Origin of the sequence: Nocardioides lianchengensis (assembly GCF_900101465.1) — a bacterium.
GTDB lineage: Bacteria > Actinomycetota > Actinomycetes > Propionibacteriales > Nocardioidaceae > Nocardioides > Nocardioides lianchengensis.
In genome coordinates this window covers 559,876-672,601 of the sequence record NZ_FMZM01000001.1, presented here as the reverse complement: position 1 = coordinate 672,601, position 112,726 = coordinate 559,876, and the positions used below count along the sequence as shown (strand labels likewise).

Sequence of the window (112,726 nt, the reverse complement as noted above, 5' to 3'; positions counted from 1 at the left end):
CTCGGGGTCGGCGGCCGCGACCTCTCCTCCGAGGTCCGTGGCCTGGCCACCCGGGAGGCGATGCGCCGCCTCGACCGGGACCCGGCGGTGGAGCTGATCGTGCTCGTCTCCAAGCCCCCGGCCGACGACGTCGCCGCCGACATCGAGGAGTACGCCGCCACTCTCGCCACCCCGGTCGAGTACGCGCTGCTCGGTCCCGGCCGCCCCGACCTGACCGCGGCCGCCGAGGCGGTGCTGCGGCGGCTCGGCCACGCCGTACCCGCCTGGCCGGTGACCGGCGCGGCCGGTCCGGCCGACGGCGTGATCCGGGGCCTGTTCGTCGGCGGCACCCTCGCCTCCGAGGCCCGGCTGATCGCCGGCACCGACGCCGGCCACACGTTCGTCGACTTCGGCGACGACGAGTACACCGCCGGCCGCGCGCACCCGATGATCGACCCGTCGCTGCGCCTGGAGCACCTCGCGCGGGCGGCCGCCGACCCGGCCACGGGCGTCCTCCTGCTCGACGTCGTGCTCGGCCACGGCGCCGAGCCCGACCCCGCGACACTCCTCGCCCCGGCGCTCACCGGCCTCGGGAAGCCGGTCGTGATCGCGGTCGTCGGCACCACGGGCGACCCGCAGGGCCTGGACCGCCAGGTCCGGGCACTCGCCGACACCGGGGCCGAGGTCCACCTGTCCAACGCCGGCGCCACCCGGCGCGCGCTCGAGCTCGTCGGAGGACCCCTGTGACCACGATCGTCAACGTCGGGGCCGACCTGTTCGCCGACGCCGTGGCGGGGCAGGCCGTCGACGTCGAGCGGGTCGACTGGCGGCCGCCGATGCCCGGCACCGAGGCCGACCTGGCCACCGTCGCCGCCGATCCCCGCCGCCAGGACGCCAATCGTCGGGCGCTCGAGGCGGTGCTCGGCGTGACCGCCCGGCTGGTCGACGTCGCCCCGGCGAGCGAGGTGCTCGGCCTGCAGCGCGGCGAGTTCCTGCACGCCGGTCCGCCGATCGACTGGGCCCGCGCGTCCGGTCCGCTGCGCGGGGGGCTGATGGCCGGCGCCGCGCTCGAGGGGCTGGTCGAGGACCCCGAGGACGCCGTCGCGCTCTTCGAGGCGGGCAGCTCGGTCAGCCTCGAGCCGTGCCACCACCGGGCCACCGTCGGGCCGATGGCCGGCGTGGTGACGCCGAGCATGTGGATGTTCGTGCTGGAGGACCCGGCCACCGGCCGTCGTACGCACTGCTCGCTCAACGAGGGCCTCGGCAAGGTGCTCCGGTACGGCGCCTACTCCCCCGAGGTCCTGACCCGGCTGCGCTGGATGGGCGACGTGCTCGGTCCGCTGCTGCAGGCCGCCGTCCGGGCGAGCGAGCCGGTCGACGTGACCGGCATCCTCACCCAGATGCTGCAGATGGGCGACGAGGCCCACAACCGCAACCGCGCCGGCACCCTGATGCTGCTGCGCGACCTCGCGCCGGCCATGGTCCGCAGCGGGCTGGAGGTCGCCGACGTGGCCGAGGGGATGCGCTTCGTCGGCGCCAACGACCACTTCTTCCTCAACCTGGCCATGCCCGCCTGCAAGCTGGCCCTCGACGCCGCCCGCGGGATCGAGGGCTCGACGATGGTCGTCGCCATGGCCCGCAACGGCACCGACTTCGGCATCCAGGTCGCCGGCACCGGCGACGAGTGGTTCACCGGCCCGGCCCAGGTGGCCGACGGCCTCTACCTCGGCGACTACGGGCCCGACGACGCCAACCCCGACATCGGCGACTCGGCCATCACCGAGACCGCCGGCATCGGCGGCTTCGCCATGGCGACCGCCCCCGCGATCGTGCGGCTGGTCGGCGGCACCGTGCCCGACGCGCTGGCGACCACCCGTCGGATGCACGAGATCACCCTCGGCGAGAACCCGCGCTGGTCGGTCCCGGTCCTCGACTTCCAGGGCACCCCGACCGGCATCGACGTGACCCGGGTCTGCCGCACCGGGATCCTGCCGCAGATCAACACCGGCATGGCCGGGCGGGTCGCCGGCACCGGCCAGGTCGGCGCCGGGCTCGTCACGCCGCCGGCCGAGATCTTCCCGCAGGCGCTGGCCCGGTTGGCCGAGCTGGCTCGGGCTACGTCTTCGTCCTGAACGCCGCGACGATCCCGAAGACCGCACCGGCCGCGGCGCCGATCCCGACGCCGAAGCCCAGGCTGGTCGGGATGTCGTCGATCATGAAGCCGTAGACGATCCCGCCGACGAGGCCGACCAGCACGCAGGTCCCGATCGCGGTGAACACGTTCGTGAAGAGGGTGATCATGCGCCCCGAGTACCCGCACCCACCCCCGTCGAGTACGTCGCCGCCGACCGCGGCCCCTACCGAGTGACGGCCCGGCGCATGGCCGACATCGCGGGGCGCTCGACGATACGACCGTTGCCCCGCTGCCGGGTCGGCGCGTCGTCGCCGATTCCGCCCTCCGGCGTCGTCGTGAAGTACCACTCGTTGCTGGTCGCGCCCCACATGTTGAAGCCGAGGCAGCTCGTGGAGCGCAGGCAGGCACCGATCAACGTGGCGTAGACCGCGGCCTGGGTCCGGGCATCGCCGTTCTGCGCCACCGAGGCCTCCGAGACGCGCACCTGGACACCGAGGTCGGCGAACTCCTGGAAGATCCCCGGGAGGCTCCCGCCGAGGATCGCCTCCATCACCTCGTCGTCGTCCACGGTGTCCTCGTCGAAGTGAGCCTGCAGGCCGACGTAGTCGACGGTGCCCCGCGGCAGTCGCCTCAGCAGATCGATCACCGCCTGGCGCCGGACGCGATCCGTCTCGATGGACCAGTCGTTCAGGCCGAACTCGCCGTCGCGATGGGCGGCCCGGGCGGCCTTGAACGCCTCCGCGATGTAGCTCTCACCGATCGCCCGGTACCAGATGGTGTCCTGGTTGAGGCGACCCCAGTGATCGGGATCGAAGGGCTCGTTCACCACGTCCCAGCGCTTGATCAGTCCATGACCGTGTCGACCGTCGTAGCGGCGCACGACCGTGGTGATGTGCTCGCGCATGATCGCGAGGGCCTCGTCCCTGCTGGCTCCTCTCAGGGTCCGGTGGAGCCACCGGGGGTAGGCCTCACCGAAGATCAGGGCGTGCCCCTGCACCTCGAGGTCATGCCGCTCGGCGAACGCGACGAGCGCGTCGAGCTCACCGAACTGGAACCTGCCCCGACGGGGTTGGAGCGCCTGGAACTTGGCCAGCGTCTCGGTCTGGATCTCGTTGAAGTTGCGCAGGACGTACCTCGTGTACGCGGGGTTGGCGAGCAGCTGCGCCAGGTCCACCGCCGTCCCGATCTGCTTGTCGCCGCGGCCACGGGCGGCGGCCAGCGAAGCCAGGCCGGTGCGGCTCGGCGTCACCCGGGCGAACGGGTCTCTCGCCCGGTCGGTGATCCGCAGCCTGGTGCCCCCGAGCGGATAGACGTCCAACGCGCTGACGACGAACCTCTTCGTCGCGCTCAGGCCGAACCAGACCTGGTCCTCGAACACCTCGCGTCGCACCGGGAACCTCTGGCCGTCGACCGCGACCGTCAGTCGGTGGTCGAGCTGCCGCACCGTGATCTGCGCATGGCTCCTCCTCGGGCCTTCGAGCCTCATCCTCAGGCGACGGGGCCGGCGATCCTCGCCGTTCCAGATCCTCAGCGTGGCCACCGACCTCGTGAGGGACACGTCGATGCCGGCCTGGTGCTCGACGCGCTCGTCGAAGCGCCGGTTCGGCCCGCTCAGGAACGAGACGGTCGCGGCGCCGCGGATGCGCTGGAGTCGAGCAGTGATGCCGACATCGTTCCTCCGGGCCAGGACGACGTGCGGACCGGCCAACGCCACGGGCGGGTTCGGCTGATAGGTCGGCTGGCGCGTCTTCTGGTCCTCAGGAGACGTGCGGAGGGTCGCGAGGCCGGTGCGAGCGACGTGGAGCTTGCCGTTCCGGGCCGAGACGCCCGGCACGTAGCGCCAGTCGCTCGCTCGGAGCACACTCTGCGTGCGTTTCTCGGCGGCCGGGTGGGACACCGCCGCCGGGGTGACCTCCGGTGTCTCCACCGCCTGCGTGGCCCGGTCGATCCTGACGCCGGACCAGCCCGCCAGGATCACCGCGCACACCCCGGCGGCCAGGGCCCTGCTCAGCACGGACGACGACCGAGGCTCGACGGCCGGGTCGTCGCCGCCCTCCCGGGTGCGGGGCTCAGGGCGGTGCGCGCTGTCGATGGCGTCGGAGTCACGTGACGAAGAACGGTCAGAGCTCGATCGACCTGAGCGGAGCATCACGACATCCTGACGACGGGCGTGGGACTGGGCGGAGCTCGATGATGCAACAACACCCGGCTGCCCGCGTCCCCGGGATGAGCATGCGTACTCAGGGCGACTGAAGTACGACGCCGCTCCCCCGCGCCCGCGCGCTGCGGCTGGATGGACGCATGCGCTTCTACGACCCCACGCGGTGCCCCGACTGCGGGGCGGAGCTCCCGGCTCCTCCGGCCCACGCGGATGCCTGCCCCGCCTGCGACCTCCGCCTGACCGGCCAGACCGCGGTCCAGCTGCAGAGCGCGCTGCGGTACGCCGACCAGCTGCTCGCCCAGCTCCGTCGGCCCGCGCCGGTGGCGGCGGCGCCGTACCCCGCTCCGGCGGTGGCGGCCCCGGTCTCCCGCGGCCCGCGCGTCAGCTCGGTGCCGGCGGTGCTGCTCGGCCTGGGCGCGCTGTGCCTGCTGGTCGCGGCGATGGTCTTCTTGGCGGTGGCCTGGTCCTGGCTCGGCGTCGGCGGTCGTACGGCGGTCCTGGTCGGCCTGACCGCGGGCAGCGGCGCGGCCGGGCTGCTGCTCGGCGGGCGCGGCCTGCGGGTCGCCGCCGAGGCGCTGAGCGTGGTCGCGCTCGGCCTGGTCCTGCTCGACGTCGCGGGCGCGGGCCGGGCCGGCTGGCTCGGCACCCACGCGGGCGGCGTCCCGCCCGAGGCGTACGGCGTCGCGCTGGCCGTGGCCGGTCTGCTCCTGCTGGCCCACCCGCTGCGCCTCGTCGCCCCGCAGCTGGCCGTCGGGGCCGGGCTCGGCACCGTCGTGGCGGCCCAGGCGGCCGACGGCGACCAGGTCCGGCTGATCCTGCTGGCCGGCGTGCTCTCGTACGCCGCCCTGGCCTGGCTCGGCCGGCTGCTCGTGGCTCGCGCCCTGCCGTGGGTCGCGCTGGCCGGCGGCGCGCTGTGCTGGACCGCGCTGCTCGTCACCGGGTTGCTGGTCGCCGCCGACCACCCCTCCCTGCGCAGCCTGTGGCTCGGCGGCGGCGCGGTGACGCTGCTGGCCGCCGCCGCCCTGCTGGCCCTGCCGGTGGCGTTCCTGCCGACCCTCCGCCCCCTCCTGCTCGGCTGCCTCGCGCTCGCCGCGACGGTGCTGACCGGCGTGCTCCTGCTGCCCGCCGTCGACGAGTCCGCGACGGTGCAGCTGCTCGCCGCCGCGGCGGCGTCGCTCGGCTGGTCCGCCGCGGCCGTGGTGCTCCCCCGCCGGTGGCGCGAGCCGGTGCTGCCGTCTGTCGTGCTGCTGGCCCTGCCGCTGGCCAGCGCGGTGCTGACCCTGGCAGGTGAGGCCGCGGTCCGCGCGACGACGCTGGGCGCCCCGTTCACGCAGGACGCCCAGGTCCGGCTCGCGCCGTCCGTGGGCGACCCGCACCCCGTCGTCCTGCTGGCCGCCGCCGTCGCGCTGCTCGCGGCCGGTCTCGCCGGCCTGCCGGCCGCCGAACGGCCGCGACTGCTGCGCTGGGCCGCCGCGCCGCTGGCGCTGCTCGCGCTCGCGACCGTCGCCCTGACCGCCGTCCCGCTGGCGCTGGTCGTCCTGGTCCTCGCCGTCCTCGGCCTGATCGCCCTGCTGGTGCGCGGGCCCGGACCCGCCGCCGTCGGCCTCGGACTGCTCGTGGCCGCCGTGCTCGTCGCGCTGCCCAGCGCGGCCCTCACCACCGGGGCCGCGGTCTCGCTGGCCGCGGCCGCGGGCCTGCTCGCGCTCCGGGCCGACGCCACGAGCCGGGTCCTCGGCGGGGCCGGCCTCCCGCCCGCGGTCGCCACCGTCATCTGGGCCGGCGGCGAGGTCGCGGGACTCGACCCGACGTACCGCTCCCTGCTGGTGCTGGTCGTGGTCGCCGCGCTCGCCGTCCCGCGTCCGCGGCCGGAGGTGGAGGTCGCCGCCCTGCTCGCCGCGCTCGCGGCGGCGGCGGGCGGGATCCACACCAGCACCGAGCTCGCGGTCCACCTGACCCTCGCGGGCGGCCTGGTCACCACCAGTGCGCTGCTGCACCGCGACCGCCGGCTGCTGGCCTGGCCGGGCGGTCTGCTGCTCGCCGCCGCCACCTGGGTTCGGCTCGCCGAGATCGGGGTGGTCGCCCCCGAGGCCTACACGCTCCCGAGCGCGCTCGCCCTGGTCGCGGTCGGCCTGCACCGGCTGCTGCGTCACCCGGACTCCGACACCAGCACCGCGCTGCTGCCCGGTCTGGGCCTGGCGACCGTCCCGACGCTCGCCTGGGTGCTGGCCGACCCGATCGGCCCGCGGGCGGTGCTGCTCGGGGCCGGCTGCCTGGCCCTGGTGCTGCTCGGCGCCCGGCTGCGCTGGAGCGCGCCGCTGATGGTCGGCGCGGTCGTCGGCTCCGTGGTCGTCCTGCGGGAGGCGGCGCCGTACCTCGCCGAGACCCCGCAGTGGGTCCTCATCGGCACCGCCGGCGCGCTGCTCACCGTGGTCGGCGTGACCTGGGAGCGGCGGGTCGTCGAGCTCCGCCGGGCCGGGACGTACGTCGGCCGCCTGCGCTGAGAACGGTCAGGCCTCCGGCGGCAGCCAGAAGGCGGCCTTGATGTCGACGCTGCCGGAGGGCCGCAGCGGGGTGCCCTCCTCCAGGTAGGTCTGCCGGGCCTCGTCGGAGTGGCTGGGCGGCAGCGAGCCGTCGGCGCGGACCACCCGCCACCACGGGACCCCACCGCCGTGGGTGGCCATCACGTTGCCGACGCGGCGCGGACCGAAGCGGCCGATCGCGTCCGCGATGGCGCCGTACGTCGTGACCCGCCCGCGCGGGACCTGCTCCACGATCGCCAGCACCGCCTCGACGTACTCCTCCGGATGACGCACGCCCCCGACCGTAACGGCCGGGGGCGTGCGCGGAGGGAGCGGTCCGTCAGAGGATCGGCGAGAAGGGCTCGGTGCCGTTGACCAGCTGGAGCCCGGAGATGCCGGAGTGCTGCTGGGCGAAGGCCAGCTCCTTGGCGAGGTCGCCGATGTTGTTCGACAGCGGCAGCGGGGCCAGACCCAGGGTCGACAGGGTGCCGATCGCCTTGCCGTCGGCGCTCACGAACGCCGAGCCCGAGTCACCGGGGATGCCCGGGGTCACGGTGTAGAGCGGGTGCGACCAGCCGCCGTCGGCCGCCGCGTCGCCCAGGCTGATGCCGGTCTTCGGGGACAGCACGGTCAGCCCGCCGCGCAGGCTGGAGTTGCCGTAGGAGTAGACGCGGTCGCCGGCGGCGGTGCCGTCGGTGTCGATGCCGGTCGGGCCGCCCCAGAACGGGATCGACGGGTTCACCTTGGCGACGTCCGCGGCGTCGACCTTGACCAGCGCGAAGTCGTTGTAGGCGCAGGTGTTGGGGTCGGTGGTGCCGAGCTGCTTCTCGGTGAGCCAGGAGGAGTAGGCCAGGGTGCCGGCACCGAGCTGGGTGCCCTCGCTGACCAGGCTGCCGCCCTCGTTGAAGGTGACCCGGGTGCCGAGCGGCAGCGACGCGGCCTGGCAGCCGTCGGTGTCGGTGGCCTCACCGAGGCCGGCGCAGTGCGCGGCGTACCCGACGTAGACCGCGCCCGCGCCGTCGGTGAACACGAAGTTGCCGGTGCACTGGGCACCCTCGGTGTACATCTGCACGCCGGGCGTGATCGTGGCCGAGTCGGCCGGGGCCCAGGCCGCAGCGGCGTCGGCGGTGGCGGGTGTGGCGGTGGCCAGCGCCGTCCCGAGAACGGCGCTGGCCGCCACGGCGACGGCACCGGAGATCCGGCGGGTGGTGAGCTTCAGCAAGGGGTCCTCCTCAGGCAGCCGGCGACGTCGCCGGTCGGATCGGATACACCCCTGTAACGCCGACTACCCGTCCGGGTTACGGACGGGTAGTCATTCCGGGCCAGGCCCGGGTGGTCATTCCAGGTGGGTCAGTACGACGGCTGCGAGGGGTCGATCTGGTTGACCCAGGCCACCACGCCACCGCCGACGTGCACGGCGTCGGCGTAGCCGGCACCCTTCACGATCGCCAGCGTCTCCGCGGAGCGGACGCCCGACTTGCAGTGCATGACGACCTGCTTGTCGCTCGGCAGCTTCTCCAGCGCGGAGCCGTTGAGGAAGTCGCCCTTCGGGATCAGCACCGACCCGGGGATCCGGTTGATCTCGAACTCGTTGGGCTCGCGCACGTCGACGAGGACGAAGTCGCGGGTGCCCTCCTCACGCTCCTTGAGCATGTGCTCCAGCGTCGTGACCGAGATCGTCGAGCCCGCGGCGGCGTCGGCCGCCTCGTCGGAGATCGCGCCGCAGAAGGCGTCGTAGTCGATCAGGCCGGTGACGGTGGGGTTCTCGCCGCACAGCGCGCAGTTGGGGTCCTTGCGGACCTTCAGCTTGCGCCACTCCAGCTCGAGGGCGTCGTAGATGACCAGCTTGCCGATGGCCGGGTCGCCGATGCCGGTGAGGACCTTGATGGCCTCGTTGACCTGGATCGAGCCGATCGCGGCGCACAGGACGCCGAGCACGCCACCCTCGGCGCAGCTCGGGACCATGCCCGGCGGCGGCGGCTCGGGGTAGAGGCAGCGGTAGCAGGGCGCGTCGTCCGCCATCGTCGGGGCGAAGACCGAGGCCTGGCCGTCGAAGCGGTAGATCGAGCCCCAGACGTAGGGGATCCCGAGGAAGTACGCCGCGTCGTTGACCATGTAGCGGGTCGCGAAGTTGTCGGTGCCGTCGACGATCAGGTCGTAGCCCTTGAAGATCTCCATGACGTTGTCGTTGTCGAGGCGGACCTCGTGCACGATCACGTCGACGTAGGGGTTCGTCTCGGCGATCGACTCCTTGGCCGACTGCGCCTTGGACTTCCCGATGTCGGACTGCCCGTGGATGATCTGGCGCTGCAGGTTGGACTCGTCGACCTCGTCGAACTCGGCGATGCCGAGCGTGTGCACGCCGGCAGCGGCCAGGTAGAGCAGCGCGGGGCTGCCGAGGCCGCCGGCGCCGATCACGAGGACCTTGGCGTTCTTCAGGCGCTTCTGCCCGCTCATCCCGACGTCGGGGATGATCAGGTGGCGGCTGTAGCGACGCACCTCGTCGATGGTCAGCTCGTCCGCGGGCTCCACCAGGGGCGGGAAGGACACGACTCTCTCCTCGTTGCTAGGTCGTCAACGCTCGGGCAACACCGCGCGTCCCGTCCATGTTCCCCGCGACGCCACGCCCCGTCGTACCGCGTCCCGTCATCCGGACCGCGGCTACGGACGGGTAGGGTTCTGGACGGTTGACCGCTTGGAGGAGCAACAGTGAGCGCAGGGCAGTACGACGTCGAGGGGGCCCGCCCCCGGGGTGGCCGCATGCCGCGGCGCGAGCGGCGCGCCCAGCTGCTCGAGTCGGCGCTCGGCGTCTTCGTCGCGCAGGGCTACCACGCCGCCGCGATGGACGACATCGCCGAGCGGGCCGGGGTGTCCAAGCCGGTGCTCTACCAGCACTTCCCCGGCAAGCTCGACCTCTACCTCGCGCTGCTCGACGTCTCCTGCGACGCGATCATCGACAACTGCCGCCGCGCGCTGGAGTCCACCCAGGACAACAAGCAGCGGGTGGCCGCGACGATCGACGTCTTCTACGAGTACGTCGCCCAGGACACCGGCGCGTTCCGGCTGGTCTTCGAGTCCGACCTGACCAACGAGCCCGCCGTGCGTTCCCACGTCGACCGGGTCACCGCCGAGTGCGCGACCCTGATCGCCGAGGTCATCCACGACGACACCGGCCTGCCCGACGAGGCCTCGCGCCTGCTGGCCGTCTCGCTCGTGGGAATGGCCCAGGTCTCGGCCCGGTTCTGGCTCACCGAGGCCGGCGGCATCGCCCAGAACGACGCCGCGGCCCTGGTCGCCGGGCTGGCCTGGCGCGGGATCCGCGGCTACCCCAAGACCGACGAGCACTGACGCAAGCCCAACATCAACTACCTGAAGGAGCACCACGTGGAGGTCAAGATCGGCGTGCAGCACTCGCCGCGCGAGCTGGTGGTCGACACCGACGAGACGGCCGAGAACGTCGAGAAGCTGCTCGCGGACGCCGTGGCGGCCGGAGGCGTCCTCGCCCTGACCGACACCAAGGGCCGCAAGATCATCGTCCCCGCCGCGGGCATCTCGTACGTCGAGGTCGGCGGCGGCGTCGCCGGCCAGGTCGGCTTCCGCAGCTAGCCCGTCCCGACCCGACCGCCCGGAACGACCCCGACCGATGATCGTCAGCGACCTGCTGTGGGCCCTGGTGGGCGGCGCGGTCGTCGGCATCCTCGGCAAGTGGCTGGCTCCGCGCGGTCGGGACGAGGTGCCCCTGTGGGTCACCGTGCTGTGCGGGGTCGGCGGGGTGCTGATCGGCAACGCCGTCTACACCAGCATCTGGTCGCCCACGACCCCCGGGTTCGACTGGTGGCGCCACGTCTGGCAGGTCGGCGTCGCCGCCGGCCTGGTCACCCTCGCCGCCGCAGCCGCCGCCCGCCAGCGCCCCTGACCCGTCACTGGATGTCCGCTTCTCGCGGCGTGTCGGTTTGGGATCGACGGGTCAGCTGGCGAGGCCGAGTTCGGCCATCCGCTCGGTGTGCCGGTCGGTGAGCCGGGTGAACATCCGGCCGATCGCGGCCAGGTCGAGGCCCGGGCGGTCGACGCCACCGGCCAGCAGGGCCGAGAGCGCGTCGCGGTCGGCCGCGACCCGCTGCGCCTGGATCAGCGCCTCCCCCATCAGCCGGCGCCCCCACAGGGCCAGCCGGCCGCCGAGGCGGTGGTCGGCGGCGATGGCGGCCCGCACCTTCTCGACGGCGAAGGCCGCGTGACCGGTGTCCTCCATCGAGGCCACGACCAGGTCGCGGGTGCCGGTGTCGAGGTACGCCGCGATCTCGCGGTAGAAGTCGTCGGCGAGGCCGTCCCCGACGTACGCCTTGACGAGTCCTTCGTACCAGTCCGAGGGCGCGGTGTGCTCGTGGAAGAGGTCGATGGCCTCGCTGAACGGCTGCATCGCCGCGAACGGGTCGGCCCCGAGCTCGGTGAGCCGCTGGTGGATCGAGGCCACCTTCGAGAACTCCTTGCTGGCCATCGTCGCGATGGCCACCTTGTCCTCGAGGGTGGGCGCGAGCTTGGCGTCCTCGGCGAGTCGCTCGAACGCCGAGATCTCGCCGTAGGCGATCACGCCGAGCAGGTCGACGACCGCCTCGCGGTAGACCGGGTCCTGGAACGCCAGAGGGGTCTCGTCCGCTGTCGATGGGGCCACGGGCGCACCCTACCGATAGAATGGGCGCCGAGAGGGCGCGCCCGCCCCGATGGCGAGCCGCCCGGTATGTGCGCGGCAGACCGCTCCTGAGTCCGCCGCTTCCGACAATCATTCGGTTGATCCCGGCTGACTCACGAAAGCGACAAGATCCTGACCACGTTCCGAGAGCTCGGGGTGCTTCCCGAGATTTGCGACGCGCTCGAGCGCGCCGGCATCACCACCCCCTTCGCCATCCAGGAGATGACCCTCTCCGTCGCGCTGATGGGCACCGACCTGATCGGGCAGGCCCGCACCGGCACCGGCAAGACCCTCGCGTTCGGCATCCCGGTGCTGCAGCGCAGCGTCTCGCCGACCGACCCGGCGTACGCCGACCTGCCCCAGGGCAAGCCGCAGGCCCTCATCGTCGCGCCGACCCGTGAGCTCGCGCTCCAGGTCTCCAGCGACATGTCGGTGGCCAGCAAGGACACCGGTCTCCGGGTCCTGACCGTCTACGGCGGCGTCGGCTACGACACGCAGCTGGAGGCCCTCGAGTCCGGCGTCGACATCGTCGTCGGCACGCCCGGTCGGCTGATCGACCTGGCCAACCGCCGGGCCCTCGACCTGTCCCACGTTCACGCGCTGGTCCTCGACGAGGCCGACGAGATGCTCGACCTGGGCTTCCTGCCCGACGTCGAGCGGCTGCTGCGGATGACGCCCGAGACCCGCCAGACCATGCTCTTCTCGGCCACCATGCCGTCGGCGATCGTGTCCCTGGCCCGCATGCACATGCGGCACCCGATGAACATCCGCGCCGAGTCGTCGTACGAGAACGCGACGGTGCCGGCGACCGCGCAGTTCATCTACCAGGCCCATGACCTCGACAAGCCCGAGATCATCGGCCGGATCCTGCAGGCCGAGGACGTCGAGAAGATCATCGTCTTCACCCGCACCAAGCGGCAGGCCCAGCGGGTCGCCGACGACCTGACCGAGCGCGGCTTCAAGGCCAGCCCGCTGCACGGCGACATGGCGCAGGTGGCGCGCGAGAAGGCGCTGACCAAGTTCCGCGAGGACAAGATCCAGGTCCTGGTCGCCACCGACGTCGCCGCCCGCGGCATCGACGTCCGGGGCGTCTCCCACGTCATCAACTACACCTGCCCCGAGGACGACAAGACCTACGTCCACCGGATCGGCCGCACCGGCCGCGCGGGGGCCTCCGGCATCGCGATCACCTTCGTCGACTGGGCCGACCTGCACCGCTGGAAGATGATCAACAAGGCCCTCGACCTGCCGTTCGACGAGCCGGTCGAGACCTACTCCACCTCCGAGCACCTCTTCCACGACCAGGGCATCGCCCCCGGCACCAAGGGCCGCGTCGTCGACCCGGCCCCCGTCGAGCGCAAGCCGCGTGAGGACCGGGACCGCCGCGACGGCGACCGCCCCGCGCGCGCCCGCAGCAACCGCAGCCGCACCCGCACCCGCAGCGGCGAGACCGTCGCCGAGGGCTCGGCCCCCGCGGCCGAGGGTGCCCCGGCCGAGGGCGGCGAGCGTCCCGCCGGCGCCAGCCGCAACCGTCGTCGCCGTCGGCGCGGCGGCTCGGGTGGGCAGGGCGGCTCCGGCGAGGGCCAGGCGAGCGCCGCCCCGGCCGACGCCTGAGCGTCCCCGACCGATCGACCCGGAGCCCCCGGCGTACCTGGTACGCCGGGGGCTCCGGCGCGTTCGGGCCTACGCGGTGACGACGACGGTGGTGCCGAGCGGGGCGAAGTCCCACAGGGCGATCGCGTCGGAGCGCTTCTGGCGGATGCAGCCGTGCGACTGCGGGGTGCCGAGCTGGGCCAGGGTCTGGACCCGCTTGCCCTCGTCCACCGGGATGTCGTGGAACCCGATGGCCGCGCCGGTGTCGCCGCGGGTGAAGCGCACGAAGTACTTCATCGTCCCGGAGTCGTCGATGCCGACGGCGTCCTCGGAGCGCGAGTAGACGTCGTACGTGCCGGGGTCGAGGTTGTCGGTGAGGCTCCCCGACGCCAGATAGGTACGGCGGACCTGCTCGTCGTCCTCGATCAGCCACACCCGCTGGCGGCTCTCGCTGAACACGATCCGGCGTCCGCTGCCCGAGTCGGCCGGGAGCGTGGTGTCGGCGGCGGGATCGACCTCGGGCTCGGCCTGCGTCTCGACCTCCGCCTGCGTGTCCGCCTGCGTCTCGGTCGAGGGCGCCGGGGTGCCGCTCGGGGTCGGCTCCGCGGCGGCCGGCGCCGGGTCGTCCCGGGCGATGGCCGCCGACGGGCTCCCGGCGCCGGAGAGCGCCGCCGGCAGCGCGCCGGTGCCGCCGAGCACGGCGACCAGGGTCACGGCCAGCGAGGCGCCGAGCACCGAGATCCGGCCGTAGCGGGGGCGGACCGAGGTCGCCTTGTGACGGCTCACTTCTTCTTCGCCCGCTTGGCCGGCCGGGCCGGCTTCCGCTGCGACCGGGTGACCAGATTGGCGGCCACCTCGCGGTAGGCGGCCGCGCCCTTGCTGGAGCGGCTGGTGGCCAGGATCGACCGACCCGCGGCCGGCGCCTCGGCGAACTTGATGGTCTTCGGGATCGGCGGCTCGACGACCTCGAGGTCGTACGTCTCGGAGATGGTCTCCAGGACCGTGCGCGCGTGGGTGGTGCGGCCGTCGTACAGGGTGGGGAGGACGCCCCAGACCTCGAGCTTCTTGTTCGTGAAGCGCCGTACGTCGTGGACGGTGTCGAGCAGCTGGCCGACCCCGCGGTGGGAGAGCGTCTCGCACTGCAGCGGCACCAGGACGCCGGTGGCCGCGGTCAGGGCCGCGACGGTGAGGACGCCGAGCGACGGCGGGCAGTCGAGGAGGATCCAGTCGTAGTCGACGTCGAGGTCCTCGATCGCGGTCTTGATGACGTGCTCGCGGCCGGTCCGGGTCAGCAGGTCGGCCTCGGCGCGGGCCAGCTCGATGGTGGCCGGGAGGAGGTCGACGCCGTCCTCGGTCTCGAGGATCACCTCGCCCGGCTCGACGCCCTTCGTGAGGACGTGGTGGACCGACAGCTCGAGGTCCTCGGGATCGACGCCGAGGGAGAAGGTGAGGCAGGCCTGGGGATCGAGGTCGACGAGCAGCACCGAGTGGCCCAGCTCGGCGAGCGCAGCGCCGATCGAGGCCACCGAGGTGGTCTTGGCGACGCCGCCCTTCTGGTTGGCGACCGCGAGTGTCGTCGTCATCGGGTCCATCATGCCCGACGGGGAGGCGCACGACCGGGAGGCCCTGCCAGACTTCACCGCATGTCCTCCCGCACCGGCACCGCCCTCGTCACCGGACCCACCGCAGGCATCGGCCGGTCCTTCGCCGACCAGCTGGCCCGTCGCGGGCACGACCTGGTCCTGGTCGCCCGCGACGTCGCCCGTCTGGAGGAGGTGGCCGGCGAGCTGCGGGCGTCGTACGGCGTGGAGGTGGAGGTGCTCCCCGCCGACCTGACCGACCGCGCCGCGCTCGCGACCGTCGAGGCCCGCCTGCGCGATCCCGCCCGGCCGGTCGAGCTGCTGGTCAACAACGCCGGCTTCGGCCTCAAGCACCGGTTCCTCGACAACGACGCCGACGCCGAGACCGCGATGCTCGACGTGCTGGTGACCGCCGTGCTCCGGCTCAGCCACGCCGCCCTCGGGCCGATGGCCGAGCGCGGCCGCGGGGGCGTCATCAACGTCTCCAGCGTGGCCGCCTTCCTGCCCCGCGGCACCTACGCGGCGGCCAAGGCGTGGGTCAACAGCTTCAGCGAGTGGGCGGCGAACGAGTACCGGCCGCACGGAGTCACCGTCATGTCGCTCTGCCCGGGCTTCACGAAGACCGAGTTCCACGAGCGGATGGACGTCAGCCGGGGCTCGGCGCCCGACTTCCTCTGGCTCGACGCCGACGACCTGGTCGTGCGGGCCCTCGCCGACTACGACAAGGGCCGGGTCTACTCGATCCCCGGCGCGCAGTACAAGGTGATCACCACCGCCGCCCGGCTGGTGCCGAACTCGCTGCTGCAGCGGTTCCAGGCGCTGGGGCGTCGCTGATCCTGCTTGCGGGACCAGGATCGGTCTCGACACGCCGTCGCGACCTCGACCACCATCAGCGGGTCCGCTGGCGCGTCCCCGCTTCATGGGATCGCGAACACCGGATGGGTTTCGACACGCGGTCCGGCCCTCGCAGGCTCGGGCCGGCGCTCGCTCAACCCTTCGCTCTCGCGGCAGCGTCCTCGTTCCTCGGTCGCTGCCGCCGCTCAGCCCTCGCCGGCGATGAAGGCGCGTACGGCGTCCGCCACCAGCTGAACCGCGATGGCCGAGAGCAGCAGACCGGCGATCCGGGTGACGAGCAGGACGCCGCTCTCGCGGATCAGCCGCAGGATGGGCAGCGAGAACCGCATCGCCGCCCACAGGCAGGCGTGCACGCCGATGACCCCGAGCCCGACCGCGAGGAAGGTGGCGGAGTCGTCGACCTGCTCGACGAACAGCATCGTCGCGACGATCGCGCCGGGGCCGGCCAGCAGCGGGGTGCCGAGGGGCACCAGGGCCACGTTGCCGCCGGTCGAGGCGACCATCGAGTCCTCCTTGCCGGTCAGCAGCTCGAGGGCGACCAGCAGGAGCAGCAGCCCGCCGGCGGCCTGGAGGGCGGGCAGCGAGATATGCAGGTAGGACAGGATCTGCTGGCCGAAGAAGGCGAAGCAGGTGATCACGAAGAACGACACCGCGACCGCCTGCCAGGCCGCCCGGCGCGCCGTCGCGGCGGACCGGCCGCTGGTCAGGGACAGGAAGATCGGCACGGTGCCGACCGGGTCCATGATCACGAAGAGGGTCACGAAGACCTCGACGAGCAGGACGGTGTCGAGGACGCCCATCAGCGGACCACCGGCGGGGTCTCCCGGCCCGAGGCGGACGCAGCGGCGGCGGCCAGGTCGAGGAGCCGGGCGTACTCCTCGGGGGCGGTGGTGTTCACGCCGAGCTCGTGGTCGAGCTTGCCGGCGCCGTGGTGGTCGCTGGAGCCGGTGACGACCAGCCCGAGGTTGTCCGCGATCGCCCGCAGCTCCGCGCGGGCGGCGGGGTCGTGGTCCTGGTGGTCGACCTCGAGGCCGGACAGTCCGGCGTCCTGGAAGCCGGCCAGGTCGGCCTCGGAGAGCCGGTGCAGGCTCCGGCCCCACGGGTGCGCGACCACGCTCACCCCACCGGCCGCCGCGACCAGCCGGATCGTGTCGAGCAGCGGAGCGGCGTACCGGTCGACGTTGGCGGGCCGGCCGGCGCCGAGGAAGCGGTCGAACGCCTCGGTGCGGTCGCCGACCACACCGAGCGTCACCAGCGCGTCGGCGACGTGCGGCCGACCGGTCGCGGCGGTGCCGGGCCCGGCCCGTCGTACGTCGTCCTCGGTGATCTCCACGCCCAGCGACCGGAGCCGCTCCAGCATCATCGGGACCCGGGCCCGCCGACCGTCGAGGACGGCGTCGAGCTCCGTCACGAGCGGGGTGTACGACGGGTCCGGCAGGTAGGCCAGCAGGTGCACGCCGCGGTGCCCGTGCTTGGTGCTGATCTCCATGCCGCGCACCAGCTCGACGCCGGACCCGGACGCCGCCTCGGCCGCCTCCGCCCAGCCCTCGGCCGTGTCGTGGTCGGTGATCGCCAGCACCTCGAGCCCGGCCGCGGCGGCCGCCTGCACGAGCTCGCGAGGGGTCTGGGTGCCATCGCTCGCCCGGGAGTGGGTGTGGAGGTCGATGCGCACCGGCCCAGATTAGTGAGCGATCCGGGCGCGTGCCGATTCCGAACGGGGGTGAACCCGCTCACCAGGCCCTCACCAGGGCGGCCGCGGGCCCCCGAACGGGAGCTCCACCAGCGGCGGACCCACCGTCGACACGTCGCGCAGGATCCAGTCGTCACGCAGCAGCAGCATCGCCGACGCCGGCCGCAGCACGATCCACAGCCAGCGCCCGGCCGCCTCGCCGGCCACCACCGACCGGTCCCACTCCCCCGGTCCGCGGCTGGTCGACACCGGCCAGAGCCGGACCGCCTGGCTGCCGATCCGCACCTGCACCGCCGGCGGCCCCTCGGCGATGTCGGCGCCCGGGTCGTCGTGGTGGGTGCCCGCGATCCGTGCCCCGACGCCGGTGCCGGCCTCCTCGGCCACCACCACGACGTCGACGGGCCCGTCCAGCTCGCTGGTGCCGGACACGCAGGTCATCGTCGCCCGCGGCCGCTCCGGTCCGCCGACCGCGGCGAAGTCGGTGACGCTCCAGCCCGGGCTCAGCGGCCACGGCAGGTACGTCGGGAAGTGGTCGGCCCGGCGCAGGTGCTCGGCGAACCCGTCGTACGACGGCTCGTCGGGTCGCCACAGCGGGGCGACCGCCCCGTGCTCGGGGCACGCGACCAGACCGTCGGCCCCGAGCGCGGCGACCGGGGTGGGGCAGCGGGGGCAACCGGGGTCGGGCATGGCTACACCGTGGGACGCGACCCCGCCCAGGTCAAGAGTTCCAGCGCAGCACGACGGGGTTGTCGCGCTCCTCGCCGAGGACCGACACGGTGGCGGTGTCGAGCCGGAGCAGCCGTCCCTCGCTGACCGGCAGGCCGAGCCAGCGGGCCGCGAGCGCCCGGAGGGAGTGACCGTGGGCGAAGACCAGCGTGGCCCCGTCGACGGCCCGCGCCCGGGCCACGACGCGGTCCAGGCGCTCCGTGACGTGTGCGGCGGACTCGCCGCCCGGCACGGGGTCGGTCCAGACCGACCAGCCCGGCCGGGTCTTGCGGATCTCGACGGTGGTGACGCCCTCGTAGTCGCCGTACGCCCACTCGACCAGGTCCTCGTCGACCTCCGCGTCGGCGTACCCGGCCAGCTCCGCCGTACGACGGGCGCGCTGCCGCGGGCTCGTCAGCACCTGCACGAAGTCGACCCCGGCCAGCTTCGCGGGCAGCCCGCGCGCGACCTCCTCGCCCTCCGGCAGCAGCGGCAGGTCGGTGACGGAGGTGTGCCGCCCGTCCCGGCTCCACTCGGTCTGCCCGTGCCGCACCAGCCACAGCTCATCTGCCATGAGCCCGAGTCTCCCCGCCTGTGGACGAAATCGCCGAGTCGGCGCACATGTGCGCCGACTCGGCGGGGTTCTCCACAGGTGGGGTGCCGGCGGGCGTCAGACGATCGGGGTGTCCTCGGCGTCGTCGTCGGGCTCCTGGTCGTGGGTCCACTTGAGCTGGAACTCCACCTCCTCCTCGCCGTCGCCGCGCTCGTGCTCGATCGAGAACGTCGCGCGGGCCGGCACGCGGAAGCGCTCCCCCGCGATCTGGATGCGGAAGGACTCCCCCGTCTCCAGCGCGTCGGCCAGCCGCCGCAGCTTGGCGACGACCTCGTCGGTGGCGTAGATCTGCTCGATGTCACGGTCCGGCTTCGTCATGCCGCCAGCATGCCGGACCCCTGGGTGCACGGGCGCGGATGCGAGCATGGGGCGATGCGCACACGTGGGGTGGTCGTCGGAGTCATCGCCTGCCTGGCCCTGTCCGGCTGCGGCGAGTCCACCGGGAGCGCGTCGTACGGCGAGCCCTTCACGCTGCCGGTCGGCGCGACGGAGTGGGACGTCACCGCCCCGGCCTGGTACCACGACGGCACGTTGCACGTCGGCGAGCAGACGGTCGAGCTCGGAGCCGAGGTGGACCGGTTCGTCCTCGGCGCCACCGGCGCGTACTGGATGAGCGAGGGAACGCTGATGTTCACCAGCGTGGAGGGGGCGACCCAGGAGGTCGAGGACGTGCGCTGGGGCAACCTCGCCGTGTCGGCGGACCACTCGGTGTTCGCGACCGTCGACCAGTCGCGCGGACCGACCGACCGCTACGACACCCACGTCATCCAGGCGGCGGCGTTCGACACCCGCACCGGCGAGCAGCTCTACCGCACGCCCGACGAGGAGCCGGACGACCGCGCCGACCTGGCCGACCTCTACAGCGAGATCATGCCGCTCCTGCAGGGGGTCAGCGACGAGCTCCTCTTCTTCGACGGCGCGACCATCCGGCTCGCCGACGGCTCGCGCGAGCCGACGACCACCGACGCGGACGGCATCGAGGTCTTCGACGGGTACGCCGAGACCCTCTTCCCCCTCGGCTACCACGTCGGCATCGAGGGCCGGGGGGCGCACCGCGAGCTGTCCGGCTCGACCCTGTCCGGCGTCGGCCTGCTGTCGCCGGACCGGAGCACGATCTTCGACGTCTCGATGTGGCCCACCCCCGCGGTCGTCTACGACGAGGCGTCCGGCGACCGGCGCCGGATCGACGCCCCCTGGGACCACTTCACCCTGGCGGGCTGGAGCGACGACGACACGTTCTACGGCGTCGCCGAGCAGATCGACGAGAACCACCTCGTCAACGTGCTCCGCGCACGACAGGTCGTGACCTGCGAGCTGCGCACCCTCGCCTGCACCCCGGTCAGCCCGGTGATCCCGACCGACGACGAGGACTCCGGCGAGTACGCGACCTTCCTGGTGGAGGGCAGCGACCGCCAGCCCTGAGGCCGGACTGAGGCCGGACTGAGGTCGGACCTGAGGTCAGGCCTCCGCGAGCACGACCACCCGGTCGCCGGGCTCCACGACGAGCAGGTCGGACTTGGCCGGGTTCACGGCGACGCCGAAGTCGGCGTCGCCCTCGGCCAGGGCCGCGGACTTGAAGCCGATCGCGGTCTCGCCCCGTCGTACGGCGCCGGCGACGACCGTCGCCCAGGTGACCTCCTGGCCGGCCCGGACGTACCACTCGGCGGGCCGCAGGTAGATCTCGCTGCCCTCGGAGCCGAGCAGCTCGCCGAAGACGCCCTCCAGACGCTGGTCCTCGGAGAGCTGGGTGACGATCAGGCTGACGATCTCGCCGCTGACCACGACGTCGTCGATGTCGGCGACCTGGGCCAGCACCCGGTTGCGGTCGTCGAGCATCTCGCTGACGATCGGCGGCTGCTCCTCGAAGCGGGACACGATGTCGCGCACGTGCAGCAGGGTGACCAGGGTCCGCGCGTCGGCGGTCTGGACGTCGAGGTCGTCGGAGTAGCAGAGCACCAGGACCTGGTCGAGGCCCTCGACCAGGTGGCTCTCCAGCACGGCGCGGTCGGTCGTCGACGCCTGGACGACGCTCACCGCGAGGTTCTCCAGCGCCGGGATCACCGGGACGCCGTACGACGTGACGACCGTGAGGCTCGAGCCCGGCTCGGCGTAGTGGTCGAGCTCGCGCAGCACGATGGCCGCCCTCTCGTTCCAGCCGATCAGCACCGCGGTGGTCGCGTGCGCGTCGGTGCCGGTCTCCTCGCCGAGCGCGTCGAGGTCGGGGCGCGCGGTCGCGCGGGCGGTCGCGGACAGCGCGCTGTCGTCCTCGGCGACCACGATCAGGGTCTGCGGGCCGACCAGGGTGTCGGCGGGCGGGTTGAGCTTGGTGCCGTGCTCGCCGACCAGGCCGATGACCGAGGCGTTCTCGAAGAACTGCTGCGCCTCGCCGTACGTCGTGCCCCCGAGGCCGTGGTCCTCGAAGAAGTAGATCTCGTCGCCGTCGTAGTCGAAGAGCTCGGTGTAGACCGCCGCGGCCCCCGACTGCCGGGAGGTCTGCACGACCAGCTTGGCCACCGTCTCGCGGATGTCCAGCAGGGCGGTACGACGGGCGCCGACCAGCCGGGCCGCGGCGAGGTTGCCGGGGTCACGGATCTCGGCCACGATCCGCGGGCCGGAGTCGGGGTCGGGCACGCCGTGGTTGAGCGCGAGCAGGGTCTTGATGACCTCGGCGTCCGGGTCGTCGGAGTCGGGCGCGAGCAGGATGACCGAGCGGGCGCTGGCCGGCGAGCCGACCGCGAGCTCGTCGAGGTCCATGGGCGAGCCGTTGCGGCACACGAGACGGGTCCCGCGCAGGTCGGGCACCTTGGCGGCCAGCTGCTCCTCCATCTCCACCTTGTCGCGGTCGGCGAGGATCACCACCACCGGCTTCTTGCGGCTCTCGTTGGCCAGGGTCAGCTCGCGCACGATCGTGAAGATCGAGTCCGACCAGCCCAGGATCAGCGTGTGGTCGGTCTCCAGGACCAGCGAGCGCCCGCGGCGCAGGTCGGCGAGCTTCTCGTCGATGCCGGCCGCGATCACGCCGATCAGCGCGCTGACGATGAACAGGCCGCCGATGGTGAGCACCAGCATCGGCAGCAGGAACTTCCACGACAGGTAGCCGTCGCCGGCGATGGTGCCGGGATCGAGGGCGTGGAACAGGCTCTGGAACAGCTCGCGGAAGAACCCGTCGTCCACGCCGCCGTCGTCCGGGCGGAGTCCGAAGACGGTGGTCACGACGGTGAAGAACACGATCAGCGCGAGCGTCGCCACGCTCAGCCAGGCGACCAGCGCCGGTGTGCCCCGCGACATCGAGTTGTCGAACCAGTAGCGGAGCTTGTCTCCGAGGTCCGACTTCGGCGTCGCCGCACCCTTCTTCGGCGAGGTGCCGGCGCTCTTGCGCTCCTGGACCGCCTTCGCGGTACGTCGACGCAGCTGCTGCCCGGTCCGTGCCATCCCTGTGTGCTCCTTCAAGAGGTCCTGCCGTGTTCCTACGGCCGAATCGTCTCCCAACTGAGCCCGCCCCGGTGCCGAAACTGACTAGGTTGACGCCCATGCCGCTCTCCCGGTCCCGTGTGGCCGTCGCCGCCGCGTTCCTCGCCCAGGGCCTGGTGCTCCTCAGCCTGACCACCCGGCTGCCCGAGCTGCAGGACGAGTGGGGCCTCTCCGACGTCGCCCTGTCGCTGGTCCTGCTGATGATGATCCTGCTGGCCGGCGTCGGCTCGGTGGTCGCCGAGGCGCTCGCCAAGCGCCGCGACAGCGCGCTGCTGCTGCGGGCCGGGCTGCTGCTCGTGGGCGTCGCCGTCCCCGTCATCTGCCTCGCGCCCACCACGGCGGTGTTCGTCGCCGGCGTCGCGGCGTACGGCCTGGCCCTGGGGGTCGTCGACGCGAGCACCAACATGCAGGCGGTCGCGCTCGAGCACCGCTACGAGCGGCCCATCCTGCCGTCCTTCCACGGCGCGTGGACCCTCGGCGGCGTGCTCGGCGCGCTGCTGACCCTGGCCACCTCGGACCTGCCCCTGGAGGCCGGCGCCGCGCTCGGCGTCATCCCGCTGTCCGTCGCCTTCGCGGCCTTCCTGCCGCGCGACCACGGCCCGACCGAGCTCGCCGCCCAGGTCGCCGTCCCGTGGCGCCCGATCGTCCTGGTCGGCATCGCGATGGTGCTCTTCTACATGGTCGACACGGCCGTCCAGACCTGGGGACCTCTCTTCCTCGACCACACCTTCAGCACCCCCGAGCGCTACGTCTCACTCTCCGCGCTCGGCTACCTGCTCGCGAGCGGCGCCGTCCGGATCGCCGGGGACCCGCTCGTGCGGCGGTACGGCGCCGTCGCGGTGCTCCGGGTCGGCGCGCTGGTCGGGGCCGCCGCTCTGGCCGTCGTGGTCTTCTCCACGTCGTGGCCGATGGCGGTCGCGGGATTCTCGCTGCTCGGGGCCGGTGTCGCCGTGGTCGCGCCGCTGAGCTTCTCCGCCGCGGCGCGGATCGCGGGCGGCGAGGGCCTCGACCCCGCCGTGCGCCAGGCCCGGGTCGACGCCGTGATCGCCCGCTTCAACCAGTTCAACTACCTCGGCGCGCTGCTCGGCTCGGTGATGACCGGGCTGGTCGGGGCCGACTCGCTGCGGGTCGGCTTCGCCGTCCCGATGGTGCTGGTGCTCGGCATCATCCCGCTCGCCGCGGCTTTCACGCCGCGGGTCGCGGCATCCGTCCGCGGCTGAGCCGGCGCCGCTGATCGCGACCCCGGGCTAGCTCGGGTCGCGGGGGCTCCAGTTCTTGTCCGGCTGGGGCACCGGTCGCCCGGGCTGCTCGCCGCCGCGCGCGTCGAGGTAGGACTGCTTCGGCACCATCACCTTGCGGCGGAAGATGCACACGACCTTGCCGTCCTGGTTGTAGCCGATGGTCTCGACGTAGACCACGCCCCGGTCGTCCTTGGACTTCGACTCGGTCTTGTCGAGGACCGTCGTCTCGCCGTACAGGGTGTCGCCGTGGAAGGTCGGCGCCACATGCCGCAGCGACTCGACCTCCAGGTTGGCGATCGCCTTGCCGGAGATGTCGGCCACGCTCATCCCGAGCAGGATCGAGTAGACGTAGTTGCCGACCACGACGTTCTTGCCGAACTGGGTCGTCTCCTCCGCGTAGTTCGCGTCGAGGTGCAACGGGTGGTGGTTCATGGTGAGCAGGCAGAACAGGTGGTCGTCGTACTCGGTCACCGTCTTGCCGGGCCAGTGCTGGTAGGTCGCGCCGACCTCGAACTCCTCGTAGCTGCGTCCGAACTGCATGGCCCGACTATGCCCGGTACGACGGTCCGCGCGCACCTGGTGTTACTTGTGGGTAATGTCACCCGGTCCGACCGCACCACCCCTCAGCCGCCACCGCCGCCCGCCCCGGCCCCCGCGGTGGTTGAGCAGTTCGCGCAGCGACCGTGTCGAAACCCCCGCACCCGACCGCCGTCGTCGGGTGCGGGGGTTTCGACACGGTCAGGCGCCAGAGCGCCTTCCCTGCTCAACCACCGGCGGCCTCAGCTGCCGCCGCCGCCCGCCTTCCGGCGGTGCAGCTTGGGGGCCGAGTCGATGACCTCGGGCCCGTGCGCCTTCTCCTTCAGCGGGCCGTCCTCGTGCACGCCCTTCTCCCGGGTGTTCTTCCGGTCGAGGGCCTCCCGCATCTTCGCCTTGAGATCGTCGTTGGCTCCGTGGGCGTCCGTCATGGGTCCTCCGAGGGTCGAGTGCGATCGGTCACCCCAGCCAAGCACGCCGGTGGGCAGCCGTCGACGGGTTAAGGCACCCGGCGGCTCACTCGTCGCGCCACTCCGGGCTGTCGGTGCCGAGGACCTCGGCGGGCCGCGTCGATCCGCGACCGGACTCGCGGAGGGAGGCGCTCTCCCCGAAGGCGTGGCTGCGGGTGCGCCACATGACGCCCCAGTGGTTGTCGTACTGCCGGTGGAGGGCGCTGCTGAAGACCCGGAGGATCAGCTCGTCGCCGTACTGGCCACCGTCCTGGAAGTTGCTCGACCCGGTGACGACCACCTTGCGACCCCGCTCGCCGTCGTAGTGCCCGTCGATCGTGAGGATCTTCGTGTGGCTGTAGAGATCGATCTCGCCGTCGTCGTCGGTGTCGAAGCCGGTGCTGCGGGCCGGCATCCGCCCGCGCTTCGTGGGGTTGGCGAAGATGCCACGGACCCGCTCGCCGGCGTAGCCGACCAGGACCCTCACGTCGCAGCCGGCGGCGTACAGGTCGCGCAGCCGGTGGGCGATCATCACCCCGCGGTCGCCGTCCCAGGCGTGCATGTCGACCCGGATGATCGTGCGACCGGAGTCGGTGTGCGCCCCGCGGCAGCGGACCGGGGCGAGCAGCCGCGAGATCGGGTCGCGCCGCGGCGTCCACCTCGTCTTGCGGGTCGACTTGGGCGGGCGCGGGAACGGGAGCACGAAGAGGCGGTACGGCCCGGCGTCCCGCACGACGTACGACGTCCGCGCCGGGCGGTCGCGCCGCATCTCGTCGAAGACCGTGTCGAGGGTCCGGTAGAGACGTGGCCGGTTCGTGACGGTCAGCAGGTCGTTGTACTGGTTGAGGGCCCCGTTGAGTTTCATGTTCAGCGAGCCGAGCATCACGACGTCGCGGGCCGCACCGGTCTTCGAGAACAGCACGAACTTGCTGTGCTGGACGTCGCCCTGGCCCCGGCAGCTCGCCGCGCACTGGTAGAAGAAGCTCCGCTTGCCGCGCTTGCTGCCGAGCGCCTTCTTGAGCGTGCGCTGGGCGGCGGGCAGCTCGTGGCCGTTGACGATGACCTGGACGTGGACCTTGCGCTCACGACGCGCCTCGAGCAGCGCGTCGGTGACCTGCATGCGGTCGTAGGAGAACATCACCATCTTGATGGTCGAGCGCGGCCGGGCGTGCCGGATGGCCGCGATGATCTGCTGCTCGAGCCGGAACTGGCGCTCGCCGCCGACGCGGGCGACGTTGAACTTCACCCCGGCCGTGGGACGCCAGGCCTTCCGCTCCGCGGCCTGCGCGAGAGCCGACCCGGGCAGGGCGACGAGCGTCAGCGCGACCATCGCCACGAGCACGAGCGCGAGGCGGGCGACGGGCTTCGGGGAGGACGTCGTCACGCCCCGCAACCTACCCGGCGCGAGCCGCTGATTTTACTTTGCCGGGTCCTCGCCGCGGCGCCCCAGCACCGTGCCGACGGCGCGGCGCAGGGTGGAGCGCGTCGCCCCGCCCGGGGTCCCGCCGTCCCGACGGAGCCGGTCGGACAGGTCCCGGACGTCCTCCATCAGGGTCCCGACCAGCTCCGTGGCCACCGCGAGCATCTCGCCGTCGGTGACCGATGCCAGCGCCCGACCGGGCGGCAGGTCGTCGGGCACCAGCAGCTGCTCCACGTCGCCGACGACGTGGAAGCCGCGCTCGACGATCAGGTCGACCGCCCGCCGGCTGCGGGCACGGCAGTCCGCCAGCAGGTCGTCGTCGAGGCCGAACCGCTCCCCCTGCTGGGCGCCGAGGTTGCGCTCGGCGAGGAAGCCTCGGATCCACTCGCCCCGATCGAGGGCGGTGTGGAACGCGCCGAGGTGGGCGTTGACCCGGCGCAGCAGCTCGACCTGGACCGCGCCCAGGGACGGGTTCGCCGGGCGGTCGGGAAGCGGGTAGTCCCCGGTCAGTCCCAGGACGCCGGCGAAGTTGCGCCAGTGGCGATCCGGCGGCTCGCCGCGTCCGGGCACGGGCAGCACGTGGACCCGCTCGGGCGGGACCGCCCGGCTCCAGCGCTCCAGCACGCCAGCCAGGTCCCAGGTCCGCCAGCCGAACTCGGAGCGGTTCTGCGCCTCGGCCACCTCCCGGATCTGCTTCTGGCTGCCGTTCTTGACCATCTCCTGCCACCCGGCCGTCAGCATGCCGGCGGTGTGCCGGGCGGTCACGACGACGTGCACCTCGGCCGGTGCGAGCCGTCGTACGGCGCGGCGCACCTGACCGGCGCCCGCCCCGCAGAGGAACTCGTGGGTCACCAGGCCGGTGCCACTCTCGGTGTCCATCTCGGCGCAGAGCCGCTCCCAGCTGCCGGGGGCGCGCGGGTCCCGGCGCTCCAGGTGCTTGCGCTGCTGGACGTCCAGGGCCGCCCACAGGTGCTCGCGGTGCCCGCGCCCCGGCAGCACCACGCCCTCGCCGCGCAGCCGCTCCCGGTTCTCCCACAGGATGCCCTGCAGGTAGGTCGTCCCGGTCTTGGGCTGCCCGATGTGCAGGAAGACGCGTTCGACCATGCCCGCAGCCTCTCAGGGGAACCTATGAACGCAGGGCGTAGTCCTTCAGCAGGCTGCGGCCGATGATCATCTTCTGGATGTCGGACGTGCCCTCGCCGATGAGCATGAACGCCGCCTCGCGGTAGAGACGCTCGATCTCGTACTCCTTGGAGTACCCGTATCCGCCGTGGATGCGGAAGGAGTCCTGGACCACCTCGTTGCAGTACTCCGCGGCCAGCATCTTGGCCATGCCCGCCTCGACGTCGTTGCGCTCGCCCTTGTCCTTGAGGCGAGCGGCCTTGACCATCATCGCGTGGGCGGCCTCGACCTTGGTCGCCATCTCCGCGAGCCGGAACAGGATCGCCTGGTGGTCGGCGATCTGCTTGCCGAAGGTCTCGCGCTGCTGGGAGTAGGCGATGCCGAGCTCGAAGGCCCGGTTGGCGATGCCGCAGGCGCGGGCCGCCACGTTGACGCGACCCACCTCGACACCGTCCATCATCTGATAGAAGCCCTTCCCGGTCTCGCCACCGAGGACCTGCCCGGCACCCACGCGGTGGCCCTCGAAGACCGCCTCGGTGGTGTCGACGCCCTTGTAGCCCATCTTGTCGATCTTGCCCGGGATGGTCAGGCCCGGCGCGGTCTCGCCGAAGCCCGACTCCTTCTCCACCAGGAACGTCGTCATGTTCTTGTAGACGCTGTCGTTGCCCTCGTCGGTCTTCACCAGCACGGCGATCAGGTTGGACGTGCCGCCGTTGGTCAGCCACATCTTCTGGCCGTCGATGACGTAGTCGTCCCCGTCCTTGACGGCCTTGGTCTTGATGGCCGACACGTCCGAGCCCAGACCCGGCTCGGACATCGAGAAGGAGCCGCGGACCTCGCCGGTGGCCATCCGCGGCAGGTACTTCTGCTTCTGCTCCTCGGTGCCGTGGCGCATCAGCATGTAGGCGACGATGAAGTGGGTGTTGATGACGCCCGAGACGCTCATCCAGCCGCGGGCGATCTCCTCCACGCAGAGCGCGTAGGTCAGCAACGACTCGCCGAGGCCGTCGTACTCCTCGGGGATCATCAGCCCGAAGATCCCGAGCTCCTTGAGCCCGTCGACGATCTCCTGCGGGTACTCGTCCGCGTGCTCCAGCTCGGTGGCCACCGGGAGGATCTTCTCCTCGACGAACGTCCGGACCGCCTTGAGGATCTCGTTCTGGTCCTCGGTCAGTCCCTCGGTCTGGCACAAACGACCCATGGGGCGCTCCTCGATGTCTGGCTGGGCACGACCCGGGGAACAATACCCACGAGTCACTTAGCAGCACTGTGACGAATGTCCACCCGCACTGTGACGTACGTCGGCCTCCCGCCCGAGCGGTACGACGACCGCCCGGCGGCTACGATCATGGCTCGCCGTGCTGCACCCCGGAGGATGAGATCGCGTGACCAGATGGCCCCGTGCCCGCGGCGCGCGGCGCTCCGCGCGCGGCCGTCCGTCCCTCGTCGAGACCCTGGTGGCCGTCGGCGCCGTCCTCGTGATGTCCACCGCGCTGGTCGTGACGCTCTTCCCCTCGACGCTCGACGCGATCACCCCCTCGAGCGCCCCCGCCGGGAACGAGTCGCCCGCGGCGGAGGCGCCGTACACGCCGGCACTGTCGAGCCCGTCGCCGTCGGCGTCCGGGTCAGGCTCGCCGTCGCCCGCTCCGTCTCCCCCGCCGTCAGCGCCCCCGACCTCGGCCAGCCCGACCGCGCCGGCGATCACCGCTCCGGCGATGTCGTTCCCGTCCATCGAGCAGCTCGACCAGGCGATGGGCAAGCGCGGCCTGACCCGCGTCCCCGGCAAGGCCTGGGAGGGGGCGGCGTTCAACGTGGCCTCGTTCAACGTGCTCGGGGCCAGCCACACGCGCGGCAAGAACCGGCGCCCGGGCTACGGCTCGGCCGAGTCGCGACTGCCCGCTCAGCTGGAGATGCTGGCCGCGAAGGAGATCACCGTCGCCGGCCTCCAGGAGTTCCAGTACCCCCAGGTGCACCAGCTGCGCGACCTGACCGGCGATGCCTGGGGCATCTTCCCGGGCCTCGAGCTCGGCAACTGGCGCGCCGACAACTCGATCATCTGGCGCAACGACCAATGGCAGGTCGTGGAGACGCGCACGGTGGACGTCCCCTACTTCCACGGCAACATGATCCCGATGCCCTACGTGCTGCTGGAGCACCGGACGTCGGGACGCCGAGTCTGGTTCGGCAACTTCCACAACCCGGCCAACGTCGCCGGCGAGGCCCGCCAGCACCGCGCCCGCGCCCTCCAGATCGAGGCCGACCTGGCCCGTGAGCTCAGCGCCGACGGGACGCCGGTGATCATGACCGGCGACATGAACGACCGCCGCGAGTTCGCCTGCCCGTTCGCCGCCGCGAGCGGGATGGTCTCCCCCAACGGCGCCGCCCACGAGGGCGGCTCGTGCGTGGTGCCCGAGCGGATGGACGTCGACTGGATCTTCGGCACCCGCGACCTGACCTTCTCGTCGTTCGAGTCGGACCGGTCGAGCCAGGACCGCAAGCTGACCGACCACCCGCTCATCACGGCGACCGCCGCTCTGCCCGGCGTCGAGGAGCGGCCCGGCTGCGAGCCGCGGATCTCCCGCGACGGCGTGGTCTGGTACTGCCCGAAGGACTGAGCGAGGGGCTCAGCGGGCGAGCGGGTCGCCCACGTCGGCGCGGTACTTCTCGAGCACGGCACGCACGGTGGCCTCGTCCCGGTCGGCGACCGGGAGGAGCAGCTCGGTGACCACGTCGCACAGCTCGGCGAGGCGCACGTTCAGCTGCCGGCACTCCTGCACCTCCTGCTCGAGGACCCGGACCCGGGCCTCGAGCGCCTCCGTCGAGGCGTGGCGGCGGTTGAGGACGTTCTTCAGCGACTCCATGAGACCACCATCCTGCACAACGTCGGGTCGGTGCCGGCGACCGCCCCGGGGACGCCCGCCTGCTCCTCGGTGAGGTCGAGGCACTGCTCCACGCGACCACCCCGGGCGCGGACGGCCTCGGCGACCCGCTCGGCCGGCACCGGGTCCAGGCCGGCGTCGCGGGAGTACGGCGTCGCCACCGTCTGGAACTGCAGGTAGCACCGGCCCGAGTCGCGGGTGACCGTGCGGGCCAGCCGGAGCAGGTTCGTCAGCCCGGTCCGGTCGACGGCGTCGACGACGTGGTGGGCGAGGACGCTGCGCGGGCCCGGCTCGCGGGCCAGCCAGGCGCCGACCGCCAGCACCGAGCGCAGCTCGTTGAGGTTGGCCCACGCGAACTCCGTCGAGAGGCCCTTGCGCTCCGCGCGCCCACCGCCCTTGCGGAGGTCGGGACCGAAGAAGTCCAGGCCCACGACCCGACCGCCACCGCGGCTGAGCCAGTTCGTGTCCGTGCCCTCGCCGCAGCCGACGTCGACGAAGGTGGCAGCCTCGGGCTCCTGCTCGCGGACCCAGCGGACGAACCCGCTGGGGGTGATCCGCCCGGCGGAGTCCAGACCGGCGCGGCGCCGCGCCCAGCGCTCGTCGATCCCCACCCGCATGCCCCGGAACCAGCCGGAGAGCCGGCGCTGCGTGCTCCGCGGCGTCGTGAACTTGTACGCCGGGTCCGGCGTGCGCCAGGTCGGTCCGTACATCGCCTCGAGGAGGTGGTCCGGCTCGGCCGGGGCCGGGAGCTCACGGCCGGCCAGCACGACCGTGCTGCGGGGGTAGAGCCACTCCCGCCGGAACGGGTGCCCGACCTCCCCCATCAGGTAGAGGACGTCGTCGTGGACGAAGCCGCCGAAGACGTCGAGGCCACGGGGCGAGCCGTCGGCCTCGCGTGCCACCACCTTCAGGCCCAGCCCGCTGTAGCGGTGCACCGGGAAGCCCATCTCGCGCAGCCGGCGCTGGAGCGCGAAGGACTCGCGCACGACGTCCGCCGGGTGCTCGAAGCGACTGACGTAGCCGAGGTCGGCATCGGAGTCGTGGCCGATGAAGTCCTGGTCGCGCACCGCGCCGAGCAGCGTGCCGTAGGCCACGAACGGCTCGACACCGGCCGCCTCCAGCGCGCTGAGGACGACCTCGATGGTGTCCAGCAGCGGCACCATCTGCTCGGGGTCGCGGTCGCCGAAGAGCCGGGTCAGCCGGAGGCTCTTGTCGAGCGCCAACGGGTTGCCGTGGCCGTCCTGCACGCGCACCGGTCCCACCCCGCTGCCCAACCGCGCCGCGGTCGAGAGCCACACGGCGCCGTCGACCGGATCGGCCAGCGCGACGTCGACCGCTCCGTCGAGGAAGCTGTGCAACGCCGGCGGCCACGGGTAGCGGCGCCGCTCCCCCTCGGGCTGGGTGTCGCGCTCGAGCCAGAAGGAGAAGACCCGCTGGTCGTCGAAGAGCACGTTGACCGGGACGTCGGCGCCGACGGTCAGCAGCAGGCCTCGGTCGTCGACGGCGAGGTCCGTCACGGGCGCCGTCGTCCGGGGTGGCATGGCGTCATGCTAGTTGGCCGAGCGCGACACTAGAGTTCCGGGCGTGATCGTCTCCGTGACCACTCTCAAGGACCGTCTGGCCAACGTCCAGCGGTTCGTCCGGGGCAACCTGGCGGGCGGCGTCGACCACCTGGTGGTCTTCCTCGACGACGCACCGGGCCCCGAGGACGAGGTGCGCGCCTGGCTGGAGTCGCGGCCCGAGGTGACCGTGGTCCTCACCGACGAGTCGTGGTGGGGCGGCGAGCGACCCCCGCTGCTGAACAAGCGCCAGCGACTCAACGCCAACGTCGCCCGCATCGTCCTGCGGGAGCTCGACCGGGTCGAGTGGGTCTTCCACATCGACGCCGACGAGATCGTCCGGATCGACCGCGAGGTGCTGGCCGCGGTGCCGCGTCGCCGTCCCGCGGTCGGCCTGAAGCCGCTGGAGGTGGTCAGCCAGCTGCACCCCGAGGGCGAGCCGCGCCTGTTCAAGCGACTGCTCCGCCAGCCCGACCTGGTGCTGCTGCACACGCTCGGTGTGCTCGCGGAGCCGGCGAACTCCCACTACTTCCGCAGCCACTCGGCCGGCAAGGTCGGGGTCCGGCCAGGCGCCGACGCCTTCCTCGGCATCCACAAGGCCACCGACCGGGCGGACACCCGGCTGCCGCTCGTGCACCGGCCGGGGCTCCGGATGCTGCACCTCGAGTCCTACTCCGGCGAGGAGTTCGTCCGGAAGTGGACCGCCATGGTCGGCTCGGGCCCGCGGCTGCACTTCGGCGAGCCCCGGCTGCAGCTGGCCGTCGCGCTCAAGGCCGTGCTGACGAAGGACCTGCCGCCCGAGCAGCGGTCCCGGTTCGTGGAGGAGATCTATCTGCGCCACATGGCCGACCCCGTCGACCTGCTGCGCGACCTCGGCCTGCTCGAGGAGATCGACCCGCTGGAGGGCGACCACGCCCCCGACCTGCTGACCGAGTCCGAGCGCACCCGGCTCGCCACGCTCCTCGAGGCGCAGCGCGGCCAGGACCACTATCCGTTCCTGCCCGACACCGACGTCCGGCCCGAGCCCGGCACCCAGGGCGAGGAGGACCTCGACGGCGGCTCGTCGATCGGCCCCCCGCCGGACGAGGGGTCCTCGCTGCGCGGTCGCCTCGGCCGGCTGCGCCGCCGTTCCTGACCGGCTCCCGCCAGGCAGGGGGTCGTCACACCAACCCCACCAATCCCAGCAATCACCTACCATGATCCCGTCGTCACCTTCCCCGGGAGTCCCCTCATGCGTCAGTCGAGCCGTCCCACCGAGCCCTCGGGCCTCCGCACCCTCGGTCCGCGACGGCGACGCCGTACGACGCTCGTCGGCCTCCTGGCCGCGGCGCTGAGCCTCGGCACCCTCGCCGCCACCACCTCCGGCAGCTCGGCCGGCGCCCCTGCAGCGGCGCCGGTCGCGGCCTCGGCGGTCGCCCCGGCCGCGGCTCGTCAGAACGCCGCCACGACCTTCCGGGTCGCCACGTTCAACGCACTCGGTCACAGCCACACCCGGCCCGGCGGCGACCGACCCGGCTGGGAGCAGGGGCCGAAGCGGATGCGGATGGCCACCCAGGTCATCGAGTCCGAGGGGGTCGACCTGGTCGGCTTCCAGGAGTTCGAGCCGCCCCAGTACAAGGCCTTCACCGACCTGATGAGCAAGACCTGGTCGATCGCGCCCGGGCTCGACGCCCCGGGCACCGCCCAGTCCAAGGCGATCGCCTGGCGCACCGCCGACTGGACCCTGGTCAGCCAGACCACCTTCCAGTCGCCGTACTTCCACGGCGAGATGCAGGCCCGCCCGCTGATCCAGCTGCGCCACAACGTCACCGGCCAGCTGATCTGGGTCATGAACACCCACAACGCCGCCGACGTGCGCGGCAACGCGCAGGCGCACCGTGACAAGGCCGAGCGCATCCAGGCCCGGCTGGTCAACAGCCTCCGCCAGGCCAACCCGGACATCCCGGTCATCCTCCTCGGCGACATGAACGACCGTGAGCGGTTCTACTGCCCGATGACCTACCTCACCGAACTCGAGTCGGCGAGCGGCGGCACCCACGTCGACAAGCCCGGCGGCGCGTGCGCGCCGGCCAAGCCGGTGCTCATCGACTGGGTGATGGGCACCTCCGACATCTTCTGGTCCGGCTACCGGATCCAGGGCCAGGGCCTCGAGAAGTCCAGCGACCACGACCTGGTCTCGGCCGTGGCGAGCATCCCGCCGAGCGCCGCGGCCAAGGCCGGGGTGAAGCGGGTCGTCGTCATCGACGTCGAGGGCCTGCGCTCCAACGTCGTGACCAAGCGCAAGACCCCGACCCTGGCCCGGATCCGCTCGAAGGGCGCCTCCACCCTGCGCGCCCGCACGGCCGAGGAGCGGGTGACGTCGCTGCCCAACACCGTCAGCATCGCCACCGGCCGCGCCATCAGGAAGAAGTACCGGGGCCACGGGGTGGCCGCGACGCCGCGGAGCAGCGCGACCATCCGGAGCCTCGCCGGTCGCTACGTCCCGAGCATGTTCGACGTGGTCCACGACTACGGACTGAGCACGGCCTTCTACTCCGGCGACGCCAAGTCCGCGCTGATCCCGCGCTCCTACAACTCGCGCAACGGCGCCGTCGACCGCAACGGCAAGAACAACGGCCGCCGCAAGGTGGGCCGCTCCCTCGTCACCGACCGCGACGGCAAGGTCGTCCAGGCCGCACGCAAGCAGCTCGCGAAGTCGGCCCCGGCGCTGACCTTCGTCCAGCTCGACGACCCGGCGCGGGCCGCGGAGAAGTACGGCCCCCGGAGCAAGCAGTACCTCGCGGCGCTCCGGGTCACCGACGCGCGGGTGAACCGCCTGATGAAGACGATCGGGACCCAGGCCAGCACCAAGTCCTCGACCACGGTGATCATCACGGCGAGCGGCACCGGCCCCTCCACGATGCCGACCAACGTCGTCCCGCTGCTGGTCAAGGGGCCCGGCGTCATCAAGTCCGACCTGTACAAGCTCAACCCGCGCTACTCCGCCAGCGCGCCGCGTCGCTACACGGGCACCCAGCCCATCCGCACCGGCGCGATCGCGAACCTGGTGACCAGCCTGCTCCGGCTGCCCGTCGTCCCGGGCAGCCGGTTCAACACCAAGCAGGACCTCGACGTGTTCGACCCGGCCCTGACGTCCGGAAGCCCCGTGCCGGGGTCATGAGCACCACACCCGCGCGGGTCTACGTCGCCCGCCTGGTCGGCCTGCCCATCTTCGACCCCCAGGGCGACCAGGTCGGCAAGGTCCGCGACCTCGTCGTGGCGATCCGCTCGGAGGTCAGCCAGCCCCGGGTGCTGGGCTTGGTGGCCGAGGTCTTCGGTCGGCGACGGATCTTCGTCCCCATGACCCGGGTGACCAACATCGACGCCGGCCAGGTCTACACGACGGGCCTGCTCAACATGCGTCGCTTCGAGCAGCGCTCGACCGAGACCCTGGTGATCGGCCAGATGCTCGACCGCACCGTGACGATCTCCTCCAGCGGCGTCTCCGGCGTCGTGTACGACGTCGCGATGGAGCAGGCCCGCAACCGCGACTGGGTCCTCAGCCGGGTGGCCGTCCAGGAGCCGGCCAAGGGCCTGCGCCGCCGCGGGCAGACCCATGTCGTGGAGTGGCGCGACGTCGAGGGGCTGAGCCGCCGCGAGGAGTCCCAGGGCGCCACCCACCTGGTGCACGCGCTCAACGAGATGCGGCCCGCCGACGCGGCCAACATGATCCACGACCTCCCCCTCGAGCGTCGTACGGCGGTCGTGGCGGCACTCGACGACGAGCGGCTCGCCGACGTCCTCGAGGAGCTGCCCGAGGAGGACCAGGTCGAGATCCTCAGCCACCTCGACTCCGAGCGCGCGGCCGACGTTCTGGAGGAGATGTCGCCCGACGACGCCGCCGACCTGATCGCGGAGCTCTCCCCCGAGACCGCCGAGGCGCTCCTCGAGCTGATGGAGCCCGAGGAGGCCGAGGACGTCCGGCGCCTGATGTCGTACGTCGAGAACACCGCGGGCGCCATGATGACGCCCGAGCCGGTCATCCTGGGCCCGGACGCGACCATCGCCGACGCGCTCGCCCACGTCCGCAACCCCGAGCTGACGCCGGCCCTCGCCGCACTGGTCTACGTCTGCCGGCCACCCCTGGAGACTCCCACCGGGCGCTTCCTCGGGGTGGCCCACATCCAGCGACTGCTCCGCGAGCCGCCCTCGACCCTGGTCGCGGGCGCGCTCGACGACTCCATGGACCCGCTGCGCCCCGAGGCGACCATCGACCAGGTCGCGGCCCACCTCGCGACCTACAACCTGGTCGCCGCGCCCGTCGTCGACGACGCCGGCCATCTGGTCGGCGCGGTCAGCGTCGACGACCTGCTCGACCACATGCTGCCCGAGGGCTGGCGCGACCAGGCCATCCGCTCGACCGAGCGCCGCCAGGGCCGCCAGGCCCGCCCCGGACGACCGGGAGGCGGCCATGGCTGACCGGTCGCCGCGCACCCGGCTGGACGCGCCCCGCGAGCTGCGCCGCCGCCCCCTGGTCCGGCGCCCGGCGTACGACTCCGACACCTTCGGCGTGTTCGCCGAGCAGTTCGCCCGTTTCATGGGGACGGCGAAGTTCCTGCTCTACATGACCGGGTTCGTCGTGATCTGGGTGGTGTGGAACCTCGTCGCCCCCGAGGCGGCGCGCTGGGACGACTACCCGTTCATCTTCCTCACCCTGATGCTCAGCCTGCAGGCGTCGTACGCCGCTCCGCTGATCCTGCTGGCCCAGAACCGCCAGGAGGCCCGCGACCGGGTGATCGCCGAGCAGGACCGCCAGGCCGACGCCCGGGCGCACGCCGACATGGAGTTCCTGGCCCGCGAGGTCGCGTCGCTGCGGATGGCCGTCGGCGAGGTCGCGACCCGCGACTTCCTGCGCTCCGAGCTGCGCTCGCTGCTCAGCGAGCTCGACGAGCGTGCCGAGTCTCACGCCGCCGAAGACGAGCCGGGACGACCCAGCACCTAGACTCGGGGATCATGAGCACCGCCCTTCTCGAGCAGGTCAACGCCGCGCTCGCCACGGTCAACGACCCGGAGATCAAGCGGCCCATCACCGAGCTGGGGATGGTCGACACCGTCGAGATCGACGACGCAGGCCTCGTGCACCTCACGGTGCTGCTGACCGTCGCCGGCTGCCCGCTCAAGGACACCATCAACCGTGACGTCACGGCCGCCGTGGCGAACGTCGACGGCATCAGCGGCGTCGACCTCACCCTGGGCGTGATGAGCGCCGAGCAGCGGGCGGGCCTGAAGGAGATCCTCAGCGACGGCAAGGCCCAGCGCGAGATCCCCTTCGCGCAGCCCGGGTCGCTGACGAAGGTCTACGCGATCGCCAGCGGCAAGGGCGGCGTCGGCAAGTCCTCGGTGACCGTCAACCTGGCCCTCTCACTGGCGAAGGAGGGGCTGAAGGTCGGCGTCGTCGACGCCGACATCTACGGCCACTCGGTGCCCGCGATGCTCGGGGTGGCCGACTCGCGTCCGACCCAGGTCGACGATCTGATCATGCCGGTGCCGACCGCGTCCGGCGTCTCGGTCATCTCGATCGGGATGCTGAAGCCGCGCCGCGACCAGGTCGTCGCCTGGCGCGGCCCGATGCTCGACCGGGCCCTGGTCCAGATGCTCGCCGACGTCTACTGGGGCGACCTCGACGTGTTGCTGCTCGACCTGCCGCCCGGCACCGGCGACGTCGCGATCTCGCTCGGCCAGCACCTGCCCGGCGCCGAGGTGGTCGTGGTGACCACCCCGCAGGAGGCCGCCGCCGAGGTCGCCGAGCGCGCCGGCACGATGGCCTCGATGATGCACCAGCGCGTCGTCGGCGTCGTCGAGAACATGAGCTACCTCCCCTGCCCGCACTGCACCCCGGAGGGCAAGGACCACCGGCTGGAGATCTTCGGCTCCGGCGGTGGCGACCGGGTCGCGGCCACCCTCTCGGCCCGCTTCGGGTACGACGTCCCGGTGCTCGGCCGGATCCCGCTCGACGTGTCGCTGCGCGAGGGCGGGGACATCGGCAAGCCGATCGTCGAGTCCGACCCGACCGCCCCGGCCGCCCGCGAGCTGTCCGGTGTCGCGGCCACGCTGTCCGGTCGTGGCCGCGGGCTGGCCGGCCTGCAGCTCGGCCTCACGCCGACCAGTAAGTTCTGAGCCGTGTTCGGGGTCGGCCTGCCGGAGTTCGCGGTCATCGCGTTCGTGGCGGTTCTCGTCTTCGGCCCGGACCGGCTGCCGGAGCTGGCCAAGCAGGCGGGCGCCATGCTGCGCCACGCCCGCCGCTTCGCCAACCAGGCCCGCGACGAGCTCCGTGACGAGCTGGGCCCGGAGTACTCCGACCTCGAGCTGCGCGACCTCGACCCGCGCGCGATCGTGCGCAAGCACATCGTCGAGGCGATGGAGGACGCCGAGGCGGAGGAGAGCGCCCCGAAGCGGCGCGGCCTGCGCCCGCTCGGCGACGGCGAGGTCCCCCCGTACGACGTCGACGCGACTTAGCGGGTACGCGCCAGCGGACCCGCTGGTGGTGGTCGAGCGAGCCGCGCGACCGAGGCACGAGGTCGCGACCGGCGTGTCGAGGCCAGGGGACGCGCCAGCGGACCCGCTGATGGTGGTCGAGCGAGCCGCGCGACCGAGGCGATGCCCTGAGTGACGTGAGGTACGAGCGTCGTATCGAAGGGCACGAGGTCGCGACCGGCGTGTCGGGGCCCGATCGGCGACACTGACTCGTCAGTCCCGGCTCTGCACCGCCGCCAGGGTCGCGAACGCGACCAGCACCACCCGGGCGTCCTCACCCACCGCGACCTCGACGAAGTCGGCCCCGACTCGCCGCGGGATCCCGTCGACCCGGCCTCCGGCGGTGTCGTGGAGCACGCACCGCTCTCCCGCCTCGGCCAGGCGGCGCAGCACCGACGCCCGGCCCAGCCGGGCCAGCGGTGACCAGGCCACCTCGGGGACGGCACGGTCCGAGGCGCCGCTGACCGAGCGCACCGCGGTCATCGTCACCACCCAGTCCTGGTCCGCCCCGCGCACCAGGCACCACCCGTCGGCGACCCGCTCCAGGACGCCGGCCACGGCACCGACCCCGGCCACCTCCAGCCCGACCTCGCGCCCCACCGACGCCATCAGCCGGCTCGCCAGCGTGACCTGCTGGTACTCCGCCCGGCTCCGGTCGGCCAGCTCCGGCGCCCGCTCCGCGTCGTACAGCGCGTCGGCCTGCTGCTCGAGGTCGTCGAGCAGCGCGAAGAGATCGTCCTCCCAGGCCATGGTCCGACCCTGCCACATGAACAGCGCCTGGGGACAAGCCGTTGACGACTTCTGTAAAAACGCTTTGACTGAAGCAAACAGAAGCAAACGCAAAGGTTCTCGGATGAACACCGCCTGCGCACCTCCGCTGCGCTGCACCCTGGTGTGGCTCGCCACCACCGCTGCTGCGGTGCTCGCCGGCGTGGCGCTGCGCGCAGACGCCGTCGCCCTCGCGGGCGGACCCGGCACGGACCTCGCGACAGCACTCGTCCGCGCCGGTTCGGTGATCCTGCTGGCCTGCGCCGGGTGGGCCTGGCTCGTCACGACCACCGTCGTGCTCGAAGTCGCTCGGGGTCGGGTGGGCCTGACCCGCGCAGTGCCCGCGTCCTGGCGACGAGCGGTGCTGCTCGCCTGCGGCGCGTCCCTGGCCGCGGGGCTCGCCGGGCCGGCCGCGGCCGACCCCGGGCTGGCCGGACTGCCGCTCCCCGACCGGGCGCTCGGTGGTCCGGCGCCCGCGGTCGTCGTACCGCTGCCGGCGGCGAGGACCGTCCGGCCCGGCGACACCCTCTGGGCCCTGGCGGAGCGCGAGCTGGGCCCGACCGCCTCCCCGGCGCAGGTCGACCGGCGCTGGCGGGAGCTCTACCGACTCAACCGGTCCGTCGTCGGACCGGATCCCGACCTGATCCGCCCCGGGCAGCGACTCCGGCTGCCCCCGTCCCCGCAGGAGCCGTCATGAGCACGTCCCGTCCCGACAATGTCGTCCAGCTCCGGGTGCCGGTCCCAGTCGCCAGCGTGCAGGGCACGCTCGCGCTCGACCTCCAGCCCCGCCAGCAGCCGCCCCGGGTGGCTGCGACGCCCGCTCCCGGGCCGGGCGACCCCACCCCGGTCGACGTACGGCGCCGCCGCGAGGTCGAGCGCTGGGCCCACCGGTTCGCCCAGGCCGCCGTCGAGATCGTCGGCGGTGACCGGCCGGCGACCCAGCTGCTGCGCTGGACGACCGGGGAGGTCTACGCCGACCTGCAGCGCCGGGCGCTCCTCGTTGCCCGCGCAGGGGGCCACCAGCCCGCCACCGCTCGGGTCCAGCCCGTCCGCCCCCAGGTCCTCAGCATCCACAGCTGCTTCGTGGACCGCGGCGTCGTCGAGGTCAGCGTGCACGTGCGGTACGGCGAGCGCTCGCGGGCCCTGGCCGCCCGCTTCGAGCTGAAGCGCACCCGCCACGAGGCCACCCCGCGCTGGATCTGCACCGCCCTCCAGTGGGCCTGAGCACCCCCGGAAATGCCGAGTCGGCGCGAGTTCGCGCCGACTCGGCACCGAACTCACGCCGACTCGGCGCGACCGTGAATCAGCCCGAGGCGCGGGCGGTGAGGCCGGTGGGGCCGCCGGGAGCGCCGTGGCACTGCTTGAACTTCTTGCCCGAGCCGCAGGGGCACTTGTCGTTGCGGCCGACGCCGGCGTACTCGTCGTCGGCGCTGGTGGCGGTGGTGCCGCGCACGGAGGCCTCACCGTCCTCGTCGGGCGCGGAGTAGGCGAGGTTCTGCGGCTGCTTCGGCCGGTCCAGGCCCTTGGCGCGGATCGTGGGCACGGCGCGCTGGGGGACGGTGCCCTCGGGCTGCAGCAGCGGCTCGTAGACCTCCTCGGCCTCCTCCTCGTCGTCCTCGACCTCCTCCTCGACGGAGACCTCGAGGTTGAACAGGAAGCCGACGGCCTCCTCCTTGATGCCGTCCATCATGGCGGCGAACATGTCGAAGCCCTCGCGCTGGTACTCGACGAGCGGGTCGCGCTGGGAGTAGGCCCGCAGGTAGATGCCCTCGCGGAGGTAGTCCATCTCGTAGAGGTGCTCGCGCCACTTGCGGTCGAGCACCGAGAGCAGGACCCGACGCTCCAGCTCGCGGATGACCTCGGCGCCGACCTCGGCCTCACGGGCGTCGTACGCCGCGTGCGCGTCGGCCTTCAGCTGCTCGATGAGCTCGTCGCGGTCGACGTGGGCGACCTCGCCGTCGGCGGCCTCGAGGACCTCCTCCAGCGTCAGCGAGACCGCCCAGATCTGGCGCAGGTCGGTCCACAGCTGCTCCAGGTCCCACTCCTCGGCGAAGCCCTGGGTGTGCCCGGTGACGACGCCGGTCACGACGTCGTCGATGAAGGTGCCGATCTGCTCCTGGAGGTCCGCCCCCTCGAGGACCTCGCGCCGCTCGCCGTAGATCACCTTGCGCTGGCGGTCCATGACGTCGTCGTACTTCAGGACGTTCTTGCGGGACTCGAAGTTCTGCGACTCGACCTGGCCCTGCGCGTTGGCGATCGCGCTGGTGACCCGCTTGTTCTCGATCGGGACGTCGTCCGGGATCTTCAGCATGGTCAGGACACGGTCGACCCAGTCGGACTTGAACAGGCGCATCAGCTCGTCCTGCAGCGACAGGTAGAACCGGGACTCGCCCGGGTCGCCCTGACGGCCGGAACGACCGCGCAGCTGGTTGTCGATGCGGCGCGACTCGTGCCGCTCGGTGCCGACGACGTAGAGGCCGCCGAGCTCGCGGACCTCGTCGTGCTCGTTGGCGACCTGCTCCTTGATCCGCTCGAGCATGTCGGGCCAGGCGGCGTCGTACTCCTCGGCGTGCTCGACGGGGTCGAGGCCCTGCTTGCGCAGCTCGGCGTCGGCGAGGAACTCCACCGAGCCACCGAGCATGATGTCCGTGCCTCGACCGGCCATGTTGGTCGCGACCGTGACCGCACCCTTGTGGCCGGCCATGGCGACGATCTTGGCCTCGGCCGCGTGCACCTTCGCGTTGAGGACGGTGTGCGGGATGCCGCGCTTCTTCAGCAGGTCGGAGAGGTACTCGGACTTCTCGACCGAGACCGTGCCGACCAGGACCGGCTGGCCCTTCTCGTTGCGCTCGGCGATGTCGTCGGCGACCGCCTCGTACTTGGCCTCCTCGGTCCGGTAGACCAAGTCGGCCTGGTCGACGCGGGCCATCGGCCGGTTGGTCGGGATCGGGACGACGCCGAGCTGGTAGATCTTGTCGAACTCCGACGCCTCGGTCATGGCCGTGCCGGTCATGCCGGAGAGCTTGTCGTAGAGCCGGAAGTAGTTCTGCAGGGTCACGGTCGCGAGGGTCTGGTACTCCTCGCGGACCTGCACGCCCTCCTTGGCCTCGATGGCCTGGTGGAGACCGTCGTTGTAGCGGCGACCCGAGAGCATCCGGCCGGTGTGCTCGTCGACGATGAGCACCTCGCCGTTCATGACGACGTACTCCTTGTCGCGGCGGAAGAGCTCCTTGGCCTTGATGGAGTTGTTGAGGAACGAGATCAGCGGGGTGTTGACGGCCTCGTAGAGGTTCTCGATGCCGAGGTGGTCCTCGACCTTGGTGATGCCGGGCTCGAGGACCGAGATGGTCCGCTTCTTCTCGTCGGTCTCGTAGTCGACGTCCTTCTCGAGGCGGGCGACGATCTTGGCGAACTCGCCGTACCACTTCACCTCGTCCTGGGTCGGGCCGCTGATGATCAGCGGGGTCCGGGCCTCGTCGATGAGGATCGAGTCGACCTCGTCGACCACGGCGAAGGCGTGGCCGCGCTGGACGCACTCCTCGATGGAGCCGGCCATGTTGTCGCGCAGGTAGTCGAATCCGAGCTCGTTGTTGGTGCCGTAGGTGACGTCGCAGTTGTAGGCCTCGCGCCGCTGCGCCGGGCGCAGCTCGGGCAGGATCACGCCCGTCGTCAGGCCGAGGAACGAGTGGACGCGGCCCATCTGCTCGGACTGGTACTTGGCGAGGTAGTCGTTGACGGTGACGACGTGGACGCCCTTGCCCGCGAGCGCGTTGAGGTACGACGGCAGCACCGCGACCAGGGTCTTGCCCTCACCGGTCTTCATCTCGGCGATGTTGCCGAGGTGCAGCGCCGCGCCGCCCATGATCTGCACGTCGAACGGGCGCATGCCGAGCACCCGCTTGGCCGCCTCGCGCGCGGTGGCGAACGCCTCGGGCATCAGGTCGTCGAGGGTCTCGCCCTCCTCCAGGCGCCGCTTGAACTCGGCGGTCATGCCCTGGAGCTCCTCGTCGCTCATCGCGACGAAGTCGTCCTCGATGGCGTTGACGGCCTTCGCGACGGCCTCGAGCTGACGGAGGATCTTGCCCTCGCCGATGCGGAGGAGCTTGTCGAGGATGGCAGGCACGAGAGGGGTCTCCCTGGGTAGGACGAGCAGGCCCCGGGTCGGGCCGCGGACCATGCTATCGGGGGTGTGCCAACCGTCCGAGCCCGGCGGCCACGACGGCGGACACGAGCGCGGGGGCGAGGTCTCCCCGGGGCTCGACCCGGACCTCGGCGAGCCCCAGCCAGCCGGCCAGGACCCCCAGCTCGGAGGCGAGCTCCTCGGCCGACTCGGGCGGTGATCCCGGCTCGGCGTACGCGCCCTGGACGACGAGCACGCCCGCCCGGCGGTCGGCCTTCAGGTCGACCCGCGCGACGATCCGGTCCCCGAGCAGGAAGGGCAGGACGTAGTAGCCGTGCACCCGCTTCTCGGCGGGGGTGTAGATCTCGATCCGGTAGTGGAAGTCGAAGATGCGCTCGGTGCGCTCACGCTCCCAGACCACCGGGTCGAACGGGCTGAGCAGCGCTCGCGCGCCGACCCGGCGCGGCAGCCGCGCGTCGCGGTGGAGGTACGCCGGCCGCTTCCACCCCTCGATGGTCACCGGGAGGAGCTCGCCGGCCTCGACCAGGGAGGCGATCGCCGGCCGGACGTCGTCGACGTGCATCCGGTAGTAGTCCTTCAGGCACTGCGCGGTGGCCACCCCGTGCGAGACCGCGGCCCGGCGGACCAGCTCGAGCGTGGCCTCGGCCCGGGTCGGGGTCGGCTGCGCCAGCACCTCGGCCGGGAGCACCCGCTCGGGCAGGTCGTAGACCACCTCGAACTGGGTGTTGCGCCGGGCGACCGCCAGGTCGCCGACCATGAAGAGGTAGTCGAGGCCCTTGCGGGCCTCGGACCAGTTCCACCCCCAGTGCTCCTTGCTCCGCGGGGCGCCGTCGTCGAGCTCGCGGGCGGTGCTCGGACCGCGGGCGGCGACCTCGGCCAGCAGGGCGGCCGCGGTCTCGTCGGTCACCTCGTTCCACCACTTGCCGCGACTGGCGCGGTACTGCTCCCTGCGGTGCTGCAGATGGGGCCACAGCTCGACGGGCATGAACGCCTGCACGTGCGCCCAGTACTCGACCAGGCGACGCGGCCGCTGCTCGGCGGCCCGACGCAGCAGGTCGACGTCGTAGGGACCCATCCGCGAGTAGAGCGGCATGTAGTGCGCCCGCTGCAGGACGTTGACCGAGTCGACCTGGAGCACCCCGGTGCGGGTGAGCGTGCGCGCGAAGGTGCGCATCGTGGGCACGGTGTGGCGCTTGTCGAGGAAGCCCTGCGCCGCCAGCGCGACCCGGCGGGCCTGGGCCTGGCTGAGGACGTCTCGCGGCATGGGCGAGAGCGTACGGCGGGGCGCCGACAGCGGTGTTCCGTGGCGGCCGGGACGCCCGCCCCGCGAACGGCGCAATTGCGCTACTGACGGGCGGGTAGGGCTCCGCCTGACCCACAAGCGGCGCAATTGCGCCGGTCGTGGGCCTGGCGGTGGTGATGTGCGGGCGAGTCAGGATGCGGTCTCGACACGCGGGTCACGGCTTCGCAGGCTCAGCCGTGCTGCTCGCTCGACCACCGGTGATCTCTCGTGACGAGCGGCGCCCTCGTTCCTCGGGCGCCTCTCGTCAAGGGAGATCGAGCAGCTTCTCCTTGACGGCGTACATGACCGCCTCCATGCGGGAGTGCAGCTGGAGCTTCTCCAGGATGTTGCGCACGTGGTTCTTGACGGTGTTCTCGGAGATGAACAGCTGGCGGGCGATCTCGCGGTTGTTCATGCCCTTGGCGACCAGGCGGAGCACCTCGAGCTCGCGCTCGGTCAGCCGCAGACCGGGGACATGGTCACGCTCGGGGCGCGACATCTGCTTGAACTCGTCGATCAGCTTGACCGCCATCGATGGGCTGATCAGGGACTGGCCGTCGGCGACGACGCGGACGGCCTGGGCGACCTCCTCGATCGAGGAGTCCTTCAGCAGGTAGCCGGAGGCCCCGCTCTTGACCGCCTCGTAGAGGTCGGCCTCCTCGTCGGAGACCGTCAGCATGATGATCTTGGCCGACGGGACCGCCTCCTTGATGGCCAGGCAGGCCTCGATGCCGGAGCGCTTGGGCATCCGGATGTCGAGCAGGACGACGTCGGGTGCAGCGGTCGTGGCGAGGTTGGTGCCCTCGATGCCGTCCCCGGCCTCGCCGATCACCTCGATGCCCGTCTCCACCGCCAGCAGCATCGTCAGCCCGCGACGGAAGAGCTCCTGGTCGTCGACGACGAGCACCCGGATGGGCTCCGAGGCGTCGCTATGTGTATCGGCCACGCGCAGATCATGGCACGGACGGGCCCCGTCTGGCGTCCAGATGGGTCACACAACTGCTGGTCGGGGTGGCCCAGATGGGCCACCCCGACCAGATCAGAGCCGTGCCGAGCGGGTCATTCCTCCCCGAGATCGAGCGAGATGACGCCGTAGTCGTAGCCCCGGCGTCGGTAGACGACGGCCGGACGCTCGCTCTCCTTGTCGACGTAGAGGTAGAAGTCGTGGCCCACGAGCTCCATCTCGTAGAGGGCCTGGTCGAGGGTCATCGGACTGGCCGGGTGGGTCTTCTCGCGCACGACCAGCGGACCGTCGCCGGTGACCGCGATCGGTCCGACCTGACGTTCCTGGGTGCTCGACAGCTCCTCCTCGACCGTCTCGGCGATGGGAGCCGGATCGGTGTCGGCGAGGGCCTGGCCGACCGAGACCGGGGTCTTCTGCCCCCGGTGCACGCGCCGCCGGTCGGCCGCCCGGCGCATCTGGGCGGCCATCTTGTCCAGCGCGAGGTCGAGGGCCCCCATCTTGTCGTCGGCGGCCGCCTCGGCCCGGATGACCGGGCCCTTCGAGAAGGCGGTCAGCTCCACGTGGATCGAGCGGTCGTGCTGGCGCGGGTTGGGTTCACAGTCCACCTCCACATGCACCCGCATGATCCGGTGGTCGTGCTTCTCCAGCCGGGTCAGCTTCTCCGCGGCATGATCGCGGAACCGGTCCGTGATCTCGCAGTGACGCCCCGTGACCACAACTTCCATGTGAACCTCCCGTTGAACAGTTGGTTTCCTTCTCAGCTCATCCGTGCCGTCCTGTGGGCGCGCCGGAGCGCGGGCGCAGTGGCCCGTGCTCCGGTGAGGGATGAGATGGAGCCCGCCCGGCCGACCTGGTCTTCGACCCCACAATCGCCTGCTGAGACGTTCGCAGCTTCTCTGCCACTACTGGCCTTCTCCCGCCGGTCCCCGCATCTGACGGGAAGGACGGGGCAGGACTTACCTCTAAGCCGCACCGTGATCGTCCGCCCGGAGGCGGACTTACGTGGACCGTTTCGCCTGCGACTGGCTTCGGCTAGCCGCCCGCGCGCCAGAGGCGCACCAGCGGTGCAACCACGGACCCGGACGGACTCCATGCAGAGACGGTAGTCACCTCGCGCCCGGGATTAAAGGGACAGAGGTCCCTGATTCGGCCCGCCGCCTCCGGGTGGCCGCCACGGCGGCGATCCCGGCCACCTGCAGCCCCACCGACTCGAGCGCCCGCTGGGCCTCCCGGGTGGTCGCACCCGTCGTCAGCACGTCGTCGCAGACCACCACCCGCACGCGGGGCGCGGCCGCCGCGAGCCGGCGCAGGCCGGCCGTCGGGCAGGTCATCGAGCCCGCGAGGTTGCGGGCCCGCGCGACCGCGTCCAGGCCGGCCTGGTCGAGCAGGCCCGGCCGGGTCCGGAGCAGCCGGGTCGCGCGGACGTCGTACCCCTCCCGCCGGAGGCGGGCGGCCGCTCCCGCGGCCAGGGTGTACGTCGGGTCGTGGCCGCGGGCGCGCACGCTGGCCGGCCGGGACGGGACCGGCACCAGCACGACCGGTCCCGCGGGGGCGGCGGCGGCCACGGCCTGGACGAGCAGACCGGTCAGCGGGCGGGCCAGGCCGAGCAGCCGGCGCTCCTTCAGGCCGAGCACCATCGCCCGCGTCACCCCGTCGTACGACGTGGCCGCCCAGGGCGGCGCCAGCCCGGGCGGGGCCGGGACGGGCCAGGCGGGTCCGGCACCGGCCGGCAGCGCCGCCTCGCAGCCCCCGCACAGCAGCCGTCCGGGGCGCGCGCAGCCGACGCACCGGCCGCCGAGCAGCAGGTCGGTGACGGCGTCCAGCACCCCTCCAGCGCACCAGCCGGGACGATCCGGCTCAACCGGCGCCGAGCGGGCTGTGGAGGACGCGTCAGCCGACGTACTCGAGGGAGCGCGGGCGCTGGCCCTCGCCGAACTCGATCTCGCGGGCCACCGGGCCGGAGAGGTCGAGGGCCAGGTCGGGCGCCAGGACCAGCAGACTCTGCCCGTCGACGGGGGAACCCACCAGCGAGCGGACCGGGCCGTTGAGGTTGGCGATGCTCTCGAGGCTCGTGGGAGCGCCGTCGACCGCGACCGAGCGCACCTCCCACAGCTCGCCAGCCACGCCGGTCAGCACGGCGAGGCTGGTCGGCGAGCGCCAGGCGATGTCCTTGATGGTCTGGGCCTCGGACGCGGCGCCCAGGATCACCTGGGCCTCCGTGGCGCCGCGGACGTCTCCGCGTGGCCGGTGCCGGATCCGGCTGACGACGAGCTCGTCGCCCTCGGGGCGGGCCAGGACGGCGACCAGGCGGGAGCCGTCGCGGGAGACCAGGAACGAGCGGACGGTCTCTCCCGTGATCCCGGGGACGTCCAGGCTGCGCAGGCGACCGTCCTCGTAGTAGCGGACCCGGGCGCCGTCGGCACGGCGGTCGACCAGCCAGATCCGGTCGGTGAAGTCCCAGGCCGGCTCGAGCAGGTCGGCCCCGCGGTCGAGGATCCCCCGGGGCTCGACGTCACCGGCGCCGACCGGGGCGACCACGACGGAGCCGCTGGTCGTGACGCCCGCGGCGGTACTGCCGTCGAGGCTGACGGCCGCGGACCGCAGGGCGATCTCGCCGGTCCCGAAGAGGCCGGTGACCGGGTCGAGGGCCTCGGGGATCCCCGCGACCAGGCGTCCGTCGCGGACGCCGAAGACGATCGCGCTCGCGCCGGGTACGGCGGGGTCGAACTCCTCCCCCAGGCCGACCGGGAACCGTCCCTCGTCGCTGCCGGGGGGCTGGACCAGCTCGCCGTCGACCGTCACCCGCACCGACCGGATGCCGACGACCTGGCGCAGCGTCGCGGCGAGCTGCACGACCATCAGCCGCTCGCTCTCGGGCGGCTGCTGCCCGACGTCGCTGAGGGACACGTCCGCGACCCCGTCGGAGGACACCGGCACCGAGAGGTCGCCGAGCCGGGCGCCGGCCGGGAAGAAGCTGCGCGAGCTGGTGCCCATGTCGGCGCCGGGCCCGTCCAGCAGCCCCTCGACCAGCCGGGTCGCCAGGGCGCCGTCGTTGGCGACGAAGACCGGCTCCGGCACCAGGATCCGGGCGCTCGGGTCGAAGAAGGACAGCGACAGCCGGCGGAAGCGCGACTCGAACCACGACTCGGGGACCACGAGGGCGTCCGGGGCGTCGGAGATGCGCCACTCGCCCTGCTCCAGCTCCAGCCCGAAGCGCAGGTCGAGGTCGGAGCCGCCGAGCGACCCGCGCCAGGCGCCCCGCGAGTCGAAGCGGTTGGCGCCGTCGAGCATCCGGACGCTGACGACCTCGCTGCCGTCGATGGCCGGCGAGCGGTCGCCGTACGTGATGGTCTCGCGCTCGGGTCGCCAGGACGCCCGTGCCTCGGGTGTGAGGAACTCGGCGGCGGAGGTCGTCTGGATGGGCACCGCGGTCATGGCGTCCAGGAAGCCCTTGACGATCTCGGAGCGCGACGCGTCCGGGAGCGGCGGGAGCGGGTCGTACTTCACCCCGGTGCTCTCCGGCGTGGTCCGGCTGCCGTCGGTCTCGACGACCGGCCCGGTCTCGGGCAGGCTCACGCACCCGGTCGCGGCCAGGGCGAGCACGGCCGCGAGCAGGAGCGCGGTGGCGGGGCGTCTCATGTCACGGGCTCCTTGGCGTCGGCGGGGACCAACGGGAGCGGGCTGCGGCGCAGCGGGGCGTTGACCCGGCGCGGCAGGGTGAGCCGGAACTGGGCGCCCTCCCCCGGCCGTCCCCAGGCCTGCAGCCAGCCCCCGTGCAGGTGGGAGTCCTCCAGCGAGATGGACAGCCCGAGGCCGGTCCCGCCGCTGGTGCGGGCGCGGGCCGGGTCGGCGCGCCAGAACCGGTTGAAGACCAGCGCGGACTCCCCCGGGCCCAGGCCGATCCCGAAGTCACGGACGGTGATCGCCGCCGCGTGGTCGTCCCCGGCCACCTGCACGACGATCTCCTCGCCGCGACCGGTCTCGGCGTGGTCGATGGCGTTGGTGATCAGGTTGCGGACGACGCGCTCGATCCGCCGGGCGTCGGCCTCGGCCAGGCACGGGTGGTCCGGAGCCCGTACGACGACCCCCACGTCCCGCTGCTCGGCCAGCGGGCGGGTGGCCTCGACCACCCGGTGCGCGACGTCGACCAGGTTGATGTCCTCGGCGTCCAGCACGGCCGCGCCCGCGTCGAAGCGGCTGATCTCGAGCAGGTCGACCAGCAGCGTCTCGAAGCGGTCCAGCTCGGTCTGGAGCAGCTCGGCGGCGCGTGAGCTGACCGCGTCGAAGTCGTCGCGGGCGTCGTACAGGACGTCGCCGGCCATCCGCACCGTGGTGAGGGGCGTGCGGAGCTCGTGGGAGACGTCGGAGACGAACCGGTGCTGGACCCGGCTGAGCTCCTCCAGCTGGCGGATCTGGCGCTGCAGGTTGCTGGCCATCTGGTTGAACGAGGTCGCGAGTCGGGCCAGGTCGTCCTCGCCCGTGACCCGGAGCCGCTCCTGCAGCCGGCCCGCGGCGAGCCGCTCGGCCACCCGGCGGGCCATCCGGATCGGGGTGACCACCTGGCGGGTGACCAGCCAGGTGACGCCGGCGACCAGGACCAGGAGCAGCACGGCCGCGGTCAGCAGCGCCCGGGTCACCAGCGCGAGCGTCTCCTGCTGCTCGTCGAGCGGGAACAGGAAGTACAGGGTGTAGGTGCCGCCGTCGGCGACCAGCGTCACCTGGGTGCCGACCACGATGCCGGGCTCCTCGCTCAGCTCCGTCCCGGCGGAGTCGAGGGTCCGGATCGTCGTGTAGGTCCAGGCCGTGGCCGCCGGCTCCTGGAAGTGGCTCTCCAGGCTGGTCGGCACGCTGCCGGTGTCGAGGCCCGGCGAGGAGCGGGTGCCGCGCTGGGCGATCCGGCCGGTGTTCTCGCCGATCGGGCCGGCCAGCACGACCGCGAACCCCCGGGTCAGGCCGCGCTGGATGATCGGGTCGATCAGCTCGGCCTGCTGGGCCGTGGCGTCGACGTCCGTGCCGGGCACCGAGCCCAGGCGGGTCTCGGCGTCGGCACGCTCGGTGTCGGCCTCGGCGACGACCGCGTCCACGCGCTGGTCGAGGAGACCCTCACGGGTCTGCTGGAGCAGGAACCAGCCGACGCCCCCCACGACCGTCGCGGACAGCACGAGGGTGGAGGCCACCACCCGCGCCTGGATCGAACGACGCCAGAAGGTGAGCCCGCGCCGGAGGCCCGGCGGCATGCCGAGCGCGAGCCGGGACACTAGGGCATGTCTCCTGAGTCCTGGCCGTCGCGAGCGTCGTCCCTGGGAGTGCCTGGCAAGGCGGAGGAGGGAGACATGACGGAGTCATGGCGACCGACGACAACGCCGTCCAGGTGCCCCAGGGACGGCGCGCAGCAGGCCATGGACTCGGGAGACATCCCCTAGGCCGCCGTCATCACTGGTTGCCCGCCTTGTAGCCGACGCCGCGGACGGTGACGACGATCTCGGGGTTCTCGGGGTCGTGCTCGACCTTGGAGCGCAGTCGCTGCACGTGCACGTTGACCAGCCGGGTGTCGGCGGCGTGGCGGTAGCCCCAGACCTGCTCCAGCAGCACCTCGCGGGTGAAGACCTGCCACGGCTTGCGGGCCAGGCAGACCAGGAGGTCGAACTCGAGGGGGGTCAGGCTGATCGGGACACCCGCCCGCGCCACCGCGTGGCCCGCGACGTCGATGACCAGGTCGCCGATCGTCAGGGTCTCCTGCGGAGTGGTCTCGTAGCGGCGGACCCGGGCCCGGATCCGGGCGACCAGCTCCTTGGGCTTGAACGGCTTGACGACGTAGTCGTCGGCCCCGGACTCGAGGCCGACGACGACATCGACGGTGTCGCCCTTGGCGGTGAGCATCACGATCGGGACCCCCGACTCCGCGCGGATCTCCTTGCAGACGTCGATGCCGTCCTTGCCCGGGAGCATCAGGTCCAGCAGCACCAGGTCGGGGCGGTAGTCGCGGAACTCGCCGAGGGCCTGGTCGCCGCGCACGCACATGCGGCTGTCGAAGCCCTCCTGACGCAGGACGATCGTCAGCATCTCCGCGAGGGACGCGTCGTCGTCGACGACGAGGACGCGTCCCTTGGTCGCGTAGTCGCTGGGCGGGCTGCTCGGCTGCCCCTGGGGCAGTCCGGCAGCCCCGCCGGAGGGCTGGCTCATGGCATCAATCCTGCCACCACGAGCCTCGGAGGCACTCAGTAGCGGTACTGCTCCGTCTTGTACGGGCCCTCGACCGGGATGCCGAGGTACGACGCCTGCGACTCCGAGAGGGTCGTGAGCTTGACGCCGAGGGCGTCCAGGTGGAGCCGGGCGACCTCCTCGTCGAGGTGCTTGGGCAGCACGTAGACGCCGGTCGGGTACTCCTCGGTCTTGGTGAAGATCTCGATCTGCGCCAGGACCTGGTTGGTGAAGGAGTTCGACATCACGAACGACGGGTGGCCGGTCGCGTTGCCGAGGTTCATCAGGCGCCCCTCGGACAGCATGATGATCGCGTTGCCCGACGGGAAGGTCCAGACGTCGACCTGCGGCTTGACGTTCTTGCGCACGGCGACGCCCTCGGCCTCGAGGCCGGCCATGTCGATCTCGTTGTCGAAGTGGCCGATGTTGCCGACGATCGCGTTGTGCTTCATCTTCGACATCTGCTCGACCGACACGACGTCCTTGTTGCCGGTCGCGGTGATGATGATGTCGGCGGTGCCGACGACGTTGTCGAGGGTGTCGACCTGGTAGCCGTCCATCGCCGCCTGCAGCGCACAGATCGGGTCGATCTCGGTGACGATGACCCGGGCACCCTGGCCGCGCAGCGACTCCGCACAGCCCTTGCCGACGTCGCCGTAGCCGCAGACGACCGCGACCTTGCCGCCGATGAGGACGTCGGTGGCGCGGTTGATGCCGTCGATGAGCGAGTGCCGGCAGCCGTACTTGTTGTCGAACTTCGACTTGGTGACCGAGTCGTTGACGTTGATCGCCGGGAAGAGCAGCGTGCCGTCGCGCATCATGTCGTAGAGGCGCAGGACACCGGTGGTGGTCTCCTCGGTGACGCCCTTGATCGAGTTGGCGATCGGGGTCCAGTGGTCGGTGTTCTTCGCGAGCACCTCGTTGAGGACCTCGAAGATGATCCGCTGCTCACCGCTGGTGGCCGTCGCCGGGTCGGGCGCCTGACCGGTCTTCTCGGCCTGGACGCCGAGGTGGACGAGCAGGGTCGCGTCGCCACCGTCGTCGAGGATCATGTTCGGGAGCGTGTCGCCGGGCCAGTCGAGGATCTGCTGGGTGCACCACCAGTACTCCTCCAGCGTCTCGCCCTTCCAGGCGAAGACCGGGACGCCCTGCGGGTCCTCGGGGGTGCCGTTCGGGCCGACGGCGATCGCCGCGGCGGCGTGGTCCTGGGTGGAGAAGATGTTGCAGGAGGCCCAGCGGACCTCGGCGCCGAGCGCCACCAGCGTCTCGATGAGGACGGCGGTCTGGATCGTCATGTGCAGCGAGCCGGCGATCCGGGCGCCGGCGAGGGGCTTGTCGGCCCCGTAGCGCTCGCGCATCGCCATCAGGCCGGGCATCTCGTGCTCGGCGAGCTGGATCTCGGTGCGGCCGAAGTCGGCCAGGCTGAGGTCGGCGACCTTGTAGTCCATCGGTGCTCCTGGGGTGGTATAGCGGCGGTTCGCGTCCTCCGAGATTAGAACGGCCGTGCGCTCAACGAGGAATCCTCGTGGCTGCGTCCAGGCGAGCGATCAGCCGCTCTCCCCGACCGGCCAGGTCCTCCCGGTCGGGCGCGCCCGCGAGGTGCAGGTCGCCGTCGAGGTTGAGGACGGCGACCCGGGCCGCCGCGCCGTACGCCGCGGCGGCGGCCGCCACGTCGGCCAGGAGCGGCGCGCTGCCGAGCCGGGCCAGCTCCGCGAGCAGGGGGATGGCGTCCTCCACCACGGCCAGGATGTCGGCGCTGGTGCCGGCGGCTGCGACCGCCGCGGCGGCGAGGTCGTCGGAGCGGCTCCGCCAGGCGGCGACCAGCCGGGCCGAGGCGGCCCCGTCGGCGGCCACCAGCTTCAGCGAGCGACGCCGGAGCGCGTCCGCGGCGTCGCGGACGCCCGCGAGGTCGGCCCCGTCGCGCGACGGGTACGACGCGACCTTCCCCACCAGCGCCGAGCCGAGGCCGAGCATGACGGCCGCCGCCGCGCCGCCGCCGGGGTCCGCCCCGGGAGCGGCGAGCCGGTCGAGCCAGGCGTCCAACGGCTCCACGGCTGCCTCCTCGTGTGTCAGGTGGTGGTTCGTCACCCGATTCCTAGCACGGATCGGTCAGTGGGCCGGGGCGTGCGCCTTCTTGCCGAACGGCTGCAGGGTGACCACGGCGAGGACCGCGAGACCGACCGCCAGGCCCAGGATCGCCGAGGCGACCGTGTTGACCAGCCAGCCCAGCACGCCACCGAGGGCACCCGTGGCGTGGCGGACCTCCTCCTCGAGGTGGTGGACGAAGTCGTACGGCGCGTGGAAGCCCAGGTCGTCGAGGCCGACCAGCTCGATGTGACCGCCCACCCAGAGCATCGCGGCCGTGCCGACGACCGAGATCACGTTCAGGATGTGGGGCATGGCCGTCACCATGCCGCGCCCGATCCGCTGGGACGCCGCGGATGAGCGCTCGGCGAGGTGCAGGCCGATGTCGTCGATCTTCACCAGCAGCCCGACCACGCCGTAGACCACGACGGTGATGACGAGGGCGACGACCACCAGGATCGCGGCACGGGCCCAGAACGACTCGTCGGCGACCTCGTTGAGGGCGATCACCATGATCTCGGCCGACAGGATCAGGTCGGTGCGGACCGCCCCGGCCACCATCGTCTTCTCGGCCTCGGGGCCGGACGCCGCCACCGGGGCGGCGTGGTGCTCGTGGCCGCGGACCTTGCCCCAGACCTTGTGGGCGCCCTCGTAGCAGAGGAACGCGCCACCGGCCATCAGGATCGGGGTGAGCAGGCCGGGGAGGAACTGGCTGAGCAGCATCGCCACCGGCAGGATGATCAGCAGCTTGTTGCGGATCGAGCCGATGGCGATCCGCTTGATCATCGGCAGCTCGCGGTCGGCGGTGACGCCGTGGACGTACTGCGGGGTCACCGCGGTGTCGTCGACCACCACGCCCGCAGCCTTCGCCGTCGCCCGGCCGGCGGCCGCGCCGACGTCGTCGATCGAGGCCGCGGCGAGCCGGGCGATCGCGGCGACGTCGTCGAGCAGCCCGAAAAGGCCCGCGCTCACCGCGAGGCTCGGTCGGAGGTGGCGTCAACAGGCTCAGGCATGGCCCGAAGCGTAGCGGCGTCCTCGACGGCCGCGCTGATGACGTCGGTCTCGGCCTTCGCGTTGACGGTGGCGTGCGCCTCCTTCACCCGCCGCTCGGCGTACCCGAGCGGGTCGACGAGGTGGTTGAGGCGCGAGGCCAGCGGGCCCCAGGCGAGCAGGAAGGAGAGGGCGACCGACGCGGCGACGGTGACCAGCAGGGCGAAGGTCCCGTGGTCGGCGGCCCAGTCGGGGTAGCCGGCGTACGACGCGCCCTTCACGGCGAACCCGTGGAAGAGGTAGACCACCAGGGTCCAGGCGCCCATCCGGGTGAACCAGCCACCCACCCGCGGGACCACGGCGAGGAAGGCCCAGGCCCCCAGGGTGCCGACGAGCAGCACGCCCGCCCGGATGGCGAACGCCCGGGGGTCGCTGACGTCGAACTCGTCGTAGCGGGCGCGGTAGTAGAGCCACTCGGTGGCCGCCCAGCGGTCAGTCCAGGTCGTCAGGACCCAGATTGCGGCCAGCACCACCACGCCGGTGATCCGGACCGCCGGCGCCCGCAGCCGCTCCAGCCGCTCGGGGGTGGCCGACAGGCCCATCACGAAGAAGGGCAGCAGGCCCAGGACGCGGGCCAGGTCCAGGGTGTCACCGGCGTACAGGCCGGCGACCAGGCTGATCGCCAGCGCGACCGGCAGCGCCCCCGGGATCGCCTTGAAGACGGGGGTCACGAGTCGCCAGAAGAACAGCGCCGCGAGGTACCACATCGGCCAGTGCGGGTCCTTGAACAGGTCCTGCAGCTGCTCGCCGCCCACGTGGATGCGGAACAGCGCGATCGCGCACTCGAAGACGACGTACGGCACGACGACGGTGCGCACCAGCTGCCACATCCGCCGGCGCTCCCAGCTGAAGGAGCGCGAGAGGTAGCCGGTGACCAGGACGAACGCCGGCACGTGCCAGGCGTAGAGGAAGTCGTAGAGGTGGTTGTTGAAGGCCGTCGTCGGCAGCAGCGTCAGCGCGTGGCCGACCACCACGAGGGTGACCAGGGCCATCTTGGCGTTGTCGAACCAGGGGTCCCGGGTCCGGGTCGCGGGCTGGGCTGGGGACGTCGCGTGCACGGGTCCAGTGGTACCCGCTGGACCTGTGGATCAGTCCTCGACGAGGCCCAGCCGGAGGTACTCGCTCGCGTAGGTGCCGGTCAGCAGCAGCGAGGCGTAGCGGGCGACCTCGCTGGGGGCCTCGGTCGTCACCGTCTCGACCCGGACGCCCCGCGACGTCGCGGTCGCCTGGAGGCGTCCGCGCTGCTCGCGGACCACCGGGTCCTCGGCGCCGTCGTCGAGCACCAGCAGCGTCGGGCGCAGCTCGCCGCCCTCCCCCGCGAACGGGTCGTCGAAGACGTCGCGCGGGCGGGCCGCCTCGAGCACCGGCAGCAGGTGCTCGGCGTCGCCGGCCAGGGCGGTGCGGCCGCTCACCCGGCGGATCGACTCCGCCACCCGGCGAGCGGCCCGGGCGGCCAGCACCGAGCCACCCCAGACCAGGGGGTTGGCGTCGGCCAGGGCGATGGCCAGCACCTTCGCCGGGTTGACCGCGATGTCGCGGTGCGGCGAGCAGCTGGTCGCGACCTCGTCGAGCGCGGTCGCCACCTGCTCGGGGTCGGCGGCCGGACCGAGGGAGACCCGGTCGAGGAAGGTCAGCATCGCCACCGCGGTGGCGAGCTGGTCGGCCGTCGCGGTCGGCAGGATGGTGCTCCACCGGCCGGCGGCGTGCTCGCCGACCAGCGAGGTCGGCGGGCAGGCGACGACCACCTGGCAGCCCCGCCGTACGGCCTCCGCGACGGCGGAGGCGGTGCCGCTGTCGGAACCCTCCGGGGCCAGCACGACCACCAGGTCGAGGCTGCCGGCCCAGCCGGGCAGGGCGGGCCCGGGCCAGGCGACGAACGGCACGGGGCACCACGGCTCGAGCACCGCCCGCAGCAGGCGCGAGTCGGGGCCGGCGGCGATCACCGCGCGGGGTCGGGCCTCGGAGAGGCTGCGCGAGACGGCCTCCTCGATCGCCTCGGCGGCTGCGCCGACCTCGCGGCGCACCCGGGCGCCGGACTCCGCCAGCGTGCGCAGCCGGAGGTCGGCCGCGCCGAGGGCCGTCTCGTCGTCCAGTCGGGACTCGTCGAACCAGGTCGCCATCCTCGTCGCCGCGCTCAGGCCGGCGTGCGGGCTTCGTCGACGAGCAGCACCGGGATGCCGTCGCGGACCGGGTAGGCCAGGCCGCACTCGCCCTGACAGACGAGCTCGTCGGCCTGGGGCGCCAGCTGGCCGCGGCACTGCGGGCAGACGATGATCGCCAGCAGCCCCGGGTCGAGGGACGCGGCGCTCATCGGGCGGCCCGGATCTTCGTCAGGACCTCGTCGCGCACGGATGCCATCGTGGCCTCGTCCTTCCCCTCGGCGTTCAGCCGGAGCAGCGGTTCGGTGTTGGACGGCCGGACGTTGAACGTCCAGTCCGCGTGGGACACCGTAAGCCCGTCGAGGCGGTCGGTGGTCACCCCGGGGCGTACGCCGTACTCCTCCTCGAGGGCAGCCATCACGCCGACCTGGTCGGCGACCTCGGAGTTGATCTCGCCGCTGACCGGGTAGCGCTCGTACGACGCCAGCAGCGCCGACAGTGGCCGATCGGTCTCGGCCAGCGCGGCCAGGGCGTGCAGCGCGGCCAGCATCCCGGAGTCGGCGCGCCAGAAGTCGCGGAAGTAGAAGTGACCGCTGTGCTCGCCGCCGAAGACCGCGTCGGTCTCGGCCATGGTGGCCTTGATGAACGAGTGCCCGACCCGGGTGCGCACCGGGGTGCCACCCAGCTCGGTGACGATCTCGGGGACCGCCCGTGAGGTGATCAGGTTGTGGATGATCGTGGCGCCCGGCTCCTTGGCCAGCTCGCGGCTCGCGATCAGCGCCGTCAGGGTGGACGGCGAGACCGCGCGGCCCTCCTCGTCGACGAGGAAGCAGCGGTCGGCGTCGCCGTCGAACGCGAGACCGACGTCGGCCCCCTCCTCGAGCACCCGCGCCTGCAGGTCGCGGAGGTTCTCGGCGTCGATCGGGTTGGCCTCGTGGTTGGGGAAGGTGCCGTCGAGCTCGAAGTACATCGGCACCACGTCCACCTGGTCGGACCCGAGCCGCTCGAACACCGCCGGGGCGGTGTGGCCGGCCATCCCGTTGCCGGCGTCGACGACGACCTTCAGCGGCCGCCCCACGACCGGCGCCAGGGTGAGCAGGTGGGCGGCGTACGCCTCGAGGACGTCGTGCTCCGAGACCTCGCCGGTCGGCCCGGACACCGGCTGGGGCGACACGACCAGGTCGCGGATCTCGGCCAGCCCCGTCTCCAGCCCGATCGGTACGGCGTGCGCGCGACACATCTTGATCCCGTTGTACTGGGCCGGGTTGTGGCTGGCGGTGAACATCACGCCCGGGTGGCCGAGGTGGCCGGAGGCGAAGTAGAGCTGGTCGGTCGAGGCCAGCCCGATCAGGATCACGTCGGCCCCCGCGGCCGTGGCGCCCTCGGCGAACGCGCCGGCCATGCCGGGCGAGCTGGGCCGCATGTCGTGGCCCACCACGACCGTGGTGGCGCCGACGACCTGGACGTACGCGCGGCCGGTCGCGCGGGCCAGCTCCTCGTCGATCTGGTCGGGGACCGTGCCCCGGACGTCGTAGGCCTTGAAGATCGCGTGGACGTTGGCGGGGTCGAGGGTGTCGGCCATGGCGCTGACCCTAGCGGGGCGGACAGCCTTCCGAGTCGGCACCACGGGTGCGGGCTCGGCGGGTCCGCCGGGTCAGTCGGTCGAGAGGACGCGGAGGTGTCCCTTGCGGCCGGTCTCGCGGCCGGTCTCCTCCGTGGGGAGCGGACGCACCGGCGCGATCGGCCGGGCCGCCTCGCGGACGGCGTCGGCCAGGGCGAGCAGGTCGTCGTTGGACGGCCCCTGCGCGGAGGTGTCGGGCGCGAGCCGGAGGACCTCCCACCCGCGCGGGGCCGAGAGCCGCTCGGAGTGGGTGTCGCAGAGGTCGTAGGCGTGCGGCTCGGCGTACGTCGCGAGGGGGCCGAGGACGGCGGTCTGGTCGGCGTACACGTACGTCAGCGTGTTGACCGCAGGACGGCCGCACGCGGTGCGCGAACAACGACGGGTGGGGCTCACGCGGCAGACGCTACCTCCCGCCCCGATCCCGCCCGATTAGGCTCGCGGCGTGGAGAGACCTCGCCGTACCCGGGACCGTCGCGGCCGGGGCATGCGCGGCCCTGGCGTCCGGCCGGAGCACCCCGGCACCCCGGCCCTGCGCACCAAGCGGGAGCGCTTCGACGACCTGGTCCTCGGCATCGTCACCGAGGTCGACGGGCGCTGGCAGGACCGTCTCGGGCTGGTCGAGTACGCCGTCGAGGACGCGCCGCAGGTGCCCGACGACTGGGACACCGGGACCGTGCCGCTGTCGTCGCTGGTGCGCGGCACGGGGGGCGCCCCGACCCGTCTGGTGCTCTTCCGCCGGCCGATCGAGCACCGCTGCGAGACCCGCGGCGACCTGGAGGCGCTGGTGCTGACCCTGGTGGTCGAGCAGGTCGCCGAGCTGCTCGGCATCGACGCCTCCGAGGTGGACCCCCGATACCAGGGCGACGACTAGTGGGAGCCACCCCGGACGACCTCGCCGCCACCTACCTGCGCGCGCTGGCGACCGCGGACGTCGACCTGGTCGTCGGCCTGTTCGTCGAGGACGGCGTCGTCCACTCGCCGCTGTACGGACCGCTCCCGCCCCGGGAGTTCTACCCGGCGCTGTTCGCGGACACCAGCCGGGCGAACCTGACCCTGCGGTCGGTGATGAGCGGGACGGACACGAGCGGCCGGGCGACGGTGAGCTTCTGGTTCCACTTCGACTGGCGCCTGCCCTCCGGGGTCGCGGCACCGTTCGAGGTGGTGGACGTCGCCACCCTCGACGCCGAGGGGTTGATCGAGGAGCTGCGCATCGTCTACGACACCGTCGAGGTGCGTCCCGCGTTCGAGGCCGAGGTCGGACACCCCTCCTGGCGAGCGCCCCGCCCCTGAGCGGTGGCCCTCAGGGCAGGCCCGGCGCGACCTGCGGAACCAGACCGGCGGTGGTCAGCTCGTGCAGCCGGACCACGGCGGCGCCCTGGCCGGTGACCAGCACCGCGCCGAGGACCGAGGCCCGCCGCGGCTCGACCTCGACCTGCACGGCCTCCTCGGGCAGGTCGAGGGTGCCGCCGGCGCCGGGCGTGACGTCGAGGGTCTCGCTGGCCACCTCGCGACCGGCCGCGTCGCGCGCGACCACGACGACCACCCCGACCGCCGAGGCGTCGGCGAGCTGCAGCCGCTTGCGGCCCTCCGGCAGCACCGCGACGGTACGACGGCGCACCGGGACGGCCGGCACGGCGTGCGAGATGTCGCGCCGTACGACGCTGCGCAGCGAGGCGGTCACCGGACCGGTCGCGCTGACCTGGACGCCGTACGTGCCGTCGGCCGTGGCGGCCGCCAGCTCGGCGGAGAGCGCCACCCGGGCGGTGGACCCGGGCGCGATCCGGACCTCCTGCAGCCCCTGGGGCGCGAAAACGGAGTCGGCCGTCACGAACCGCAGCTCCGCACGCAGCTCGTCGGCGCCGGGGTTGGCCAGCACCAGGGTCCGGCGGCCGGCCCCTCCCGGCAGCCCCAGCAGGGTGCTGGTGGCCAGCGGCTCGGCCTGACCGCCGAGCCAGTCGGTGGTCGGCGTGGCCGAACCCAGCCGGTCGTCGCTGTCGGCGACCGAGACGGTGAGGCGACCGCGGGTCGTGGTCACCTGGAGAGCGAGCTCGCCCTCCTGCGGGATCGCCGCGGCCAGGTCCAGACGCCGGGTCTGGCCGCCGGGGACGAGCACGCCGCGCAGCGTCGGGGCGTCCACGACACCGGTGCTGCCGAGCACGACGACGTCGGCCACGGCCGGGCCGGCGGTGGGGTTGACGAGCTCGACCACCGAGGAGTGCCGAGCCCCCGCGCCAACGCCGGTGAACCACTGCTGGGCGCTCGGGAGCGGGCAGTCGGCCGCGGCCAGCGGGGCGGTGCCGCTGCGACCGGCGACCAGGCCGGGAGCGAGGTCGCCCGTGCCCCGGACGACCGTCGCATCCGGCGCCTCGACGCGCGCGGCGCGCCCCGCCTCGAGCTCGACCGGCTGGTCGCCCACCGTCACCTCGCCCCCGGTCTCGCCCCCGCTCAGCACCTGCACGTCACCCGCCCCGGGCAGCCCTGCCGGGCAGCCGAGGGTGGCGCTGGTGAGCCCGGTCGAGGTGGGCGGTCGGTCGGCCCGCTCGATCGGGTCGGTGCCGGCGACGAGCAGCAGCCCGACCGCCAGCACCGGCAGGAGCACGGCGAGCAGCACGGTCAGGTCGGGCCCGCGGCGGGCCGGACGGACGCGGCTGCGGCGACCGGGGACGGGAGCGTCGCTCACGGCTGCCTCCTCCGGTCGGTGGTGGGCGCGCAGAGCACCAGCACCACGAGGACCGCGAGGCCCTGCACGACCAGCAGCACGACCCGCAGCCAGGAGCGTGGTCCGTCGACGGCGTCGGGGTCGAGCGGCTGCTCGACGCGCCAGGCGCGGGTGCTGCGGTTCTCGGCGCTGGCCTGGACCAGGCCAGCGGTCGCGTCCAGGGAGCCCGCGATCTCGGGGTCGGCCGGGCTCGGCAGCACGACGTACTCGATCCCGCGGTCGGCGAGCGCGCTCACCTCGGCGTCGGTGGGGCGGGAGACCAGGGTCCGGACCACCCGCGTCAGCTCGGTGTCCTCGGCCGTGAGGGCCAGGACCTCGTCCTCGCCGAGCGTCACGCCGTCGTCGCGTCGTACGACGTAGTCGAGCCCGGTGGCGACGTCGCCGCGGACCACGAGGATGCCGTGCTCGGGGCCGGTCTCCGAGCTCTGGACCATGTAGGCGGGGATCCCGTCGTCGGCGTCGCCGGCCAGCTCGTCGTGGCCGGCGGCGAACCAGCCGAGCCCCACGAGCGGGACCACCGCGGCGCCGGCCGCGAGGAGGACGGTGAGCCCGCGGAGCACGGTCGGCCAGCCGTCGCGGCGGGCGGCGAGCACCAGACCCTGCCCGCCGAGGGTCGCCGCGACGACGAGGACGCCCTGGAGGACCAGCAGCGGGAGGCCGGTGGCGGCGGGCACCGACACCGCGGCCAGGTCGAGGGTGACCAGGGACAGCACGGCGGTGGTGGCCGCGGCGACCAGGGCGACCACCCAGCAGACGAGGACGGGGATCCGGGTCGCCCGTGGGAGCACGGCCAGAGCCGCGAGGACCGGGAGCACCAGCCCGGCCCAGGCGGGGGCCCCCAGCTCGTGGAAGCGTCCGGCCAGCAGGTCGACGCCGGACGCCGTCAGGCCGGGCAGCCGGCCGGCGTCGAGCAGCAGACCCTCCGCGGCGTGCTCCAGCACGGCCGGCAGCCACCAGGGGGCGAGGAGCACGGGGACGATCCCGACGGCGGTGGCCGGCGGCCCCCACACGGAGCGGTCGCGGACGGCCGAGCGGACCACCGCGGTGGCGGTCGCGACCACCACGAGGCCGACCACCACGGCCAGCAGCCAGGCCACGGGCGCGAAGGACGTCACCAGGGCCAGCAGCAGCCCGGTGCGCCAGGCGGCCCGCCAGCGCCGGTCGGCGTCGGGGTCGGCGAACCCGAGGGCGGCGTGCGCGAGCCAGGGCAGCAGCGCGGCCGCGACGACCAGGCCGAGGCGGCCGTCGCCCCAGGCCCCGCTCGTGACCGGCACCAGGGAGTACGTCGTCGCGCCCCAGAGGATCAGCCAGCGCGGCGCACCGCGCGGCGAGACCAGCCGGCCCACGACCCGGAGCAGCCGCCAGGCCCCCCAGAGCGCGAACGGGACGGCGAGGACCAGCAGCGCGGTGACGGCCGAGGCAGGACTGCCGAGCAGCAGGGTCGCCAGCAGTGCCAGCGGGAGGACGTAGCCGGGAGCCGGGACGGCGGTGCCGGTGCCGAGCGGCTGCCAGGTGGTCAGGTGCAGGTCCCACCAGTCGCGGGCGGCGTCCGGCGCCGGGGACAGCCCACCGCCGGACACCTCGCCGAGGACCGCCCGGGCCGCGACCAGGACGACCACCACGAACAGGGTCAGCGCCAGCGCGACCGGGTTCGTGAAGAAGCGCGCCACCAGCCCGGTGTCCTCGCCGAGCGCGTCCTCGTCGTCGACCGCCACCCGCCGGGCGGCGAACGACGACGGGTCGGCCTCGGCCTGCGCGGCCCGCCGGCGCTCCGCGACGTCGGCCGCCTGGTCGGTCGCGGCGGCGAGCAGGTCACCGAGGAAGTCCAGCCCGTGGCGGTAGGGCAGCCACCAGGGGGCGAGGAGGCGTCGTACCTGGTCGTGGTCGGCGACCCGGCCGGCGCGGCGCGCGCGACGCGCGGCGCGGAGGTCGCCGGGGTGGGAGTAGACCGACACCAGGGCCGCGAGCTCGTCGAGGGCCTGCCCGACCGATCGGACGAGCAGGAACCCGACCATGCGCAGCACGGTCCCGAGCGCCAGTCGGACCACCTGGAACGGCAGCGCCCGGCCGGGCGCGTTGGCCAGCAGCGTCCAGATCGCGGCCCGGCGCTCCTGGTAGTGCGTGTGCCGTCCGGTCAGCGGCGTACGACGGACCCCGCGGTGGGCCGCCTCGGCGTGGAAGACCACCGCCTGCGGGACGATCAGCGTGCGGTGGCCGGCCTGCGCGGCGCGCCAGCCCAGGTCGAGGTCGTTGCCGAACATCGGCAGCTGCGGGTCGAGCCCGCCCAGGCCCTCGAGCACCGACCGGCGCACCAGCAGGCCGGCGGTGTTGACCGCCAGCACCGTGCGGACCTCGTCGTGCTGGCCCTGGTCGTACTCGCCGCGCTCGAGACCGGTCTCGCGGCGACCGGTGGCCGAGATGGTGACGCCCAGCTCCAGGAGCCGGCGCAGCGAGGGCCACTCGCGCAGCTTGGGCCCGAGCAGGTCGGCACCCGGGTCCTCGTCGGCGGCGGCCAGCAGCGCCTCGAGGCAGGTCGGGTCGGGGTTGCTGTCGTCGTGGAGCAGCCAGACCCACTCGGGTCCGTCGGGACCGAGGGCGTCCAGCCCCAGCCGGACCGCCTCCGGGTAGGACGTCGCGCCGCCGACACGTCGTACGTCGTCGAAGGCGAGGTCCAGCAGCCCCGGGCTCTCGTCCTTGCTGCCGGTGTCGATCGCCACCACCCGCTCGACCGGAGCGGTCTGGCTGCGGATCCCGTCGATGACCGCGGGCAGCCACCGCGCGCCGTCGTGGCTGACCAGCAGCACGGCGACGGAACGAGGACCTGGCACGGTCCCCGACCCTAGAGGGTCCGCGAAGGGGGCCGAAAATGAGAGAAGGCCCCGGTCACATCGACCGGGGCTCCCTCTCTGGTGGTACTCAGACTGCGCGCTTCTTCAGCTTGCGCCGCTCCCGCTCGGAGAGACCGCCCCAGATGCCGAACCGCTCGTCGTTCATCAGTGCGGACTCCAGGCACTCGTCGCGCACATCACAGGTGAGACAGACCTTCTTGGCCTCCCTCGTCGATCCTCCCTTTTCGGGGAAGAACGCTTCGGGGTCGGTCTGAGCGCACAGCGCGCGCTCCTGCCACCCCGCCTCTTCCTCGGCGTCTCCGTCGAGGAGAAAAAGTTCTCTCACGGCCCTCGCCCCTATCTTCGTCGACCCAGCGACCACACTGGTGGAATTACATGCCTGTCGTACCCACTAAGTCAAGCGCGCATCTGGTATGGCCGGCGGCGGTCCCGGCGCCGTACGGGACGGCGCGGTGAGGGAGAGTAGGCCCATGCAGAACATCACGGTCCTGTCCGGGGGCATGGGGGGCGCTCGCTTCCTGCAGGGGCTCCTCCACGGCATCGCCTCCGGCGCCCTGCCCGGTGTCTCTCCCGACGCGCGCGTGAGCGTGGTCGCGAACACCGCCGACGACATCTGGGTGCACGGCCTGAAGGTCTGCCCCGACCTCGACACGGTGATGTACACCCTCGGCGACGGCATCGACCTCGACCGCGGCTGGGGCCGCCGCGAGGAGACCTGGAGCGTCAAGACCGAGCTCGCCGAGTACGGCGTGGAGCCGACCTGGTTCGGCCTCGGCGACCGCGACGTCGCGACCCACCTGGTCCGCACGCAGATGCTCGAGGCGGGCTACCCGCTCTCGCAGGTGACCGAGGCGCTCTGCCGCCGCTGGCAGCCGGGCGTCCGCCTCCTCCCGATGACCGACGACCGCGTCGAGACCCACGTGGCGATCCCCGACCCCGACTCCCCCAGCGGCCGCCGGGTCGTCCACTTCCAGGAGTACTGGGTGCGTCTGCGCGCCTCCGTCCCGGCCGAGACCGTCCTGTTCGTCGGGCTGGAGGACTCGACGCCCGGCCCGGGGGTCGTCGAGGCGATCGCCGGGGCCGACATGGTCGTGCTGCCGCCGTCCAACCCGGTCGTCAGCGTCGGCACCATCCTGGGCGTCCCCGGCATCCGCGAGGCGGTCGCCGCGACGAGCGCGCCCGTGGTCGGCCTCTCCCCCATCGTCGGCGCGAGCCACGTGCGCGGCATGGCCGAGCAGATGCTGACCTCGATCGGCGTCGAGGTCAGCGCCGCCGCCGTCGGTCTCCACTACGGCGCACGCAGCGCCGGCGGCGTCCTCGACGGCTGGCTGGTCGACGAGCGCGACGCCGACCAGCTGGACCGGCTGCACGAGGCCGGGCTGGCCGCGGCCGCCGTACCCCTGATGATGACCGACCACGACGCGACCGCCGCGATGGCGGCCGCGGCGGTGGAGCTGGTCCGCCGGTGAACCGGCTGGAGGTCCTGGCCCCCGACGGCGTACCGGAGGTGCGCGCAGGCGACGACCTGGTCGCATTGCTGCTGGCCGCGCTCGATCCGCGTGACGGCGACGTCCTGGTCGTCACCAGCAAGGTCGTGAGCAAGGCCGAGGGCCGGGTCCGCACCAGCGACCGGGACGAGGCGCTGGCCGGCGAGACGGTCCGGGTCGTGGCCCGGCGCGGACCGACCACGATCGTCCGCACCCGCCACGGCCTGACCATGGCCGCGGCCGGCATCGACGCCTCCAACGTCGAGCTCGGCTCGATCGTGCTCCTCCCCCTCGACCCCGACGCCTCGGCCCGGGCGCTGCGGGCCGGCGTCCACGAGCGGACCGGCCGCACCGTCGGCGTCGTCGTCACCGACACCGCCGGGCGGGCCTGGCGCGAGGGGCAGACCGACATCGCCGTCGGCGCCGCCGGTCTGCTGGTCGCCGAGGAGTACGCCGGCCGCACCGACCCGCACGGCAACCCGTTGGCCGTCACGGCACCCGCCGTCGCCGACGAGCTCGCCGGCGCGGCCGAGCTCGCCCAGGGCAAGCTCGCCGGCCGCCCGTTCGCGCTGGTCCGCGGGCGCGCCGACCTGGTGCTGCCCGCGGGCGAGGACGGGCCCGGCGCCCGCGCCCTGGTCCGGCCCGAGGGCGGCGACCTGTTCGGGTACGGCGCCCGCGAGGCCGTGATCCGCGCGCTGGCCGGCGACCCGGCCGACCGGGCCCCGTTCGGGGCACCCGCGAGCGCCGACGAGCTGGCGGCCGCGCTGCTGCTCGTGACCGGCGCCGAGTCCCGTCCGCAGGACGGCGAGCTGCGGATCGCCGTACCCGCCGGACCGGAGGTCGCCGCGCTCGCGTTCGCCCACGGCTGGGAGGTCCTGGCGGACCAGGACTCGGCCGTTGCACGGCTCCGACCGCTCAGTCCGTAGACTCTGCCGCTGGACACCGCCGGGCGCCCTTCGCGGGGAACGCGGCTGCCGTCACCGTACCCACCCGACCGCGAGGAATGCTCAGCCGTGGCCAAGACCCCGAAGTCCGCCAAGTCCGACCGTCAGGCGGTCATCGACGAGATTCGCAAGAAGCAGAAGGGCGCCGAGAAGCGCCGCGGCTTCGCCATCGTCGGTGTCTGCGCGGTGATCGCGCTGCTCATCATCGGCGCCGCCGCCTACGGCCCCCTGAAGGACAAGTGGGACGAGCGGGCCTACTCCGACGTCGCCCTCGACGAGATCGGCGCCGCCGCCGACACCTGCCAGAAGGTCACGACGGTCAGCGCGGAGGGCTCGGGCGACCACGTCCCCGAGACCCAGCAGGTCACCTACGACCACTCCCCGCCGGCCTTCGGCTCCCACTGGAACGCGATCGGCTCGCCCGCCCCGTTCGAGCGGAAGTTCTACACCAAGGAGGACCGGCCCGAGCTGGAGTCGCTCGTGCACAACCTCGAGCACGGCTACAACATCATCTGGTACGACGACACCATCGCGAAGGACGGCGACGCGATGGACGAGCTGCGCGCGATCGCCGCGAAGTACCAGGGCACCGGCAACTTCCGCCAGAAGGTCATCGTCGCGCCGTTCACGGCCGAGGACGACAAGGAGAGCGGCGGCGAGTTCCCGAAGGACACCCACGTCGCCTTCACCCACTGGTCCGTCGGCGGCGCCGGCGAGACCGACACGACCAAGCAGGTCGGCGTCTGGCAGTACTGCGGTGACGTCTCGGGTGCCGCCTTCGAGAAGTTCACCCTCGACTACCCCTACCTCGACTCCCCCGAGCCGAACGTCCAGTAGGACGTTCCTCGGTCCGGTACACGGCCTCGGTGGCGCTGCCACCGGGGCCGTGTTCCGTTGGCGGCGGCCATAGGCGGCGCAGCTGTAACGCGATGTTCGCCGCACTAGGTACGCGCTGCAGCGCGTACCTAGTGCGGCGAACATCGCGTTACAGCAAGCCCGGCCCGCACCCCATCCGGGCAGGGGACCCGCCTCAGGTCAGGTCGGCCCGCCCGCTCTCCTTCAGCGCGGCCACGATCTGCTTGACCTCCTGGGCCCGGGCCCGGGTGGTGACGAGTACGGCGTCCTCGGTGTCGACGACGACGACGTCGTCGAGGCCGACCACGGCGATGGTCCGGCCGGTGCGTGGGACGACGAGGCCGGTGGAGTCGAGGGCGTGGACGAGGGCGTCGTCGCCGAGGACGGTGGTGGCGACCGAGGGGTCGGCGAGCAGGGTGGCGAGCGAGTCGAAGTCGCCGATGTCGTCCCAGCCGAACGAGGCGGGGACGGTGACGACCCGGCCGGCCGCGGCCGCAGGCTCGGCGACGGCGTGGTCGAGGGCGATCTTCGGAAGCCGCGGCCAGGCCTCGTCGAGCTGCGAGGGGTCGGCGGCGATGGCGCGCAGCTCGGCCGCGAAGGCCGGGTCGCCCTCGGCGAGCAGGTCGAGCAGGACTGTGGGGCGGACCACGAACATGCCGGCGTTCCAGCGGTAGCGCCCGGTCGCCAGGTAGCTCTCGGCGACCTCCGTCGAGGGCTTCTCGACGAACTCGACCACCCGATAGGTGCCGTCGTGGCCGTCGAGGCCGTCACCGAGGTGGATGTAGCCGAAGGCCGAGGACGGGAAGGTGGGGTCGATCCCGAGGGTGACCAGCCAGCCGTCACGCGCGGCCGCCGTCGCGGTGGCGACTGCGGCGCCGAAGGCGGCCTGGTCGGCGATCACGTGGTCGGCGGCGAACGAGCCCATCACGGCGTCGGGGTCGGAGCGCTCCAGCAGCGCGGCGGCCAGGCCGATCGCCGCCATCGAGTCGCGCGGCGAGGGCTCGGCGAGGATCGAGCCGTCCTCCAGCCGGTCCAGCTGGTCTGCGACCGCGTCGCGGTGCGCGGCGCCGGTGACGACCAGGAACCGGTCACCCACCAGCGGCGCCAGCCGGTCGTACGTCTCCTGGAGCAGCGAGCGCCCGCTGCCCGTGAGGTCACGCAGGAACTTCGGCGACGACGACCGGGACAGCGGCCACAGCCGGGTGCCGGCTCCGCCGGCGGGGATCACCGCCCAGAAGCCGTCGATCGCGGTCACCGGGTCGCTGGCGCTCGTCATGGCGAGGAGCCTAGGGGTACGGCGCCGTGAGGACCCGCCTAGCCTGGCCGGTGTGACCACCTTCTCCCACCTGCTCGCGGACCTGCTCCGCCGCGACCCCGGCCGCCCCCTGGTGACCTTCTACGACCACGCCACCGACGAGCGGGTCGAGCTGTCGGTGACGACCTACGCGAACTGGGTCGCGAAGGCCGCGTCGCTGCTCGTGGAGGAGCACGATCTCGAGCGCGGGGACCGGCTGCGGGTGGACCTGCCGGCGCACTGGCTCGGGCCGGTCTTCTTAGGCGCCGCCTGGACGGCGGGCCTGGTCGTGACCGACGCCGATGACCCGGACGCGGTGGTCTGCGGGCCAAACACGCTCGATCGCTGGGCCCCGCGCGCCGACGAGCTGCCGGTGCTGGCCTGCTCGCTGCGGCCGATGGGCGTCCGGTTCGCGGAGGCCCTTCCTGCGGGCGTCCACGACGTGGGCGTCGACGTCTGGTCGCAGCCGGACTCGTTCATCCCCTGGGACCCGGCCACCGGCGAGGACGACGCCCTCGCGTGGGCCGACGGCACCACCACCCAGGCCGAGCTGTGGGAGGCGGCCGCCGCCGGGAGTCACCTCACCGACGGCGGCCGCCTCCTGTCGGAGGCGAACCCGGCTTCCCCACCGGGGATCGCCTCCTTCGCCGAGCCGCTCGCGAGGAGCGGCTCGTTGGTCCTGGTCGCGCGCGCCGTGCCGGAGCGGCTCGAGACGACGTACGTCGCCGAGCGGGCCACGGCACGCTTCCCACGCACCGCCGACCAGGACTGATCGTGGACCGGGCGGGCGTCAGCCCACCAGGTCGTAGGCGTTGGCCCCCGCCCCGATGAGCTGACGGGCCGCGACCCCGGTCGTGGCTCCCTTCAGCAGGTAGAGCCGGCCGGTCGCGGGCTCGCGCACCACGACGTCGGTGTGCCCGGTCAGGGTGACGTTCGAGATGCCGACGACCCAGTCGTAGGCCCTGACGTTGCCGCCCGCGACGGCTCGCACCGCCGTCAGCCCGCCGGGCCCGTTCCCCGCCATCGAGTAGAGCTTCGTCCCCCGGCGGATCAGGGTGTCGGGAGCGCCGTCGGCATCCCAGCGACCGGCGCCGACCTGCTGGGTGGCGCTGATGCCCTTGTAGGCGACGTACGGCGCGGCCAGCGCGGCGGCACCGCGTCCGGGCCAGATCCACATCTTGCCCTGGTACTGACCCATCAGGTCCGGGAAGCCGTCCCCGGTCATGTCCCCGACCGCGGTGACCAGCGTGACGCCCTTGAAGGCCTTCCCGGCCAGCCGCACCTTCTTGGGGAACTTGCCTCGGCCGTCGCCCAGGAACAGCACCACGACACCGTTCTTGCGCCGCATGATCACGTCGCCGTACCCGTCGCGGTTCCAGTCGCCGCCCTTGAGGAGCAGGTTGGCCCGCGACACGTTGATCCCGGTGGCGATGGGCTTGCCCATCGACGTCTTGCCGGCCTTGCTCAGCCGCATCGGCCAGACGACCATCTGCTTGTCGGAGGCCCGTCGTACGACGAGGTCCGGCTGGGCGGTGCGGGCCAGGTTGGACTCGAGCTCACGCCCGCTCCACCCCTGCTGGGCCGCTGCCGCCAGCGCCCGGATCTTGGGGATCTGGGCGTAGAGGTACTTGCCCGGGCAGGCGGTCGAGCCCGCGTCGCGGTGCCCGTTGATCGCCTGGAAGGTCTTCGAGCCGACGACCTGGCGGGTCGAGGCGGCCGAGACCCCGTGCAGGGAGAGCTTCCAGGCGAAGAGCGCGCCGTACGCCTGGACCATCGCCGAGCTCGGCTGGGTCACGTCGTAGTTGCCGATCGCCGACATCGCGAACGAGTAGTCGTTGTAGCCCAGGGTGTGCGCCCCGACCACGGGCCGGTCGACACCGCCCGCGCGGCCCTCCCAGATCCGGCCGAACCGGTCGACGAGGTAGTTGTAGCCGACGTCGCTCCAGCCCCGGGACTTGGTGTGGTACGCGTAGATGCTGCGCAGGATGCCAGGCACCTGCGCCCGGGTGTAGTTGTTGGCGTTGACCGTGTGGTGCACGAAGCCGGCGTGCACCTCGTAGTAGCGCAGCGAGCCCTTGTCGCGCAGCCGCTCGTCGGCACCCCACTGGGCCCGCGAGTAGATGGTCGGCCTCGGGGTGTACTTCGCGGCCTGCAGCTTGATGCCGTCCTCGGCACCTGCCTCCGGGTCGACCTCCGGGTCGGTCGCCGGGTCGGTGGCCGGCTCGTCCAGCGTGCCGGTGTCGATGGCCGCCTTCTCCCGCTCCTGGCCCGTCGCGACGCCCGGGTCGACGACCGCGAGCTTCAGGTCGGCGGGAAGGGTGGCGGCGGCCGACGTGACCTGGACCTGGACCTGGTCGACGTCGCCGACGATCAGCTCGTCGGTGCCCGGCCGGGCCCGCCGGCCCTCGCGGCTGTCGGGGTCGGGGGCGTGCTCGTCGTGGTAGACGAGCGGCTTCCACTCCGACCAGACGCCGTCGTCGAGCAGCCGGGCCTGGACGGTGATGGCGTCCTCGGCGATCTGGGTGCCGTGCGCCCAGGTGACGCCGACCGTGCCGTAGCCGGTGACGTCCTGCGGGAGGCTGACCAGGGTGGTCTTGCCCGCGGGCGCAGCGGTACGACGGGCCTGCGCCGTCGGCGTGGCCGTCGCCGCGCGGCCGGTGGCCCGACCCACGACGGCCGTGGCGGGCGCGGTCAGCGGGACCTCGTCGACCGTGGCCTCCACCGGACCGGTCGGCACCAGCGACGACTGGGCCGACTCCGCGGTGTAGGCCGCGAGCGCGCTCACCGGGGCGGCCGACGCGGACGTCCCGGGGTCGGTGTGGACCACGTCCAGCGTGACGACGCTGGCGGCGGGGGTGAGGACGGCGAGGACGACAGCGAGCGCCAGCAACTGCTGGCACGCAGTGACGAAACGGGTCTTGGAAGCAGGCATGCGGGGGTCCTTCTAGTGCGCGGGGAAGTTCACACGTGACGCAACTTTCACATGAGTAACAGGCCGCGAGGAAGGCAAACTGAGTAACTACAATCGTGTAATTTCCAGTCGACACGCCGGGAGATTCGAGATTTGTCAAGCCGGCAGGGGGTGCGGAGACGCCGAAACGCCGGCCCGCCGCGCTTGATGCGCGGTGAGCCGGCGTTTCGGTGGATGTTCGGTGAGGTGTTCGCGGGAGCGAGATCTTGGTCTCGATACGCCCGTCGCGACCTCCTTCGTCGGTCGCGGGGCTACTCGACCTGGCGCCTCATCCGCGCCTGAGCAAGCTCAGGCGCGAGGCGCTCAGATATCGGAGGCGAGCTCCTCGTCGAGGGCCTCCTCGGCGTCCGGCTCGCCCTCGTCGGAGCCGTCGTAGTGCAGGTAGCGGATGCCCTGGTCGACCGGGCCGTCGTACCCGACGCGGCCCTTCTCGAGGACGATCACCCGGTCGCACATCCGGCGGACCGAGCCGGCGGAGTGAGAGACGTAGAACATCGTGATGCCGCTCTCGCGGATCTCCTGCATGCGCGCGATGCACTTGCGCTTGAAGGGCCGGTCCCCCACCGCCAGCACCTCGTCGGCGACGAAGATGTCGCAGTCGACGTGCACGGCCACCGAGAAGCCGAGCCGGGCGAACATGCCCGAGGAGTAGTTGCCGACCGGGGTGTCGAGGAAGCGACCGACGTCCGCGAACGCGGCGATGTCGTCGAACTTCTCGTTCGTCTCCGCCTCGCTCATGCCGAGGATGGCGGCGTTCATGTAGATGTTCTCGCGGCCGGTGAGCTGCTGGTGGAACCCGGCGCCGGTCGCGATCAGCCCGGACACCCGGCCGCGGGTGAGCACCTGGCCGCTGTCGGGCTTCATCACCCCGCTGATCAGCTTCAGCAGGGTGCTCTTGCCGGAGCCGTTGAGGCCCATCAGGCCGATCGACTGCCCCTGGGGGACCTCGAACGAGACGTTCTCGAGGGCCATGAAGGTGTCGCTGATCTGCTGGCGACGCATCTTCGCCATGATCATCTTCTTCAGGGTGCGGTGGTACTGCAGCGAGAACTGCTTGGAGACGTCGTCCACGACGATCGAGGTCACGCTCACGTGATCAGCTCCGGGACCCGACCCTCCAGCCGGGAGAAGACCCGCTGGGCGACGAACAGCAGCACGATGCCCACAGCCGCCATGATGGCACCCCGCTGCCACAGGTCGTCGGGGAAGGACTCCGCGTACGACTCCTCGGTCGTCGTCCACCAGAAGCAGCGCTGCATCAGCAGCACCGCCTCGGCGACCGGGTTGGCCATCACGATCGTGTGCACCCAGCCGCCACCGAACTTGCTCTCGATCAGGGAGTACGGGTACATCATCGGCACCATGAACGGGATCATGTTGATGAAGGTCTGGGTGATCCGCCCGAAGTCGCGCATGATCACGTTGAAGACCGAGAACATCAGCCCGAGCGACGTGCCGAACAGCATCATGATCAAAAAGCCCAGACCGGCGGCGGCGAAGCCGACCAGGTCCGGGTGCCAGCCGGCGACCAGGCAGGCCGTGCTGAGGATCAGCACCTGCGGGAGCGTGTGGTAGAGCGACACCAGCATCGACGCGAACGGGAACAGCTCGCGGGGCATGGCCATCTTCTGCACGACGCCCTTGTTGCTCAGCAGCGAGCGGGTCCCCGACGTCACCGTCTCGGTGAAGTAGTGGACCATCACCATCCCGGCGAACAGGTGGATGGCGAAGTTCTCCAGGTTGCCGCCTCGGCCCAGCACGATGCCGAAGACGAAGTAGAACGTGAAGAACCGGACCGTCGGGTTGATGTAGGACCAGGCCAGCCCGAAGAACGAGCGGGCGTAGCGGGCCTGGATCTCCCGGCGCACCATCAGCCGCAGCAGGTAGCGCTTGCGGAAGACCTCCAGCAGGCCGCTGGTGCTGGCCGGGGAGGTGAGCGGGACGTGCTCGAGGTCGTGCCGCTCGGCGACGCTGGACGTCGTCATCGTTCGCCTGCCTTCTCTCCGTCGCCACCCGTCCAGGGGGCGAAGGTCTGGTCCCAGGCCTCGGGCGAGGTGATCTCGGGCAGCTTCGCGCGGTACTCCGCGGCCAGCTCGGGCCACCGTCGGTAGAGCTTGACGTGCAGGTCGGTGATCCGCTTCAGCAGGTCACGGTAGAGCTCCGGGTCGCGGGTGTAGAGCGCCGCCGAGGTCTGGTCGGGCATCGAGACGACCGCCGAGTCGTAGCGGGCGATGCGGTACCACTTGGCGTCCATCGCTGCGATCTCCGCCTCCGGGAACTCCCGCGACAGGGCCCGCGGCTTCCGCAGCTGGCGCAGCGGCATCAGGCCGGCCGTGATCAGCTGGGAGAGCTTGCTCGGGACCTCGAGCTCGCTGTGCCCGCGCTTGGTGGGCTTGCGGCGCACCGGCGGGAACGCGTCGGGGTCGGGCTGCAGCTGCGCATCGGCGTACTGCTTGCGGAACGTGTTGACGTCGCCCAGCCGGTGCGGGAGCACCTCGTGCAGCTTGTCGGGACCGGCCAGCACGTCCTCGAGCGCGAGCTGGCGCAGCTCGACGGTGGAGTACTGCATCGACACCAGGTGAGCGATGGTGTGGTTCACGCTCTCCTGGACCAGACGGCCGCCGTGCTTGTACGGCGAGTGCAGCAGCGCCGCGATGATCCGGTTGCGCTGGTGGAAGTAGGCCTGCCAGTCCAGCGCGTCGTTCTTGTCGGTCCACGGCACGTGCCACACCGCGGCGCCGGGGAACGTCACCGTCGGGTAGCCGGCCGCCTTGGCGCGGACGCCGAACTCGCTGTCGTCCCACTTGATGAACACCGGCAGGGACAGGCCGATCTCGTCCAGGACCTGGCGCGGGATCAGGCACATGAACCAGCCGTTGAAGTCCACGTCCACGCGGCGGTGCAGCCAGCGGGTCGACCGGAGGTTGCGGGCGCCGAAGTCCCACTCCGCCAGCACGTGCTCGGGGGTCATCCACCACCAGCGCCAGGTCTGGATGATCTCGCCGAAGCTGTGCAGCCGCGAGCGCGAGTAGAGGCTGAACATGTGGCCGCCGACGATGGTGGGCCGGCGCGCCAGGTCGCCGAAGGTCACCGCGCGCAGGATGCTCTGCGGCTCGCAGACGACGTCGTCGTCCATCATCAGGGCGTACGTCGAGGTGCCGGCCCGCACCGTCTCCAGCTGACCGCGGGCGTAGCCCCCGGACCCACCGAGGTTGCCCTGCTCGATCACCCGGAGCCGGCCGTCGAGCGCCTTCTCCGCGGCGGGGAAGTCGGCGTGTTCGCGCACCTTCTCGGTGCCCTGGTCGACGACGAGCACGGCGTCCAGGACACCCAGCACGTCCTCCTCCGAGCCCAGCTGGCCCACGAGGTCGGCGCAGAAGGACGGCCGGTTCATCGTCGTGATGGTCACCGTGACCGAGCCGGGCTCGGCCCGGTCGGCGGGCACCTCGGTGTCCCACACCGCCCGGACGACGACGTCCTCGTCACCGGCCGTGACGTCGTACCAGTACCAGCCACCGTCGACGAAGGGCCGCAGCGACAGGTCGAAGACGAAGGTCCCGCCGGCAGCGCCCTCGTCGACCTGCTGGGACGCGACGCGCTGCGAGCGGCCGTTGGCCATCGACTTGTAGACGGTGACGCTCGAGCCACGGCCTTCGAGCTCGACGCTCAGCCGCACCTCGTCGACGATCGTCCACCGCCGCCAGTACGACGCCGGGAACGCGTTGAAGTAGCTGCCGAACGAGAGCCGGTTGCCGTGCTCGACGCGGACGGCGAAGCGGTCGACGATCTGGTCGGGGTCGATCGTCGTCCCGGAGCTGACCTGCTGGCGCAGGGTGGCCTTGTTGACCTCCTTCGCGCCCTTGTTGCCGCCGACGTTGTACTTGTCGGCGTCGAGGACGGCGGGGTCCGGGTCGACGTACAGCGGCAGCACGTCGAGGTCGCGGTCCGCGGGCATGATCTGCCGCTGCAGCACCCGCCGCACGGTCGTCGGTGCTGTGGTGTCGGTGACTCGTCCGGGACTCACTCGTCGACTCCTCCGCTCGTCAGGGGGGCACCCTCCGCGAAGTGCGGCCTGAGCTTGTTCTCGAACATGGAGAGCGCCGAGCCGATCGCCATGTGCATGTCAAGGTACTTGTACGTCCCCAGACGACCACCGAACAGCACCAGCGGCTCGCGCTTGGCCAGCTCGCGGTACTTCAGCAGCGTGGCCCGGTCCTCGGCGGTGTTGATCGGGTAGTACGGCTCGTCGCCCTCCTCGGCGAAGCGGCTGTACTCGTGCACCACGATCGTCTTGCCGGGCAGGTGGGTGCGCTCGGGGTGGAGGTGCTTGAACTCCAGCGTCCGGGTGTAGGGCAGGTCCGGGTCGTTGGCGTTGACCACGCCGGTGCCCTGGAAGTCGTCGACGTCGAGGGTCTCGGCCTCCAGGTCGATGGTGCGCCACGACAGGCGGCCCTCGGAGTTGCCGAAGTACTCGTCGACCGGGCCGGTGTAGACGATCGGCACCCGGCCCTTGTAGTCGTCGGCCACGTCGAAGAAGTCGGTCTCGAGGCGGACCTCGATGTTCGGGTGGTCGGCCATCCGGGTCAGCCACGCGGTGTAGCCGTCGACCGGGAGGCCCTCGTAGGTGTCGTTGAAGTAGCGGTTGTCGAAGGTGTAGCGGACCGGGAGCCGCGTGATGATGTCGGGGCTCAGCTCGGTGGGGTCGGTCTGCCACTGCTTGGCGGTGTAGCCCTTCACGAACGCCTCGTAGAGCGGCCGCCCGATCAGACTGATCGCCTTCTCCTCCAGGTTCGTCGCGTCCTGGGTGGCGATCTCGCTGGCCTGCTCGGCGATCAGCGCCCGGGCCTCGTCGGGGGTGTGCGCCTTGCCGAAGAACTGGTTGATCAGGCCCAGGTTCATCGGGAAGGAGTAGACCTGCCCCTGGTACTTGGCGAAGACCCGGTGCTGGTAGCCGGTGAAGGCCGTGAAGCGGTTGACGTACTCCCACACCTTCGTGTTCGACGTGTGGAACAGGTGCGTGCCGTACTTGTGCACCTCGATGCCGGTCTCGGCGTCGATCTCGCTGTAGGCGTTGCCCCCGAGGTGGTGGCGCCGCTCCAGGACCAGGACCTTCAGGTCGAGCTCGGTCGCGCAGCGCTCGGCGACGGTCAGGCCGAAGAAGCCGGAGCCGACGACGACCAGGTCGGGGAGGTCGGACGGGGCGGTGAGAGCGGTGGACACGATCCGTCAGTCTACGGACGACGGCGGGAGCGCCCGCATTCCCCGCGCCGAGCGAATGGCCCGGATCACGTTGACCGCCTCGCCCCGTCCGCCGCGGACCGGGCTCAGCAGCACGACCATCGCCACGACCAGCCACGGCTTGAGCCGGACGAGCAGGTTCTCGCCGTACCGGAAGTGCACGACGAACAGGTTGCGGTACATGTAGAACCCCTTCCAGCCCGCCAGGTCGTGCTGCTGGTCGAAGTCGAGCTGGCGCACCAGGACCGCGTCGCGGATGCCCCAGATCCGGTAGCCGGCCCGGCGCGCGCGGATCGCCAGGTCCACGTCGTCGTAGAAGATGAAGTACGACGGGTCCGGCAGTCCGACCCGCTCGATCACCTCGCGGCGGACCAGGAAGCCCTCGAAGGCGACGTTCTCCAGCTCGACGCGGGCCGGCATCCGGCCACGCTCGCCGTACGTCGTCTCGACCATGGCGGTCTTGGGCTTGATCGCCAGCGGGTTGCGCAGGTCGAAGCGGAGCGCGGCCTTCTCGACCAGGCGGCCGCGGCGGTCCTCGCGGACCGCCGCGAGGCAGGGCTCGTCGGTCGCCATCAGCACGCCCAGGCAGTCGGGGGCCGGGACGACGTCGTCGTCCATCAGCCAGAGCCGGTCGAAGCCCTTCTCGAAGGCGATCTGGACGCCGAGGTGGAAGCCGCCCGCCCCGCCGAGGTTCTCGTCGGTGCGGAGCACGACCAGGCCCGGGTTGGTGGCCGCCGCCAGCACCTCCGCGGTGCGGTCGGTGCTGGCGTTGTCGATGACCACGATCCCGTCGGGGAGCCGCTCGAGGGCGGCCAGGCCGGCCAGCATCCCCTCCAGCAGCTCCGCGCGGTTGTAGGTCACCACGACGACGGCGACGGTCTCGGCGGTCATCGCAGGTACTTCCCGTGGCCGGTGAAGTCACCGCGGAGGCCGGCGTACATGCCTTGGGCGCTGAGGGCGATCCGGGCCGGGCTGGGGCGGGTGAAGGTGTAGAACCACAGCGTCTTGGCGACGAACGCCAGCGCGTGCGGCCAGCCGCGGTAGGTGCGCAGGTTGACCAGGTTGTTGCGGGCCATGCAGTAGTGCTTGAGGTCGCTCGGGCTGTGGTTGTACGTCGTCCGCCCGAACGCCATCGGCGTGCCGAGCTCCCCCACGCTCGGGTGCCGGACCCGCGCCGCGGGGACCGTGGCGATCCGCGCGTGGGCGGCCTCGGCGCGCAGGCGGTACTCGTGGTCGTCGCCCCAGATGAAGAACTCCTCGCGCGGGAGGCCGATCCGCTCGACCAGCTCGCGGGTCACCAGGACGCCGTTGAACGGGATGACGATGCCGTCGAGCCGGCCGCCGCGAGCCGCCCGCTCCACGTCCGGCACCCGGTGCGCGACGCTCGTCGACCCGGGCAGCCGGATCGGGAAGACCAGCCGCTCGGGATCGTCCTGGTCGACGACGACCGGGCCCCAGAAGTCCAGGTCGGTCTCACGCAGGAGGGTGGCCAGGCAGTCCTCGTCGGGGAGCCCGTCGTCGTCCATCAGCCAGGCCAGGTCCGCCCCGCGCTCCACCGCCCAGGCCAGGCCGTGGTGGAAGCCGCCGGCTCCGCCGCGGTTCTCGGGGAGCGTGCGGGCCTGCACGCGCGGGTCGTCGTACGACGCGAGCCAGGCGCCGGTGCCGTCGGTCGAGGCGTTGTCGACGACCAGCACCTCGGCCAGCCCGTCGATCCCCGTCAGCCGCTCCAGCAGCCCCTCCAGGAGGGTCAGCCGGTTGAACGTGACCACCACCGCCACGACACGTCGCGTCTCGCTGCTCGGCTCGGTCACGCCGACCACCCTAGAGACCGCCCCACGTCCTGCGCCGGTCGGCACCGGTGGTTGAGGAGGGACGAAGTCCCGTCCCGACACCCCCGCAACCCGCGCACCCACCCCCACCCAGGCCCGACCTACGGCCCACCCGGTTTCGAGACGGTTGCTGCGCAACCTCCTCAACCACCGAGCACGCCCACCACCGGAGGTTGAGGAGGGACGAAGTCCCGTCTCGAAACCCCCGCTCTCCACAGGTCGGCCGGCAGTCCGAGCAACAGGCTCGTAAGAGCGACATCCTCGGTCCATGCCTTGGACCTACCTGGTGGAATGCGCGGACCGATCGTTCTACGTCGGCAGCACGGTCGACCTCGACCGTCGCCTCGCCGAGCACCAGAACGGCGAGGGGGCGGCCTACACCCGCCGCCCAGGTCGACGGCCGGTGCGGCTGCTGTGGGCGGCGGAGTTCGCCCGGATCGACGGTGCTTTCGCGTACGAGAAGCGCGTGCAGGGCTGGGGCCGGGCCAAACGTCTTGCCCTCATCGAAGGACGCTTGGACGACCTGCCAGCGCTGGCTTCACGGGCCTGGCGACACCGGAACGGTCGGGGTTTCGAGACGGTTGCTGCGCAACCTCCTCAACCACCGAGCACGCCCACCACCGGAGGTTGAGGAGGGACGAAGTCCCGTCCCGAAACCCCCGCAGCCCACCCCGATCCAGGCCCGAACTACGGCCCACCCGGTTTCGAGACGGTTGCTGCGCAACCTCCTCAACCACCGGGACGGGCGGTGGGCTAGATCCAGTCCATGGGATTCACCGGGTCGCCGTTGGCCAGCACCGTGAAGTGCAGGTGGCAGCCGGTGGACCAGCCGGTGGAGCCGACGTACCCGATGACCTCGCCGCGGCGGACGCGCTCGCCGGGGCCGACGGTGTAGCGGGTGGCGTGGTTGTAGACGGCGGTCAGGAACTTGCCGTTGGCCCGGCCGACGTTGACGTAGAGGCGGTTGCCGTAGACCGAGGACCAGTACGCCTGCATCACGGTGCCGTCGGCGACCGCGCGCAGGGGGGTGCCGCAGCCGGCGCCGAAGTCGGTGCCGTCGTGCAGGCCCCAGTAGTGGTAGATCGGGTGCTCGCGGTAGCCGAACGGCGAGGTCACCCGCGCGCCCTTGACCGGCGAGCTGAGGAAGCCGTCGCTCTCCCCGGTGTAGCCGCCGCCGCGGCGGGCGGCCCGGCGGGCGGCCGCGAGGATCTGCTGCTTGATCCTGGCCTCGCGCTTCTTCAGCTGGCGCAGCACCAGGCGGTCACGCTCCTGGGCGGCCCCGGCCTCACGGCGGGCGGCCCGGGCGTCGGCGAACAGCCCGGCGACCTGCTCCTTGGCCGTGGCGGCCCCCGCGGTGAGGGTCTCCATGGTCTCGACGTGCGCGGCGGCGGCGGCCTGCTGCTCGGCAACAGCCTGCTGGGCGTCCTCGACCTGGGTCTCCCGCACCCGGAGCAGCACCTCGATGCTGCGCAGCTCGTCGTACGCCGCGTCCTCCTTGGCGATGACGGTGTCGTTGGCCTGGACACGGCGCAGCAGGTCGTTGGGATCGTTCGCCGCCAGGATGGAGGACAGCCCCAGCAGCCGCGGGTCGCCCTTGACGTAGAGGCCGGTCACGCGATCGACGAACCGGGCGCGCTGGTCCTTGACCGCCTGCTCCCCCGCGGTCAGGTCGGCGCGGGCCTCGGTCAGCCGCTGCTCGGCGGCGGCGAGCTTGGTCCGCAGCTCGGTGTCGCGGGCCTGGGCCGCGGTCAGCTTGGCGCGGGCGACGGCGTACGCGTCCTCGGCGGCGTCCAGCTTGGCCTGGGCGGCCTCCAGCCGGGCGGTGGCCCGCCGGACCTCCTTGCTGGAGTGCTCGAGGTCGTCGTGGGCGTGCTCGATCTGCTGCTCGACCTTGTCCTGCTTGCCCTTCAGGTCGTCGTCGGCGGCCTGGGCCAGAGGGACGGCCATCGCGCCGATGGCGAGTGCGCAGGCCAAGACGGCCGCGGACAGGCGGGGGCGCGAGGCGCTGGGGAAGTAGCGCACCGGGTCTGCCTTCAGGTCGGGGAAGAGGGCGCAGCGACGGTAACCCGCGCGGATCAGACTTTGATGTATTTGCGCGTCAGCAGGAGTGTCGGGAGCAGCGTGAGCAGCGGCCCGGTCACGCCGACCACGATCGCGGCGGTCACCGAGTCCGACCAGGTGATCCACGGGATGAACTCCAGCGAGTCCGCGAGTCGTCCCTGGATGCCGAACTGGATCAGGGCCGCGAGCGCTCCCCCGGCCAGGACCACACTGATCGCGGCGATCACCAGCGCCTCCAGGAGGAAGGGCAGCGTGATGTAGATGGTGGAGGCGCCCACCAGACGCATGATGCCGATCTCCTTGCGCCGCGCGAAGGCGGCCAGGCGGATCGTGTTGGCGACGAGCAGCAGCGCGGCGACGACCAGGATCAGCGCGACCAAGAGCGAGCCGTCGCGAAGCGTGTTGATGGTCTCGAACATCGGCTCGGCGGCCTCGCGCTGGTCGTTGATCGCCGCGACCCCGTCCAGGCCCTGCACCGAGCTGACGATGCCCTCGTAGCGCTGCGGGTCCTTCAGGGTGACCCAGATCTGCTGCGGCATGTCGTCGGCCGTGATCGCGGCGTTCGGACCCTCGAGGTAGTCGGCGTCATAGAACTTCTTCAGCTTCTCGAAGCCCTCCTCCTTGGTCTCGAAGCGCGAGCTCTCGACCTCGGGGCTGGCGTCGACAACCTCCTGGATCGCGTCGATCTGGGCCTGGTCGGCCTCGGCGGCGCAGGCCGGGTTGCTCCGGTCGTTGTCGCGGCACAGCGTCACGGCGATCTCGAACTCGTTGCCGAACTTCTCCTCGACCAGCCCGGCCTGGTCGCGCAGCAGCACGCCGGCACCGACCAGGGTCAGGGAGACGAACAGGGTCAGGACGACGGCGACGTGCATGGACAGGTTGCGACGCAGCCCCTGTCCGAGCTCGGTGAAGACGTAGCGCAGCTGCATGAGGTGGGGTGGACTCCTGGGTAGCGAGGGGTACGGCGGGCGCGGGACGGCGGTGCTGGGATCAGGCTCAGTGCTGGAAGCCGTACACGCCCTGGGCCTGGTCGCGGACCACCCGGCCGTGGTCGAGCTCGACGACGCGCTTGCGCATCTGGTCGACGATGCCGTGGTCGTGGGTGGCCATCACCACGGTCGTGCCGGTGCGGTTGATCCGGTCGAGCAGCTTCATGATCCCGACCGAGGTGGTCGGGTCGAGATTGCCGGTCGGCTCGTCGGCGATCAGGATCATCGGCCGGTTCACGAACGCGCGGGCGATGGCGACCCGCTGCTGCTCACCGCCGGAGAGCTCGTCGGGCATCCGGTCGCCCTTGCCGTCGAGTCCGACCATCTCCAGGGTCTCGGGGACGAGGTTGCGGATGTCGGTGCGCGAGCGGCCGATCACCTGCAGGGCGAAGGCGACGTTCTCGCTGACCGTCTTGTTCTGCAGCAGCCGGAAGTCCTGGAAGACGGTGCCGATCTGGCGCCGCAGCCGCGGCACCTTCCAGCTGGCGAGCCGGTTGATCTCCTTGCCCGCGACGTAGACCCGGCCGGTCGTCGGCCGGGCCTCGCGCAGGACCAGCCGCAGGGCGGTGGACTTGCCGGAGCCCGAGGTCCCCACGAGGAAGACGAACTCGCCCTTCTCGATGTCCACCGACACCTGGTCGAGCGCCGGGCTGCCCGTGCCGGGGTACGACTTGGTGACCTTCTCGAAGCGAATCACCCACAGGACGGTACGCGAGCAACCTGAGGACCGCGGGGACCCTGAACGACAAGTCTCTACTGTGTGGGCGTGCCCACGCTCGTCCGTTCCCTCCTCGCTGCCGTCGTGGCGACGGCGGCGAGCGTCGGCGCCGGGGTGGCCCTGGTCGGCCCGGCGGAGCGCGACGCCGCCGTGCCGGAGGTCGCACCGAGCGTGACCCTGGCCGACCTGGACACCACCACGCTCGCCGCGAGCCGGGCCGGATTCTGCGCCGGCGTCGCCCCCGCCCGGGTCGTCGAGGCGCTCGGCGCTGAGCCGGCGGACACCGCGTCGTACGACAACGGCGAGCAGGTCCTCCTCGCCGGGGACCTCACCGACGTGGCCCACGAGTTCGGCTGCACCTGGACCGCGGCCGACGGTGGCCGGGCCCGCGGCTGGGTCTTCGCACCGCCCGTGACCGCCGACCGCGCGGCCCGGCTGGTCCGGGCGGCGCTGCGCGGCGAGGGCTGCAGCCGGCTGCCCGGCGCGGCGTCGTACGGCGTGCCCTCGGTGGCGGTCGTCTGCCCGGTGGACGGGGGGCGGGAGGTGTCCTACCGCGGCCTGTTCGGTGACGCGTGGCTCTCGTGCGCGCTCAGCGCCCCGGCCACGACGCCGCGAGAGGAGCTGATCGAGCGGGCGGACCGGTGGTGCGCCACGGTCGCGATCGCCGGCAGCACCGACTCCACCGCGGGGTGAGCGTGGCCACTCTCGCCGCATTCACCGGCGAGACGGGGGCAGGTCCCCTCATCCTGGTGGACGGTGCGCCGATGGGGAGGGCACCGGTCGTCCTCGAGGAGCTTCTGCATGCCGTCACACCGCGCGTCCCTGCTGGGGTGCCTGGTCCTGACCCTGACCGCCGCCACCATCCCGCTCGCCGCGGGGGTCGCCGGCGCCGATGACGGCACGGTCTCGCTCGACCGGGCCGTGAACGGCGTCGCCGCCGTGCGGGCGCTGGGCGAGGACCTCGACGACGCGGCCCGGCTCAACGGCCAGGGCCCGGACGAGCTGCGCGAGCTGCTGCTCGACGACTCGACGGCGTGGGTCGACACCGAGGGGCGGGTGTTCTACCGCGACGTGCTCCCGGACCTCGTGCCCACCCTCGCACCGACGGCCGGCGCCAGCACGCCGTACGCCCTGGACCAGACGTTCCGGCTGCACAGCAAGCCCGGCTCCGCGCGCACGATCTTCCTCGACTTCGACGGCGGCTCCGTCGCCGGCAGCGACTGGGTCCGACAGTACGACGTCGACGCCAAGCAGCCGGGCTGGAGCATCGACCGCTCCAGTGCCTTCAGCTCCGAGGAGCGCGCGATCGTGCAGGACGTGTGGCAGCGGGTCGCCGAGGACTACGCGCCCTTCGACGTCGACGTGACGACCCAGGACCCGGGTGCTGCCGCGATCGCCCGGTCCGGCGCCGGCGACTCCGTCTTCGGCACCCGGGTGCTGATCACCACCGGGACCCAGGCCCACCACGCGATCTGCGGCTCGAAGGCGACTCAAGCCTGCGCCGGCGTCGCGTACCTCGACGGCTTCGACGCGATCGGCACCACCCATGACCGACTGCAGCCCGCCTGGGTCTTCGCCGCCAACTTCCCGACCTTCGCCAAGGGCATCGCCGAGACCGCCTCGCACGAGGCCGGTCACACGCTGGGCCTGCACCACGACGGCACCGACAAGGCCGAGTACTACTCCGGGCACGGCATGTGGGCCCCCATCATGGGCGGCGGCGGCTACCCGAAGGCCGTGACCCAGTGGAGCCAGGGCTCCTACGCGAAGGCGAACAACCGCGAGGACGACGTCGCGGTCATCACCCGCAACGGGCTGCCCGTGCGGGCCGACGAGGCCGGGTCCACCGTCGCCACCGCGGCCACGCTGCCCGGCGGTACGGCGTACATCTCGCACCGCACGGACGTCGACGTCTACGGCCTCGGCACCTGCACGGGTGCGGTCTCGGTCGTCGGGCGCAACGCCCCGAACAGCCCCAACCTGGACCTCCGGCTCCGGCTGCTCGACGCCACCGGTGCCGCCGTGGCCACGGCCAACCCCACCTCCGGGACCGGCACGCCGTCGTGGGACGTCACCACGGGCACCGACGCCACCGTCTCCGTCGCGGCCGCCGCCGGGGCGCTCTTCGTCGAGGTCGACGGCGTCGGCAACGGCACCTGGGCCCGGGGGTACGACGACTACGGCAGCCTCGGGGCCTACTCCCTGGAGCCCTCGGGCTCCTGCTCCGGCTTCGTCGGGGCCGCCCCGATGCCCACCGCGCCCCCGAAGCCCGCCCAGGCCACCGTGACGGCGCCGGGCCCCGCGCGGGTCCGCGCCTCCTACGCGGGCCGGCGCGGCGGTCGGATCACCGCGGGCGTGCACTGGACCGCGCCGGCGACCATCGGCGGCGCGTCGGTCACGGGCTACCGCGTGGTCGCCCTGCGGCTGGACGCCCGCGGCCGGGCGATCCGGAGCAAGACCTCGGCCGTGCTCGGGGCCGGTCGTCGTACCGCCGAGCTGCGGCTGCGCGCCGGCCGCTACCGGTTCGCCGTCCAGGCCCGCAACCGGGCCGGCTGGGGCCCGCTCAGTACCCCGTCCCGGGCCGTCCGCGCCCGCTGACCCACCGCCACTCCGGCACCGCGAGCGGCCGGTGACCGAGCAGAGGCCGTACTCGATCTTCGCGCGCGGTGCGCCGCGATCTGGTCCCTCCCGTGCCGCGGCGCGGTAGGGGGTGTCGCCCGGGACGACCCTCGACGAGGCCGACCGGGGCTACGCACCACCGTCGCTGGGCGAGCCGCGGGAGCACCGTCGTACGGGCTGAGGAACAAGAGTCGCCGCGAGTGTGAGGTGGCCCGAACAGGCCATCCACAAGTTCTCCACGGACCGCCCACAGTTCGTGCCCAGGCCGGTCGAACGGCCCGGACGACGCCGTACCCGCAGGTAGCGTTTCCGCCAGTTCCGGCGATCGGCCACCCCATTCCGGGGGGCTCCGACGTCGGTTCTGTCATGTCGTCTGAGCGCTCCCGGCTGCGGGAGCCCCGGCTGGGGGGCCGGCTCGTCCATGCGTGTTCTGAGGTTCTCGACGAGGGACGGCGTACGCCGGTCCCTGACCGTCTTCCTGTCCTTCCTGCTCGGCGTCGCCGGGCTCACCCTGCTGGGTTCCGCGCCCGCGTCGGCCTCGGTGCCGGCCTACGAGTGCACCGGCAACACCATCTACGCCCTCAACGGCGCCGACCCGTGGACGATCTACAAGCTGAACTCGTCGACCGGTGCCGCGACCGAGAACGGCGAGCTGCTCGCGAGCGGGACGCACACCGCCAACGCGCTGGCGCTCCCCAACGGCGGCGGCCGGTACATCTACGGCTTCGACCGCACCGAGAACACCGTGCTGCGCTTCGACGCCACCAACCACGGTCGCCAGAGCTGGGCGGCCCCGGCCAACAGCAGCGCCGGCAGCGTGATCGCCGGTGCGATCAACCCGCAGAGCGGCATCTACTACTACGCCTCGAGCGGCTCGTCCTGGAAGCTGTTCGCGTTCAACATCTCGACCAGCACCGCGCTCGGCCAGGTCGGCACCATCTCGGGCACGGGCCTGTCGAGCAACGGCGACATCGCCTTCGACGCCCTCGGCAACATGTACGTCGTCAGCAACGCCGACGCCAGCGCCGCCGGCGCCCTGGCCCGCGTGAACGGCACCATCCCGACCACGGCCGGCTCCGCCGCGCTGACGGTCACCAAGCTCGCCGACACCCCGGCCGGCGCTGGCCAGTACACCTCGATGGCCTTCGACGGCACCGGCGCGCTGGTCATCGGCGCGGGCAGCAAGTACGTCGGTCGCGTCAACCCGACCACCGGCGCGATCCTCTCCTCGACGACCACCTCGGCGAGCTTCGTCGACTTCGCCTCCTGCGCCGTGCCGAGCACCGCCCAGGCCCAGGTCTCCCTGCCCTCGGGCCGCTACGACGGCGACGACCAGTTCAACGTGTCCGTGACCGGCAGCGGCGTGACCACCGGCAACACCGGCACCACCACGGGCACCGACTCGGGCCTGCAGGACGACTCCGCCGAGGTCGCCGGGCCGGTCGTCGTGCTGCCCGGCTCGTCGTACACGATCACCCAGACGGGGACGTCGACGACGAACCTCAACGACTACACGTCGACCTGGTCCTGCGTGAAGGCCTCCGACGGCAGCACCGTGGCCTCCGGCTCCGGCAGCACCGGCACCTTCACGATGCCCAGCACCACCGGCACCAACGTGGTCTGCACCTTCACCAACGTGCCGCTGAAGCCCGGGATCACCCTGACCAAGACCGGCTCGGCGATCGCCGACCTGGACGGCAACGGCCCGGACGTGGGCGACACCATCACCTACGGCTTCAAGGTGACCAACACGGGCGTCGTGACGCTGTCGTCGGTCGGCGTCTCGGACCCGAAGCTCGGCACCATCACCTGCCCCACCGGCACCCTGGCCGCCGGCGCCTCGCGCACCTGCACGTCGAAGACCTACACGCTGACCCAGGCCGACGTGGACGCGGGCAAGGTCGACAACACGGCCACCGCGACCGGCACCGGCCCGACCGGCACCGTCGTCACCGCGACCGACTCCGTCACCACCGCGGTGACCGCCAACCCGGCGATCTCGCTGGTCAAGGGCGGCGCGCTCTCGGGCAGCACGATCACCTACACCTTCACGGCCACCAACACCGGCAACGTCACCCTGCAGCCGGTCACCGTCACGGACACCAAGGTCGGCACGGTCACCTGCCCCACGACCGCGGTCGCCCCCGGCGCCTCGATCTCGTGCTCGCCGAAGACCTACACGCTGACCCAGGCAGACCGGGACGCCGGGAAGGTCGACAACACCGCGACCGCCACCGGCACCGCCCCGAGCGGCGCCAAGGTCACCGCCCCGTCCTCGGTCACCACGACCGTCGCGATGCTCCCGGCCGTGGACCTGACCAAGACCGCATCGACGATCACCGACAGGACCGGCAACGGCGTGGACGCGGGTGACACGATCACCTACTCGTTCAAGGTCACCAACACCGGCAACGTCACCCTGCAGCCGGTCACCGTCGCGGACGCCAAGGTCGGCGCGGTCACCTGCCCGACCACCGCGGTCGCCCCGGGCGCCTCGGTCAGCTGCACGCCGAAGACCTACACGCTGACCCAGGCCGACGTGGACGCCGGCAAGGTCGACAACACCGCCACCGCGACCGGCACCGCCCCGAACGGCACCAAGGTCACCGACCCCGACTCGACCTCGACCGTGATCACCTCGGTCCCGGCGATCGCGCTCGACAAGTCCGCCTCGGCCGTCTCCGACACCGACGGCAACGGGATCGACGCCGGTGACACGATCACCTACTCCTTCAAGGTGACGAACACCGGCAGCACGACCCTGCAGCCGGTCACCGTCGCCGACGCCAAGGTCGGCGCCATCACCTGCCCGGCCACCGCCCTCCTGCCCGGCGCCAACGTCTCCTGCACGCAGAAGGCCTACACGCTGACCCAGGCCGACGTCGACGCCGGCAAGGTCGACAACACCGCCACCGCGACCGGCACCGCCCCGAGCGGCGCCAAGGTCACCGACGCCGACACCACCACCACGCTCCTCACGGCCACCGCCGCGATCGAGCTCGACAAGACGGCCGGCAGCGTCGCCGACAGCGACGGCAACGGCATCGACGTGGGCGACACCGTCACCTACTCGTTCAAGGTCGCCAACACGGGCAACCTGACGCTGCAGCCGGTCACCGTCACCGACGCCAAGGTCGGCACGGTCACCTGCCCGACGACCGCCCTGGTCCCCGGCGCCTCGCTCTCCTGCTCCTCGAAGAGCTACACGCTGACCCAGGCCGACGTCGACGCCGGCAAGGTCGACAACACGGCCACCGCCACGGGCACCACCCCGACCGGCGCCAAGGTCACCGGCGCCGACTCCACTTCCACCGTGCTCCCGGCCGCTCCCGCCCTCGACCTCGACAAGTCCGCCTCGGCGATCGTCGACAAGACCGGCAACGGAGCCGACGCCGGTGACACGATCACCTACTCCTTCAAGGTCACCAACCTCGGCAACGTCACCCTGACCTCGGTCGGCGTGAGCGACGACAAGGTCGGGACGGTCACCTGCCCCGGCGGCCCGCTGGCCCCCGGTGCCTCGGCCACCTGCACCTCGAAGGCGTACACGATCACCCAGGCCGAGGTGAACGCCGGCAAGGTCGACAACACCGCCACCGCGACCGGCACCGCCCCGAGCGGCAGCAAGCTGACGGCGAAGGACTCCACGTCCACCGCCGTGCCGGCCCGCCCGGAGCTGACCCTGGTGAAGTCCGCCTCGGCGGTCCAGGACCTCGACGGCAACGGCCCGGACGCCGGCGACACGATCGCCTACTCGTTCAAGGTCACCAACACCGGCAACCTGCCGCTGAACCCGGTGACGGTCGCGGACCCGAAGGTCGGCGCGGTCACCTGCCCGGCCGGTGAGCTGGCTCCCGGCGCGAGCATCAGCTGCGACCCCGCGTCGTACACGCTCACCCAGGGCGACGTGAACAACGGCAAGGTCGACAACACCGCGACCGCCACCGGTACGACGCCGGCGGGCACCGCGACCCCGGGCGTCAAGGTCACCTCGCCGAGCACCGTCACGACCCCGGTCGCGACCGCCCCGGCGATCGACCTGGTCAAGTCGGCCTCGGCCGTCAAGGACCTCGACGGCAACGGCACCGACGCCGGCGACACGATCACCTACTCCTTCACGGTGACCAACGTCGGCACCGTGACGCTCAACCCGGTCACGGTCGCGGACCCGAAGGCCGGTCCGGTCACCTGCCCGACCGGCGCGCTGGCTCCGGGCGAGTCCGTGGAGTGCACCCCGGTGACCTACGCGATCACCCAGGACGACGTCACTTCCGGTGCCGTGGTCAACACGGCCACGACGACCGGCACCACCCCCGCCGGCACCAAGGTCACCGACAGCGACACCGTCGCCACCCCGGTGGTCGGCCGGGCCGCGCTGAGCCTGCAGAAGAAGGCGGGCGCGCTGCGCGACCTGAACGGCAACGGCCCGGACGCGGGTGACACGATCGAGTACTCGTTCACCGTCACCAACACCGGCACCGTGCCGCTGCACGGCGTGACCGTCGCGGACCCGAAGATCGGGCCGGCGACCTGCGCCAGCAGCTCCCTCGAGGTCGGCGAGAAGACCGCGTGCGGCCCGCTCACCTGGACCGTCACCGACGCCGAGCTGGACGCGGGGGTCGTGAAGAACACGGCGACCGCGCGGGGCAACGGCCCCGACGGCACCACGGTGACCGGCAGCGACTCGACCAGCACCCCGGTCGTCCGCGCGCAGGCCGACCTGGTGATGACCAAGACGGTCGATAAGGCCGCCCCGCGGGTCGGCGACACCGTCACCTACACGCTGAAGGCGACCAACAAGGGCGTCGGCAACGCCGAGAACGTCGTGCTCCGCGACACGCTCCCCGCCGGTGTCACGCTGGTCTCGGCGCAGGCTCCCTGCACCGTCGCCGGCGCCACCGTCACCTGCGAGCTCGGCACCCTGGCCGGCGGCGCCAGCCGTGCGGTCACCGTCACGGCCACCGTCGACGCGCTGCCGACCGGTCCGGCGCACCAGCACCTGCTGGACGTGCAGAAGCAGGAGGTCCACGTCGACCTCGAGGCCGGCCAGACCCGCACCGTCCAGGTCTCGTGCGCCCCGGGCTACGTGGTCACCGACGGCTCCGGCCGCATCGACCACGTCGACCAGGGCACCGGTTCGCTGGCCGACGTCCGCATCACCGAGTCCCGCGCCACCGCCGCCGGCACCTGGCAGGTCACCATGACCAACCAGTCCGCCGGCCGAGCGCAGGGCAAGGCGTTCGAGGTCTGCGTCAGCGACACCAGCGAGACCGTCCAGGGCCACCAGCACGCGCTGGTGATCTCCGACCCGGTGACCGCCACGCAGGAGATCAGCGGCCGCACCACGGTCGACCTGTCTTGCGCCGCCGGCCAGGTCCCGATCCAGCCCGGCTACCTGCTGGACGGCGTCGCCCGGGTGCTCACCAGCACCGCGAAGGGTGACACCGGCTGGACCTGGACCGTCGAGGGCGCCGCCACCAGCGGTGACTTCTCGATGCGCTGCCTGAGCCGCACCACCAGCCAGGCCGCCGGTCACACCCACCCGCTGGGCTTCCAGCAGGTCCGCCAGAGCGTCACGGTCCAGCCGGGCCAGACCGTCGAGGTGACCGTGTCCTGCGCGTCCGACGCCAAGGGCGTCGTCGCGGGGTACGACGCCGAGGCCGGCCTGGTCTCCCTCGGCAACGACCCGCGCCCGGTGGTCCGCGTGTTCAAATTCCTCAACCCGACCTCCGAGCCGCTCCAGGCCGACCTGTTCCTGCAGTGCCTGTCGCTGCGGAACCAGACCGGCGCCGGCGCGAACACGGTGGTCGTGAACACCGCGACCGCGAGCACCACCAGCCCGGAGGCGAGCACGGCCGACAACGCGAGCTCGGCCCGGATCGACGTCGACACCTCGGCCCCCACGGGTCCGAAGACGCCGACCGCGCCGGTCACGACCTCCCCGGTCGTCGCTGTCGCCAGCCCCGTCTCCGTTGCGGCCCTGGTCGCCGCGAAGGCGGTTCGCACGACGGTCGCCTGCGCCACCGGCACCACCTGTGTCGGCACGGCCACGCTGGTCGCGGTCAAGACGGTCAAGGTCGGCGGTCGCAAGATCGCCAAGGGCACCGTCCTGGCCAAGGCGAGCTACCGGATCAAGGCCGGCAAGAGCACGGTCCGCCTGGTCAAGACCAAGGCCGGCAAGAAGGCGCTCGGCAAGCTCGGCCGGGCCCGCCTGGTCGTCGGGGGCCGCTCCACGGTGGTCAAGCTGAAGCACTGACCGACTCCCCCGCCCGCGACGCCGAGCAGCTCCTGGAGCCGCTCGGCGTCGCGCGCGTCAGGCCCCCGTAGGTCGCGGTCGACCAGACGACCAGGGCCACGACCCGACCCGGATGTCCCCGGGGCGGGCCGGTACCCCGGCCCGACACGCTCCGTCCCGGTCCACGACCCCCGGCACGACGGGCACACGTGGCGCGTGCTCGACGACGAGGTGTGGCGCCACCTCCCGCTCGCGCCGATCCCGGCCGTGCTGGTCGGTGTGGTCGGCCTCGCCCTTCTCGTCGCCGTCTCGACCTTCTCCGGCAGGGGCGCGGCCCGGGCCGCCGCGGTCCTGGCCACCGTCACCGTGGGCGCGATCCTCGTCGTCACCCTCACGGGCGGAGCGACCAGCGACGAGCGGACGACCAGCCTCCGCCCGGGCGCGGGCATCCGACTCGAGCTCGGCAACGTCAACCAGACCCTTGGCCTGGTGAACGTCCTGGGCAACATCGCCCTGTTCATTCCTCTCGTCTGGTCTGTCGCCGCGCTGGCCCTCCAAGCCCGGACCACCGGTGCGCGGACCGGCCTCGCGCTCGGCGGCCTGGCGGGACTCGCGCTCTCCGTGTCCCTCGAGGTGGCGCAGTACTTCCTCGGTCGGGCCGCGGACGTCGACGACGTGCTTCTCAACGCGACCGGCGCGCTCCTCGGAGCCGCTGGCAGCGCCGTACTGATCATGATCGTCCGACCGGATCGACGACGAGCGCGCCCGTAGCCCCTCGGGCTGTGGCCGTCAGGGCTGCGGGGTGGTGGTGCCGGTGTGGTCGCGTCGGAAGATCAGACCGTTGGGTGATCGCCAGACGAACGTCGTGTCGTCGACCTTGTCGTAGCGCCACCTGGTGTGGGTCTTGGCGCGGTGATGTCGTCGGCACAGTGGGGCGATGTTGCAGTCACACGTCGGCCCGCCACTGGATGCTGGGTCGCTGTGGTCGTGGTCGCACGACCTCGCCCGCCTGCGGCACCACGGGAAGACACACGAGTGCTGGAGCAGCGCCTGGCGTTCCTTCAGCCTGTCGGGGACCTCGTAGGCGTCGACGTGGACGTGATCGGTGAGGTCGATGACCGGCTTGATGACGACCTGGCTGTCTCCGCTCTGACACCAGGACCGCACTTGCTCGACCGAGATCAGGGTGCGGGTGTTCTCGACGCGGGCGATCGCTGCGTCGGCGAGGTGCACGTGCACGACGACCTGACGGGGCCGCTTGCGGTCCGGGTCGGGTTCGGCGTTCAGGTCGAGGGTGAGCTGACGTCGGGCCAGGTCACCGACCGCGATGGAGCGGCGGGCGTCGAGCGACAGGCCGTCGGCGATGGTGCCGAGGTGGGTCGCACCCCGGGCGACCGCGTCTTCGAGGTCGAGTGCGTCGACCAGGTCCAGGGTGCCGCGGACCTCGACGTGACCGTCGTAGGAGACCTGCTGGGTCTCGATGTCGAAGTGCCGCACCTCAGCCGCGTCACGTGCCCGCTGGGCTGCTGCTTCGGGGTCGAAGCGGGTCCGGGCTTCTTCGATGGTGCGGTCGAGCTGGGCGATGGAGATCTTGTGCGCGGTCGCGGCGACGTGAAGGTCGACGAACTCGGCGCCGTCGAGTGGGAGGTCGATGGTCTCGGCGGCGATCCGGCGGGCCTTCCACACCGGCAGGTCCAACGACTGGACGCGTTCGTAGACCCTGGGGAGGCGGTGGGCGAGCTCGACGGCGTGGCCGAGGTAGATCCGACCGGAGTCCGACGACAGGCCCAGGGCGGCGGAGAACTCCAGCACACTGAACTCGGCGATCAACGGTGCGCCGGGGCCGGCGATGGCCATCTCGTCCTCACACCCCGGGATCCACACCGCTGCCGCATCGTGCAGGGAGTCGGTGGAGTGCATCCCGGCCCAGGTGACCGCGGCAGCGAGCTGGTCGGCCTCAGCCTGCAACTGGACAGAGCGTCGGGCGCGCACGAAGGCGAGCACCGCAGTGGCGGTGTCGCAGTCGTCGAGGTCCCGAGTGACCATACCCCTATGATACTCGAACACATTGTCGAATGCGAGGGTTGTTCACTGCCTTGTTCGAGCGGTCGACCCGAGGTGACCGAAAGCTAGAAGCAGCCTGGTGATGGCCCTTGATCACCGCGGACGGTGAGCCCCCTTGTCTCTGTAAATGTCTTTGAACCGGCCTGGTGCCAAGCGCAGACGGCGCGGCAGAGGCCGACTCGAACAAGGTCAGCGGCAGGGCTGCGGGGGTCTCGACGGGCGCTCAGGACTACGTCCTTCACTGCTCGACCACCGGCGGGGACCACCGGAGCCCCGGGGCGAGGCGGAGGTCAGCGCGGGGAGGACTCCGCGCGGCGCAGGGCCGACAGCTCGGACACCGACGTCCGCTTGATCGGCTCGAGCGGTTTCGGCCGGCGGAAGCGCCGCGGCTTCACGACGCGCACCGGGCCGGGGAGGTCGAGGGCTGCGAGGCGGGCGTCGTACGCGGGGTTGGCGGCGCCGGGGGCCCAGATGTGCTCGACCCCGTTGGTCTCCAGGAAGGCGCGGTAGTGCGCGGCCAGGCCGGGGAAGCGGGCGGCGAACTCGGTGTAGTCCGCGCCTTCGGCGAGCTCGCGGACCGAGAGGTCCTCGCCGGACGGCATGCCCGTGAACTCGCGGTACGGGATCCCGTGATACTGCGCCAGCTCGAGGGTGCGCGAGTCGTACGACATCACGACGGCCGGGACGCGGGCGAGGATCGCGGCGATCGCTCCGTGGATCCGGGTGCCGAACGCGAACGAGAAGTCGCGGAGGTGGTCGACCCAGGTGCGGGCATCGACGAAGAAGCGGATCCGGTCCTCGCGGTAGAGGGGGTGGCCGGTGCCGAGCGGGCCGTGGCCGTCGTAGGTGTCGAGGTCCTCACCGCGGAGCAGCAGGCGCAGCCGGTGGTGCTCCTGCGCCACGAACTCCAGGCGCGGGTACTCGACGACGCTGCGGTCGACGAGCGAGCGCATGCCGCCGGTGTAGGTGAGGTCGATGCGGCTGCTCGCGTCCAACGCACGCGGCTCGACGGTGAATCCGTCGACGCTCGTGAACAGCGACGGGCAGCCGATCACGTCGACGAGCGGAGCCGGGAAGCCGAGCTGCTCGAGGTAGCCGGCGGTGCGCTCCCCGCGTACGCCGATCGACGCCGAGCGGTCGAGCACGGCCCGCACGAACCGGGTCACCGAGGCGTCGAGCTCCGGCCCCGCGTCAGGTCTCCGGGCGTTGAAGCCCATCTGGGCCCCGACCCCCACGACCACGACCGGGATGTGGAGGTGCTCGATGAGCTCGGAGTAGGTGTCGAGGTAGCGGGCGAACGACGGGCGGAACGCGTTGGCGAACGGCAGGACCAGCTGGTCGAAGCGCTCGTCGACGTACGCCGCCAGCCGCCGGGGGTTCTTGGTGCTCTGGAGCACGAACCCGTCCGTGACGACCTCGGCCCCGGGCACGCTCACCGTCCGGTGGACCGCGGAGGAGAACAGCAGGTTCCCGGCGTTGGCCCCGAACACGCCGGTGCCGCCACCGACGGCCAGGCTGCGTTCCGGGCTGAGGACCTGGAACGGGCTCTTCCCGGCCCGGAGCAGGATGCGCGACACAGGTCGGGACCCTACCGGCGCGGAGGCGTTCAGTTCTCGGCGGCCTTCTCGGCGCCACGTCGCCAGCGGATGCCGGCCTCGAGGAACCCGTCGAGGTCACCGTCGAAGACCGAGGAGGGGTTGCCCTCCTCGTAGCCGGTGCGGAGGTCCTTGACGATCTGGTAGGGGTTCAGCACGTAGTTGCGCATCTGGTCGCCCCACGACGCCTGGACGTCGCCGCGCATCGAGTCGAGGTGCGCCTTCTCCTCGGCCTTCTTCAGTGCGAGCAGCTTGGCCTTCAGCACGACCATGGCGCTGGCCTTGTTCTGCAGCTGGCTCTTCTCGTTCTGGCAGGACACGACCGTGCCGGTCGGGATGTGCGTGAGGCGTACGGCGGAGTCGGTGGTGTTGACCGACTGGCCGCCGGGACCGCCGGAGCGGTAGACGTCGACGCGGATCTCCTCGTCGGGCACGTCGATCTCGTCGGTCTGCTCCAGCACCGGCACCACCTCGACGGCGGCGAACGACGTCTGGCGGCGACCCTGGTTGTCGAAGGGGCTGATCCGCACCAGGCGGTGAGTGCCGGCCTCGACCGAGAGGGTGCCGTAGGTGTACGGCGCGTGCACGGCGAAGGTGGCCGACTTCAGCCCGGCCTCCTCGGCGTACGACGTCTCGTAGACCTCGACCTTGTAGTCGTGCTGCTCGGCCCAGCGGACGTACATCCGCATCAGCATCTCGGCGAAGTCGGCGGCGTCGACGCCACCGGCGCCGGCGCGGATGGAGACCAGCGCCTCGCGGGCGTCGTACTCGCCGTTGAGCAGGGTGCGGACCTCGAGCGACTCGACGGCCTTCTTGACCCGCTCGAGCTCGCGCTCGGCCTCGGCGAGCGAGTCGGCGTCGCCCTCCTCGGTCGCGAGCTCGGCCATGATGCCGACGTCCTCGATGCGGCCGAGGAGCTCGTTGAAGCGGTCGAGCGTGCCCTGGAGTGTGGAGAGCTGGCCGGTGATGCGGGTGGCACGGTCGACGTCGTCCCAGAGGTCGGGGGCGGCGACCTGGTCGCTGAGGTCGGCGATGTCGCGCTGCATCGCGTCCAGGTCCATGACCTGACCGATGGTGCCCATGGTCGCCTGGAGCTGCTTGACCTCTACGTCGTAATCTCGGCCTGCCACAAGGAGCAAGGTTACGGCCGGGTGGGTGGCCGCGCCTACTTGCGGCCGAAGACCTGCGCGACGTACCAGCTGCCGCCGGCCTTGCGCGCGCCGATCCCCATCAGCCGGTAGCGCGGCTGGAGGATGTTGGCGCGGTGCCCCTCGGACTTCATCCAGCCCTCGCGGACGACGGAGCGGCCGGTCGTGTAGCCGACGGCGACGTTCTCGCCGACCATGCTCAGTCCGCACCGGCGCAGGATCGGCCCGAGGTCCTGGTGGAAGATCTCGCGCTGCCGCGCCATCCGCTTCGCCTGCTTGACCGCGAACCGGGTCAGGCACCTGTTCTTCCGCAGCTCCGCCCGGTCACGCTGCTCGCGCTGGGCGTTGGTGGAGGAGAACGCGGCGTTCGAGTAGCGCTGCTCCGCCGTCGCGGCGGAGGCCGGTGCGGTCGACGGCACGACGACCGCCAGCAGGAGCACGGCCAGCGCGGTGGCCAGGACTCGGTTCATGGTCTCGCTCCCGGGTACGACGGACGGCGGTGGACGGCTCGTGCGGACCTGGTCGGTACCCCACGTCGGCCCCATCATCCTCCCGTACGACGAGGGCGCGCCCGATCGGGCTCGGTCGGTCAGCGGACCGGCGTGAACTGACGCGCCGCGACCCACCAGCCGTCGTCCTCCCGGACGAGGGTCCAGGTGACGACGGTCGGCGGGTGGTCGAGGTCGACCTCATCTTCCGGCCCGGCGGCGAACGCCCCGGTCGTCACGATCGCCAGGTCGGGGCGCGGCAGGTGCAGGTCGAGGACGACGAAGCGCGCCGACCGCGGCGGTCCGCCCGCCGCGAAGGCCGCGACGTGGGCGGCCCGGATCGCCTCGCGTCCCACCGCGCGCGCTCCGTTGGCGATCACCGAGCGCGCATCGGGGGCGAAGCGGGCGACGCAGCGGTCGGGATCGCGCGCGGTGATCCCCGCGGCGACGTCCTCGAGGAGGGCGGTGATCTGGGCGGTCATGAGGCCTAGTCAAGAACTTCAAGCGGACGTGAGGTCAAGCACTTTCCCGCATTCCGTGCACACGACCCACTTGTGCACGTTTCAATTTCCTCGTTGTCCTCAGGCGAGCGGGCGACGTGCCGATGTCGACTCGATCCTCAACTCGGAAGGCCCGCATGACCCGCCGCAGCCGTCGTACCGCCGGACTCCTCGCTCTCGCGACCGTCGTCGCCGCCCTCGTGGCCGGCCCGACGTCGAGCGCGAGCAGCGTCTCCCCGCCCGCCCCGAAGACCCTCCAGAAGGCTCGGGTGGCGGCCCCGGAGGTGTGGCAGCAGGCGCAGCAGGCGCACGCGGAGAACCCGACGAACCCGCTCGCCGGCCGGCTCTGGGGCGTGTACGACGGCCCGCAGGAGCACGTCAGCGCGTCGTACCAGCGGTCCACCGGCACGGCCCGGGAGCTCCTCGGCAAGATCGCCCTGCGCCCCAAGACCAAGTGGTACGGCGCCTGGGTGCCGGACACCTCGATCCGCGACCAGGTCACGAAGTGGATCGCCTCGTCCCAGGAGGGCGACCCGGACAAGCTCGTCCAGATCGCCGTCTTCCGGATGAAGCCGTGGGAGGGCGAGGCCTGCCAGCGGCGCTCGACCGCGGCCGAGAAGCGCAGCTACAAGCGCTGGATGCGCGAGCTCGCCGTCGGCATCGGCTCGACCCCGATGGCCGTCGTGATGCAGCCCGACATGCCGTTCCTGTGGTGCTCGCCCGACAAGGCGGCGAAGGCCCGGCTGATGACCTGGGCCACCCAGCTCCTCTCCGCCCTCCCCCGCACCAACGTCTACCTCGACGCCGGCGCGGCCGACTGGTGCCAGAACGGCCGCGGCGGCAACCCGGAGACCTGCGCGCAGCTGCTGAAGGCGACCGGCGTGAAGTACGCCCGCGGCTTCGCCCTCGACTCGACCCACTACAACGGCCCGGTCGAGAACATCCGGCACGGGGTGCGGATCGCCGAGATCCTGCGCCGCGACGGCTTCGGCACCAAGCACTTCATCGTCGAGACCGCCAAGAGCGGCCGCCCGATGTCGTGGTCCCAGGTGATCCCGGCCAAGGGCTCGACGATCAACGACAACGCCCGGGTCTGCACGCGGATCACCATGAAGCGCTGCGTGACCCTCGGCATCCCGCCTACCGCCCGTCCCGCCAGCGCCGAGTACGGCCTCCCCGCCGACGTCCGGAAGGCCGCGGCGACGTACGTCGACGGCTTCGTCTGGTTCGGCCGCCCCTGGCTCTACAACCAGGCCGACCCGTTCGTCCGCAGCCGGGCGATCGCCATGGCGAGGACGACCCCCTGGCCGCTGCCGGCCCTCTGATCGTCCCGCTCCTACTCCTGACCGCAGCGCTCCGCGACGGTCAGCTCGACGAGGGACGTCGCCCGGCCGCGGCGGCCGTCGGCGTCGGTGAAGTGGACGGTCAGCGGGCCACCGGTGCCGTCGGTCCCGGTCAGCCCCACGACGAAGACCAGGTAGCCCTCGTCGGGGTCGGCCTCGCCCAGCTCGGCGCCCTCGGCGGGCACGGCCCGTTCCCAGGCGCGCCGGGGGGACCCCGTCAGCGCCGTCCCGGGCAGGCCGGCCCAGAGTCCGACGGTCGCGAAGTCGTCGTCCTCGGTGCGCTGGAAGACCCGCACCGAGTCGACGGCGACGTCGCCCGTGGTCGGCCACTCGACCCGGTCCACCGTCACCGGCCCCGGGCCGCGGTTGGCGAAGGTGTCGAACCCCTCGGTGTGCGCGGCTGTGTCCTCCGAGGGGGTGCAGAGCGCGTGGTCGGAGCCCACGGCGTACAGCGCCTCCGACTGTTGGTCCCGGCCGCAGCCGAGCAGCCCGCCGACGAGGATCCCGCACGCGAGCACCGTGCCGCCCGCCCTCATCAGCCCGCGTCCAGTGACGAGACCGCGGAACCGGTCGCCCGCACCGACCCGGCTCCGGGCGAGCCGGGGATCGACAGCCGCAGGTCCAGCGGCGCGGTGAGCTCGACGCGCACGGTGTCGCCCCCGACGACGACGGCGCGCGCCACCAGGCCGGGATAGCTGGCGTAGGCGTCGAGCGAGCGGAGGTACTCCTCGACCGCCCGCTGGGCCTCGGCGTCGGTCAGGGCGAGCCGGTCGCCCGGCACCCCGCCGGTGTAGACGTCCTCGCCCGTCGCGCCCAGGTCGGCGTCGCGTAACGCAGCCCCGTCGGCGAGGGTGTCGAGGCCGGAGCGCTGCAGGTAGGCCGCGGAGGCGTCGACCACGACGACGACCGCCATCGCGATGACCATCGCGAACCCGATCACCAGCAGCGTGACCTGGCCCGACTCGTCACGGCGCCGGGTCACGGCCGACCTCCTGGTACTGCCCGATCGGCACCGCGTGCGTCGCGTCCAGGGCGAACGACGGGCGCCCGCCGCCCAGCACGTCGGGCACCAGCAGGTCCACGCTCGACGCGATCCGCACCGTGATCACCGACGTCCCGCTGTGGCAGTCACGCGGGTACGGCGTGCAGGTCACCTCGACCGCCAGCGGCGCGTCGTCGGGCAGCCCCTGGTCGGCCAGCGCCTGCCGGGCCGCGGCCCGGGCGGCCTCCTCGCCCGCCGCGTCGTCCGGCGCGAGGGCGTAGGCCCGGGCGGCCGAGGTGACGCCGTACGCCCCGGACTGGACCTCGAAGACCGACAGGACGATCCACAGCAGTGGCACCAGCAGCAGGATGCCCACCCACACCAGCTCGATGACCGCGCTGCCGGCCTCGTCGCGCCTCACGGCTCCTCCTCCACCGCGTGTCCGCTCACCTAAAGCGCCACCCCAGGTCCGCCGATCCCCAGCGCCGGCACCGTCGCCCGCACCGTCACCACCACGGTCGGCCGACCTCCGACCGTCGTGCGCGACACTCCCATGCGGTCAGCGTTGCAGGCGCCGGTTGGCTTGATACAGGAAGTAGAACTCGGACCGGGTGGCATCGCGTTCAGCGTCGCCGCGTTGCCGCGCTGCGTCGAGCAGCATGTCCGTCCCCACCCTCATCCCGCCCGACCCTGCCGCCACGACGCCCGTCAGCACGGCTCCAAGGTCGGCAGTGCTGCCCACTGTTGCAGCGGTCATTCCCGTCCAGGTAGCGAAGTCGAAGATGTTCGCGGCTCGCACGGACCTGAACAACTCTCTCACTAGGCCGTGCTGCGCGAGTTCTTCTTCGAGGCGGATGACTGCTGGGTTCACCTCGGACTCCCACAGGTGTTGCACCTCAAACTCCAGATCCCGCCCGATCACTCGTGGCATATCCCGCGAGAATCGCGACATAGCGCCGCGGTAGATCTGGAGTGGGACTCGAAGATCCCTTCGCAAGTCCAACAACTCATCCATCGGCGCACGCTCGAAGGCAGGAAGCCGCGCAACGAATCCAGTCCCCAACGCCGCGGAGGCGGCCAACCGTAGATTGTTTGCGCTCGCCTCGATGTGTCCCTCGTTGATCATCGATTGAATAAGGTCTGCACTTTGCTGGTCGAACAACAGGCGAACGTTGGGGTCATCGAGACGGTTCCGCAGGAGGGACAGCCATGCGTTCACTTGCTGGTCCGTCTCGGGTCGACGGTCCTCCCGTGCTCGAAAGAGGGAGGATGGGCTGGTCTGAAGATCAGCCAACCTGACGATCCCCTGGTTGATCGCTGGTTGCAGTTCGGCGAAACCGGCGGCGCCCAGGACCTCGTCGAACTGCGCCCTGTAACCCTCAGCCTCTTCCTCGAACTTCGCCTTGATTTTCCGAAGTTCGCTCGCCGCGGCCGGGGCATAGCGCTCGATCTTCTGTGGATCTGCCGACAGGAACTTTTGAATCTGATCTCGCCACCCGTCCGGCATCGCGCTGCTCCCCGAGCGGTCGCGAATGTACGCAAACGCGTCATCGTCCATGTCGAGCATCAACTCTAGGAACGACAAGCCCTGCAACTCGCTAAACGGGCGCAGCATCGAGGCCGTTAGGCCGATGAGTTCGACCTCGTCGGCGTAGAGCACGGCCGCCTTGGCGAGTTCCACGTCATCGGCCAACGCGTCGTCGATGCCATCGCCGCCCGTGTTGGGGGTAGTGGCGATCGAGACTCTCAACGGTGCTTCGCTCAGGGTCGGTCGAGACCGCGTCCGCTCTCGACGAGGCTCTCGGCGCTTCCCTGACTTCTTCGGCATGCCTCAGGATGAGCGACCGGGACCGGCCTGTGGCTTAGGCGCACCGAGGTCACACTTCGCTAGAAGGTCACACTTCGCTAGACGTGCACGTTGGAAACGTCAGCGAGGAATTTCTGGACCGACTTGATGGCGTCGAAGATCTCCTGCGCGTTCTCCGACGAGACCTCGTGGTTGACGATCAGTTTCGGCTCCGTCCCCTCAATGCCGTCGGAGAGGGTCACTTGCAGCCCAAGATTGCGAGCAACCTTCGTCGCGTGGAGGGCATCGTCGATCGAGTCGGCGTCGAGTTGAACGTGGACCGTGGTGTACGTGGGCTTCATGCTCATGCGACCCACTGTAAGGGCCAATCTGACGCCGCGCCGGGCTCCGAGAGTTACGCTGAGAGCACTCAACGTCGATGATCGCCTGCGTAAGTGCAGGTCAGCGGGCTAAGCGCTGTTCGCGTGGATCGTGCACCTGCCGGGCAGCCCGGAGTTGAGTGCCAACAGCAGGTCGAGGCACTCCTCGGCCCGCACCTCCCCCACGACGATGCGGCTGGGCCGCATCCGCAGGCTCTCCTTGACCAGGTCGCGGAGCGGGATCTCGCCAGTGCCCTCCAGCCCGGCCTGCCGGGTCTGCATGGGCACCCAGGCGGGGTGTGCTGACTTCACTGAAGCTTTAAGTTGGACGCATGAGCGCAGCGCTGTACGTCCGGATCAGCCAGGACCGCGAAGGTGGCGGGCTGGGAGTCGCCAGGTAGGAAGAGGACTGCCGCACCCTGGCGCGGTCCCTGGGCTGCGACCGAGTCGAGGTCTACGTCGACAACGACGTGAGCGCCTACTCCGGCAAATCCGCGCCCTGAGTTGCTGGCGGGATCGTCACGTACCCGCTGGGTTGACGCCTGCAGTCCTGGCATGACGGGCACCATCGCGGTCCGTGTCGAGGTCCAGGACGATGACGAGTACACCAAGCGAGCGGCGCAGTCGGACGGATCGTCATCGAAGGGTCCTAGCGGCCCACGGTCGGAGTTGCGGTTGAGAGGTGCTGCGCCATCGACATGCCGCTTGCGCTGCGCGCTCGTTAGCCTTCGGGCATACTGCGCCTGTGTTCGGAATCATGGCCGCAGAGGCACCCGCCGCTGCGTGGCATGAGATTCCGTGGCAGGACTGGGTGGGTGTCATTGGTTCCGCGCTCGGCGTAGTTGGGCTCATCTTTACCTTTCTTCAGGCGCGAGCCGCGAAAGAGTCGGCCGACAAAGCAGAGACAGCGGCAAGAGCTGCGTCATCCGCGGTCGAGCGCACACAAACGCAAGTGCGAGCGAACATGCAACTGGTTCTTCTGCCAGGACTTCAGCGGGTCTCCCAAGAATTGGACGACGCCATTGTTCGGAAGTCCCACTCCGAAGCAAAGGCAGCGCTTGATCGTTGGAGATTCCAGGCAGGACATGTTCGCGGGCTTCTACTAAAAGAAACACCCGAGCCGCGGGCCGTTCTGAAGTCTTTACAAGAATCGGTCCTATTGTCGTCCGTAGCCACTGACGAACTGTTAGCACAATCGAAGCCCGTCCTAGAGTGCTGCAGAGAAGCCCGAAAAGCGATAGCTAACGCCTGCGACGGAATGACCCAGTTGACAGGAAAGAACGTGACGCAGGTTCAGACCGAAGGAACGGAGGCTGGCAATAATGGAAAGCCCTAATATCGACCATAGACTTGTGGAGCTCGCAGCCAAGGCGGCGGACCGCACTCTCGCTGGCACCATGAACTGGAAGGAGACGGACGATCCAGATCTGTTTCTTTACGCCGGTTCGAGAACCTCGCTCGCCATCGACTATTACCCGATGGATAAGCACTATGAGTTTCGGGTGCTGAACGACCGAGGAACAGTCGTTGAGCGCTTCTCAAGGTGGCCCGGTCCCGACGAGAACGCACCGTGGATTGAACCCACTCCGGAGTACCTGACTCTTCAGCGACTTCACGACGCGGCTCGCCGAAGTGCGCTCAGGATTGATGACATTATCGAGCAGGCGTTCCTGGATCTGGACCATCCCGACGACGGCTTGCCGTTCTGAGGAGCCACGTGCGCGGCCTGGCGCGACATTCCTGAGTCGGCTCCATCGCGGGGCGCGACGCACCTTGGGCTCAACCGCTGACTGCGCGGTCATGTCGCCACAGTCATTGAGGGCTTAGAGCTTCACTGCATTCGGGTTGCGGGAGGCGCAGCTCGAAGACCTCCTCGGCGCTCACCACCCGCTCGCCACCGGGGATCGCCGCCGCCAGGCAGTTCAGCATGGTCGTCTTGCCCGCCTGCGTCCAGGCAGGATGGTCAGAGCACTATTACTCCACGAGGCTTTCCGGGTGCGTGGCGTTCCACCGCCGCTTGAAGTCCTCTTCCCAGACGATGTCGCCGTAGTCGCCCACCTGCGACGCGACATGTTCGAAGTCGGGGAGTGTGAAGTAGTGCCATCCGTCTTCGCTGTCTGGCCCTACGTTGCGGCGTGCCGAGCGGACCGCAAGTTCGTTCTCCCCGTTGGGGAGTCTGAGGAGCCAATTGAACTCGCGATGCGGATTCGGCAACGCCGCCGACAATGGCATGAAGAAGCGGCCAGCGGATCGCACCGCTCGACCGACCTCCTCGGCACTCTTGTGCTTCGCGACTGCGTCAACGGCGACGTCCGCAGCAGCGTCGACCGCCGTGCCGACCCCGGTCGCAAAACCGGCTTGGTAGATCTCGCTCGGGTCGATCTCGTTCTCGCCGACCTTGATGCGGGGCACCCGGCCCAGGAGCGCGATCAGGCTGGAGATGCCGCCAATCAAGAGGAGCGCACTCGTGCCGATCTCGTTGTCGGTCTTGAAGGTGGCGAGCGTCCCAGCCGCAAAGCCACCCATCCCGACCAGCGCGCAGGCCCCACGAGCGGAGCGGGTGATGGGTGGGCTGTGCCGGGGTGACTCGACCGGGACCGGGGACGTGTCGCTCACGGGCGGCAGTGAATCACGTTGCAGAATCCCATGGCTCGGGGTCTACTCAGTGGGGATCGTCCTCGACGATCTCACCATCTACCACGGCGGCATCCCGGTCGTCGTGAACTGTGACGTTGACTTCAACGTCCGGTTCCGGGTCCGGAGTAGCGGGCGCCTCGATGGCCGGGATCTCCTTAAAGCCCGGCAGGCTGAGGTACTCACTGTCGATGCCGAGTCCGACCCCGATAGTTAGCACCAGCGCGCCAACGACCTTTCCGGTCGGTCGACTTGTGAGCCGGTCGATGCCTAGGTCAGCCCTCGCAGGATCATGGAGACGAGTGAGTCCGTCGCGGCCTCCACCTCGTCTGACCCCCGCAGGCGCACCGAGAGAACAGCGTCCTCCACCGCACGCAGACGACGAATCAGATCCCATCGAGTCTTCGTGTCGAGGGCCGGACTAGAAGAGACCTCATCGATCGCTTCGCGGATCTTCTTGATGAGTCGATTCTGGTCGCCGGGCTCGATGACGACCTCGGTCGCGTTGTTGCTCAGGAACCGGTCCGCCATGCGGAGGCAGTGCAAGCCGTCCGGCGTGAGCGGCTCCAAGAAATCACTGATACTCGGGCTGGCAGGTCCCGGAAGTTCGCGAGCGTAGCCTCGCCGACCCGGATCCGGCAGATCTCGCTCTGATTGGCCCACTCGTTGATCCGAGCTGTACCGACGCCTAGGTAGGCGGCAGCTGCCTTGTAGCCCAGCAGACGGCGTGCGGCCGGGTCAGGCGACCCCACCTCGGGCCGCTGGGCAGGTCTCGGGAGGTTAAGGTGCTCAACAGCGTCGGCGAGGGTGCGGAGGGCATCAAATAGTTCACGCATAGTCCTGCGCGTATGAAGCCGCCGCACGGACGACCTGATCGAAAGCACACGTGCAGAGCCCGTCGCTGCGAGAGGGTCGGTTCATGGCGCTGGCCTCACTCATCATCTCCATCGCAGCCTTCGTGTTCGCCGCGGGCGCAACTGTCCTTCAGCTACGCACCGCGAGACAGGCGAACGACCTGCCGGTGCTCGTCGAACTCTTCGCTGAGCACCGGTCTCCTCGCCTGGCCGAAGCACGAACGTTCGTGTTCGAGAAGTTGCACGGTCACGACATAGGGCAGGGTCTCGCCGGGCTCCCCGAGCACGAACGTGGTCTCGTCCGAGACCTCGCCTGGTACTACGACAACCTCGGTGTCCTGGTTACCCACGGCCATATCGACGTCGCTCCCGTGTCTGGATACCTAGGATCCGCTGCGCAGAGCGTGTGGAAGCAGATGCAGCCCCTCGTGGAAGCTGAGCGACAGGCACGGTCTGGATCGAGCGACCCGAGTCGATGGCAGGCCTACTTCGAGAACCTGGTTCGGCTCGTGGACGAGGCCCCACCGCTGGACGCACGTCGACGGCAACGACGGTGGCGCCTGGGCTGATCCCCCACCTGATGTGGTCGAGAAACGGCGACGTCGGCCGGGCACTGGCCGTAACGTCTCGGATGTGCCGTTCAAGGGACTGACCGTCGCCCAGTCGATGGTTCTGCTGCAAGAGGCTGACGAAGCAGCGTACCTCGCAGCGTCCGGCCTTCACGTGCTTGGCACCCAGCGTCGAGCGCCAGAGCGTCACGCAGCAGTCCTTACGCTCTGGTCCATCGCAGCGGAGAAGATGCTGAAGCTCGCCCGGGGTCTCGTTGCGTTGGACGAGGGTGAGCCCTGGCCGAACAACTTCGGCGCGAAGCGCTACCGCCACGCGATCCTGACACTGGACTCAGAGGTTCGGGAGGCCTACGTGAGGGGCGAAGTGCGGACTGCAGCGCCGGGGTTCTTGCAGGGACTGCGTGCCCAAGTTGATGGCAGTGAAGAGGTCGCGGCCATCCCACGCGCCTGCGACCGGTGGGGGCGAGCAGGACGCTTCTCGCGGCTCGACCAGCTGGCTGGAAAACCACAGCGCGAACCGTCTGCTCAGGAGCAGTGGGAAGAGCTCGAGTGCGACTTGGTCCTTGGCGATAGTGAACTGCTAGCTGCCCTGGGCGCGTCCGACCAGGACGACTTCAACGCGAGCATGGCTAGGTTGGACATCTACATCACGTCGGCTTTTAAGGTGTGGTGGCACCTTCATTGCCGCTCGTGGATTCAGGGCGCGATTGGCGCCGACGCCAAGGGCTTGGCCTTCCCGATGGAGCAAACAGTCCTGGGCACGAACAGCACGACGCGCATGACCTTCCGCGACTCACTCCGTTCGCGCTGATCGGCGACATCGGCCCCTGGGCGGGCCAGTCTCCAACAACTGGACGCAGCCAAGTTTCTGGAAACCCATGACGCGAGACGAGTCCACGAGCAGACTCCCCCGCATGGCCGACACCACTTCAGGGCCTCCGGCGGGGTGGTATCCCCACCCCTCGATGGTCGACACGCAGCGCTACTGGGACGGCAAGCGTTGGACGGATCACATCGCTCCAGCGACGAACCAACCGCCAGTGGCCACCACCGAGGCGGACCGCAGCGGGCTAATCGCCGCTGGGATCGTGACGAGCATCCTTATCCCGATCATCGGGGGCATAATCGGGATCGTGTTGATCGCGAAGGATCGGGTGGGCCCAGGTCTCGGGTGCATCGTGATCGCGCTGATCTCGGGGTCGGTCTGGTATCAGCAGGTCTTGGCTGATCCCTACGGCTACTAGTGGGTCTCTGACGACCGTGGACCCCGATGCCTGGTGAGCACAAAGAGTCAGAGCCGACAAGAAGTGCGGCTGGGTCAGGCGCGGGCGAACCTGCAGCTACCTGCCGGCGAACCTACGAACAAGAACTTCCCGCTGCCGAAGTACTTCAGTCCGTCACGTCGTCGTCTACGTCAGACGTGTGCAGCGATACCTGCGGAGTGCCGAAGGGAACCTCGACGATCAAGCCGTTGCCTGCCAGACCCGCACGGAGGTTGCTCGCCGCGTAGTCGTACATGAACGAGGAAGCCCACTCCCCATACTGCCTCAGCAGGTCGTCCGTGTACTCGTCGTCAACCGTCTCAGGCTCCTCACGGAGGACGATCGGCAGTATGACGACGATCCCCGCGAAGGCGAGCGCGTTTCGGAGGGTGAGTTCACCCAGGAATGCCAGTCGTGGGGACTCACTCGTGATCGCTGCATGCATGACCCAGTCAAGCTCGGTCTCATCCTCGGACGGGTCAACATCCGGGGCTGCATCGCGCTGCTGGATCTGAAGACGACCAACGATCAGGCCAAGCGGAAGGATGTCCGGCCATCCCGGCTTGAACTCGGGATACCAAGACGCCTCAGTGAAGTGATCCGCCATGAACTAGGTTCGCGCCGGCCGCTTCGTGGCTGACCATGAGCCGCCAACCGAGCGGCCGACGACGACGTCGTCCCACCGACCGTGCAGCGACTTCTGCATCTGATCGTTTAGCTCGCCGATGATTCGCGCGGACCGCTCGCGCGCGGGGTCATCTGCGATCACGCGATGCTCAAGCATCGCGTCGACCGCCATCGCGTAGCGACGGACTGTCGACTGATGCAGGTCGCGGGCGCCGGACTCAATGCGCGCGACGGCACTCTGCGAGATGTCCATGCGGCGGGCGACCTCGGTCTGAGTCAGCCCAAGTTCTTTGCGGCGCTCAACCAGCTCGTCAAGCAACCGACGATCGGCCTCGACCAGCGCGCGAGCGCGCCGCGTGTTCGAGTCGGTCTGCTCAATCCCAAGGAGTTCGTCGAGATTCATGTCACTCCCTCTTGTCACTCACACCCGCAGGGTATGACTCCAACGTCATGACGCACAAGGTACCCGGCGCATCCTTAGGCGAAGCTTCTTTCTCGAAATTCGAGCAGTAGATCGCTAGCCTCGCGCGCCGCGACGTCCTGCTCTTCAAGCCCTATCGGCCCCGGACGCTTCGTCCTGAGCCTGAGCGCGACAAGGTGGCCCGGAAGGTCGTGCGGCTCTGTGAAGTAGAGCCTGGTGTGCATCATGCCGCCTGAGTAGTGCCAGTCCGGCAACTTCAGTTCGAGGACGTCCGGGGCCACTTGCATCAGGACCACGAGGTCCCAGGGCAGAGCGGCGCCGGCAGCAAGACGCATCCTCTCCCGCATCGTCTCCAGGAAGACCGCCCGCGACTGATCGGAGGGGAACCGCCCCTTCAAGAACTCCAGGTCATTGATGAACGGTGCAGCACCACTATCCCCCCGAGCGTAGATCCACTCGGAGGATCCACCCCCACCGCAGGACCTAGACCCGGGCGGCTGCGCGATGCGTACCCGCCCTGATGGCATGACGGCGAGCATAGGACCCCGGACCGCCAGTTCCCGGAGTTCGGCGCACAACGACCACCTACTTACGCCGGGAGCCGAACTGGCCCTTGAACCCAAGAACCGACTCCAATGACAGCGACGCCCGCGTGCGGTGCACGTCGCGCCTCTCGATCTTGCCGGCCGCGACGGCCCGCCTGATGGTCTCGTGCGAGCAGCCGACGATCTCGGCGGCCTTCAGCCAGGACACCCACTGGTCCCGCTCGGCCGCGTAAGCCTGGACTTCGTTCTCGCGGACCCACCAGCGAACGCCGACCTTGCGCGCCTCAAACCGTCCCTGGCGTGCCAGGTAGACGACGTGATCCGAGTGCGCGCACCCAAGCCTCTCGGCCGCCTCGGTCGCTTGGATCCACCCCTCGGATTCAGGTGGACGGATCCGGCGCTTTTCGCGCCCCTGGCGGCGCCGCTCCAGCCCCTCCGTCTTCTCGCGCCACCAGACGGCGAACTCCTCGACGGACTTGCGCTGCAGACTGCCGTCGTGGCGCCCCTGACCGGACCGGCGGACGAGGCGACCGCCGCGGACGTAGGTCTCGATCGTCGTGACCGGACAGCCGACGAGCTCGGCCGCCTGCGGCCACGTCAGCCAGTCAGAGTCGTCGCTCACGGCGCGATCATGCCCAGGTTGGCGACGACCACACGGGCTAGTGCTGAGACCTGCTCATCCGTCGGACGACCTCAGCCGCTGCTGCTCTGCCGACCTCTTCATCTGTACCGCCCGCAGCGACGAGAAGTCGCGAGGCCGCCTCACCAGCCCAGGCCTTGACCGGGTCGGCCTGCCAGGCGCCGAGCATCGCGCCGGCGGTCTCCGAGAGCAGGTCGACGCGCAGGACCGGCGCACGTCCCTTGACCCGGTCGGTGGCGATCTCGACCAGCTCGGCCACGGCGACATCGACCGGGGACTTCGCGTGCACGTGACGGGTGGCAGTGCCGTCGAGGCGCGCCACGGTGATGCGGTCCTGGTTCAGGTGATGCCGAGGCATGATCAGTCCCGGTCGACCTGGATGCTGAGGAGTCGGTGGCCGGTGGGGACTTCGGTCCGGACGACCGCCATGCAAGCGTCGTAGTCGGGACGTTCGATGTCGTAGACCGTGCCAGGCTCGTTCGGGTCGTCGATGGGCCTGGCCGTCGCACGCATGATCACCACAACAGCATAGCCGAACAAACATTCGATCATCTCCGGAGTCGGGTACGACGAGGGCGCCCCGATACGGGCGAACAGAGCGCTAGGGTGCGGCGCGTGTCAAACGCCTCACCTAGTCCCGGCGTCTGGAGCGCAGTCGTCGTACGGATCGCCGACTCGAGATGGCTGGCGCCCACGGCGACGGTCGTGCTTGCCGTCGTTGGCACGTTGCTCGTCACTGTCGGCCAGGACCTAAACAGCAGATCAGACTGGGCCTGGGTCATCGTCGGCGCTCTCGTTGCTCTTCTCGGCGGTCTAATCCAGGTTCTGCGCGAGGTCGGCACCCGCGCTGCCTTCGACACGGCTGCACTGGAAGCACAGCGGCTCCGGATCGCCATGAAGGACGCGCTGCAGCCGATGGCCGAGCTGATCGCGGACCTTCCGAGCAAGACGCCCAAGGAGCGTGAACGTGCGCTTGAAGCGGTCGCCCAGCAGGCGGTCAGCGCCCTGACGCTCCTGCTGAAAGACGTGGATCGCGTGCGAGCAGTGGTCTACCAGTTGGACAGCGCAGGCATGTCCAAGCTCGCCTACCACGGGCGAGGAAACACGCCGAACCCCTTCGTCAAGACCACAGAGCGCGGTCGGCTGGCCTGCGAGATGGTCGAGGAAGGGAAGAGCCACTTCGAGCCGGACATCAGCCAGGCGTCGTCGGACGCCTACAAGGGCACGGGCAACGGGTACGAGACCTACATCTCAGCTGCGATCAACTCCGGTTCCACCGGTTACGGCATGGTCACCGTGGATGCACCCAACGCGCTTGATCTAGTCGACACCGACATGCAGATCGTCTGCGTGGTGGCCGACCTCCTCGCGATCGCGTTCGCCATCGCCGACACGAAGTGACGTGGAGTGTCGGCGGTCGGTGCAAGCATCTGGCTAACATGGCGATTCAGGACGACGGAGGTAGCACGATGACCAAGATCGCACTCAGGAACCCGCGAGTTCGGGAGGTCAAGGACTTGGCCTCGCCCGCTGCTGTCCGAGACATCTGGGCTGACGCCGCCAAGGCCGTCCGCGAGGAGGCTCCCGCCGTACAGCGCCGTCGCCGGCGCGCCAAGAAGGCCAAGTAGTTGGTCTGGTTTCCAGAAACGCCGAAAGCGCCCCGCCTTCCAGTTGGAGAGCGGGGCGCTTCGCCGCTCTGGCGTGCTGGTGTTGCCGCCTGAGGCGAAGACCGCCTCGGTGGCCGAGCACGTGGATCACAGGCTGCAGGCCGAGTCGGCTTCATTCCGCTAGCGTGCCCCGGTGCTAGAAGCGACGCCGTTCCGTCGGCGCGGGGTCATCCTCGACGCAGACGTCTTCTCGATTGTGACGACTCCCGCGGTCGTTGACCTGGACACCGTTCGCGAGATCTATGCAGTCTGTTTGCAGGTTGACCCATCGCTTCGGCTCACTGCTGGTGTCGACGGCTCTGACGGGTCTAGGTTCCGCGTCATCGAGCCAGCCGATCTCGACGATGCGAGTCCCCTCGACCTGTCTCGGCTCGAGATTCAGTACGAGTCCCCGACGACCATGATGGGAACGCCCTCGATACTCGTGCAGCTCACGCTGTGCCGCATCAACTTCTCGGGAGACACCGGCCAGGAAGCGGCGCGCCGCGTGGCTGAGCTTCTGAACGCCTGCCCGCCCCGAAGGACGTTGCAGTCCCGCTGGTTCCGGCATCTGCTGAGCCTGTGGCCGGTCTTGGCAGCTGCCGTAATGGTTGGAGCCTGGGTCTGGTACTTGACGATCGACCCGCCCCACTTGGGGCTGGCCGTCGCGGGGTCAGGTCTGATCGTGCTGGCGGCTCGGACCCTTTGGCGCGAGCGACCCCAGCCTCCGATGGGCGGGTGGGGCAATTGGTTGTTGCACTCGCACAAGGTGGAACGGGTATCCCGGCGCGAGGTCGACCTCAGACGCGCAGACAACCGACGTGACTGGAAGGTCACCTTCACAGTCGGCCCTGTCGCACTCGTCCTCGGATTCGCTCTGAACGCGCTACTCGATCGGCTCTTCTGAGATGGGTCATCGAGGAGGAAGGTTCTCCTGGATGACCGCAGGCTGCGCTCGTCGTGGTCGCGCACGACCGTCTCGGCGATGCGTCGTACGACGGCGGCATCGCGCTGGGGGTCGACGCCCTCGCGGCGCACCAGCTCCCGGACGTGCTGGTCGAGCTGGTCGACCACCACTCCGTGGGCGTGCGAGGTGGCGTGGGTCATCGCCATGACGGCTCCTTGACAACCGAGAACGGAGTCCTGCCATGAAGGTAGGTGACAGCGGTCTACCCCAGGGGGTACGCGGTCAATCTGTGGAGAACGTAAAGAACGTCCTGACCGGGCGGGCTAGCGGCCTGCGTCGGAACCGGATGCGGCGTAGGCCGCCGTGATCCGGGTGGCGACCTCGGCCAGGTGGTCGGTCGTGAGGTCCTGGGCTCCGGTCCCGGAGTCGAGGACCTCCACGCTGAGCAGCTCGTCCGACGCGGTCCAGGACAGGACGGTGACCGCCTTCAGCGACTCGTCGGTGAGCACCACGGCCGGCCCGCCACCGGGGACCTCGACGTCCTGCCGCTCGGCGGCACTGGTCGTCGCGCCGGCGACGTCCTCCTCGTGGTCGCCGCTGGACGGCTCGAAGGTCCAGCGGACGAGGTGCCCGTCGTCCGGGTCGCCGATCGTCCGGCACTCGACCTCGCCGGAGGTCTCGTCCGGGCCGGCGACCCGGCGGGGGACGCCGGTCCAGGTCGCCAGGTCCTCAGCGGTGACCACGTCGCACGGGGGCCCCACCTCCGTAGCGGCGTCGGTCGGGCTCTCAGCCGACGCCGGCGTCTCGGGATCGCGGGGTCCGCTCGAGTCGTCGGCTCCGCATCCAGCGAGGCCGAGGACCGTCGCACCGACGAGAGCGACCGCACCGGTCCCGAGCCTGATCCGTCCGCGTGGCACGGGCCGAACCTACCCAGCGCGGCCGGCACCGACACCGCGGTCGATCAGCTGGAGGTGACCCGTCGTACGACGAGCACGGTGACGTCGTCGCGGACGGTCGGGGCGTGGTCGCGCACCGCCGCCCGCACCTGCCGTACGACGACCTCCGCGGGCTGGCCGGCCGCGGCCCGGACCGCGCGATCGACGCCGCGGGTGCCGAGCTCCTGCCCCCGGGCGTCGCGGGCCTCGACCGCGCCGTCGGAGAACAGGACCAGGGCGTCGCCGGGGAAGAACTGGACCGTGCCGACCGTCCAGGTGGCCTCGTCGAGGACCGGGCTCAGCAGCGGGCCGGTGGGGTCGAGGGGGCGGGTCAGCCCGACCGACGGGACCAGCAGCGGAGGGGGATGCCCGGCGTTGACCCACGACAGGGTGCCGGCGCGCGGGTCGACGATGACGGCGGCGATGGTCGCGAAGGACTCGAAGCGGTCGGCGAGGGTCCCGCGGACCGCGGGCAGCAGCTCCTCGGGCGGGACCCGGCCGATGACACCGTGCAGCGCCGCCTTCAGGACCAGCCCGACCACGGCCGCCTCCGGGCCGTGCCCGGAGACGTCGCCCAGGACGACCGCCAGCCGGCCGCCGTCGAGGTCGACCAGGTCGAGGAAGTCACCGGCCAGCACGCCCTCGGCGGAGTCGATGCGGCCCGACACGTCGAGACC

At 71.5% G+C, this 112,726-nt stretch carries 111 protein-coding genes and 1 pseudogene (2 of these 112 running past the window's edge); 38 read left to right on the top strand and 74 right to left on the bottom strand.

What is annotated here, in order from left to right; genetic code table 11:
- Together BLT76_RS03335 and BLT76_RS03330 are read left to right on the top strand one after the other, a co-directional pair.
- Positions 1 to 726 carry the 3' portion of an AllF/FdrA family protein gene (locus BLT76_RS03335; protein WP_090850691.1) on the top strand. The gene continues 663 nt to the left of window position 1, outside the view, so the window shows 726 of its 1,389 coding nt (coding positions 664-1,389); its start codon lies beyond the left edge, outside the window; it ends in the stop codon at positions 724 to 726.
- Positions 723 to 2,111 carry a YlbE family protein gene (locus BLT76_RS03330; protein ID WP_090850689.1) on the top strand — a complete coding sequence of 463 codons (1,389 nt, stop codon included), beginning with the start codon at positions 723 to 725 and terminating at the stop codon, positions 2,109 to 2,111. Before BLT76_RS03335 ends, BLT76_RS03330 begins: the two co-directional genes overlap by 4 nt.
- On the opposite strand, the gene BLT76_RS03325 is transcribed toward BLT76_RS03330, so the two are convergent.
- Together BLT76_RS03325 and BLT76_RS03320 are read right to left on the bottom strand one after the other, a co-directional pair.
- On the bottom strand, positions 2,095 to 2,280 hold the full coding sequence (locus BLT76_RS03325) for a hypothetical protein (RefSeq protein WP_090850687.1): 186 nt from the start codon (positions 2,278 to 2,280) through the stop codon (positions 2,095 to 2,097). The two genes, BLT76_RS03330 and BLT76_RS03325, sit on opposite strands and share 17 nt — an antisense overlap.
- Before the next feature lie 56 nt (positions 2,281 to 2,336).
- The gene (locus BLT76_RS03320; protein ID WP_170866919.1) at positions 2,337 to 4,127 is read right to left on the bottom strand and encodes an endo-1,4-beta-xylanase; all 1,791 of its coding nucleotides are present in this window, start codon (positions 4,125 to 4,127) and stop codon (positions 2,337 to 2,339) included.
- 287 nt (positions 4,128 to 4,414) lie between these two features.
- On the opposite strand from BLT76_RS03320, the gene BLT76_RS03315 reads away from it, so the two are divergent.
- Entirely contained in the window at positions 4,415 to 6,775 is a 2,361-nt protein-coding gene (locus tag BLT76_RS03315) for an SCO7613 C-terminal domain-containing membrane protein (RefSeq protein ID WP_090850681.1), read from the top strand.
- A gap of 6 nt (positions 6,776 to 6,781) precedes the next feature.
- On the opposite strand, the gene BLT76_RS03310 is transcribed toward BLT76_RS03315, so the two are convergent.
- The 3 genes from BLT76_RS03310 to moeZ all read right to left on the bottom strand — a co-directional run bounded on the left by BLT76_RS03310 (position 6,782) and on the right by moeZ (position 9,343).
- Positions 6,782 to 7,087 (bottom strand): MGMT family protein, encoded by a 306-nt coding sequence (locus BLT76_RS03310; protein WP_090850679.1) that lies wholly within the window; start codon positions 7,085 to 7,087, stop codon positions 6,782 to 6,784.
- A gap of 46 nt (positions 7,088 to 7,133) precedes the next feature.
- A complete protein-coding gene (locus BLT76_RS03305; RefSeq protein WP_244509225.1) occupies positions 7,134 to 8,015 on the bottom strand; it encodes a S1C family serine protease in 882 nt (293 codons plus the stop codon).
- 128 nt (positions 8,016 to 8,143) lie between these two features.
- On the bottom strand, positions 8,144 to 9,343 hold the full coding sequence (gene moeZ, locus BLT76_RS03300) for an adenylyltransferase/sulfurtransferase MoeZ (RefSeq protein ID WP_090850677.1): 1,200 nt from the start codon (positions 9,341 to 9,343) through the stop codon (positions 8,144 to 8,146).
- Positions 9,344 to 9,553: 210 nt separating this feature from the next.
- Here moeZ and BLT76_RS03295 point away from each other — a divergent pair, with 210 nt between their 5' ends.
- From BLT76_RS03295 to BLT76_RS03285, 3 genes are read left to right on the top strand one after another with little or no spacing between them, the layout of a single operon-like run.
- Complete coding sequence (locus BLT76_RS03295; RefSeq protein ID WP_090850675.1) at positions 9,554 to 10,141, top strand: TetR/AcrR family transcriptional regulator; 588 nt, start codon at positions 9,554 to 9,556, stop codon at positions 10,139 to 10,141.
- A 36-nt stretch (positions 10,142 to 10,177) separates the two neighbouring features.
- The gene (locus BLT76_RS03290) at positions 10,178 to 10,399 is read left to right on the top strand and encodes a DUF3107 domain-containing protein (RefSeq protein ID WP_090850673.1); all 222 of its coding nucleotides are present in this window, start codon (positions 10,178 to 10,180) and stop codon (positions 10,397 to 10,399) included.
- A gap of 37 nt (positions 10,400 to 10,436) precedes the next feature.
- Positions 10,437 to 10,709, top strand: coding sequence for a hypothetical protein (locus BLT76_RS03285; protein ID WP_218856215.1), 273 nt, complete (start codon positions 10,437 to 10,439; stop codon positions 10,707 to 10,709).
- Positions 10,710 to 10,760: 51 nt separating this feature from the next.
- Here BLT76_RS03285 and BLT76_RS03280 read toward each other — a convergent pair whose 3' ends face one another.
- Positions 10,761 to 11,462, bottom strand: coding sequence for a ferritin-like fold-containing protein (locus BLT76_RS03280; RefSeq protein ID WP_090850671.1), 702 nt, complete (start codon positions 11,460 to 11,462; stop codon positions 10,761 to 10,763).
- Positions 11,463 to 11,702: 240 nt separating this feature from the next.
- On the opposite strand from BLT76_RS03280, the gene BLT76_RS03275 reads away from it, so the two are divergent.
- Entirely contained in the window at positions 11,703 to 13,094 is a 1,392-nt protein-coding gene (locus BLT76_RS03275) for a DEAD/DEAH box helicase (RefSeq protein WP_257024133.1), read from the top strand.
- A gap of 69 nt (positions 13,095 to 13,163) precedes the next feature.
- Here the strand turns inward: BLT76_RS03275 and BLT76_RS03270 are convergent, their stop codons facing one another.
- The gene (locus BLT76_RS03270; protein ID WP_090850667.1) at positions 13,164 to 13,859 is read right to left on the bottom strand and encodes a L,D-transpeptidase; all 696 of its coding nucleotides are present in this window, start codon (positions 13,857 to 13,859) and stop codon (positions 13,164 to 13,166) included.
- Positions 13,856 to 14,656, bottom strand: a complete 801-nt coding sequence (locus tag BLT76_RS03265) for a ParA family protein (protein WP_090850665.1) — start codon at positions 14,654 to 14,656, stop codon at positions 13,856 to 13,858. Before BLT76_RS03265 ends, BLT76_RS03270 begins: the two co-directional genes overlap by 4 nt.
- 60 nt (positions 14,657 to 14,716) lie before the next feature.
- Here BLT76_RS03265 and BLT76_RS03260 point away from each other — a divergent pair, with 60 nt between their 5' ends.
- A complete protein-coding gene (locus tag BLT76_RS03260; protein ID WP_090850663.1) occupies positions 14,717 to 15,487 on the top strand; it encodes an SDR family NAD(P)-dependent oxidoreductase in 771 nt (256 codons plus the stop codon).
- 206 nt (positions 15,488 to 15,693) lie between these two features.
- Here the strand turns inward: BLT76_RS03260 and BLT76_RS03255 are convergent, their stop codons facing one another.
- From BLT76_RS03255 to BLT76_RS03235, 5 genes are all read right to left on the bottom strand, one after another.
- Positions 15,694 to 16,308 (bottom strand): MarC family protein, encoded by a 615-nt coding sequence (locus tag BLT76_RS03255; RefSeq protein ID WP_090850661.1) that lies wholly within the window; start codon positions 16,306 to 16,308, stop codon positions 15,694 to 15,696.
- The gene (locus BLT76_RS03250; protein WP_090850659.1) at positions 16,308 to 17,180 is read right to left on the bottom strand and encodes a PHP domain-containing protein; all 873 of its coding nucleotides are present in this window, start codon (positions 17,178 to 17,180) and stop codon (positions 16,308 to 16,310) included. The genes BLT76_RS03255 and BLT76_RS03250 overlap by 1 nt, the downstream gene beginning before the upstream one ends.
- Before the next feature lie 69 nt (positions 17,181 to 17,249).
- The gene (locus BLT76_RS03245) at positions 17,250 to 17,885 is read right to left on the bottom strand and encodes a DUF6758 family protein (RefSeq protein WP_244509224.1); all 636 of its coding nucleotides are present in this window, start codon (positions 17,883 to 17,885) and stop codon (positions 17,250 to 17,252) included.
- A gap of 31 nt (positions 17,886 to 17,916) precedes the next feature.
- Positions 17,917 to 18,477 (bottom strand): histidine phosphatase family protein, encoded by a 561-nt coding sequence (locus BLT76_RS03240; protein ID WP_090850657.1) that lies wholly within the window; start codon positions 18,475 to 18,477, stop codon positions 17,917 to 17,919.
- 96 nt (positions 18,478 to 18,573) lie between these two features.
- Complete coding sequence (locus tag BLT76_RS03235) at positions 18,574 to 18,834, bottom strand: amphi-Trp domain-containing protein (protein WP_090850653.1); 261 nt, start codon at positions 18,832 to 18,834, stop codon at positions 18,574 to 18,576.
- A gap of 54 nt (positions 18,835 to 18,888) precedes the next feature.
- Here BLT76_RS03235 and BLT76_RS03230 point away from each other — a divergent pair, with 54 nt between their 5' ends.
- Positions 18,889 to 19,938: a hypothetical protein gene (locus BLT76_RS03230; RefSeq protein WP_139175394.1), complete on the top strand. Its 1,050-nt coding sequence runs from the start codon at positions 18,889 to 18,891 to the stop codon at positions 19,936 to 19,938.
- 36 nt (positions 19,939 to 19,974) lie between these two features.
- Here the strand turns inward: BLT76_RS03230 and BLT76_RS03225 are convergent, their stop codons facing one another.
- Positions 19,975 to 21,948 (bottom strand): CASTOR/POLLUX-related putative ion channel, encoded by a 1,974-nt coding sequence (locus tag BLT76_RS03225; protein ID WP_090850649.1) that lies wholly within the window; start codon positions 21,946 to 21,948, stop codon positions 19,975 to 19,977.
- A 98-nt stretch (positions 21,949 to 22,046) separates the two neighbouring features.
- Here BLT76_RS03225 and BLT76_RS03220 point away from each other — a divergent pair, with 98 nt between their 5' ends.
- Positions 22,047 to 23,207, top strand: coding sequence for an MFS transporter (locus tag BLT76_RS03220; protein WP_090850647.1), 1,161 nt, complete (start codon positions 22,047 to 22,049; stop codon positions 23,205 to 23,207).
- A 27-nt stretch (positions 23,208 to 23,234) separates the two neighbouring features.
- Here the strand turns inward: BLT76_RS03220 and BLT76_RS03215 are convergent, their stop codons facing one another.
- The 5 genes from BLT76_RS03215 to BLT76_RS03195 all read right to left on the bottom strand — a co-directional run bounded on the left by BLT76_RS03215 (position 23,235) and on the right by BLT76_RS03195 (position 27,954).
- Positions 23,235 to 23,768: a MaoC family dehydratase gene (locus tag BLT76_RS03215; protein ID WP_090850645.1), complete on the bottom strand. Its 534-nt coding sequence runs from the start codon at positions 23,766 to 23,768 to the stop codon at positions 23,235 to 23,237.
- A gap of 239 nt (positions 23,769 to 24,007) precedes the next feature.
- A complete protein-coding gene (locus BLT76_RS03210) occupies positions 24,008 to 24,193 on the bottom strand; it encodes a DUF5302 domain-containing protein (RefSeq protein WP_090850643.1) in 186 nt (61 codons plus the stop codon).
- Positions 24,194 to 24,278: 85 nt separating this feature from the next.
- On the bottom strand, positions 24,279 to 25,595 hold the full coding sequence (locus tag BLT76_RS03205) for a phospholipase D-like domain-containing protein (protein ID WP_090850641.1): 1,317 nt from the start codon (positions 25,593 to 25,595) through the stop codon (positions 24,279 to 24,281).
- Between the two features lie 33 nt (positions 25,596 to 25,628).
- Positions 25,629 to 26,735 carry a hypothetical protein gene (locus tag BLT76_RS03200; protein WP_090850639.1) on the bottom strand — a complete coding sequence of 369 codons (1,107 nt, stop codon included), beginning with the start codon at positions 26,733 to 26,735 and terminating at the stop codon, positions 25,629 to 25,631.
- 22 nt (positions 26,736 to 26,757) lie between these two features.
- Positions 26,758 to 27,954, bottom strand: coding sequence for an acyl-CoA dehydrogenase family protein (locus BLT76_RS03195; protein WP_090850637.1), 1,197 nt, complete (start codon positions 27,952 to 27,954; stop codon positions 26,758 to 26,760).
- A gap of 184 nt (positions 27,955 to 28,138) precedes the next feature.
- Here BLT76_RS03195 and BLT76_RS03190 point away from each other — a divergent pair, with 184 nt between their 5' ends.
- Positions 28,139 to 29,368 carry an endonuclease/exonuclease/phosphatase family protein gene (locus BLT76_RS03190; protein WP_090850635.1) on the top strand — a complete coding sequence of 410 codons (1,230 nt, stop codon included), beginning with the start codon at positions 28,139 to 28,141 and terminating at the stop codon, positions 29,366 to 29,368.
- A gap of 9 nt (positions 29,369 to 29,377) precedes the next feature.
- On the opposite strand, the gene BLT76_RS03185 is transcribed toward BLT76_RS03190, so the two are convergent.
- Both BLT76_RS03185 and BLT76_RS03180 read right to left on the bottom strand, forming a co-directional pair.
- Entirely contained in the window at positions 29,378 to 29,614 is a 237-nt protein-coding gene (locus tag BLT76_RS03185) for a DUF6752 domain-containing protein (protein WP_218856214.1), read from the bottom strand.
- Positions 29,602 to 31,173 (bottom strand): class I SAM-dependent methyltransferase, encoded by a 1,572-nt coding sequence (locus BLT76_RS03180; protein WP_139175393.1) that lies wholly within the window; start codon positions 31,171 to 31,173, stop codon positions 29,602 to 29,604. The genes BLT76_RS03185 and BLT76_RS03180 overlap by 13 nt, the downstream gene beginning before the upstream one ends.
- 43 nt (positions 31,174 to 31,216) lie before the next feature.
- Here BLT76_RS03180 and BLT76_RS03175 point away from each other — a divergent pair, with 43 nt between their 5' ends.
- The 6 genes from BLT76_RS03175 (at position 31,217) to BLT76_RS03150 (ending at position 37,686) form a co-directional block, all read left to right on the top strand.
- On the top strand, positions 31,217 to 32,326 hold the full coding sequence (locus BLT76_RS03175) for a glycosyltransferase family 2 protein (protein ID WP_170866918.1): 1,110 nt from the start codon (positions 31,217 to 31,219) through the stop codon (positions 32,324 to 32,326).
- 96 nt (positions 32,327 to 32,422) lie between these two features.
- Positions 32,423 to 34,351, top strand: a complete 1,929-nt coding sequence (locus BLT76_RS03170) for an alkaline phosphatase family protein (protein ID WP_090850627.1) — start codon at positions 32,423 to 32,425, stop codon at positions 34,349 to 34,351.
- Positions 34,348 to 35,649 (top strand): magnesium transporter MgtE N-terminal domain-containing protein, encoded by a 1,302-nt coding sequence (locus BLT76_RS03165; RefSeq protein WP_090850625.1) that lies wholly within the window; start codon positions 34,348 to 34,350, stop codon positions 35,647 to 35,649. Before BLT76_RS03170 ends, BLT76_RS03165 begins: the two co-directional genes overlap by 4 nt.
- Positions 35,642 to 36,172, top strand: coding sequence for a DUF1003 domain-containing protein (locus BLT76_RS03160; protein ID WP_090850623.1), 531 nt, complete (start codon positions 35,642 to 35,644; stop codon positions 36,170 to 36,172). Before BLT76_RS03165 ends, BLT76_RS03160 begins: the two co-directional genes overlap by 8 nt.
- A gap of 11 nt (positions 36,173 to 36,183) precedes the next feature.
- Complete coding sequence (locus tag BLT76_RS03155; RefSeq protein ID WP_090850621.1) at positions 36,184 to 37,347, top strand: Mrp/NBP35 family ATP-binding protein; 1,164 nt, start codon at positions 36,184 to 36,186, stop codon at positions 37,345 to 37,347.
- A 3-nt stretch (positions 37,348 to 37,350) separates the two neighbouring features.
- On the top strand, positions 37,351 to 37,686 hold the full coding sequence (locus BLT76_RS03150) for a sec-independent translocase (RefSeq protein ID WP_090850619.1): 336 nt from the start codon (positions 37,351 to 37,353) through the stop codon (positions 37,684 to 37,686).
- A gap of 231 nt (positions 37,687 to 37,917) precedes the next feature.
- On the opposite strand, the gene BLT76_RS03145 is transcribed toward BLT76_RS03150, so the two are convergent.
- A complete protein-coding gene (locus tag BLT76_RS03145) occupies positions 37,918 to 38,454 on the bottom strand; it encodes a hypothetical protein (RefSeq protein WP_090850617.1) in 537 nt (178 codons plus the stop codon).
- A 103-nt stretch (positions 38,455 to 38,557) separates the two neighbouring features.
- Here BLT76_RS03145 and BLT76_RS03140 point away from each other — a divergent pair, with 103 nt between their 5' ends.
- Both BLT76_RS03140 and BLT76_RS03135 read left to right on the top strand, forming a co-directional pair.
- Complete coding sequence (locus tag BLT76_RS03140; RefSeq protein WP_170866917.1) at positions 38,558 to 39,169, top strand: LysM peptidoglycan-binding domain-containing protein; 612 nt, start codon at positions 38,558 to 38,560, stop codon at positions 39,167 to 39,169.
- Positions 39,166 to 39,696 (top strand): Rv3235 family protein, encoded by a 531-nt coding sequence (locus BLT76_RS03135; protein WP_090850613.1) that lies wholly within the window; start codon positions 39,166 to 39,168, stop codon positions 39,694 to 39,696. Before BLT76_RS03140 ends, BLT76_RS03135 begins: the two co-directional genes overlap by 4 nt.
- 79 nt (positions 39,697 to 39,775) lie before the next feature.
- On the opposite strand, the gene secA is transcribed toward BLT76_RS03135, so the two are convergent.
- From secA to BLT76_RS03055, 16 genes are all read right to left on the bottom strand, one after another.
- The gene (secA, locus tag BLT76_RS03130) at positions 39,776 to 42,595 is read right to left on the bottom strand and encodes a preprotein translocase subunit SecA (RefSeq protein WP_179714408.1); all 2,820 of its coding nucleotides are present in this window, start codon (positions 42,593 to 42,595) and stop codon (positions 39,776 to 39,778) included.
- Between the two features lie 55 nt (positions 42,596 to 42,650).
- The gene (locus BLT76_RS03125; RefSeq protein ID WP_090850609.1) at positions 42,651 to 43,877 is read right to left on the bottom strand and encodes a winged helix-turn-helix domain-containing protein; all 1,227 of its coding nucleotides are present in this window, start codon (positions 43,875 to 43,877) and stop codon (positions 42,651 to 42,653) included.
- Positions 43,878 to 44,160: 283 nt separating this feature from the next.
- Complete coding sequence (locus tag BLT76_RS03120) at positions 44,161 to 44,841, bottom strand: response regulator (protein WP_244509223.1); 681 nt, start codon at positions 44,839 to 44,841, stop codon at positions 44,161 to 44,163.
- A gap of 113 nt (positions 44,842 to 44,954) precedes the next feature.
- On the bottom strand, positions 44,955 to 45,584 hold the full coding sequence (gene hpf / locus BLT76_RS03115) for a ribosome hibernation-promoting factor, HPF/YfiA family (protein ID WP_090850605.1): 630 nt from the start codon (positions 45,582 to 45,584) through the stop codon (positions 44,955 to 44,957).
- 381 nt (positions 45,585 to 45,965) lie between these two features.
- Positions 45,966 to 46,685: a ComF family protein gene (locus BLT76_RS03110; RefSeq protein WP_090850603.1), complete on the bottom strand. Its 720-nt coding sequence runs from the start codon at positions 46,683 to 46,685 to the stop codon at positions 45,966 to 45,968.
- 64 nt (positions 46,686 to 46,749) lie between these two features.
- Positions 46,750 to 48,498: an LpqB family beta-propeller domain-containing protein gene (locus tag BLT76_RS03105; RefSeq protein WP_090850601.1), complete on the bottom strand. Its 1,749-nt coding sequence runs from the start codon at positions 48,496 to 48,498 to the stop codon at positions 46,750 to 46,752.
- A complete protein-coding gene (gene mtrB / locus BLT76_RS03100) occupies positions 48,495 to 50,117 on the bottom strand; it encodes an MtrAB system histidine kinase MtrB (RefSeq protein WP_244509222.1) in 1,623 nt (540 codons plus the stop codon). Before mtrB ends, BLT76_RS03105 begins: the two co-directional genes overlap by 4 nt.
- A gap of 175 nt (positions 50,118 to 50,292) precedes the next feature.
- The gene (gene mtrA / locus BLT76_RS03095) at positions 50,293 to 51,042 is read right to left on the bottom strand and encodes an MtrAB system response regulator MtrA (protein WP_257024059.1); all 750 of its coding nucleotides are present in this window, start codon (positions 51,040 to 51,042) and stop codon (positions 50,293 to 50,295) included.
- Between the two features lie 35 nt (positions 51,043 to 51,077).
- Positions 51,078 to 52,508 (bottom strand): adenosylhomocysteinase, encoded by a 1,431-nt coding sequence (gene ahcY, locus BLT76_RS03090; protein WP_090850599.1) that lies wholly within the window; start codon positions 52,506 to 52,508, stop codon positions 51,078 to 51,080.
- Between the two features lie 61 nt (positions 52,509 to 52,569).
- Positions 52,570 to 53,112 (bottom strand): cyclodeaminase/cyclohydrolase family protein, encoded by a 543-nt coding sequence (locus BLT76_RS03085; protein WP_170866916.1) that lies wholly within the window; start codon positions 53,110 to 53,112, stop codon positions 52,570 to 52,572.
- A 57-nt stretch (positions 53,113 to 53,169) separates the two neighbouring features.
- The gene (locus BLT76_RS03080; RefSeq protein WP_090850595.1) at positions 53,170 to 54,117 is read right to left on the bottom strand and encodes a DUF808 domain-containing protein; all 948 of its coding nucleotides are present in this window, start codon (positions 54,115 to 54,117) and stop codon (positions 53,170 to 53,172) included.
- Entirely contained in the window at positions 54,114 to 55,253 is a 1,140-nt protein-coding gene (locus tag BLT76_RS03075; protein ID WP_090850593.1) for an acyltransferase family protein, read from the bottom strand. The genes BLT76_RS03080 and BLT76_RS03075 overlap by 4 nt, the downstream gene beginning before the upstream one ends.
- A gap of 30 nt (positions 55,254 to 55,283) precedes the next feature.
- Positions 55,284 to 56,315: an SIS domain-containing protein gene (locus BLT76_RS03070; RefSeq protein ID WP_090850591.1), complete on the bottom strand. Its 1,032-nt coding sequence runs from the start codon at positions 56,313 to 56,315 to the stop codon at positions 55,284 to 55,286.
- Between the two features lie 14 nt (positions 56,316 to 56,329).
- Positions 56,330 to 56,506, bottom strand: coding sequence for a Trm112 family protein (locus tag BLT76_RS03065; protein ID WP_090850589.1), 177 nt, complete (start codon positions 56,504 to 56,506; stop codon positions 56,330 to 56,332).
- On the bottom strand, positions 56,503 to 57,876 hold the full coding sequence (locus BLT76_RS03060; RefSeq protein ID WP_090850587.1) for a phosphomannomutase/phosphoglucomutase: 1,374 nt from the start codon (positions 57,874 to 57,876) through the stop codon (positions 56,503 to 56,505). Before BLT76_RS03060 ends, BLT76_RS03065 begins: the two co-directional genes overlap by 4 nt.
- Before the next feature lie 72 nt (positions 57,877 to 57,948).
- On the bottom strand, positions 57,949 to 58,308 hold the full coding sequence (locus BLT76_RS03055; RefSeq protein WP_090850585.1) for a DUF3499 domain-containing protein: 360 nt from the start codon (positions 58,306 to 58,308) through the stop codon (positions 57,949 to 57,951).
- 49 nt (positions 58,309 to 58,357) lie between these two features.
- Here BLT76_RS03055 and BLT76_RS03050 point away from each other — a divergent pair, with 49 nt between their 5' ends.
- Positions 58,358 to 58,786: a metallopeptidase family protein gene (locus tag BLT76_RS03050; protein WP_244509221.1), complete on the top strand. Its 429-nt coding sequence runs from the start codon at positions 58,358 to 58,360 to the stop codon at positions 58,784 to 58,786.
- Positions 58,786 to 59,205, top strand: coding sequence for a nuclear transport factor 2 family protein (locus BLT76_RS03045; RefSeq protein WP_090850581.1), 420 nt, complete (start codon positions 58,786 to 58,788; stop codon positions 59,203 to 59,205). Before BLT76_RS03050 ends, BLT76_RS03045 begins: the two co-directional genes overlap by 1 nt.
- 10 nt (positions 59,206 to 59,215) lie before the next feature.
- Here BLT76_RS03045 and BLT76_RS03040 read toward each other — a convergent pair whose 3' ends face one another.
- From BLT76_RS03040 to BLT76_RS03030, 3 genes are all read right to left on the bottom strand, one after another.
- Entirely contained in the window at positions 59,216 to 60,595 is a 1,380-nt protein-coding gene (locus BLT76_RS03040; RefSeq protein WP_090850579.1) for a DUF5719 family protein, read from the bottom strand.
- A complete protein-coding gene (locus tag BLT76_RS03035) occupies positions 60,592 to 63,462 on the bottom strand; it encodes a glycosyltransferase family 2 protein (protein ID WP_090850577.1) in 2,871 nt (956 codons plus the stop codon). The genes BLT76_RS03040 and BLT76_RS03035 overlap by 4 nt, the downstream gene beginning before the upstream one ends.
- Before the next feature lie 88 nt (positions 63,463 to 63,550).
- Positions 63,551 to 63,808: a WhiB family transcriptional regulator gene (locus tag BLT76_RS03030; RefSeq protein WP_090850867.1), complete on the bottom strand. Its 258-nt coding sequence runs from the start codon at positions 63,806 to 63,808 to the stop codon at positions 63,551 to 63,553.
- 145 nt (positions 63,809 to 63,953) lie between these two features.
- Here BLT76_RS03030 and cofD point away from each other — a divergent pair, with 145 nt between their 5' ends.
- From cofD to BLT76_RS03015, 3 genes are all read left to right on the top strand, one after another.
- The gene (gene cofD, locus BLT76_RS03025) at positions 63,954 to 64,952 is read left to right on the top strand and encodes a 2-phospho-L-lactate transferase (protein WP_090850575.1); all 999 of its coding nucleotides are present in this window, start codon (positions 63,954 to 63,956) and stop codon (positions 64,950 to 64,952) included.
- A complete protein-coding gene (cofE, locus tag BLT76_RS03020) occupies positions 64,949 to 65,896 on the top strand; it encodes a coenzyme F420-0:L-glutamate ligase (RefSeq protein WP_090850573.1) in 948 nt (315 codons plus the stop codon). The genes cofD and cofE overlap by 4 nt, the downstream gene beginning before the upstream one ends.
- An 87-nt stretch (positions 65,897 to 65,983) precedes the next feature.
- On the top strand, positions 65,984 to 66,751 hold the full coding sequence (locus tag BLT76_RS03015) for a DUF3105 domain-containing protein (protein WP_090850571.1): 768 nt from the start codon (positions 65,984 to 65,986) through the stop codon (positions 66,749 to 66,751).
- Positions 66,752 to 66,944: 193 nt separating this feature from the next.
- On the opposite strand, the gene BLT76_RS03010 is transcribed toward BLT76_RS03015, so the two are convergent.
- Complete coding sequence (locus BLT76_RS03010; protein WP_090850570.1) at positions 66,945 to 68,045, bottom strand: mannose-1-phosphate guanylyltransferase; 1,101 nt, start codon at positions 68,043 to 68,045, stop codon at positions 66,945 to 66,947.
- Between the two features lie 52 nt (positions 68,046 to 68,097).
- Between BLT76_RS03010 and BLT76_RS03005 the strand changes: the two genes are divergently transcribed.
- Positions 68,098 to 68,835 carry a TIGR03089 family protein gene (locus tag BLT76_RS03005; RefSeq protein ID WP_090850568.1) on the top strand — a complete coding sequence of 246 codons (738 nt, stop codon included), beginning with the start codon at positions 68,098 to 68,100 and terminating at the stop codon, positions 68,833 to 68,835.
- Positions 68,836 to 68,853: 18 nt separating this feature from the next.
- Here the strand turns inward: BLT76_RS03005 and BLT76_RS03000 are convergent, their stop codons facing one another.
- From BLT76_RS03000 to BLT76_RS02970, 7 genes are all read right to left on the bottom strand, one after another.
- Positions 68,854 to 70,995 (bottom strand): N-acetylmuramoyl-L-alanine amidase, encoded by a 2,142-nt coding sequence (locus tag BLT76_RS03000; RefSeq protein WP_139175392.1) that lies wholly within the window; start codon positions 70,993 to 70,995, stop codon positions 68,854 to 68,856.
- 342 nt (positions 70,996 to 71,337) lie between these two features.
- The gene (locus BLT76_RS02995; protein WP_244509220.1) at positions 71,338 to 72,126 is read right to left on the bottom strand and encodes an ABC transporter ATP-binding protein; all 789 of its coding nucleotides are present in this window, start codon (positions 72,124 to 72,126) and stop codon (positions 71,338 to 71,340) included.
- Positions 72,123 to 73,019 carry an ABC transporter permease gene (locus tag BLT76_RS02990; RefSeq protein ID WP_090850564.1) on the bottom strand — a complete coding sequence of 299 codons (897 nt, stop codon included), beginning with the start codon at positions 73,017 to 73,019 and terminating at the stop codon, positions 72,123 to 72,125. Before BLT76_RS02990 ends, BLT76_RS02995 begins: the two co-directional genes overlap by 4 nt.
- Complete coding sequence (locus tag BLT76_RS02985; RefSeq protein ID WP_244509219.1) at positions 73,016 to 75,058, bottom strand: glycosyltransferase; 2,043 nt, start codon at positions 75,056 to 75,058, stop codon at positions 73,016 to 73,018. The genes BLT76_RS02990 and BLT76_RS02985 overlap by 4 nt, the downstream gene beginning before the upstream one ends.
- On the bottom strand, positions 75,055 to 76,254 hold the full coding sequence (glf, locus tag BLT76_RS02980) for a UDP-galactopyranose mutase (protein WP_211752684.1): 1,200 nt from the start codon (positions 76,252 to 76,254) through the stop codon (positions 75,055 to 75,057). Before glf ends, BLT76_RS02985 begins: the two co-directional genes overlap by 4 nt.
- Positions 76,255 to 76,260: 6 nt before the next feature.
- Positions 76,261 to 77,163, bottom strand: a complete 903-nt coding sequence (locus BLT76_RS02975) for a glycosyltransferase family 2 protein (RefSeq protein WP_090850560.1) — start codon at positions 77,161 to 77,163, stop codon at positions 76,261 to 76,263.
- A complete protein-coding gene (locus BLT76_RS02970; protein ID WP_244509218.1) occupies positions 77,160 to 78,083 on the bottom strand; it encodes a glycosyltransferase family 2 protein in 924 nt (307 codons plus the stop codon). Before BLT76_RS02970 ends, BLT76_RS02975 begins: the two co-directional genes overlap by 4 nt.
- A 286-nt stretch (positions 78,084 to 78,369) precedes the next feature.
- Here BLT76_RS02970 and BLT76_RS02965 point away from each other — a divergent pair, with 286 nt between their 5' ends.
- Positions 78,370 to 78,732 (top strand): GIY-YIG nuclease family protein, encoded by a 363-nt coding sequence (locus BLT76_RS02965; protein WP_090850557.1) that lies wholly within the window; start codon positions 78,370 to 78,372, stop codon positions 78,730 to 78,732.
- A gap of 122 nt (positions 78,733 to 78,854) precedes the next feature.
- Here the strand turns inward: BLT76_RS02965 and BLT76_RS02960 are convergent, their stop codons facing one another.
- The 3 genes from BLT76_RS02960 to ftsE form a co-directional block, all read right to left on the bottom strand.
- Positions 78,855 to 80,123 carry a M23 family metallopeptidase gene (locus tag BLT76_RS02960; protein WP_090850555.1) on the bottom strand — a complete coding sequence of 423 codons (1,269 nt, stop codon included), beginning with the start codon at positions 80,121 to 80,123 and terminating at the stop codon, positions 78,855 to 78,857.
- Positions 80,124 to 80,176: 53 nt separating this feature from the next.
- Entirely contained in the window at positions 80,177 to 81,091 is a 915-nt protein-coding gene (gene ftsX / locus BLT76_RS02955) for a permease-like cell division protein FtsX (RefSeq protein ID WP_090850553.1), read from the bottom strand.
- Between the two features lie 67 nt (positions 81,092 to 81,158).
- Positions 81,159 to 81,848: a cell division ATP-binding protein FtsE gene (gene ftsE, locus BLT76_RS02950; protein ID WP_090850551.1), complete on the bottom strand. Its 690-nt coding sequence runs from the start codon at positions 81,846 to 81,848 to the stop codon at positions 81,159 to 81,161.
- A 69-nt stretch (positions 81,849 to 81,917) separates the two neighbouring features.
- On the opposite strand from ftsE, the gene BLT76_RS02945 reads away from it, so the two are divergent.
- The 4 genes from BLT76_RS02945 (at position 81,918) to BLT76_RS02930 (ending at position 91,494) form a co-directional block, all read left to right on the top strand.
- The gene (locus BLT76_RS02945) at positions 81,918 to 82,562 is read left to right on the top strand and encodes a hypothetical protein (protein ID WP_139175391.1); all 645 of its coding nucleotides are present in this window, start codon (positions 81,918 to 81,920) and stop codon (positions 82,560 to 82,562) included.
- 108 nt (positions 82,563 to 82,670) lie between these two features.
- Positions 82,671 to 84,467: a hypothetical protein gene (locus BLT76_RS02940; protein WP_090850547.1), complete on the top strand. Its 1,797-nt coding sequence runs from the start codon at positions 82,671 to 82,673 to the stop codon at positions 84,465 to 84,467.
- A 442-nt stretch (positions 84,468 to 84,909) separates the two neighbouring features.
- Positions 84,910 to 90,744, top strand: coding sequence for a DUF11 domain-containing protein (locus tag BLT76_RS02935; protein WP_090850545.1), 5,835 nt, complete (start codon positions 84,910 to 84,912; stop codon positions 90,742 to 90,744).
- Positions 90,745 to 90,939: 195 nt separating this feature from the next.
- Entirely contained in the window at positions 90,940 to 91,494 is a 555-nt protein-coding gene (locus BLT76_RS02930) for a VanZ family protein (RefSeq protein WP_090850543.1), read from the top strand.
- 18 nt (positions 91,495 to 91,512) lie between these two features.
- On the opposite strand, the gene BLT76_RS02925 is transcribed toward BLT76_RS02930, so the two are convergent.
- From BLT76_RS02925 to BLT76_RS02905, 5 genes are all read right to left on the bottom strand, one after another.
- A complete protein-coding gene (locus BLT76_RS02925) occupies positions 91,513 to 92,769 on the bottom strand; it encodes an HNH endonuclease signature motif containing protein (protein ID WP_090850541.1) in 1,257 nt (418 codons plus the stop codon).
- Positions 92,770 to 93,077: 308 nt separating this feature from the next.
- Positions 93,078 to 94,364: a polysaccharide pyruvyl transferase family protein gene (locus tag BLT76_RS02920; RefSeq protein ID WP_139175390.1), complete on the bottom strand. Its 1,287-nt coding sequence runs from the start codon at positions 94,362 to 94,364 to the stop codon at positions 93,078 to 93,080.
- A 29-nt stretch (positions 94,365 to 94,393) separates the two neighbouring features.
- Positions 94,394 to 95,512, bottom strand: a complete 1,119-nt coding sequence (prfB, locus tag BLT76_RS02915) for a peptide chain release factor 2 (protein WP_090850537.1) — start codon at positions 95,510 to 95,512, stop codon at positions 94,394 to 94,396.
- A gap of 35 nt (positions 95,513 to 95,547) precedes the next feature.
- Entirely contained in the window at positions 95,548 to 96,000 is a 453-nt protein-coding gene (locus BLT76_RS02910; RefSeq protein ID WP_170866915.1) for a CAP domain-containing protein, read from the bottom strand.
- Positions 96,001 to 96,119: 119 nt separating this feature from the next.
- Positions 96,120 to 96,500 (bottom strand): YybH family protein, encoded by a 381-nt coding sequence (locus BLT76_RS02905; protein WP_090850533.1) that lies wholly within the window; start codon positions 96,498 to 96,500, stop codon positions 96,120 to 96,122.
- 155 nt (positions 96,501 to 96,655) lie between these two features.
- Between BLT76_RS02905 and BLT76_RS02900 the strand changes: the two genes are divergently transcribed.
- The gene (locus BLT76_RS02900; RefSeq protein WP_170866914.1) at positions 96,656 to 97,843 is read left to right on the top strand and encodes a glycoside hydrolase family 6 protein; all 1,188 of its coding nucleotides are present in this window, start codon (positions 96,656 to 96,658) and stop codon (positions 97,841 to 97,843) included.
- Between the two features lie 11 nt (positions 97,844 to 97,854).
- Here the strand turns inward: BLT76_RS02900 and BLT76_RS02895 are convergent, their stop codons facing one another.
- The 6 genes and pseudogenes from BLT76_RS02895 to BLT76_RS02870 form a co-directional block, all read right to left on the bottom strand.
- The gene (locus BLT76_RS02895; RefSeq protein ID WP_090850529.1) at positions 97,855 to 98,397 is read right to left on the bottom strand and encodes a hypothetical protein; all 543 of its coding nucleotides are present in this window, start codon (positions 98,395 to 98,397) and stop codon (positions 97,855 to 97,857) included.
- Positions 98,397 to 98,843: a pilus assembly protein TadG-related protein gene (locus BLT76_RS02890; RefSeq protein ID WP_244509217.1), complete on the bottom strand. Its 447-nt coding sequence runs from the start codon at positions 98,841 to 98,843 to the stop codon at positions 98,397 to 98,399. Before BLT76_RS02890 ends, BLT76_RS02895 begins: the two co-directional genes overlap by 1 nt.
- The gene (locus BLT76_RS02885) at positions 98,827 to 99,264 is read right to left on the bottom strand and encodes a hypothetical protein (RefSeq protein WP_090850527.1); all 438 of its coding nucleotides are present in this window, start codon (positions 99,262 to 99,264) and stop codon (positions 98,827 to 98,829) included. The genes BLT76_RS02890 and BLT76_RS02885 overlap by 17 nt, the downstream gene beginning before the upstream one ends.
- Before the next feature lie 138 nt (positions 99,265 to 99,402).
- Positions 99,403 to 100,593 (bottom strand): hypothetical protein, encoded by a 1,191-nt coding sequence (locus tag BLT76_RS02880; protein WP_090850525.1) that lies wholly within the window; start codon positions 100,591 to 100,593, stop codon positions 99,403 to 99,405.
- Between the two features lie 155 nt (positions 100,594 to 100,748).
- On the bottom strand, positions 100,749 to 100,997 hold the full coding sequence (locus BLT76_RS02875; RefSeq protein WP_139175389.1) for a hypothetical protein: 249 nt from the start codon (positions 100,995 to 100,997) through the stop codon (positions 100,749 to 100,751).
- Between the two features lie 105 nt (positions 100,998 to 101,102).
- A pseudogene (locus BLT76_RS02870) lies at positions 101,103 to 101,309 on the bottom strand (ATPase, T2SS/T4P/T4SS family); the annotation flags it as partial.
- A gap of 1,052 nt (positions 101,310 to 102,361) precedes the next feature.
- On the opposite strand from BLT76_RS02870, the gene BLT76_RS02865 reads away from it, so the two are divergent.
- Complete coding sequence (locus BLT76_RS02865; protein WP_090850521.1) at positions 102,362 to 102,718, top strand: hypothetical protein; 357 nt, start codon at positions 102,362 to 102,364, stop codon at positions 102,716 to 102,718.
- Between the two features lie 265 nt (positions 102,719 to 102,983).
- Here BLT76_RS02865 and BLT76_RS02860 read toward each other — a convergent pair whose 3' ends face one another.
- From BLT76_RS02860 to BLT76_RS02850, 3 genes are read right to left on the bottom strand one after another with little or no spacing between them, the layout of a single operon-like run.
- Positions 102,984 to 103,625 (bottom strand): hypothetical protein, encoded by a 642-nt coding sequence (locus BLT76_RS02860; protein ID WP_139175388.1) that lies wholly within the window; start codon positions 103,623 to 103,625, stop codon positions 102,984 to 102,986.
- Positions 103,626 to 103,671: 46 nt separating this feature from the next.
- Positions 103,672 to 103,863, bottom strand: coding sequence for a hypothetical protein (locus BLT76_RS02855; protein ID WP_090850517.1), 192 nt, complete (start codon positions 103,861 to 103,863; stop codon positions 103,672 to 103,674).
- A 50-nt stretch (positions 103,864 to 103,913) separates the two neighbouring features.
- Complete coding sequence (locus tag BLT76_RS02850) at positions 103,914 to 104,174, bottom strand: hypothetical protein (protein ID WP_139175387.1); 261 nt, start codon at positions 104,172 to 104,174, stop codon at positions 103,914 to 103,916.
- 388 nt (positions 104,175 to 104,562) lie between these two features.
- Here BLT76_RS02850 and BLT76_RS25300 point away from each other — a divergent pair, with 388 nt between their 5' ends.
- The 3 genes from BLT76_RS25300 (at position 104,563) to BLT76_RS02835 (ending at position 106,310) form a co-directional block, all read left to right on the top strand.
- Positions 104,563 to 105,066 carry a DUF4760 domain-containing protein gene (locus tag BLT76_RS25300; RefSeq protein WP_139175386.1) on the top strand — a complete coding sequence of 168 codons (504 nt, stop codon included), beginning with the start codon at positions 104,563 to 104,565 and terminating at the stop codon, positions 105,064 to 105,066.
- A 64-nt stretch (positions 105,067 to 105,130) separates the two neighbouring features.
- A complete protein-coding gene (locus BLT76_RS02840; protein ID WP_090850511.1) occupies positions 105,131 to 105,877 on the top strand; it encodes a hypothetical protein in 747 nt (248 codons plus the stop codon).
- A gap of 103 nt (positions 105,878 to 105,980) precedes the next feature.
- Positions 105,981 to 106,310, top strand: a complete 330-nt coding sequence (locus tag BLT76_RS02835; RefSeq protein ID WP_090850859.1) for a DUF2510 domain-containing protein — start codon at positions 105,981 to 105,983, stop codon at positions 106,308 to 106,310.
- Positions 106,311 to 106,455: 145 nt separating this feature from the next.
- Here the strand turns inward: BLT76_RS02835 and BLT76_RS02830 are convergent, their stop codons facing one another.
- The 6 genes from BLT76_RS02830 to BLT76_RS25565 form a co-directional block, all read right to left on the bottom strand.
- Positions 106,456 to 106,935, bottom strand: coding sequence for a hypothetical protein (locus tag BLT76_RS02830; protein WP_090850509.1), 480 nt, complete (start codon positions 106,933 to 106,935; stop codon positions 106,456 to 106,458).
- A 3-nt stretch (positions 106,936 to 106,938) separates the two neighbouring features.
- Positions 106,939 to 107,358 carry a helix-turn-helix domain-containing protein gene (locus tag BLT76_RS02825; RefSeq protein ID WP_090850506.1) on the bottom strand — a complete coding sequence of 140 codons (420 nt, stop codon included), beginning with the start codon at positions 107,356 to 107,358 and terminating at the stop codon, positions 106,939 to 106,941.
- 74 nt (positions 107,359 to 107,432) lie between these two features.
- Positions 107,433 to 107,903: a hypothetical protein gene (locus tag BLT76_RS02820; RefSeq protein WP_139175385.1), complete on the bottom strand. Its 471-nt coding sequence runs from the start codon at positions 107,901 to 107,903 to the stop codon at positions 107,433 to 107,435.
- Positions 107,904 to 107,961: 58 nt separating this feature from the next.
- Positions 107,962 to 108,543 carry a helix-turn-helix domain-containing protein gene (locus BLT76_RS02815; protein ID WP_090850502.1) on the bottom strand — a complete coding sequence of 194 codons (582 nt, stop codon included), beginning with the start codon at positions 108,541 to 108,543 and terminating at the stop codon, positions 107,962 to 107,964.
- Between the two features lie 37 nt (positions 108,544 to 108,580).
- Complete coding sequence (locus BLT76_RS02810) at positions 108,581 to 108,919, bottom strand: hypothetical protein (RefSeq protein ID WP_090850500.1); 339 nt, start codon at positions 108,917 to 108,919, stop codon at positions 108,581 to 108,583.
- Between the two features lie 2 nt (positions 108,920 to 108,921).
- Positions 108,922 to 109,080: a hypothetical protein gene (locus BLT76_RS25565; RefSeq protein WP_170866913.1), complete on the bottom strand. Its 159-nt coding sequence runs from the start codon at positions 109,078 to 109,080 to the stop codon at positions 108,922 to 108,924.
- 96 nt (positions 109,081 to 109,176) lie between these two features.
- Between BLT76_RS25565 and BLT76_RS02800 the strand changes: the two genes are divergently transcribed.
- From BLT76_RS02800 to BLT76_RS25555, 3 genes are all read left to right on the top strand, one after another.
- Positions 109,177 to 109,962, top strand: coding sequence for a hypothetical protein (locus tag BLT76_RS02800; RefSeq protein WP_170866912.1), 786 nt, complete (start codon positions 109,177 to 109,179; stop codon positions 109,960 to 109,962).
- Between the two features lie 399 nt (positions 109,963 to 110,361).
- Positions 110,362 to 111,114 carry a hypothetical protein gene (locus BLT76_RS25560; RefSeq protein ID WP_170866911.1) on the top strand — a complete coding sequence of 251 codons (753 nt, stop codon included), beginning with the start codon at positions 110,362 to 110,364 and terminating at the stop codon, positions 111,112 to 111,114.
- A gap of 53 nt (positions 111,115 to 111,167) precedes the next feature.
- Positions 111,168 to 111,359 carry a hypothetical protein gene (locus tag BLT76_RS25555; protein ID WP_170866910.1) on the top strand — a complete coding sequence of 64 codons (192 nt, stop codon included), beginning with the start codon at positions 111,168 to 111,170 and terminating at the stop codon, positions 111,357 to 111,359.
- Positions 111,360 to 111,437: 78 nt separating this feature from the next.
- Here BLT76_RS25555 and BLT76_RS02785 read toward each other — a convergent pair whose 3' ends face one another.
- Positions 111,438 to 111,857 (bottom strand): hypothetical protein, encoded by a 420-nt coding sequence (locus tag BLT76_RS02785; RefSeq protein ID WP_090850489.1) that lies wholly within the window; start codon positions 111,855 to 111,857, stop codon positions 111,438 to 111,440.
- A 218-nt stretch (positions 111,858 to 112,075) separates the two neighbouring features.
- A protein-coding gene (locus tag BLT76_RS02780) for a PP2C family protein-serine/threonine phosphatase (RefSeq protein WP_170866909.1) crosses the window boundary here: on the bottom strand, positions 112,076 to 112,726 show its 3' end. It continues 885 nt past the right edge of the window; the window shows 651 of its 1,536 coding nt (coding positions 886-1,536); its start codon lies off the right edge, out of view — the gene reads right to left on this strand; its stop codon occupies positions 112,076 to 112,078.

Coding starts and splice junctions, on each gene's coding strand:
- BLT76_RS03165 (WP_090850625.1), top strand. CDS start 34,348: ATGAGCACCACACCCGCGCGGGTCTACGTCGCCCGCCTGGTCGGCCTG.
- BLT76_RS03230 (WP_139175394.1), top strand. CDS start 18,889: ATGCGCACACGTGGGGTGGTCGTCGGAGTCATCGCCTGCCTGGCCCTG.
- BLT76_RS03125 (WP_090850609.1), bottom strand. CDS start 43,877: ATGCCGCGAGACGTCCTCAGCCAGGCCCAGGCCCGCCGGGTCGCGCTG.
- BLT76_RS03170 (WP_090850627.1), top strand. CDS start 32,423: ATGCGTCAGTCGAGCCGTCCCACCGAGCCCTCGGGCCTCCGCACCCTC.
- BLT76_RS03135 (WP_090850613.1), top strand. CDS start 39,166: ATGAGCACGTCCCGTCCCGACAATGTCGTCCAGCTCCGGGTGCCGGTC.
- BLT76_RS02905 (WP_090850533.1), bottom strand. CDS start 96,500: ATGACCGCCCAGATCACCGCCCTCCTCGAGGACGTCGCCGCGGGGATC.
- BLT76_RS03245 (WP_244509224.1), bottom strand. CDS start 17,885: ATGCCCGACCCCGGTTGCCCCCGCTGCCCCACCCCGGTCGCCGCGCTC.
- BLT76_RS03010 (WP_090850570.1), bottom strand. CDS start 68,045: ATGACGAGCGCCAGCGACCCGGTGACCGCGATCGACGGCTTCTGGGCG.
- BLT76_RS03255 (WP_090850661.1), bottom strand. CDS start 16,308: ATGGGCGTCCTCGACACCGTCCTGCTCGTCGAGGTCTTCGTGACCCTC.
- BLT76_RS03275 (WP_257024133.1), top strand. CDS start 11,703: ATGACCCTCTCCGTCGCGCTGATGGGCACCGACCTGATCGGGCAGGCC.
- BLT76_RS03200 (WP_090850639.1), bottom strand. CDS start 26,735: ATGGTCGAACGCGTCTTCCTGCACATCGGGCAGCCCAAGACCGGGACG.
- BLT76_RS02990 (WP_090850564.1), bottom strand. CDS start 73,019: ATGACGACGTCCAGCGTCGCCGAGCGGCACGACCTCGAGCACGTCCCG.
- BLT76_RS02875 (WP_139175389.1), bottom strand. CDS start 100,997: ATGAGCATGAAGCCCACGTACACCACGGTCCACGTTCAACTCGACGCC.
- BLT76_RS03325 (WP_090850687.1), bottom strand. CDS start 2,280: ATGATCACCCTCTTCACGAACGTGTTCACCGCGATCGGGACCTGCGTG.
- BLT76_RS02825 (WP_090850506.1), bottom strand. CDS start 107,358: ATGAATCTCGACGAACTCCTTGGGATTGAGCAGACCGACTCGAACACG.
- BLT76_RS02975 (WP_090850560.1), bottom strand. CDS start 77,163: ATGACCGCCGAGACCGTCGCCGTCGTCGTGGTGACCTACAACCGCGCG.
- BLT76_RS02850 (WP_139175387.1), bottom strand. CDS start 104,174: ATGGCGGACCGGTTCCTGAGCAACAACGCGACCGAGGTCGTCATCGAG.
- BLT76_RS02940 (WP_090850547.1), top strand. CDS start 82,671: ATGCCGTCACACCGCGCGTCCCTGCTGGGGTGCCTGGTCCTGACCCTG.
- BLT76_RS03185 (WP_218856214.1), bottom strand. CDS start 29,614: ATGGAGTCGCTGAAGAACGTCCTCAACCGCCGCCACGCCTCGACGGAG.
- BLT76_RS02910 (WP_170866915.1), bottom strand. CDS start 96,000: ATGAACCGAGTCCTGGCCACCGCGCTGGCCGTGCTCCTGCTGGCGGTC.
- BLT76_RS02895 (WP_090850529.1), bottom strand. CDS start 98,397: ATGAGGGCGGGCGGCACGGTGCTCGCGTGCGGGATCCTCGTCGGCGGG.
- BLT76_RS02835 (WP_090850859.1), top strand. CDS start 105,981: ATGGCCGACACCACTTCAGGGCCTCCGGCGGGGTGGTATCCCCACCCC.
- BLT76_RS03220 (WP_090850647.1), top strand. CDS start 22,047: ATGCCGCTCTCCCGGTCCCGTGTGGCCGTCGCCGCCGCGTTCCTCGCC.
- BLT76_RS25300 (WP_139175386.1), top strand. CDS start 104,563: ATGGCGCTGGCCTCACTCATCATCTCCATCGCAGCCTTCGTGTTCGCC.
- BLT76_RS03210 (WP_090850643.1), bottom strand. CDS start 24,193: ATGACGGACGCCCACGGAGCCAACGACGATCTCAAGGCGAAGATGCGG.
- BLT76_RS03260 (WP_090850663.1), top strand. CDS start 14,717: ATGTCCTCCCGCACCGGCACCGCCCTCGTCACCGGACCCACCGCAGGC.
- BLT76_RS03160 (WP_090850623.1), top strand. CDS start 35,642: ATGGCTGACCGGTCGCCGCGCACCCGGCTGGACGCGCCCCGCGAGCTG.
- BLT76_RS02820 (WP_139175385.1), bottom strand. CDS start 107,903: ATGCCATCAGGGCGGGTACGCATCGCGCAGCCGCCCGGGTCTAGGTCC.
- BLT76_RS03155 (WP_090850621.1), top strand. CDS start 36,184: ATGAGCACCGCCCTTCTCGAGCAGGTCAACGCCGCGCTCGCCACGGTC.
- BLT76_RS02935 (WP_090850545.1), top strand. CDS start 84,910: ATGCGTGTTCTGAGGTTCTCGACGAGGGACGGCGTACGCCGGTCCCTG.
- BLT76_RS03315 (WP_090850681.1), top strand. CDS start 4,415: ATGCGCTTCTACGACCCCACGCGGTGCCCCGACTGCGGGGCGGAGCTC.
- BLT76_RS03225 (WP_090850649.1), bottom strand. CDS start 21,948: ATGGCACGGACCGGGCAGCAGCTGCGTCGACGTACCGCGAAGGCGGTC.
- BLT76_RS02810 (WP_090850500.1), bottom strand. CDS start 108,919: ATGCCTCGGCATCACCTGAACCAGGACCGCATCACCGTGGCGCGCCTC.
- cofD (WP_090850575.1), top strand. CDS start 63,954: ATGCAGAACATCACGGTCCTGTCCGGGGGCATGGGGGGCGCTCGCTTC.
- hpf (WP_090850605.1), bottom strand. CDS start 45,584: ATGGAAGTTGTGGTCACGGGGCGTCACTGCGAGATCACGGACCGGTTC.
- BLT76_RS03240 (WP_090850657.1), bottom strand. CDS start 18,477: ATGGCAGATGAGCTGTGGCTGGTGCGGCACGGGCAGACCGAGTGGAGC.
- BLT76_RS02925 (WP_090850541.1), bottom strand. CDS start 92,769: ATGGTCACTCGGGACCTCGACGACTGCGACACCGCCACTGCGGTGCTC.
- BLT76_RS03070 (WP_090850591.1), bottom strand. CDS start 56,315: ATGGCGACCTGGTTCGACGAGTCCCGACTGGACGACGAGACGGCCCTC.
- BLT76_RS03285 (WP_218856215.1), top strand. CDS start 10,437: ATGATCGTCAGCGACCTGCTGTGGGCCCTGGTGGGCGGCGCGGTCGTC.
- BLT76_RS03195 (WP_090850637.1), bottom strand. CDS start 27,954: ATGGGTCGTTTGTGCCAGACCGAGGGACTGACCGAGGACCAGAACGAG.
- BLT76_RS03000 (WP_139175392.1), bottom strand. CDS start 70,995: ATGCCTGCTTCCAAGACCCGTTTCGTCACTGCGTGCCAGCAGTTGCTG.
- BLT76_RS02830 (WP_090850509.1), bottom strand. CDS start 106,935: ATGGCGGATCACTTCACTGAGGCGTCTTGGTATCCCGAGTTCAAGCCG.
- BLT76_RS02900 (WP_170866914.1), top strand. CDS start 96,656: ATGACCCGCCGCAGCCGTCGTACCGCCGGACTCCTCGCTCTCGCGACC.
- ftsX (WP_090850553.1), bottom strand. CDS start 81,091: ATGCAGCTGCGCTACGTCTTCACCGAGCTCGGACAGGGGCTGCGTCGC.
- BLT76_RS03105 (WP_090850601.1), bottom strand. CDS start 48,498: ATGAGACGCCCCGCCACCGCGCTCCTGCTCGCGGCCGTGCTCGCCCTG.
- BLT76_RS03265 (WP_090850665.1), bottom strand. CDS start 14,656: ATGACGACGACACTCGCGGTCGCCAACCAGAAGGGCGGCGTCGCCAAG.
- BLT76_RS03065 (WP_090850589.1), bottom strand. CDS start 56,506: ATGAGCGCCGCGTCCCTCGACCCGGGGCTGCTGGCGATCATCGTCTGC.
- BLT76_RS03140 (WP_170866917.1), top strand. CDS start 38,558: ATGAACACCGCCTGCGCACCTCCGCTGCGCTGCACCCTGGTGTGGCTC.
- BLT76_RS03145 (WP_090850617.1), bottom strand. CDS start 38,454: ATGGCCTGGGAGGACGATCTCTTCGCGCTGCTCGACGACCTCGAGCAG.
- BLT76_RS02965 (WP_090850557.1), top strand. CDS start 78,370: ATGCCTTGGACCTACCTGGTGGAATGCGCGGACCGATCGTTCTACGTC.
- BLT76_RS03295 (WP_090850675.1), top strand. CDS start 9,554: ATGCCGCGGCGCGAGCGGCGCGCCCAGCTGCTCGAGTCGGCGCTCGGC.
- BLT76_RS03060 (WP_090850587.1), bottom strand. CDS start 57,876: ATGGCCGACACCCTCGACCCCGCCAACGTCCACGCGATCTTCAAGGCC.
- BLT76_RS03180 (WP_139175393.1), bottom strand. CDS start 31,173: ATGCCACCCCGGACGACGGCGCCCGTGACGGACCTCGCCGTCGACGAC.
- BLT76_RS03235 (WP_090850653.1), bottom strand. CDS start 18,834: ATGACGAAGCCGGACCGTGACATCGAGCAGATCTACGCCACCGACGAG.
- BLT76_RS03215 (WP_090850645.1), bottom strand. CDS start 23,768: ATGCAGTTCGGACGCAGCTACGAGGAGTTCGAGGTCGGCGCGACCTAC.
- ahcY (WP_090850599.1), bottom strand. CDS start 52,508: ATGGACTACAAGGTCGCCGACCTCAGCCTGGCCGACTTCGGCCGCACC.
- mtrA (WP_257024059.1), bottom strand. CDS start 51,042: ATGAGCCAGCCCTCCGGCGGGGCTGCCGGACTGCCCCAGGGGCAGCCG.